Source organism: Streptomyces sp. NPDC101151, assembly GCF_044768335.1.
In the GTDB taxonomy this organism is placed as follows: domain Bacteria; phylum Actinomycetota; class Actinomycetes; order Streptomycetales; family Streptomycetaceae; genus Streptomyces.
This window is the reverse complement of record NZ_JBIWPP010000006.1, coordinates 57,215-152,270: the sequence shown is the minus strand read 5'-3', so window position 1 is coordinate 152,270 and position 95,056 is coordinate 57,215. Positions and strand designations below refer to the sequence as shown.

84 protein-coding genes and 1 tRNA gene (1 of these 85 only partly in view) are annotated in these 95,056 nt (G+C 71.4%); 39 read left to right on the top strand and 46 right to left on the bottom strand.

The genetic code is table 11. The annotated features are described in order from the left end of the window. Positions 1 to 203: 203 nt before the first annotated feature. A complete protein-coding gene (gene polA, locus ACIRU3_RS13905) occupies positions 204 to 2,930 on the bottom strand; it encodes a DNA polymerase I (RefSeq protein ID WP_404055775.1) in 2,727 nt (908 codons plus the stop codon). A 398-nt stretch (positions 2,931 to 3,328) separates the two neighbouring features. Between polA and ACIRU3_RS13900 the strand changes: the two genes are divergently transcribed. The 7 genes from ACIRU3_RS13900 to ACIRU3_RS13870 all read left to right on the top strand — a co-directional run bounded on the left by ACIRU3_RS13900 (position 3,329) and on the right by ACIRU3_RS13870 (position 12,780). After that, positions 3,329 to 5,608 (top strand): FdhF/YdeP family oxidoreductase, encoded by a 2,280-nt coding sequence (locus ACIRU3_RS13900; RefSeq protein WP_404055773.1) that lies wholly within the window; start codon positions 3,329 to 3,331, stop codon positions 5,606 to 5,608. Between the two features lie 48 nt (positions 5,609 to 5,656). Further along, positions 5,657 to 6,148, top strand: a complete 492-nt coding sequence (locus ACIRU3_RS13895) for a hotdog fold thioesterase (RefSeq protein ID WP_404055771.1) — start codon at positions 5,657 to 5,659, stop codon at positions 6,146 to 6,148. Between the two features lie 942 nt (positions 6,149 to 7,090). Continuing rightward, positions 7,091 to 8,299 carry a branched-chain amino acid ABC transporter substrate-binding protein gene (locus ACIRU3_RS13890; RefSeq protein ID WP_404056229.1) on the top strand — a complete coding sequence of 403 codons (1,209 nt, stop codon included), beginning with the start codon at positions 7,091 to 7,093 and terminating at the stop codon, positions 8,297 to 8,299. Positions 8,300 to 8,409: 110 nt separating this feature from the next. Next, positions 8,410 to 9,348, top strand: a complete 939-nt coding sequence (locus tag ACIRU3_RS13885) for a branched-chain amino acid ABC transporter permease (RefSeq protein ID WP_404055769.1) — start codon at positions 8,410 to 8,412, stop codon at positions 9,346 to 9,348. Positions 9,349 to 9,353: 5 nt separating this feature from the next. After that, positions 9,354 to 11,135 carry a branched-chain amino acid ABC transporter permease gene (locus ACIRU3_RS13880; RefSeq protein ID WP_404055767.1) on the top strand — a complete coding sequence of 594 codons (1,782 nt, stop codon included), beginning with the start codon at positions 9,354 to 9,356 and terminating at the stop codon, positions 11,133 to 11,135. Positions 11,136 to 11,140: 5 nt separating this feature from the next. Then, positions 11,141 to 12,067, top strand: coding sequence for an ABC transporter ATP-binding protein (locus ACIRU3_RS13875; protein WP_404055765.1), 927 nt, complete (start codon positions 11,141 to 11,143; stop codon positions 12,065 to 12,067). Beyond that, a complete protein-coding gene (locus ACIRU3_RS13870; RefSeq protein ID WP_404055763.1) occupies positions 12,064 to 12,780 on the top strand; it encodes an ABC transporter ATP-binding protein in 717 nt (238 codons plus the stop codon). The genes ACIRU3_RS13875 and ACIRU3_RS13870 overlap by 4 nt, the downstream gene beginning before the upstream one ends. Positions 12,781 to 12,905: 125 nt before the next feature. Here the strand turns inward: ACIRU3_RS13870 and ACIRU3_RS13865 are convergent, their stop codons facing one another. Next, positions 12,906 to 13,562 (bottom strand): ANTAR domain-containing response regulator, encoded by a 657-nt coding sequence (locus ACIRU3_RS13865; protein ID WP_404055761.1) that lies wholly within the window; start codon positions 13,560 to 13,562, stop codon positions 12,906 to 12,908. A 100-nt stretch (positions 13,563 to 13,662) separates the two neighbouring features. Between ACIRU3_RS13865 and ACIRU3_RS13860 the strand changes: the two genes are divergently transcribed. Then, positions 13,663 to 13,737: transfer RNA gene (locus ACIRU3_RS13860), tRNA-Leu, on the top strand. Positions 13,738 to 13,815: 78 nt separating this feature from the next. Here the strand turns inward: ACIRU3_RS13860 and pyk are convergent. Next, positions 13,816 to 15,252 carry a pyruvate kinase gene (gene pyk / locus ACIRU3_RS13855; RefSeq protein WP_404055759.1) on the bottom strand — a complete coding sequence of 479 codons (1,437 nt, stop codon included), beginning with the start codon at positions 15,250 to 15,252 and terminating at the stop codon, positions 13,816 to 13,818. Between the two features lie 153 nt (positions 15,253 to 15,405). Continuing rightward, entirely contained in the window at positions 15,406 to 16,101 is a 696-nt protein-coding gene (locus tag ACIRU3_RS13850; RefSeq protein ID WP_404055757.1) for an SIMPL domain-containing protein, read from the bottom strand. 149 nt (positions 16,102 to 16,250) lie between these two features. Between ACIRU3_RS13850 and ACIRU3_RS13845 the strand changes: the two genes are divergently transcribed. Continuing rightward, a complete protein-coding gene (locus ACIRU3_RS13845; RefSeq protein WP_404055755.1) occupies positions 16,251 to 18,056 on the top strand; it encodes a bifunctional metallophosphatase/5'-nucleotidase in 1,806 nt (601 codons plus the stop codon). Between the two features lie 142 nt (positions 18,057 to 18,198). Here ACIRU3_RS13845 and ACIRU3_RS13840 read toward each other — a convergent pair whose 3' ends face one another. After that, positions 18,199 to 19,611: a lysine N(6)-hydroxylase/L-ornithine N(5)-oxygenase family protein gene (locus ACIRU3_RS13840; RefSeq protein ID WP_404055753.1), complete on the bottom strand. Its 1,413-nt coding sequence runs from the start codon at positions 19,609 to 19,611 to the stop codon at positions 18,199 to 18,201. Next, positions 19,608 to 20,966 (bottom strand): pyridoxal phosphate-dependent decarboxylase family protein, encoded by a 1,359-nt coding sequence (locus ACIRU3_RS13835; protein WP_404055751.1) that lies wholly within the window; start codon positions 20,964 to 20,966, stop codon positions 19,608 to 19,610. Before ACIRU3_RS13835 ends, ACIRU3_RS13840 begins: the two co-directional genes overlap by 4 nt. A gap of 209 nt (positions 20,967 to 21,175) precedes the next feature. Between ACIRU3_RS13835 and ACIRU3_RS13830 the strand changes: the two genes are divergently transcribed. Then, positions 21,176 to 21,727, top strand: a complete 552-nt coding sequence (locus ACIRU3_RS13830) for a GNAT family N-acetyltransferase (RefSeq protein WP_404055749.1) — start codon at positions 21,176 to 21,178, stop codon at positions 21,725 to 21,727. Between the two features lie 69 nt (positions 21,728 to 21,796). Here ACIRU3_RS13830 and pepN read toward each other — a convergent pair whose 3' ends face one another. From pepN to ACIRU3_RS13815, 3 genes are all read right to left on the bottom strand, one after another. After that, positions 21,797 to 24,277 (bottom strand): aminopeptidase N, encoded by a 2,481-nt coding sequence (pepN, locus tag ACIRU3_RS13825; protein ID WP_404055747.1) that lies wholly within the window; start codon positions 24,275 to 24,277, stop codon positions 21,797 to 21,799. Between the two features lie 158 nt (positions 24,278 to 24,435). Further along, positions 24,436 to 24,786, bottom strand: a complete 351-nt coding sequence (locus tag ACIRU3_RS13820) for a chorismate mutase (protein WP_404055745.1) — start codon at positions 24,784 to 24,786, stop codon at positions 24,436 to 24,438. A 56-nt stretch (positions 24,787 to 24,842) separates the two neighbouring features. Then, on the bottom strand, positions 24,843 to 25,721 hold the full coding sequence (locus ACIRU3_RS13815; RefSeq protein ID WP_404055743.1) for a helix-turn-helix domain-containing protein: 879 nt from the start codon (positions 25,719 to 25,721) through the stop codon (positions 24,843 to 24,845). A gap of 98 nt (positions 25,722 to 25,819) precedes the next feature. On the opposite strand from ACIRU3_RS13815, the gene ACIRU3_RS13810 reads away from it, so the two are divergent. Further along, positions 25,820 to 27,574, top strand: a complete 1,755-nt coding sequence (locus ACIRU3_RS13810) for a beta-galactosidase family protein (protein WP_404055741.1) — start codon at positions 25,820 to 25,822, stop codon at positions 27,572 to 27,574. Positions 27,575 to 27,828: 254 nt separating this feature from the next. Continuing rightward, a complete protein-coding gene (locus ACIRU3_RS13805; RefSeq protein ID WP_404055739.1) occupies positions 27,829 to 28,710 on the top strand; it encodes a hypothetical protein in 882 nt (293 codons plus the stop codon). Positions 28,711 to 28,787: 77 nt separating this feature from the next. Here ACIRU3_RS13805 and ACIRU3_RS13800 read toward each other — a convergent pair whose 3' ends face one another. Further along, the gene (locus ACIRU3_RS13800; RefSeq protein ID WP_404055737.1) at positions 28,788 to 29,522 is read right to left on the bottom strand and encodes an SDR family oxidoreductase; all 735 of its coding nucleotides are present in this window, start codon (positions 29,520 to 29,522) and stop codon (positions 28,788 to 28,790) included. Further along, positions 29,519 to 29,785 (bottom strand): Atu4866 domain-containing protein, encoded by a 267-nt coding sequence (locus ACIRU3_RS13795; RefSeq protein WP_404055735.1) that lies wholly within the window; start codon positions 29,783 to 29,785, stop codon positions 29,519 to 29,521. The genes ACIRU3_RS13800 and ACIRU3_RS13795 overlap by 4 nt, the downstream gene beginning before the upstream one ends. A 140-nt stretch (positions 29,786 to 29,925) precedes the next feature. Between ACIRU3_RS13795 and ACIRU3_RS13790 the strand changes: the two genes are divergently transcribed. Further along, positions 29,926 to 30,759 (top strand): helix-turn-helix transcriptional regulator, encoded by an 834-nt coding sequence (locus ACIRU3_RS13790; protein WP_404055733.1) that lies wholly within the window; start codon positions 29,926 to 29,928, stop codon positions 30,757 to 30,759. Between the two features lie 727 nt (positions 30,760 to 31,486). Here ACIRU3_RS13790 and ACIRU3_RS13785 read toward each other — a convergent pair. Both ACIRU3_RS13785 and ACIRU3_RS13780 read right to left on the bottom strand, forming a co-directional pair. Then, positions 31,487 to 32,398: an SDR family oxidoreductase gene (locus tag ACIRU3_RS13785; protein WP_404055731.1), complete on the bottom strand. Its 912-nt coding sequence runs from the start codon at positions 32,396 to 32,398 to the stop codon at positions 31,487 to 31,489. Positions 32,399 to 32,492: 94 nt separating this feature from the next. After that, complete coding sequence (locus ACIRU3_RS13780; RefSeq protein ID WP_404055729.1) at positions 32,493 to 33,344, bottom strand: SDR family oxidoreductase; 852 nt, start codon at positions 33,342 to 33,344, stop codon at positions 32,493 to 32,495. Positions 33,345 to 33,444: 100 nt separating this feature from the next. On the opposite strand from ACIRU3_RS13780, the gene ACIRU3_RS13775 reads away from it, so the two are divergent. The 4 genes from ACIRU3_RS13775 to ACIRU3_RS13760 are packed head-to-tail and all read left to right on the top strand — an operon-like array spanning position 33,445 to position 36,835. Further along, positions 33,445 to 34,188, top strand: a complete 744-nt coding sequence (locus tag ACIRU3_RS13775) for an enoyl-CoA hydratase family protein (RefSeq protein WP_404055727.1) — start codon at positions 33,445 to 33,447, stop codon at positions 34,186 to 34,188. Further along, positions 34,189 to 35,040, top strand: a complete 852-nt coding sequence (locus ACIRU3_RS13770; protein WP_404055725.1) for a CoA transferase subunit A — start codon at positions 34,189 to 34,191, stop codon at positions 35,038 to 35,040. After that, the gene (locus ACIRU3_RS13765; protein ID WP_404055723.1) at positions 35,037 to 35,786 is read left to right on the top strand and encodes a CoA-transferase subunit beta; all 750 of its coding nucleotides are present in this window, start codon (positions 35,037 to 35,039) and stop codon (positions 35,784 to 35,786) included. The genes ACIRU3_RS13770 and ACIRU3_RS13765 overlap by 4 nt, the downstream gene beginning before the upstream one ends. Continuing rightward, a complete protein-coding gene (locus ACIRU3_RS13760; protein ID WP_404055721.1) occupies positions 35,786 to 36,835 on the top strand; it encodes an NAD(P)H-dependent flavin oxidoreductase in 1,050 nt (349 codons plus the stop codon). Before ACIRU3_RS13765 ends, ACIRU3_RS13760 begins: the two co-directional genes overlap by 1 nt. Here the strand turns inward: ACIRU3_RS13760 and ACIRU3_RS13755 are convergent. From ACIRU3_RS13755 to ACIRU3_RS13745, 3 genes are read right to left on the bottom strand one after another with little or no spacing between them, the layout of a single operon-like run. Then, positions 36,819 to 37,976, bottom strand: coding sequence for an acetyl-CoA C-acetyltransferase (locus tag ACIRU3_RS13755; protein ID WP_404055719.1), 1,158 nt, complete (start codon positions 37,974 to 37,976; stop codon positions 36,819 to 36,821). The genes ACIRU3_RS13760 and ACIRU3_RS13755 overlap by 17 nt on opposite strands. A 38-nt stretch (positions 37,977 to 38,014) precedes the next feature. Beyond that, on the bottom strand, positions 38,015 to 38,650 hold the full coding sequence (locus tag ACIRU3_RS13750) for a TetR/AcrR family transcriptional regulator (protein ID WP_404055717.1): 636 nt from the start codon (positions 38,648 to 38,650) through the stop codon (positions 38,015 to 38,017). Between the two features lie 24 nt (positions 38,651 to 38,674). Continuing rightward, positions 38,675 to 39,460 (bottom strand): SDR family oxidoreductase, encoded by a 786-nt coding sequence (locus tag ACIRU3_RS13745; protein ID WP_404055715.1) that lies wholly within the window; start codon positions 39,458 to 39,460, stop codon positions 38,675 to 38,677. A gap of 53 nt (positions 39,461 to 39,513) precedes the next feature. Between ACIRU3_RS13745 and ACIRU3_RS13740 the strand changes: the two genes are divergently transcribed. Next, positions 39,514 to 40,653: an acyl-CoA dehydrogenase family protein gene (locus tag ACIRU3_RS13740; RefSeq protein WP_404056227.1), complete on the top strand. Its 1,140-nt coding sequence runs from the start codon at positions 39,514 to 39,516 to the stop codon at positions 40,651 to 40,653. Then, complete coding sequence (locus ACIRU3_RS13735) at positions 40,653 to 41,603, top strand: acyl-CoA dehydrogenase family protein (RefSeq protein ID WP_404055713.1); 951 nt, start codon at positions 40,653 to 40,655, stop codon at positions 41,601 to 41,603. Before ACIRU3_RS13740 ends, ACIRU3_RS13735 begins: the two co-directional genes overlap by 1 nt. Here the strand turns inward: ACIRU3_RS13735 and ACIRU3_RS13730 are convergent. Then, positions 41,600 to 42,322 carry a VWA domain-containing protein gene (locus tag ACIRU3_RS13730; protein ID WP_404055711.1) on the bottom strand — a complete coding sequence of 241 codons (723 nt, stop codon included), beginning with the start codon at positions 42,320 to 42,322 and terminating at the stop codon, positions 41,600 to 41,602. The two genes, ACIRU3_RS13735 and ACIRU3_RS13730, sit on opposite strands and share 4 nt — an antisense overlap. 150 nt (positions 42,323 to 42,472) lie before the next feature. Here ACIRU3_RS13730 and ACIRU3_RS13725 point away from each other — a divergent pair, with 150 nt between their 5' ends. After that, positions 42,473 to 43,351 (top strand): rhomboid family intramembrane serine protease, encoded by an 879-nt coding sequence (locus tag ACIRU3_RS13725; protein ID WP_404055709.1) that lies wholly within the window; start codon positions 42,473 to 42,475, stop codon positions 43,349 to 43,351. Further along, positions 43,348 to 44,250, top strand: coding sequence for a chitosanase (locus tag ACIRU3_RS13720; RefSeq protein ID WP_404055707.1), 903 nt, complete (start codon positions 43,348 to 43,350; stop codon positions 44,248 to 44,250). The genes ACIRU3_RS13725 and ACIRU3_RS13720 overlap by 4 nt, the downstream gene beginning before the upstream one ends. 123 nt (positions 44,251 to 44,373) lie before the next feature. On the opposite strand, the gene ACIRU3_RS13715 is transcribed toward ACIRU3_RS13720, so the two are convergent. From ACIRU3_RS13715 to ACIRU3_RS13705, 3 genes are all read right to left on the bottom strand, one after another. Then, positions 44,374 to 45,837 (bottom strand): glutamate synthase subunit beta, encoded by a 1,464-nt coding sequence (locus ACIRU3_RS13715; RefSeq protein ID WP_404055705.1) that lies wholly within the window; start codon positions 45,835 to 45,837, stop codon positions 44,374 to 44,376. Continuing rightward, the gene (gltB, locus tag ACIRU3_RS13710; protein WP_404055703.1) at positions 45,830 to 50,422 is read right to left on the bottom strand and encodes a glutamate synthase large subunit; all 4,593 of its coding nucleotides are present in this window, start codon (positions 50,420 to 50,422) and stop codon (positions 45,830 to 45,832) included. Before gltB ends, ACIRU3_RS13715 begins: the two co-directional genes overlap by 8 nt. 400 nt (positions 50,423 to 50,822) lie before the next feature. Then, positions 50,823 to 51,554: a VIT1/CCC1 transporter family protein gene (locus ACIRU3_RS13705; RefSeq protein WP_404055701.1), complete on the bottom strand. Its 732-nt coding sequence runs from the start codon at positions 51,552 to 51,554 to the stop codon at positions 50,823 to 50,825. A 290-nt stretch (positions 51,555 to 51,844) separates the two neighbouring features. On the opposite strand from ACIRU3_RS13705, the gene ACIRU3_RS13700 reads away from it, so the two are divergent. Genes ACIRU3_RS13700 through ACIRU3_RS13670 form a run of 7 tightly spaced genes read left to right on the top strand, consistent with a single transcriptional unit; the run spans position 51,845 to position 59,956 of the window. After that, entirely contained in the window at positions 51,845 to 53,368 is a 1,524-nt protein-coding gene (locus ACIRU3_RS13700) for an ADP-ribosylglycohydrolase family protein (RefSeq protein ID WP_404055699.1), read from the top strand. Then, positions 53,365 to 54,480 (top strand): ADP-ribosylglycohydrolase family protein, encoded by a 1,116-nt coding sequence (locus ACIRU3_RS13695; RefSeq protein ID WP_404055697.1) that lies wholly within the window; start codon positions 53,365 to 53,367, stop codon positions 54,478 to 54,480. Before ACIRU3_RS13700 ends, ACIRU3_RS13695 begins: the two co-directional genes overlap by 4 nt. 8 nt (positions 54,481 to 54,488) lie before the next feature. Next, positions 54,489 to 55,682, top strand: a complete 1,194-nt coding sequence (locus ACIRU3_RS13690) for an ADP-ribosylglycohydrolase family protein (RefSeq protein ID WP_404055695.1) — start codon at positions 54,489 to 54,491, stop codon at positions 55,680 to 55,682. Beyond that, positions 55,670 to 57,040 (top strand): ADP-ribosylglycohydrolase family protein, encoded by a 1,371-nt coding sequence (locus ACIRU3_RS13685; protein ID WP_404055693.1) that lies wholly within the window; start codon positions 55,670 to 55,672, stop codon positions 57,038 to 57,040. The genes ACIRU3_RS13690 and ACIRU3_RS13685 overlap by 13 nt, the downstream gene beginning before the upstream one ends. Further along, positions 57,037 to 57,930, top strand: a complete 894-nt coding sequence (rbsK, locus tag ACIRU3_RS13680) for a ribokinase (RefSeq protein WP_404055691.1) — start codon at positions 57,037 to 57,039, stop codon at positions 57,928 to 57,930. Before ACIRU3_RS13685 ends, rbsK begins: the two co-directional genes overlap by 4 nt. Positions 57,931 to 57,932: 2 nt before the next feature. After that, entirely contained in the window at positions 57,933 to 59,147 is a 1,215-nt protein-coding gene (locus tag ACIRU3_RS13675; RefSeq protein ID WP_404056225.1) for a CaiB/BaiF CoA transferase family protein, read from the top strand. Next, entirely contained in the window at positions 59,144 to 59,956 is an 813-nt protein-coding gene (locus ACIRU3_RS13670) for an HpcH/HpaI aldolase/citrate lyase family protein (protein ID WP_404055689.1), read from the top strand. The genes ACIRU3_RS13675 and ACIRU3_RS13670 overlap by 4 nt, the downstream gene beginning before the upstream one ends. 62 nt (positions 59,957 to 60,018) lie before the next feature. On the opposite strand, the gene lgt is transcribed toward ACIRU3_RS13670, so the two are convergent. From lgt to hisI, 11 genes are all read right to left on the bottom strand, one after another. Beyond that, positions 60,019 to 60,987: a prolipoprotein diacylglyceryl transferase gene (gene lgt, locus ACIRU3_RS13665; protein ID WP_404055687.1), complete on the bottom strand. Its 969-nt coding sequence runs from the start codon at positions 60,985 to 60,987 to the stop codon at positions 60,019 to 60,021. A gap of 82 nt (positions 60,988 to 61,069) precedes the next feature. Then, positions 61,070 to 61,843 (bottom strand): DsbA family protein, encoded by a 774-nt coding sequence (locus ACIRU3_RS13660; RefSeq protein WP_404055685.1) that lies wholly within the window; start codon positions 61,841 to 61,843, stop codon positions 61,070 to 61,072. Between the two features lie 147 nt (positions 61,844 to 61,990). Beyond that, complete coding sequence (trpA, locus tag ACIRU3_RS13655) at positions 61,991 to 62,809, bottom strand: tryptophan synthase subunit alpha (RefSeq protein ID WP_404055683.1); 819 nt, start codon at positions 62,807 to 62,809, stop codon at positions 61,991 to 61,993. Then, the gene (gene trpB, locus ACIRU3_RS13650) at positions 62,806 to 64,089 is read right to left on the bottom strand and encodes a tryptophan synthase subunit beta (protein WP_404055681.1); all 1,284 of its coding nucleotides are present in this window, start codon (positions 64,087 to 64,089) and stop codon (positions 62,806 to 62,808) included. Before trpB ends, trpA begins: the two co-directional genes overlap by 4 nt. Before the next feature lie 58 nt (positions 64,090 to 64,147). Further along, entirely contained in the window at positions 64,148 to 64,393 is a 246-nt protein-coding gene (gene trpM, locus ACIRU3_RS13645) for a tryptophan biosynthesis modulator TrpM (RefSeq protein ID WP_404055679.1), read from the bottom strand. Positions 64,394 to 64,415: 22 nt separating this feature from the next. Continuing rightward, complete coding sequence (trpC, locus tag ACIRU3_RS13640) at positions 64,416 to 65,225, bottom strand: indole-3-glycerol phosphate synthase TrpC (protein ID WP_404055677.1); 810 nt, start codon at positions 65,223 to 65,225, stop codon at positions 64,416 to 64,418. 143 nt (positions 65,226 to 65,368) lie between these two features. Then, positions 65,369 to 65,809, bottom strand: a complete 441-nt coding sequence (locus ACIRU3_RS13635; protein WP_404055675.1) for a DUF2752 domain-containing protein — start codon at positions 65,807 to 65,809, stop codon at positions 65,369 to 65,371. Positions 65,810 to 65,903: 94 nt separating this feature from the next. Next, on the bottom strand, positions 65,904 to 66,164 hold the full coding sequence (locus ACIRU3_RS13630; protein WP_404055673.1) for an HGxxPAAW family protein: 261 nt from the start codon (positions 66,162 to 66,164) through the stop codon (positions 65,904 to 65,906). A 168-nt stretch (positions 66,165 to 66,332) separates the two neighbouring features. Beyond that, a complete protein-coding gene (locus ACIRU3_RS13625; protein WP_404055671.1) occupies positions 66,333 to 66,971 on the bottom strand; it encodes a TIGR02234 family membrane protein in 639 nt (212 codons plus the stop codon). Positions 66,972 to 67,023: 52 nt separating this feature from the next. Next, on the bottom strand, positions 67,024 to 68,520 hold the full coding sequence (locus tag ACIRU3_RS13620; RefSeq protein ID WP_404055669.1) for an anthranilate synthase component I: 1,497 nt from the start codon (positions 68,518 to 68,520) through the stop codon (positions 67,024 to 67,026). An 11-nt stretch (positions 68,521 to 68,531) separates the two neighbouring features. Continuing rightward, a complete protein-coding gene (gene hisI, locus ACIRU3_RS13615) occupies positions 68,532 to 68,924 on the bottom strand; it encodes a phosphoribosyl-AMP cyclohydrolase (RefSeq protein WP_404055667.1) in 393 nt (130 codons plus the stop codon). 196 nt (positions 68,925 to 69,120) lie between these two features. On the opposite strand from hisI, the gene ACIRU3_RS13610 reads away from it, so the two are divergent. Beyond that, positions 69,121 to 69,756 (top strand): TIGR03085 family metal-binding protein, encoded by a 636-nt coding sequence (locus ACIRU3_RS13610; RefSeq protein ID WP_404055665.1) that lies wholly within the window; start codon positions 69,121 to 69,123, stop codon positions 69,754 to 69,756. Between the two features lie 10 nt (positions 69,757 to 69,766). After that, positions 69,767 to 70,165 carry a VOC family protein gene (locus ACIRU3_RS13605; RefSeq protein WP_404055663.1) on the top strand — a complete coding sequence of 133 codons (399 nt, stop codon included), beginning with the start codon at positions 69,767 to 69,769 and terminating at the stop codon, positions 70,163 to 70,165. Positions 70,166 to 70,259: 94 nt separating this feature from the next. Here ACIRU3_RS13605 and ACIRU3_RS13600 read toward each other — a convergent pair whose 3' ends face one another. The 10 genes from ACIRU3_RS13600 to hisD form a co-directional block, all read right to left on the bottom strand. After that, positions 70,260 to 71,513, bottom strand: a complete 1,254-nt coding sequence (locus tag ACIRU3_RS13600) for an MFS transporter (RefSeq protein ID WP_404055661.1) — start codon at positions 71,511 to 71,513, stop codon at positions 70,260 to 70,262. Positions 71,514 to 71,526: 13 nt separating this feature from the next. After that, positions 71,527 to 72,114 carry a helix-turn-helix domain-containing protein gene (locus ACIRU3_RS13595; RefSeq protein ID WP_404055659.1) on the bottom strand — a complete coding sequence of 196 codons (588 nt, stop codon included), beginning with the start codon at positions 72,112 to 72,114 and terminating at the stop codon, positions 71,527 to 71,529. A gap of 123 nt (positions 72,115 to 72,237) precedes the next feature. Further along, on the bottom strand, positions 72,238 to 72,993 hold the full coding sequence (gene hisF, locus ACIRU3_RS13590; RefSeq protein ID WP_404055657.1) for an imidazole glycerol phosphate synthase subunit HisF: 756 nt from the start codon (positions 72,991 to 72,993) through the stop codon (positions 72,238 to 72,240). Then, on the bottom strand, positions 72,990 to 73,385 hold the full coding sequence (locus ACIRU3_RS13585) for a RidA family protein (RefSeq protein ID WP_404055655.1): 396 nt from the start codon (positions 73,383 to 73,385) through the stop codon (positions 72,990 to 72,992). The genes hisF and ACIRU3_RS13585 overlap by 4 nt, the downstream gene beginning before the upstream one ends. Next, positions 73,382 to 74,107 (bottom strand): bifunctional 1-(5-phosphoribosyl)-5-((5-phosphoribosylamino)methylideneamino)imidazole-4-carboxamide isomerase/phosphoribosylanthranilate isomerase PriA, encoded by a 726-nt coding sequence (priA, locus tag ACIRU3_RS13580; RefSeq protein ID WP_404055653.1) that lies wholly within the window; start codon positions 74,105 to 74,107, stop codon positions 73,382 to 73,384. The genes ACIRU3_RS13585 and priA overlap by 4 nt, the downstream gene beginning before the upstream one ends. 3 nt (positions 74,108 to 74,110) lie before the next feature. Then, positions 74,111 to 74,761, bottom strand: coding sequence for an imidazole glycerol phosphate synthase subunit HisH (hisH, locus tag ACIRU3_RS13575; RefSeq protein ID WP_404055651.1), 651 nt, complete (start codon positions 74,759 to 74,761; stop codon positions 74,111 to 74,113). Beyond that, positions 74,752 to 74,916, bottom strand: coding sequence for a hypothetical protein (locus ACIRU3_RS13570; protein ID WP_404055649.1), 165 nt, complete (start codon positions 74,914 to 74,916; stop codon positions 74,752 to 74,754). Before ACIRU3_RS13570 ends, hisH begins: the two co-directional genes overlap by 10 nt. Before the next feature lie 4 nt (positions 74,917 to 74,920). After that, complete coding sequence (gene hisB / locus ACIRU3_RS13565) at positions 74,921 to 75,523, bottom strand: imidazoleglycerol-phosphate dehydratase HisB (protein ID WP_404055647.1); 603 nt, start codon at positions 75,521 to 75,523, stop codon at positions 74,921 to 74,923. Further along, positions 75,520 to 76,644, bottom strand: a complete 1,125-nt coding sequence (locus tag ACIRU3_RS13560; protein WP_404055645.1) for a histidinol-phosphate transaminase — start codon at positions 76,642 to 76,644, stop codon at positions 75,520 to 75,522. Before ACIRU3_RS13560 ends, hisB begins: the two co-directional genes overlap by 4 nt. Next, positions 76,641 to 77,966, bottom strand: coding sequence for a histidinol dehydrogenase (hisD, locus tag ACIRU3_RS13555; protein ID WP_404055643.1), 1,326 nt, complete (start codon positions 77,964 to 77,966; stop codon positions 76,641 to 76,643). The genes ACIRU3_RS13560 and hisD overlap by 4 nt, the downstream gene beginning before the upstream one ends. 223 nt (positions 77,967 to 78,189) lie before the next feature. Between hisD and ACIRU3_RS13550 the strand changes: the two genes are divergently transcribed. The 4 genes from ACIRU3_RS13550 (at position 78,190) to ybaK (ending at position 82,279) form a co-directional block, all read left to right on the top strand. Continuing rightward, entirely contained in the window at positions 78,190 to 79,767 is a 1,578-nt protein-coding gene (locus tag ACIRU3_RS13550) for an oxidoreductase (protein ID WP_404055641.1), read from the top strand. A gap of 130 nt (positions 79,768 to 79,897) precedes the next feature. Continuing rightward, on the top strand, positions 79,898 to 80,950 hold the full coding sequence (locus tag ACIRU3_RS13545) for a hypothetical protein (RefSeq protein ID WP_404055639.1): 1,053 nt from the start codon (positions 79,898 to 79,900) through the stop codon (positions 80,948 to 80,950). Between the two features lie 11 nt (positions 80,951 to 80,961). Further along, positions 80,962 to 81,702 carry an LON peptidase substrate-binding domain-containing protein gene (locus ACIRU3_RS13540; RefSeq protein ID WP_404055637.1) on the top strand — a complete coding sequence of 247 codons (741 nt, stop codon included), beginning with the start codon at positions 80,962 to 80,964 and terminating at the stop codon, positions 81,700 to 81,702. A gap of 22 nt (positions 81,703 to 81,724) precedes the next feature. Further along, a complete protein-coding gene (ybaK, locus tag ACIRU3_RS13535) occupies positions 81,725 to 82,279 on the top strand; it encodes a Cys-tRNA(Pro) deacylase (protein ID WP_404055635.1) in 555 nt (184 codons plus the stop codon). Between the two features lie 5 nt (positions 82,280 to 82,284). Here the strand turns inward: ybaK and ACIRU3_RS13530 are convergent, their stop codons facing one another. The 4 genes from ACIRU3_RS13530 to ACIRU3_RS13515 all read right to left on the bottom strand — a co-directional run bounded on the left by ACIRU3_RS13530 (position 82,285) and on the right by ACIRU3_RS13515 (position 86,241). Beyond that, entirely contained in the window at positions 82,285 to 82,956 is a 672-nt protein-coding gene (locus ACIRU3_RS13530; RefSeq protein WP_404055633.1) for an AAA family ATPase, read from the bottom strand. A 34-nt stretch (positions 82,957 to 82,990) separates the two neighbouring features. After that, positions 82,991 to 83,812: an ABC transporter permease gene (locus tag ACIRU3_RS13525; RefSeq protein ID WP_404055631.1), complete on the bottom strand. Its 822-nt coding sequence runs from the start codon at positions 83,810 to 83,812 to the stop codon at positions 82,991 to 82,993. 100 nt (positions 83,813 to 83,912) lie between these two features. Further along, positions 83,913 to 84,926 carry an ABC transporter ATP-binding protein gene (locus ACIRU3_RS13520; protein WP_404055629.1) on the bottom strand — a complete coding sequence of 338 codons (1,014 nt, stop codon included), beginning with the start codon at positions 84,924 to 84,926 and terminating at the stop codon, positions 83,913 to 83,915. 94 nt (positions 84,927 to 85,020) lie between these two features. Continuing rightward, positions 85,021 to 86,241, bottom strand: a complete 1,221-nt coding sequence (locus tag ACIRU3_RS13515; protein WP_404055627.1) for an NYN domain-containing protein — start codon at positions 86,239 to 86,241, stop codon at positions 85,021 to 85,023. A 225-nt stretch (positions 86,242 to 86,466) separates the two neighbouring features. Between ACIRU3_RS13515 and ACIRU3_RS13510 the strand changes: the two genes are divergently transcribed. After that, positions 86,467 to 86,643 (top strand): hypothetical protein, encoded by a 177-nt coding sequence (locus ACIRU3_RS13510; RefSeq protein WP_404055625.1) that lies wholly within the window; start codon positions 86,467 to 86,469, stop codon positions 86,641 to 86,643. 71 nt (positions 86,644 to 86,714) lie between these two features. Here the strand turns inward: ACIRU3_RS13510 and dnaE are convergent, their stop codons facing one another. Then, complete coding sequence (gene dnaE / locus ACIRU3_RS13505; RefSeq protein WP_404055623.1) at positions 86,715 to 90,254, bottom strand: DNA polymerase III subunit alpha; 3,540 nt, start codon at positions 90,252 to 90,254, stop codon at positions 86,715 to 86,717. Between the two features lie 247 nt (positions 90,255 to 90,501). Between dnaE and ACIRU3_RS13500 the strand changes: the two genes are divergently transcribed. The 4 genes from ACIRU3_RS13500 to ACIRU3_RS13485 form a co-directional block, all read left to right on the top strand. Continuing rightward, positions 90,502 to 91,827 (top strand): DUF2252 domain-containing protein, encoded by a 1,326-nt coding sequence (locus ACIRU3_RS13500; RefSeq protein WP_404055621.1) that lies wholly within the window; start codon positions 90,502 to 90,504, stop codon positions 91,825 to 91,827. Between the two features lie 67 nt (positions 91,828 to 91,894). Beyond that, positions 91,895 to 92,581 (top strand): hypothetical protein, encoded by a 687-nt coding sequence (locus ACIRU3_RS13495; protein ID WP_404055619.1) that lies wholly within the window; start codon positions 91,895 to 91,897, stop codon positions 92,579 to 92,581. Between the two features lie 101 nt (positions 92,582 to 92,682). Further along, entirely contained in the window at positions 92,683 to 93,501 is an 819-nt protein-coding gene (locus ACIRU3_RS13490; protein ID WP_404055618.1) for a thioredoxin domain-containing protein, read from the top strand. 92 nt (positions 93,502 to 93,593) lie between these two features. Next, positions 93,594 to 95,056 carry the 5' portion of an alkaline phosphatase D family protein gene (locus tag ACIRU3_RS13485; protein ID WP_404055614.1) on the top strand. 208 nt of this gene lie beyond the right edge of the window, so 1,463 of the gene's 1,671 nt are visible here — the first part of the coding sequence; the start codon lies at positions 93,594 to 93,596; its stop codon lies off the right edge, out of view.

Genomic DNA, 95,056 nt, shown 5'->3' with positions numbered 1-95,056 from the left:
GGGATTCGGCGGCGCCGGAACGCACCGGGGGGGCTGAGCACCGTCACGGCGGGATCAGGCACCGCCGCAATGCACCGCGAGAGCTGAGCACCGTCGCGGCGGAGCAGTTCTGGGCGCCGGTGCCCGTGAGCAGCGGCCGGTGCGGAGGCGGAGGTGCGTCGCCCCCGTGTACGGGCAACACACCTCCGCCGGATCGCCGAAGGCTAGTGCGCCGCGGACTCCCAGTCCGGGCCCACGCCCACCGAGACGTCGAGCGGGGCTCTCAGGTGGACCGCGTCGGCCATTTCGCGGCGGACGATCTCCTCGGTGGCCTTGCGCTCGCCGGGGGCGATCTCCAGCACGATTTCGTCGTGGACCTGGAGGAGCATGCGGGACTTGAGATCCGCTTCGCGCAGGGCCTCGCCCACCTTGAGCATGGCGATCTTGACGATGTCTGCCGCGGTGCCCTGGATCGGCGCGTTCAGGGCCATGCGCTCGGCCGCCTCGCGGCGCTGACGGTTGTCACTGTTGAGGTCGGGGAGGTAGCGGCGGCGCCCGAAGAGCGTCGCCGTGTAGCCCGTCGCCCGCGCCTCGTCGACCGCCCGGCGCAGATAGTCCCGTACGCCGCCGAACCGCTCGAAGTAGGTGTCCATCAGAGCGCGCGCCTCGCCCGCCTCGATGTTCAGCTGCTGGGAGAGACCGAAGGCGGAGAGGCCGTACGCCAGGCCGTACGACATCGCCTTGATCTTGCGGCGCATCTCCGCGTCCACCGCGTCCCGCTCCACCGAGAAGACCTGGGAGGCGACCGTGGTGTGCAGGTCCTCGCCGGAGGTGAACGCCTCGATCAGGCCCTCGTCCTCCGAGAGGTGGGCCATCACGCGCAGCTCGATCTGGCTGTAGTCGGCGGTCATCAGAGACTCGAAGCCCTCGCCGACCACGAAGCCACGGCGGATCGCCCGGCCCTCGTCGGTGCGGACCGGGATGTTCTGCAGGTTCGGGTCCGTGGAGGACAGCCGGCCGGTCGCGGCCACCGTCTGGTTGAAGGTGGTGTGGATACGGCCGTCACCGGCGATGGTCTTGATCAGGCCCTCGACCGTGACGCGCAGCTTCGCCTGCTCGCGGTGCCGGAGCATGATCACCGGCAGTTCGTTGCCGGTCTGGGTGGCGAGCCAGGCGAGGGCGTCCGCGTCGGTGGTGTAGCCGGTCTTGGTCTTCTTCGTCTTGGGCAGGGCCAGCTCGCCGAAGAGGACCTCCTGGAGCTGCTTGGGCGAGCCCAGGTTGAACTCGTGCCCGGCGGCCGCGTGTGCCTCTTTCACGGCCTGCTGGACGGCACCCGCGAACATCTGCTCCATCGCTTCGAGGTGCGCGCGGTCGGCGGCGATGCCGTGACGCTCCATGCGGGCGAGCAGGGCCGAGGTGGGCAGCTCCATGTCCCTCAGGAGGTCCCCGGCGCCCACTTCCTGCAGGCGGTCCTCGAAGGCCTCGCCCAGGTCGAGGACGGCACGAGCCTGGATCATCAGCGACTCGGCCTCCGCGCCGTCGTCCGCGCCGAAGGCCAGCTGGCCGTCGGCCGCCGCGGCGGGGGCCAGCTCACGGTGCAGATACTCCAGGGACAGCGCGTCCAGGTCGAAGGAGCGGCGGCCCGGCTTGACCAGGTAGGCAGCGAGGGCGGTGTCCATGGTGACGCCCTCGACGCACCAGCCGTGCTCCGCGAACACGCGCATGGCGCCCTTGGCGTTGTGGAACACCTTGGCGCGGCCGGCGTCGGCCAGCCAGGCGGCGAACGCGTTCTCGTCGGCCTCGTCGAGCTCGGCAGGGTCGAACCAGGCGGCCGCTCCCTGGGCCGCGGCGAGCGCGACCTCGGCGACCGAGCCGGTGCCCAGCGCCCAGGTGTCGACCGTGGCGACGCCGAGGGTCCCTGTGCCGTGCTCGGCGAGCCAGGGGCCCAGCTCCCCGGCGCCGAGGGTCTTGCCGTCCACCTCCACGCCGTCCGCGGCGACCGGCGTGACCTCGGCCTCCTCGGCGCCCGGGTCGACCGCGAAGAGCCGCTCGCGCAGCGAGGGATTGCGGATCTCCAGGGTGTCCAGGACCACCGCGACGGTCTTGCGGTCGTACGGGGCCCGCTCCAGGTCGGCGACCGTCCTCGGCAGCTCGACCTGGCGCTCCAGCTCGGTGAGGCGGCGGTTGAGCTTGACCGACTCCAGGTGGTCGCGGAGGTTCTGCCCGGCCTTGCCCTTGACCTCGTCGACGCGCTCGACCAGCTCCGCGAACGAGCCGAACTGGTTGATCCACTTCGCGGCGGTCTTCTCCCCGACACCCGGGATGCCGGGGAGGTTGTCGGAGGGGTCGCCGCGCAGGGCCGCGAAGTCGGGGTACTGGGCGGGGGTCAACCCGTACTTCTCGAAAACCTTCTCCGGGGTGAAGCGGGTCAGCTCCGAGACGCCCTTCGTCGGATACAGCACGGTCGTGTGCTCGGTGACCAGCTGGAAGGAGTCGCGGTCGCCCGTGACGATCAGCACCTCGAAGCCCTCGGCCTCGGCCTGGGTGGCAAGGGTGGCGATGACGTCGTCCGCCTCGAAGCCCTCGACGGCGAAGCGCGGTGCGTGCATCGCGTCGAGCAGCTCGCCGATCAGCTCGACCTGGCCCTTGAACTCGTCCGGGGTCTTGGAGCGGTTCGCCTTGTACTCGGTGAACTCCGCGGAGCGCCAGGTCTTGCGGGAGACGTCGAAGGCCACCGCGAAGTGCGTGGGTGCCTCGTCACGCAGGGTGTTGGCCAGCATCGACGCGAAGCCGTAGATCGCGTTCGTCGGCTGGCCCGTCGCGGTCGTGAAGTTCTCCGCGGGCAGCGCGAAGAACGCGCGGTAGGCCAGCGAGTGCCCGTCCATGAGCATCAGCCGGGGACGGCTGCCGCCGGGGTTCTTGTCGGTCTTCTTCGATGCTGTCTCTGCCACGCCCCCGATCCTGCCACGCCCCACTGACAGTCCGGTGCGGGGCGGCTCCCGCGGAGGGGGCGAGGAGGCCCCGGCGGAGGTCCCGGCCGCCCCCTCCGCGGAACGGGAGAGGACCGGTCCTCGGAGCGGGAGAGAACGGAAACCACGGCCGAGACCGGCTCGGCACCGGCGGTCGGCGCCGTCGGGACGGGTCACTGTCGGGAAGGGGCGGGTCACCATCGGGAAGGATCGCCGTCGAGGCGCATCACCGTCGAGGCGGGCAGGCGCCTGCGCGGGCTCCCCGTAGGACCCGCCCGAGCATCGGCCCCGGCCCTCGTACGCCCTCCCGCCACGGTTGTCCGTGCCCCGTGGGAGGATCTGCGGCGTACTACTCACACGCAGTCGAAGGAGAGCGTGCGATGGCGACGAAGCCGCCCATGGGGGATCCGGTTCAGGACGCGCCGGAGGTCGCGGAGCCGAAGCACGCGGCGGCGGGGCTGCCCGCCATCGGGCACACGTTGCGCATCGCCCAGCAGCAGATGGGTGTGAAGCGCACCGCGCTGACGCTGCTGCGCGTGAACCAGAAGAACGGCTTCGACTGCCCGGGCTGTGCCTGGCCGGAGCCGGACCACCGGCACAAGGCCGAGTTCTGCGAGAACGGCGCCAAGGCGGTGGCCGAGGAGGCCACCCTGCGCCGGGTCACCCCGGAGTTCTTCGCCGCGCACTCCGTCGCCGATCTGGCCACCAGGAGCGGGTACTGGCTGGGGCAGCAGGGGCGGCTCACGCATCCCATGCATCTCCCCGAAGGGGCGGAGCACTACGAGCCGGTCAGCTGGGAGCGCGCCTTCGACATCATCGCCGAGGACATCTCCGCGCTCGGCTCCCCCGACGAGGCCGTCTTCTACACCTCGGGGCGGACCAGCAACGAGGCCGCGTTCCTGTACCAGCTCTTCGCGCGCGAGCTGGGCACCAACAACCTTCCCGACTGCTCGAACATGTGCCACGAGTCGTCGGGATCGGCACTCTCCGAGACGATCGGCATCGGCAAGGGCAGCGTGCTGCTGGAGGACCTCTACAAGGCCGACCTGATCATCGTCGCGGGGCAGAACCCCGGGACGAACCATCCGCGCATGCTCTCCGCGCTGGAGAAGGCCAAGGCGAACGGCGCGAAGATCATCAGTGTCAACCCGCTGCCCGAGGCCGGCCTGGAGCGGTTCAAGAACCCGCAGACCCCTCAGGGGATGCTCCGGGGCGCGGCCCTCACCGATGTGTTCCTGCAGATCCGTATCGGCGGCGACCAGGCCCTGTTCCGTCTCCTCAACAAGCTGATCCTGGAGACGAAGGGCGCGGTCGACGAGGAGTTCGTGCGGGAACACACGCACGGGCACGAGGAGTTCGCCGAGGCGGCCCGTGCGGCCGACTGGGACGAGACGCTCGCGGCCACCGGCCTCGCACGCGCCGAGATCGAGCAGGTGCTCGGCATGGTCCTCGGCTCGCAGCGGACCATCGTCTGCTGGGCCATGGGTCTCACCCAGCACAAGCACTCCGTCCCGACCATCCGCGAGGTGGTCAACTTCCTCCTGCTGCGCGGCAACATCGGCCGCCCGGGCGCGGGCGTGTGCCCGGTGCGCGGGCACTCCAACGTGCAGGGCGACCGCACGATGGGCATCTTCGAGCGGCCCGCCCCGGCCTTCCTGGACGCGCTGGAGAAGGAGTTCGGGTTCGCGCCCCCGCGTGAGCACGGCTTCGACGTCGTACGGGCCATCCGCGCGCTGCGGGACGGCGAGGCGAAGGTGTTCTTCGCCATGGGCGGCAACTTCGTCGCCGCCTCCCCCGACACGGAGGTGACCGAGGCGGCCATGCGGCGCGCGCGGCTGACCGTGCACGTGTCGACCAAGCTCAACCGCTCGCATGTCGTCACGGGCGCGCGTGCCCTGATCCTGCCCACGCTCGGCCGCACCGAGCGCGATCTGCAGGGCAGCGGCGAGCAGTTCGTCACGGTCGAGGACTCCATGGGCATGGTGCACGCCTCGCGCGGACGGCTCGCGCCCGCGAGCGGGCAGCTGCTGTCCGAGCCGGCGATCGTGTCCCGGCTGGCGCGGCGGGTGCTCGGCGCGGCCAGCACGGTGCCGTGGGAGGAGTTCGAGAAGGACTACGCGACGATCCGCGACCGCATCGCGCGCGTGATCCCCGGTTTCGAGGACTTCAACGCGCGCGTGGCCCGCCCCGGCGGCTTCACGCTGCCGCACGCGCCGCGCGACGAGCGCCGCTTCCCGACGGCGACCGGCAAGGCGAACTTCACGGCGGCGCCGGTGGAGTACCCGGAGCTGCCCGAGGGCCGGCTGCTGCTGCAGACGCTGCGCTCGCACGACCAGTACAACACCACGATCTACGGCCTGGACGACCGCTACCGGGGCATCACCAACGGCCGCCGGGTGGTGCTGGTGAACCCGGAGGACGCGCGGGCGCTGGGGGTCACCGACGGGTCGTACGTCGACCTGGTGAGCGAGTGGAAGGACGGCGTGGAGCGGCGGGCGCCCGGCTTCCGTGTCGTGCACTATCCGACGGCCCGGGGCTGCGCGGCGGCGTACTACCCGGAGACCAACGTACTCGTGCCGCTGGACGCCACCGCGGACACCAGCAACACCCCGGCCAGCAAGTCCGTGGTCGTGCGTCTGGAACAATCGGCGACCGACTGAGCGTTTGCTCAGCGACGAGACAGGTGTACGACGAACGGAGCCGGGCCCATGGGTGAGCAGCAGCAGGTGAGATTCCCGCAGGAGGTCATCGACGAGTACGCCGCGCTCGGTGTGGACCTGCCCGCACTGTTCTCGGCGGGCCACCTCGGGACGCGGATGGGCGTGCAGATCCTGGAGGCCTCGGCGGAGCAGGTCGTCGGCACCATGCCGGTCGAGGGCAACACGCAGCCCTACGGGCTGCTGCACGGGGGCGCGTCCGCGGTGCTGGCGGAGACCCTGGGCTCGGTCGGCTCCATGCTGCACGGCGGCAGCTCGAAGATCGCGGTCGGCGTGGACCTGAACTGCACGCACCACCGCGGGGTCCGCTCGGGCCTGGTGACCGGCGTGGCCACGCCCGTCCACCGAGGGCGGTCGACGGCGACGTACGAGATCGTGATCAGCGACGAGGAGGGCCGCCGGGTGTGCACCGCGCGGCTGACCTGCCTCCTGCGGGACGTGCGCAAGGGCGACGAGGCGCACGCCCAGGGCGCCGGCGCCTGACAGTGTCCCGGCCGGCGGGGCCGTCGCGCCCCGCCGGCCCTTCGCGCGCGGCCGGCCCTTCGCGCGCGGCCGGCTCTTCGCGTGTGGTCAGGTCTTCGCGTGCGGCCGACGGAACCGCCCGTCCGGGAGGCAGGACGACATGCCGCGGCGGAGCGGTCGGCCGCGCGGCGCGCCGACCCAAGTCGCAGACAGGGGGCCGGAGTCGCGACCAAGCGGACCGAAAGCGCGGACCAGTGGACCTCGAAGCTCTGACAAGAGGCCGCAACAGCCGATGAGTTGACGAGCCGTCGGACGCTCCGGGCCCCGCCGACAGGGACCGCGGACAACAGATTCCCCCAGCGGACCGGAGCGCGCCGCCCCCGCTGCTCCTCACTCCGCCGACGCGCACACCGTCGCCCCCACCCGCGCGCACGCCCGCGCCCCCGCCCGGGCCGCCGCGGCCTCCCCGCGGGGCACCGGAACCCCGGAACCACCCCCTCCCGCAGGGATATGCGGAGAAGTTCCGAAGCCTCAACTCCCTTTCCTCGGCGTAACTCTACGTAATACGCGTGCAATGCACATTCGTGGTTTCACCCCTGGTTCCCCCTGCGCGCAACAGCCCTCGACGACCCCGAAAGTCGCCCGCAGCAACAGTGGTGGGTAATCACCAAAACCCCCGAGACGCCTGAACGGATCACGGTGAGTCCTGCAGGTTCTCAGAATGTGGACGGGGCGAATCGGCCTGAATTCCTGCTTTCCCCCCACGCTGTACCGCTCTGCATTACCTCGTGTCATAACAAGAGCGTCACAGCCTTGGTCAAGCTCTCCTCCACGTTCCCATCACACGCTTAGAGTCACGGCCAGTCACCGCTCCATCGGGAGTTCGGTACCGGCGCGGCACCCGCCGTCCCCCGCAGGGGGCGGGCGTGCCTGCGGAAAGGATCGATTGTGCGACAGCGTTCTCTGGTGATTCTTACCTCCGTGCTGACCACCGGAGCTCTGACCCTCACCGCTTGTGGCTCCCGCGACAACGACAGCAAGGGCGGCGACAGCGGCAATGTGACGGTCACGATCGGCGTCGACGCCCCCCTGACCGGCCAGAACTCCGCCACGGGTCTCGGCATCCAGTACGGCGCCCAGATCGCCGTCGACGACGCCAACAAGAACAAGACCGTCCCCGGCGTCACCTTCAAGATCAAGGCACTGGACGACAAGGCGATTCCCGCCACCGGCCAGCAGAACGCCTCCCAGTTCGTCGCCGACAAGGACGTCCTCGGTGTGGTCGGCCCGCTCAACTCCGGTGTGGCCACTCAGATGCAGCAGACCCTCGCCACGGCGAACCTGGTGCAGATCTCCCCCTCCAACACCGCGCCCGAGCTGACCCAGGGCAAGAACTGGCAGACCAAGCCGGCCCGCGCGTTCAAGACGTACTTCCGTACCGCGACCACCGACGCCCTGCAGGGTGCCTTCGCCGCGGACTACGCCTACAACGGCCTCAAGAAGAAGAAGGCCTTCGTCGTCGACGACAAGCAGACCTACGGCGCGGGCCTCTCCAAGATCTTCAAGGAGCAGTTCGCCAAGCAGGGCGGCAAGGTCGTCGGCACCGACCACGTCAACACCGGTGACCGTGACTTCTCCACCCTGGCCACCAAGATCAAGAACTCGGGCGCCGACCTGCTGTACTACGGCGGCCAGTACGACGAGTCCCAGGTGCTGACCAAGCAGCTCAAGGACGCCGGCGCCAAGATCCCGCTGTTCGGCGGTGACGGCATGTTCACCCCGACCTACATCAAGACCGCCGGCAAGTCCGCCGAGGGCGACCTGGTGACCTCGATCGGTGTCCCGGTCGACACCCTGCCCGCCGCCAAGGAGTTCGTGGCCACCTACAAGGCCAAGAAGTACCCCGGCGACTACGGCACCTACGGCTCCTACGCCTACGACGCCACCACCGCGATCATCAAGGCCGTCGGCCAGGTCGTGAAGGACGGCAAGATCCCCGACGACGCCCGCGCCAAGGTCGTCGAGGGCGTCCAGAGCAGCTCGTTCGACGGCATCTCCGGCAAGATCTCGTTCGACGAGTACGGCGACACCACGAACAAGCAGCTGACCGTCTACCAGGTCACCAAGGGTGAGTGGAAGTCCGTCAAGAGCGGCACGGCCAACCCGAAGTAACCCACTGCAGCACAACGCACCACCAGGGCCGCGCGGCGCAGACCACCGTCACCGCGCGGCCCGCCTTCTACCGCCCCCCTTGACTCTCCCCACCACATGGAGGCCATGCGGTGAACACCCTGCCGCAGCAGCTGGCCAACGGGCTGTTCCTCGGCTCGATGTACGGGCTGATCGCCATCGGTTACACGATGGTGTACGGCATCGTCCAGCTCATCAACTTCGCCCACGGCGAGATCTTCATGACCGGAGGTTTTGGCGCCCTCACGGTCTACCTCGTCCTGCCGGACGGCATATCCATGTGGATAGCCCTTCCGGCGATGCTCATCGGCGGCGCACTGGTCGCCGTGCTCATCGCCGTCGGCGCCGAGCGCTTCGCCTATCGTCCCTTGCGCGGCGCGCCACGCCTCGCGCCACTGATCACCGCGATCGGTCTGTCGCTCGCGCTGCAGCAGGCGGTCTTCAACTGGTACCACGTCGACGGCGACGCCAAGTCGGCCCGGGTCTTCCCGCAGTTGCCGTTCGGCCCGCTGCACATCGGCTCCGTGACCGTGCAGAGCGGTGACGTCTTCCTGATCATCGCCGCCCCGCTGTGCATGGCGGTCCTCGCCTTCTTCGTCCGGCTCTCCCGCACCGGCCGCGCCATGCAGGCCACCGCCCAGGACCCGGACACCGCGCAGCTGATGGGCATCGACACCAACCGCATCATCGTCATCGCCTTCGCCATCGGCGGCTTCTTCGCGGCCGTCGCCGGTGTCTCGTACGGGCTCAAGTACGGTTCCGTCTCCTACGACATGGGCTTCATCGCCGGTCTGAAGGCGTTCACCGCGGCCGTCCTCGGCGGCATCGGCAACATCTACGGCGCCATGCTCGGCGGCCTCGTCCTCGGCGTCGCCGAGGCCATGGCCACCGCCTACATCGCCGACATCCCCGGCATGCAGCAGCTCGGCGGAGGCGGCTGGGCCGCCGTGTGGGCCTTCGTCCTCCTCATCCTCGTACTTCTGTTCAGGCCACAAGGCCTGCTCGGCGAACGCGTCGCGGACAGGGCGTGAGCAGCATGACCGACACCACCACCAAGGCTCCGGCCGTGGCTGGGCGCGGGCCCGTCCCGCTGTCCCCCGCCGTCGCCCGTCTGCTCATCGCCGTCGGCGCCGTGGGCACCATCGCCAGCACCTTCCTCAGCTGGACCTGGACGCCCGAATTCCCCGGCGATCTGACCGTCTACGGCTACCCGGCGGGCCTGCAGATCCTCGCCCTCGTGGCCGGCGCCCTCACCCTGCTGTTCGGGCTCACCCTGTGGAACGTGAAGGGGCTGCGCTGGCTGAACCCGGCGAGCGCCACCTCCCCCGTTGCGCTGACGGCCCTGTCGGCGTTCGCCGTCTGCTGGTTCACCGGCATCGCCATCGCCGTCGACCTCGGCGGCCTGGTCAACCTCGACCCCGGCGCCTACGTGGCGATGGCGGCCTCCGCGCTTCCCGTCGTCGGCGCCCTGGCGCTGCCGCACCCGGCTCCGGGCACCGGCATCCGCGGCTACCTCACCAAGCCCCAGCAACCCCGCCCCGGCACGCTGTCCCCGCTCGCCGAGCGCGGCATCATCACCGCCGGCACCGCGATCGCCCTGGTGGCCTTCACCTACGGCATCGGCATCGACAACGACGCGAGCGAGACCTTCATCGGGTACCTGCTGCTCCTCGTCTTCGCCGCCTGGGGTCTGATGCACACCGGTCTCGTCGACCGCTTCGCGACGATGTCGGCCCAGCACAAGGCGTTCGCCTCGACGCTGGCCTTCGCCGCCGCCGTGATCTTCCCCTTCACCCAGAGCGACGACCACAACGCCAACGTCGGCGTGAACATCCTGATCTTCGCCACCGTCGCCCTCGGTCTGAACATCGTCGTCGGCCTCACCGGTCTGCTCGACCTCGGTTACGTCGCCTTCCTCGGCGTCGGCGCCTACGCGGCCGCCCTGGTCTCCGGTTCGGAGTACTCCCGGTTCTCCGGTGTGCACTTCCCGTTCTGGGCCGCCGCCCTGACCGGCATGGCCGCCTCGCTGATCTTCGGTGTGCTGATCGGCGCGCCGACCCTGCGGCTGCGCGGCGACTATCTGGCCATCGTCACGCTCGGCTTCGGTGAGATCTTCCGTATCACCGTCAACAACCTCGACGGTGACTCCGGACCGAACATCACCCGCGGCCCCAACGGCATCACCCAGATCCCGGACCTGAACATCCTCGGGTTCAACCTGGGCGAAGCGCACGAGATCGGCGGGTTCACCCTGGGCCGGTTCGCCAACTACCTGTTCCTGATGCTCATCGTCACGGCGATCGTCGTGCTCGTCTTCACCCGTGCCGCGGACTCCCGCATCGGCCGCTCCTGGATCGCCATCCGCGAGGACGAGACCGCCGCCACCGCCATGGGCATCAACGGCTTCCGGGTCAAGCTGATCGCCTTCGCCCTCGGCGCCTCCCTCGCGGGCCTCGCTGGCACGGTGATGGCACACGTCAACTACAGCGTGAACCCGCAGCCGTACCAGTTCGCCGGCGCCGCCCCGCCCAACTCGGCCTTCCTGCTGGCCGCCGTCGTCCTCGGCGGCATGGGCACCGTCAGCGGCCCGCTGCTCGGCGCGAGCGTGCTCTACCTGGTCCCGGAGAAGCTCCAGTTCCTGCAGAACTACGAGCTGTTCGCCTTCGGCATCGCGCTGATCCTGCTGATGCGCTTCCGACCGGAGGGCATCATCGCCAACCGCCGCCGCCAGCTGGAGTTCCACGAGATCGGCCAACTCGACGTACCGGCGCAGAAAACGCTGACCGACGATCCGGCCGTCACCAAGGCAGGGGCGTAAGAACCATGACGACACCTGTACTCGAAGCCCGTGACGTCACGATGCGCTTCGGTGGTCTGACCGCCGTCCGGTCCGTCGACTTCACCGTCAACAGCGGCGAGATCGTCGGCCTCATCGGCCCGAACGGTGCCGGCAAGACCACCTTCTTCAACTGCCTCACCGGTCTGTACATCCCCACCGAAGGCACGGTCGCCTACCAGGGCAAGGTGCTGCCGCCCAAGCCGCACATGGTGACCCAGGCGGGCATCGCCCGTACGTTCCAGAACATCCGGCTCTTCGCCAACATGACCGTTCTGGAGAACGTCCTCGTGGGCCGCCACACGCGGACCAAGGAGGGCCTGTGGTCGGCCCTGCTGCGTGGCCCCGGTTTCCGCAAGGCCGAGCGGGAGTCCGAGGCGAAGGCCATGGAACTCCTGGAGTTCGTCGGTCTCGCCGCCAAGCGTGACCACCTCGCGCGCAACCTGCCCTACGGCGAGCAGCGCAAGCTGGAGATCGCGCGGGCACTGGCGAGCGAGCCGGGCCTGCTGCTGCTCGACGAGCCGACGGCCGGCATGAACCCGCAGGAGACCCGGACCACCGAGGAACTGGTCTTCGCCATCCGGGACAAGGGCATCGCCGTCCTCGTCATCGAGCACGACATGCGCTTCATCTTCAACCTGTGCGACCGCGTTGCCGTGCTCGTCCAGGGCGAGAAGCTCGTCGAGGGCACCTCCGAGGTCGTACAGGCCGACGAGCGCGTCGTCGCCGCCTATCTGGGTGAGCCCTTCGAGGGCGACCCCGGGGAGGCGGAGGCCGCCGAGGTCGAGGCCGCCGAGGCCGCCGCCGACGCCGTCGCGGCATCCGCGGAGGCCGCGGCCGACGCCGAACCGTCCGGCGAGGAGAGCGCCGAGGCGGACAGCACCACCGGCACCACCAAGGGAGAGGCCCAGTGACCGCACTGCTGGAGGTCGAGGACCTCAGGGTCGCCTACGGCAAGATCGAGGCCGTCAAGGGCATCTCGTTCAGCGTCGAGGCCGGCCAGGTCGTCACCCTCATCGGCACCAACGGCGCCGGCAAGACGACGACCCTGCGCACCCTGTCGGGTCTGCTCAAGCCCGCCTCGGGAAAGATCGTCTTCGACGGCAAGCCGCTCACCGGCGTCCAGGCGCACAAGATCGTGGCGCTCGGGCTCGCCCACTCCCCCGAGGGCCGGCACATCTTCCCGCGCCTGACCATCACCGAGAACCTTCAGCTCGGCGCGTTCCTCCGCAAGGACAAGGAGGGCATCGAGAAGGACATCCAGCGCGCCTACGACCTCTTCCCCATCCTCGGGGAGCGCAGGAAGCAGGCCGCGGGCACCCTCTCGGGCGGTGAACAGCAGATGCTGGCGATGGGCAGGGCGCTGATGTCCCGGCCCAAGCTCCTGATGCTGGACGAGCCCTCGATGGGTCTGTCGCCGATCATGATGCAGAAGATCATGGCGACGATCTCCGAGCTGAAGTCCCAGGGCACGACGATCCTGCTGGTCGAGCAGAACGCCCAGGCGGCGCTCTCGCTCGCCGACCAGGGTCATGTCATGGAGGTCGGCAACATCGTCCTGTCCGGCACCGGCCAGGACCTGCTGCACGACGAGTCGGTACGCAAGGCGTACCTCGGCGAGGACTAGCTCCGCCGGAAGCGCCGCTCGACCGCGGCGGGTCCGTTGTGGCTGGTCGCGCAGTCCCCCGCGCCCCTCATGGGACGCACGGAGGCCCGCGCCCCCTTCTCCGGGGCGCGGGCCTCGTGGCGTGCTCAGGCCTTCTTGGCGGCCTTCTTCTCCTCGCTGTCCGCGATGACCGCCTCGGCGACCTGCTGCATCGACAACCTGCGGTCCATGGAGGTCTTCTGGATCCAGCGGAAGGCGGCCGGCTCGGTCAGTCCGTACTCCGTCTGCAGGATGGACTTGGCGCGATCGACCAGCTTGCGGGTCTCAAGCCGCAGGGTGAGGTCGGCGACCTCTTTCTCCAGCTGCTTCAGCTCGGTGAAGCGGGAGACGGCCATCTCGATGGCCGGCACGACGTCGCTCTTGCTGAACGGCTTCACCAGGTAGGCCATGGCACCGGCGTCCCGAGCGCGCTCGACGAGGTCGCGCTGGGAGAAGGCGGTGAGCATGAGCACCGGGGCGATGGACTCCTCGGCGATCTTCTCGGCCGCGGAGATGCCGTCCAGCTTGGGCATCTTCACATCGAGGATCACCAGGTCCGGACGGTGCTCGCGGGCCAGCTCCACGGCCTGTTCCCCGTCCCCGGCCTCGCCGACGACGGTGTACCCCTCCTCCTCCAGCATCTCTTTCAGGTCGAGCCGGATCAGGGCCTCGTCCTCGGCGATGACGACTCGGGTCGTCAGCGGAGGCACGTGCGACTTGTCGTCGTCGGGCGCGTCTACGGGCTGGGGCGACTCGGCGGTCACGGGGGCTCCTCGTTCAGGGCAGGGGTACTGCTGACAAGAGCCTACCTAGCTACGGTATGGTGGACGCGCGGAGGGTCGGGGGACACCTTTGATTCTGCGAGCCCCGGTAGCCCAATTGGCAGCAGGCAACGGATTCAAAACCCGTACAGTGTCGGTTCGAGTCCGACCCGGGGCACTTTTCCTTGGATTCCAAGGTCAGCCCATTGGCAGGGCCCCTCGTGGTGAGGGGCCCTTTTTCTTCACCCGGGATCCGCTATCGGGGGCTGTCGTCCTCGCCGATGTGGTGCACCCGGACCATGTTGGTCGAGCCCGACACACCGGGTGGGGAGCCCGCCGTGATGACCACGACGTCACCCTTCCGGCAGCGGCCGTACTTCAGCAGCAATTCGTCCACCTGGTCGACCATGGCGTCCGTGGAGTCGACGTGCGGGCCGAGGAAGGTCTCCGCGCCCCAGGTGAGGCTGAGCTGGGAGCGGGTGGCCGGCTCCGGGGTGAAGGCCAGCAGCGGAATGGGCGAGCGATAGCGGGACAGGCGACGTGCCGTGTCTCCCGACTGGGTGAACGCCACCAGGAACTTCGCCCCGAGGAAGTCGCCCATCTCGGCGGCGGCCCGGGCCACCGCGCCGCCCTGGGTGCGGGGCTTGTTCCGCTCGGTCAGCGGCGGCAGGCCCTTGGCGAGCATGTCCTCCTCGGCCGCCTCGACGATCTTCGCCATGGTGCGCACGGTCTCGATCGGGTGCTTGCCGACGCTCGTCTCGCCGGAGAGCATCACGGCGTCCGTGCCGTCGATGACCGCGTTGGCCACGTCCGAGGCCTCGGCGCGGGTCGGACGGGCGTTGTCGATCATCGAGTCCAGCATCTGGGTGGCCACGATGACCGGCTTGGCATTGCGCCGGGCGAGCTTGATGGCGCGCTTCTGCACGATCGGGACCTGCTCCAGCGGCATCTCCACGCCCAGGTCACCGCGCGCGACCATGATGCCGTCGAAACAGGCCACGATGTCGTCGATGTTCTCGACGGCCTGCGGCTTCTCGACCTTGGCGATCACCGGGAGGCGGCGCCGCTCCTCGTCCATGATGCGGTGGACGCCATCGGCGTCCTTGCCGCTGCGGACGAAGGAGAGGGCGATGACGTCGAAGCCGATGCGCAGCGCCCAGCGCAGGTCGTCCTCGTCCTTCTCGGAGAGGGCGGGCACGGAGACGGCGACGCCCGGGAGGTTCAGGCCCTTGTGGTCGGAGACCACGCCGCCCTCGACCACCCGGGTGAGCACCCGGGGTCCGTCGACGGAGGTGACCTCCAGGCAGACCTTGCCGTCGTCCACGAGGACGCGCTCGCCGGGAGTGACATCGGCGGCGAGACCGGCGTAGGTGGTGCCGCACTCGTGGCGGTCGCCCTCGACGCCCTCCTCCACGGTGATGACGAAGGAGTCGCCGCGTTCAAGGAGTACGGGACCTTCGCTGAAGCGGCCGAGCCGGATCTTCGGACCTTGAAGGTCGGCGAGGATCCCGACGCTGCGACCGGTTTCGTCGGCCGCCTTTCGTACGCGCTGGTAACGCTCCTCGTGCTCGGCATGCGTGCCGTGGCTGAGGTTGAAACGGGCTACGTCCATTCCGGCCTCGACCAGTGCCTTGATCTGGTCGTACGAGTCGGTGGCGGGACCCAGAGTACAGACGATCTTTGCTCGGCGCATGATTCGAGCCTAGGCCTTACCCGTCGGTAGAAAATCCGGGCTACATGACTACTCAACAACCTTTAAGTAAAGGGCTATTGACAAGTGTTGAATTGTGCGGTCGTCCGCTCCTATGAGCGATTCATTTCGGGGGCCGGTTCTCGGCCCGGAAATTCACAGTCGCGGGGGAACCAGCGTGAATTGGGCGCTGACCTGAGCGATCACTCGCAGACGCGAGGGTTCCAGGTCGAGGGGCTCGGCGGACTCGGCCGTGTCGGCCATGCTCATCCGCCGGACACCACGCCCGAAGGCGGCCCCGCCGGCCCGCGGGCGCTCGGCCCCGGTGTCGGCCAGTTCGACCAGGGCGGCGATCGAGGTGCCCAGCGCCTCGGCGTACTCCCGGGCCCGCTGGACCGCGTCGCCGACCGCCCGCCGCCGGGCCTCGGCGTGTACCGGCGAGCCGGGGCGCAGCGACCACCAGGGGCCGTCGACCCGGGTCAGCTCCAAGTCGGCGAGCCGGGTGGTCAGTTCACCGAGGACGGTGAAGTCGCTGAACTCGGCGCTGAGATTGACCCGGCCCTGATAGCTGCGCACTCGCTCGCCCCGGCCGCGCTCGGTGAGTTCCGGGGTGATGGAGAAGGCGCCGGTGGACAGCTCCTCCACCGCGTCACCGTAGGACTTCACAAGGTCGAGGACGGCGGCGTTGCGACGCGTGAGGTCGTCCAGGGTGGAGCGCCGGTCGCGGCCGCGGGCGGTCACGGTCACGCCGATGCGGGCGACCTCGGGCTCGACCTCGAGTTCGGCCTCGCCTCGGACCACGAGGAGGGGGGCGTCGGGGGTGCCGTACGGGGCGGTCGCCGGAGAGGTCATACGCCCCACTCTGTCACGCACTTTCCCCTTCGGCGGCCCGCGTTCACGCAATAGGTCACCGGATCGAAACCTCACGGACCTGTTGCCGTCTGTCATGACCGGGGCAGAATCTACGCGCGTTGTTGACCATTCGCCGAGGAGATCCAGAGATGCCGTTGAACCGCCGGAAGTTTCTGAAGAAGTCCGCCGCGACGGGGGCGGGAGTGGCCATCGCCGGTGCGGCGGCGGCTCCGGCGGCCGAGGCGGCCGAGCACAAGGGGCCCGTGAAGCATGTGAAGCGCTACTCGCTCACCGTCATGGGCACCACCGACCTGCACGGCCACGTCTTCAACTGGGACTACTTCAAGGACGCGGAGTACTCCGACAAGGCGGGCAACGCCCAGGGCCTGGCCCGCATCTCGACGCTCGTCGACCGGATCCGCGCGGAGAGGGGCCGCTGCAACACGCTGCTGCTGGACGCCGGCGACACGATCCAGGGCACCCCGCTGACGTACTACTACGCCAAGGTCGACCCGATCACCGCCAAGGGCGGCCCGGTGCACCCGATGGCGCAGGCGATGAACGCGATCGGGTACGACGCCGCGGCGCTCGGCAACCACGAGTTCAACTACGGCATCGAGACCCTCCGCAAGTTCGAGGACCAGCTGGACTTCCCGCTCCTCGGAGCCAACGCGGTCGACGCGAAGACACTGAAGCCCGCCTTCCCGCCCTACTTCATCAAGAAGTTCCACGTGCCGGGCGCCAAGCCGGTCAAGGTCGCCGTCCTCGGTCTGACCAACCCGGGCATCGCGATCTGGGACAAGGCCTATGTGCAGGGCAAGCTGGCGTTCCCGGGCCTGGAGGAGCAGGCCGCGAAGTGGGTGCCGAAGCTGAAGTCGCTGGGCGCGGACGTCGTCGTGGTGTCGGCGCACTCCGGGTCCTCCGGCACGTCGTCGTACGGTGACCAGCTGCCGTACGTCGAGAACGCGGCCGCCAACGTCGCCAAGCAGGTCCCGGGCATCGACGCCATTCTCGTCGGACACGCGCACGTGGAGATCCCGGAGCTGAAGGTCACCAACGACAAGACCGGGAAGACGGTCGTGCTGTCGGAGCCGCTGGCGTACGCGGAGCGGCTGTCCCTCTTCGACATCGAGCTGGTCTTCGCCAAGGGCCGGTGGACCGTCGAGTCCGTCTCCTCGAAGGTGCTCAACTCCAACACGGTCGCCGACGACCCGAAGATCACCAAGCTGCTCAGCGACGAGCACGCGAAGGTCGTCACGTACGTGAACCAGGTCGTCGGTACCGCGACGGACACCCTGACCACGGTCGAGGCCCGCTACAAGGACGCCCCGATCATCGACCTGATCACCAAGGTCCAGGAGGACGTGGTCAAGGCCGCGCTTGCGGGCACCGAGTACGCCTCGCTGCCGGTGATCGCACAGGCCTCGCCGTTCTCCCGCACCTCCGAGATCCCGGCCGGCAACGTGACCATCCGGGATCTGTCGAGCCTGTACGTGTACGACAACACGCTGGTCGCCAAGCTGCTGACGGGCGCGCAGGTGCGGGCGTACCTGGAGTACTCGGCGGAGTACTACGTCCAGACGGCCGCCGACGCCGCGGTCGACGTGGAGAAGCTGACGAACGCGGGCGACCGTCCCGACTACAACTACGACTACGTCTCGGGCCTGTCGTACGACATCGACATCGCGCAGCCGGCCGGTTCGCGGATCAAGAACCTCACCTTCGGCGGTGCCGCGCTGGACGACGCCCAGAAGTTCGTGTTCGCGGTGAACAACTACCGGGCCAACGGCGGTGGCGCCTTCCCGCACGTCGCCTCGGCCAAGGAGCTGTGGGCGGAGTCGACGGAGATCCGCACCCGGATCGCGGAGTGGGTCACCACGAAGGGCGTCCTGGACCCGAAGGACTTCGCGTCCGTGGACTGGAAGCTGACCCGGAACGGCACGCCGGTCTTCTAGCGGTCGGACAAGGTGACGTCCACGGCGCCGGCGACCGTCCTCGTGCCGGCGCCGTGGACGTGCGGTCCGTCGCTCTCGCGTCCGACGACTCATGACCGGTGCCGGCACCGCCGTCGGCGGCTTCTTGCGGTCGCCCCGCCTGTCACCGGCCCTCGACCAGCGGAGTCAGCCGCATCGCCTGCCTGACCTGCGGGACCCTGGGCTGCGGCTCCTGAAGTCCGAACGTCGTGAAGGCCGTTCGCGTGGGCAGTGGGTAGGGCTCCTTCCCGGTCAAGGAGTTGAGGACGGTGGCGCTGCGCCAGGCGGCGAGACCGAGGTCGGGGGTGCCGACCCCGTGGGTGTGCAGTCCGGCGTTCTGGACGTACACCGATCCGGTGACCGAGGGGTCGAGGACGAGCCTGAACTCCTCGTCGATACGCGGGCGTTCGCTGCTGTCGCGGCGCAGGTAGGGGTCGAGCCCGGCGAGCATGCGGTCGAGGGGGCGTTCGCGGTGGCCGGTGGCCAGGACCACGGCGTCGGTGGTGAGCCGGGAGCGGCTGCCCTGCTGGAGGTGTTCCAGGTGGAGTTCGACCTTGCTGGTGGCGATGCGGCCGGCGGTGCGGACGTGGACGCCCGGGGTGAGGACGGCATCGGGCCAGCCGCCGTCCAGGGTACGCCGGTACAGCTCGTCGTGGATGGCGGCGAGGGTGCCGGCGTCGATGCCCTTGTGCAGCTGCCACTGGGTGGCGATCAGCCGGTCGCGGACGGGCTCGGCGAGGGCGTGGAAGTAGCGGGTGTAGTCGGGGGTGAAGTGCTCCAGGCCGAGCTTGGAGTACTCCATCGGCGCGAACGCCTCGCTGCGGCCGATCCAGTGCAGCTTCTCGCGACCGGCGGGGCGGTGGCGGAGCAGGTCGAGGAAGACCTCGGCGCCGGACTGTCCTGAGCCGACGACGGTGACGTGCTCGGCGGCGAGGACGGCGGCGCGATGGTCGAGGTAGTCGCTGGCGTGGAGGACCGGGACGCCGGGCGCCTCGACGAGGGGCTTGAGGGGGTCGGGCACATAGGGGGCGGTGCCGACGCCGAGGACGACGTTTCGGGTGTAGGTACGGCCGAGCGCCTCGGCCTCGCCCTCGGCGTCGAGCTGGGTGAAGTCGACCTCGAACACATCGCGTTCGGGGTTCCAGCGGACGGCGTCGACCTGGTGGCGGAAGCGCACCCCGGGAAGGTTCTGGGAGACCCAGCGGCAGTACGAGTCGTACTCGGCGCGCTGGATCTGGAAGCGCTCGGCGAAGTAGAAGGGAAAGAGCCGCTCGCGGGTCCTGAGGTAGTTGAGGAAGCTCCAGGGACTGGTGGGGTCGGCGATGGTCACCAGGTCGGCGAGGAAGGGCACCTGGATCGTGGCGCCCTCGATCAGGAGGCCCGGGTGCCAGTCGAAGTCGGGGCGCTGTTCGTAGAAGACGGCGTCGAGTTCGGCGAGCGGGTGGGCGAGGGCGGCCAGGGAGAGGTTGCAGGGGCCGATGCCGATGCCGACCAGGTCGCGGGGGGACTCGGGCTCGTCGCGTGGGAGGAGGGTCATCTGGGGGTCGTTCCTTCTACGAGTTTGAGGAGCTGGGCCAGGTCGTCCGGCCGGGTATGGGGGTTGAGGAAGGTGGCCTTGAGCCAGAGGCGGCCGTCGAGGCGGGCGCGGCCGAGGACCGCCCGGCCCTCGTGCAGCAGCCCGCGGCGTACGGCGGCCACGGTGTCGTCGGCCGCGTCGACGGGCCGGAACAGGACCGTGCTGATGACCGGCCGGTCGTACAGCTCGAAGCCGGGGTGGCCCTGGACCAGCGCGGCGAACTCGCGCGCATGGGCGCAGACCGCGTCGACCAGGGCGCCGAGTCCGGTGCGGCCCAGCGTCCTCAGGGTGACGGCGATCTTGAGGACGTCCGGTCGGCGGGTCGTGCGCAGGGAGCGGCCGAGCAGATCGGGAAGTCCGGCCTCGGTGTCGTCGCCGGCGTTCAGGTAGTCGGCGCGCTGGTGCAGGACGGCGAGTTCGCTGGGCCGGGCCACGGCGAGAAGGCCGGCGGCGACCGGCTGCCAGCCGAGCTTGTGCAGGTCGAGGGTGACGGTGTGGGCGGCGTCGAGCCCGGTGAGCTTGTCCCGGTGGTGGTCGCTGAAGGCGAGGCCTCCGCCGTAGGCGGCGTCGATGTGCAGGCGGGCGCCGTGGGCGGCGCACAGTCCGGCGATCCCGGGGAGCGGGTCGACGAGCCCGGCGTCGGTGGTGCCGGCGGTGGCGGCGACCAGAAGCGGGCCCGAGAGCGCGGTGAGGGCCGCGTCCAGGGCGGCCGGGTCGAGGGTGCCGCTCGGGGCGGGGACGACGACCGGGTCGGGCAGGCCGAGCAGCCAGGCGGCGCGGGGCAGGGAGTGGTGGGCGTTGGCCCCGCAGACCAGCCGGACGCTGCCGCCGTGGGCCTCGCGGGCGAGCAGCAGGGCGAGCTGGTTGGACTCGGTGCCGCCCGTGGTGACCAGGCCGTCGGCGAGGCCGATCGCGTGGGCCAGGGCGTGGGTGACCTGGGCCTCCAGGGCGGAGGCTGCCGGGGCCTGGTCCCAGGAGTCCAGGGAGGGGTTGAGGATGCTCGCGGCGAGGTCGGCGGCGGTGGCGACGGCGAGCGGCGGGCAGTGCAGATGGGCCGCGCACAACGGGTCGGCGGGGTCGGCGGCGCCCTCGGCCAGGGCGTGCACGAGGGCCCGCAGGGCGTCGGGGTCGCCGTCGTCCGGCAGGACGTCCCCGAGGGCGTCGGCGATCCGCGCGGCGACGGCCTTGGGCCCGCCGGCCGGCAGCGGTCCGCCACGGGCCCGGCCGCCGCTCGCGAGCGCGTCGAGGACGGTGTCCAAAAGCGGCCGCAGGGCTCCGGGGCCTTCGGGTCCTGAGGCGAGGGGCGGCGTGCTCATGGGCTCTCCTCCGGGGCGCGGGGCAAGGGGGCGACCATGGGGGCTTCCGACTGTGCAGGGACCTCTGTACGCCGTCTTCCAGTTTGTACGGGAAGAGTCCAGCACGTCCGGAAAGCCCAACGATCTGAACCCGAAAGTGGGTACTGCCGTACGGGGAAAACGCGTTGGAGCGGTGGAGCGGTGAGGGCGCCGCGGCTAACGTCGGTCGGATGGTTGACGCGTGGATGATCGACGTGCCCGGTGAGCGGGTGGTGGTGCGTGAGCCCGGTCCGGCGGACGAAGTGCCGCTGCAGACGCTGTTCGAGGAGTGCGAGGACTGGTTCGTGGCGGCGACGGGGCTGCCGTCGGGCCCGGGTGATGTGCAGAGCCTGTTCTACTCGCTGCCGGAGGGCGCGAACCCCGACGACAAGGTGCTCCTGGTACTGGAGCGGGACGGCGTGGTCGCGGGCCTGGTGGACGCCGTGCGCGACCATCCGGAGCCGGGCGCGGTGGCGGTCGGCCTGTTCCTGCTGGCGCCGTGGGCGAGGCGCCGGGGCCTCGGCCGTGCACTGGCCGAATCCCTGCTGGCCCGCGCCGGGGAGGTGCCCGTGGTCACGGCGACGGTACCGGCCGGGTGGCGTTCCGGTGAGTGCTTCCTGGAGCGGCTCGGTTTCGCCCTGGACGCCGCCGCTCCCGCCCCGGCCACGGCGGGCGACCGGCGGACGGGCCCGCGCGAAGGGGGCCTGCGGCGCGCCGAGTTGCGGCGGGCGGGCACTCGCTGAGCCCGCCGCCGCCGGCGTGGCCGGTCCGCCGTGCGTCGTCGGGGACCGGCCGTGCGTCCGTGGTCGCTGCTACTCCCCGCGCACCCGCAACGCCCGGGCGAGGTCGTCGAGTTCGTCGACCAGCCTGCGGCGCAGGGCGACGACCGGGCCTGCCTCGCGCAGACAGGCCTCGCCGAGGGCGAGGTGCTCGGCGTCGACGGCGGCATGCGGGAAGGCCCAGCGGCCGATGGCCACGGCGATGGCGGGACCGCGGCGGGCGGCGACCGCGACCGCGTCCTCGTAGTAGCGCGACACGTACTCCCGTACCAGGTCGGCCTGTTCGGGCTGCCAGAAGCCCCGCGCGGTGGCCGTGAACAGGTAGTTGGAGAGGTCGTCCGTGGCGAACATGCCGTCCCAGGCCGCACGCTTGGCCTCCGGGTCGGGCAGGGCGGCGCGGCAGGTCGCTGCGCCCTCCTGCCCGGTGGCGGACGGGTCGCGCTCCAGCTCGCCGGCGATGGCGGCCTCGTCGGTGGCGCCGAGCGCGGCGAGCCGGCCGAGAATGCGCCAGCGCAGCTCGGGGTCGAGTTCCGGGCCGCCGGGCACCGTGCCGTCGGCGAGCCAGGCGGCGATGGTGTCGGGGTGGGCGGCGACGTTGATGAAGTGCCGGACGGCGACCAGACGCAGGCCGGGGTTGTCCCCGTCCTCGGTGCGGCGCATCAGGTCGCGGCACAGGGAGCTGAGGGTGGCGAGGGCGGCCGGACGGTCCTCGGGGCGCAGGTAGCGGTCGGCGACCTGGGCGGAGGCGAAGGCGAGGACGCCCTGCACGAGGGCCAGGTCGGTCTCCCGCGGGAGGTGGGCGCGGGCCGTCTCCAGGTAGGCGGCGGGCGGGAGTTCGCCGTCACGGACGGCGTCCCTGAGGGCGTTCCACACCACCGCGCGGGTGAGCGGGTCGGGCAGCCCCGACAGGCCCGTGCGGATCGACTCGAAGGAATCGGCGTCGAAGCGGACCTTCGCGTAGGTCAGGTCGCCGTCGTTGAGCAGGAGCAGCGCGGGACGCTTGCCGATGGGCTCCGCAGCGGTCTGCGGGACGTCGAGGCCGATGCGTTCGCGCAGGATGAGGCGGCCCTCGTCGGTGAGGTCGCGGTCGTACAGACCGACGGTGACGCGGTGCGGGCGGCTGCCCGCGCGGTCGACGGTCAGGGCGCAGGTGCCGTCGGCGGACTCGATCGCCGGGGTGAGCGTGTCGACTCCGGTGGTGCGCAGCCAGGCGTCGGCCCAGGCGTGCACATCGCGCTCGGTGGCCGCGGCGAGGGAGTCGATGAAGTCGGCGAGGGTGGCGTTGGCGAACCTGTGCCGCTGGAAGTGGATGTTGATGCCCGCGAGGAAGTCCTTCTCGCCGAGCCAGGCCACCAGCTGGCGCAGCGCGGAGGCGCCCTTGGCATAGGAGATGCCGTCGAAGTTCTGCAGGGCGGAGGCGGTGTCGTCGACCGCCTCGGGGGCGACCGGGTGGGTGGAGGGGCGCTGGTCGGCGTCGTAGCCCCAGGCCTTGCGGGTGACGCCGAACTCGACCCACGGTTCGGTGAACCGGGTCGCCTCCAGGGTGGTCTGGTAGCCCATGTACTCGGCGAAGGACTCGTTCAGCCAGATGTCGTCCCACCACTTCAGGGTGACGAGGTCGCCGAACCACATGTGGGCCATCTCGTGGGCGATGACCATGGCGCGGGTCTGCCGCTCGGTGTCGGTGACGGCCGACCGGAAGACGAACTCGTCACGGAAGGTGACCAGGCCCGGGTTCTCCATCGCGCCGGCGTTGAACTCGGGGACGAATGCCTGGTCGTAAGAGTCGAAGGGGTAGGGCTCCTCGAACTTCTCGTGATAGCGGTCGAAGCACGCACGCGTGATCTCGAAGATCTCCTCGGCGTCGATGTCGAGGTGGGGGGCGAGGGAGCGGCGGCAGTGGATGCCGAAGGGCAGGCCGCGGTGCTCGGTGCGCGCCGAGTGCCAGGGGCCGGCGGCGACGGCCACCAGATAGGTGGAGATCAGTGGGGTCGGGGCGGCCTGCCAGCGGCCCTCGCCGAGGTGCTCGGTGATGCCGTTGGCGAGGACGGTCCAGCCCTCGGGCGCGGTGACGGTGAGCTCGAAGACGGCCTTCAGATCGGGCTGGTCGAAGGCGGCGAAGACGCGCTGGACGTCGTCCATGAACATCTGCGTGTAGACGTACGTCTCGCCGTCGGTGGGGTCGGTGAAACGGTGCATGCCCTCACCCGTGCGGGAGTAGCGCATGGTCGCCTCGACGCGCAGTTCGTGCTCGCCGGCGGTGAGGTTCTTCAGCGGCAGCCGGTCGTCGTGGAAGGACTCCGGGTCGAGGGGCTGTCCGTCGAGGGTGACGGCGCGCAGCTCGGTGGGCTTCAGCTCGACGAACGTGTCCCCGTCGGACCGGGCGCTGAACCTGATCACGGTGCGGGAGCCGAAGGTCTCGTCCCCCGTGGTGAGGTCGAGCTCGATCGTGTAGCGGTGGACGTCGAGGAGCTGTGCTCGGAGCTGCGCTTCGTCGCGCGTGATGACGGACATGCAGGCCATGCTGCCTGATGGCACCGACAGCGCACAGGGGTGGTGCGGTACACGGCATATGTCCGGTCCGTGTCCTCTGCACCGCGGGGCCGGTCTCGTGCCCCGTGGCCCGCCCGGGCGGTGCCGTTCCCCCGGTCCCGCCCGGCCCGCGCCGCGGATCAGCCGGTCTCGGCCGGCTGCCCGTTGGCGGTGTCCTCGGCGATGGACTCGTGGTGCCGGATCACCTCGGCGATGATGAAGTTCAGGAACTTCTCGGCGAACGCCGGGTCGAGCTTGGCGTTCTCGGCGAGAGTGCGCAGCCGCTCGATCTGCCGGGCCTCGCGGGCCGGGTCGGCGGGCGGCAGCTGGTGTACCGCCTTGAGCCGGCCGACCTGCTGGGTGCACTTGAAGCGCTCGGCGAGCATGTGGACGACGGCCGCGTCGATGTTGTCGATGCTCTCGCGCAGCCGCTCCAGCTCCTGGCGGACCGCGGGGTCGACGTCACCGGTACCGGTGTTGCTGATGGTCATGGGCGTCAACCCTAAGGGGAACGGCGCCGCCGGATCACCGGCTGATCAGCATGCGATCAGTCGCCGATCATCGGAGGATCGTCCGGATCGGGGATCCGGTCGCTCCAGCCGCCGGGAACGCTGCGGCCCTGCTGGGCGCGGAAGCGGACGGGCGCGAGGCCGACCCGCCGGGTGAACAGGCGGGAGAAGTAGGCGGGGTCGTCGTAGCCGACCCGGCGGGCGACGGCCGCGACCGGCAGTTCGGTGGCGGCGAGCAGCTCCTTGGCACGGCCCAGACGGATGCCGAGGAGGTAGTCCTTGGGGCTGCATCCGGCGGCGCGGCGGACGGCGCCGCGCAGCTCGGCGGGGGTCATGCCGTGCCGGGCCGCGTGCTCGGCGACGCTCATCGGCTTGCAGGCGTCCCGGGCCAGGGCCTGGAGCACCTGGTCGCCGTCGGGGGCGAGATCGGCGCGGGCCCGGCGCAGGGCGACGAGGAGTTCGTGGACGGCGGCGCCGGTCTCGACCTCCAGCAGGGGGTTGCCGCGGCGGGCGGCGCGGGCGATGCGGGCGACGACCGCCCGGGGGCCGGCCGCGTCCGAGAGCGGGACGACGGGCCGCCCGGGCTCGATGTAGCCGAGTTCGGTGTAGGTCGCTGCGGCGGGTCCGGCGAAGTCGACGAAGCCCTCGTCCCAGCCGGTGTCCGGGTCGGGCCCGTAATGGTGCGGCACTCCCGGGGTGAGCCACAGCAGCGCGGGCGCGGTGACGGTCGCACGGCGGCCGTCGGCGCCCTGGTACCAGCCGCGGCCCGTGCTGATCACGACGGCGACATGGTGGTCGAGGGTGCGGGGGCCGACCGTGGGCAGCGCGCCGTACTGGAGGCCGACGCCGAGACAGACCAGGCCGAGGCGGTGGTGGGCCGGGCCGGGGCTGAAGAACCGCATCCAGGTGTGGTACATCGGTGCTCCTCCCGGCGTCGGCGGCGGCGGATTTTTGTCCAAGCAGCGCCGATCTTCGTCCATGGCGCCGATCGCCGCCAGGGCCGAGCCTTGGGTGCATGAGCGAGTTCACGGTGGGGGAATCCGACTTCCTGCTGGACGGGCGGCCGGTACGGCTGCTGTCCGGCGCCCTGCACTACTTCCGGGTGCACGAGGCGCAGTGGCGGCACCGGCTGGAGATGCTGCGGGCGATGGGGCTCAACTGCGTGGAGACGTACGTCCCGTGGAACCTGCACCAGCCGGGTCCGGGGACCTTCCGGGACGTGCAGGCGCTCGGCCGGTTCCTGGACGCGGTCCGCGAGGCCGGCCTGTGGGCGATCGTGCGGCCGGGGCCGTACATCTGCGCCGAGTGGGAGAACGGTGGGCTGCCGCACTGGGTGACGGGTGAGCCGGGCACGCACGCGCGTACCCGTGACGAGCGCTTCCTGTTCCACGTACGGAACTGGTTCCACCATCTGCTGCGCGAGATCGTGCCCCGGCAGATCGACCGGGGCGGCCCGGTGATCATGGTGCAGGTCGAGAACGAGTACGGCAGCTACGGATCCGACAGGGACTACCTGGAGCAGCTCGCGGGCCTGCTGCGGGTCAAGGGCGTCACGGCCGCGCTGTTCACCTCGGACGGCCCCGAGGACCACATGCTCACCGGCGGCTCGCTGCCGGGAGTGCTCGCCACGGTGAACTTCGGCTCCCATGCGCGCGCGGCCTTCGAGACACTGCGCCGGCATCGCCCCGAGGGCCCTCTGATGTGCATGGAGTTCTGGTGCGGCTGGTTCGACCACTGGGGCGGTGACCATGTCGTACGGGACCCCGGGGAGGCGGCGCAGGCCCTGCGGGAGATCCTGGAGTGCGGCGCCTCGGTGAACCTCTACATGGCGCACGGCGGAACGAGTTTCGCGGGCTGGGCGGGCGCCAACCGGGGCGGCGGCGAGCTGCACGAGGGCTCGCTGGAGCCGGACGTGACCTCGTACGACTACGACGCGCCGGTGGACGAGTACGGGCGTCCCACGGAGAAGTTCTGGCGCTTCCGCGAGGTGCTGGCCGAGTACCACCCCGGCCCCCTGCCCGAACTGCCGTCGGCACCCGCACCGTTGGCTTCTCCGGCCGAGGTGGCTCTCACCGAATGGGCGCCCATGGGCGACGTCCTGGAGGCGCTCGGCGGCGAGGAGACCGTCACGGCGGTACCGCCGTCCTTCGAGGAACTGGGCGTCGCCCGGGGCCTGGTGCGCTACGAGGTCCGCGTCCCGGGGCCGCGCCAGCCGTACCCGCTGACGGTGCGCGGGCTCAGGGATCTCGCGGTGGTGTACGTCGACGGCGAGCGGGCCGGGGTGCTCACCGAGGACGAACCCCGGCTGAAGGAGCCCGTCGCGGGGCCCGCGCGCGTGGAGCTGTGGGTGGAGTCCCTGGGGAGGGTCACCTACGGGCCGCGCTCCGGCGAGGCGAAGGGCATCACCGGAGGCGTCCTGCACGAGCGGCAGTATCTGCACGGGGTACGCGCGCGCGGGCTCGATCTGGACGGCTTCGCCGACGGCCTGGACGCGGTGCCCTTCGGCGCGCTGTCCGGGCCCTGCGCCCCGGGACTGTACCGGGGCACCGTCACGGTGCGCGGGGCCGGGGACGCGCGGCTGGAACTGCCGGGCTGGACCCGGGGCTTCGTCTGGGTCAACGGCTTCGACCTGGGCCGCTACTGGTCCGTGGGACCGCAGCGGTCCCTGTACGTCCCCGGGCCGGTCCTGCGGGAGGGCGGGAACGAGGTGTGGGTGCTGGAGCTGCAGGAGGCGGGGCCGCCGTGCGCGCCCCGCCTGCTTCCTGTCTGATCCCCTGCCGATCTGTTCCCCCGCCGACGGCGGCCGCTGCGCACATCGGTCCTTGCCGACGGCGGTCGCCGCGCACATCTCCTCGGGGGGAGGGCAGTCCCCTCGTGACGGGTCGGGCGGACCCCGGTACGAAGATCACGTGGAGTGCCTGCCGAGGACGGAGCCCACGCCCCGCCGGAGCAGCCGACCGGCGAAAATCCCCTCGCACCCGCCTAGAGTGGAATGGAGTTCCGGACGTCTTCTGGGGGTCGGACGTGGCGAACGGCGGACCGGTCGAGCACGGCTACCCGCATCTGGAGACGGTGCGGGCCGCCATCACCGCGCTGTACAAGAGACTGTCCTACGACACCGTCCGGACCTTCTCGACCAGCGTGGCACCCGCCGACGTGGCCTTCAGCGACACGGACGACCTGCATCTGGGCGCGCAGCGCGTGGCCCGCGAGATCGTACGGCACTTCCGGCTGCCGGACGCGCGGCTGATCGTCGGCTTCCGGGAGATGACCCATGCGGCCAACGTCGAACTGGCGGCGGGCCCCGAGTACTTCGTCGAGCTGAACGACCGTTTCCGCACCCACCGCAGGGACATCGGCGCGGCGCTCGCGCACGAGGTGACCCACGTCTACCTGCACCGCCTCAGCCTCGCCTTCCCGAGCACGGCGGAGAACGAGATCCTGACGGACACGGCGACGACCTACCTGGGCGCGGGCTGGCTGCTGCTGGACGCCTACCGTGAGGACGGGGCCTCCTCCCAGAAGCTCGGCTATCTCACCCCGGAGGAGTTCGGATACGTCCTCGCCAAGCGGTCGCTGCTCTTCCACGAGGATCCCGCCGTGTGGTTCACCAGCCCGCAGGCCTACACGGCGTACGGCAAGGGCATGGACCGGGCCCGGCGGGACGAGCAGCAGCCGCCGCTGACCGGGGCCGGCTGGGCGGGCCGCCGCCGCTACGCCCACGACCGCCGCCATGCGCCGGGCGTCCCGCCGGGCGCGCCCTACACCTTCAGCCCCGGCCCCTCCGGTGACCTCCGCGTCTCCTTCCCCTGCCCCACCTGCCACCAACGGATCAGGGTGCCGGTGCGAGGGCGGGTACGGGCGCGGTGCGGGTTGTGCAGGACGGTGCTGGAGTGCGACACGTAGGCTTCCCGCCCTTGCCGGCCGTCCCGGACTCTCCGGACTTGCCGTGCTTGCCGGCCCTCCCGTCCTTGCCGGAGGTTTCATCGGGCGCTTGCGGCGGGCCGGACGACGATTTCGTTGACGTCGACGTCCGACGGCTGGGAAACGGCGTAGGCGATGGCCTCCGCGACGGCGGAGGCGGGCAGCGCTACGGCGCGGTAGGTCTTCATGGCCGCCCGGGCAGCAGGATCGGAGATGCCGTCGGCGAGTTCGGACTCGGTGACGCCCGGTGAGACGAGAGTGACCCGGATGTTCCCGGTGGACTCCTGGCGCAGTCCTTCGGAGATCGCACGGACGGCGAACTTGGTGGCGCAGTAGACGGCGGCGGTGGGCGAGACCTCGTACGCGCCGACAGAGGCGATGTTCACGAAGTGACCGCCGCCCTGAGCGCGCATCACGGGCAGGGCGGCGGCGATACCGTGCAGAGCCCCCCGCACGTTCACGTCGATCATCCGGTCCCACTCGTCGGCCTTCAGCGCTTCCAGCGGCGAGAGCGGCATCACTCCGGCGTTGTTGACCACCACGTCCACTCGGCCGTGGCGCTCGCGGGCGGCGGACACGAAGGCCCGGACATCGGCGGCATCCGTGACATCCAGCCGCTGGAACGCCGCGGTGCTCCCTGCGGCGGTGATCTCCCTGGTCAGCGCATCGAGACGAGCGGTGCGCCGCGCTCCGAGGAGCAGGCGGTGGCCGTCGGCGGCGAGCCGGCGGGCGGTCGCCTCCCCGATCCCGCTGCTCGCTCCGGTGACCGCCACGACCTTGGCTGTGTCCGTCATGCCTGCTGTCCTTCTCGGTAGAGCACGAGGTGCTCGTGGTAGAGCACTCCGCCGCGGATGTCGCCCGTCGCGGTGAACCCGGAGTCGTCGACGTAGTCGATGTGGCTGCCGGTCACCGTGTAGCGGCCGGTGTACGCGCTGCGCCTGCTGCCACGGGCCTCGTCGTACCGTCCGTCCGCACACAGCTCCTGGCGGATGTGACCGTCCGCGGTCACCCACATGCCGACCACGCCGGCATGGCCCTCCTCCGTGTTTCCCGTCATGGCGGGCTCCCCTCGTCCTTGGGTGCTGGTCTGTCCTGCCCGACCGAGTCTGGGTAGGTCGCGGACCGCCGACCAGGACGTGTGCTGCCTGGGTGCGGTGCACCCAGGCAGCACACCGCCCCGCGGCCTAGCCTGAGGACATGACCGACAACCAGCTGGGAGAGTTCCTCCGCGCACGCAGAGCGGCCCTGCGGCCCCAGGATGTCGGCATGGCGAGCTACGGCGTGCGCAGGGTCGCCGGACTGCGCCGTGAGGAAGTCGCCGTCCTGGCCGGGGTGAACGCGGACTACTACACCCGCCTGGAACAGGGGCGCGAACGTCACCCCTCCGCCCAGGTGCTCGACGCGCTCGGCCGCGCCCTTCGACTGGACCCCGACGCCCACGCGCACCTGCACCAGTTGGCCGGGACAACGCCGAGCGAGCGGTTCACGCACACCACCGACCGGGTCGGTCCCGCCCTTCGCCAGCTGATGGACGGCTACCCGGGCGCCCCGGCATTCGTCATCAACCGGACCCTGGACATCCTGGCGGCCAACGCCCTGGCCGAGGCCCTGCACGCACCCTTCGAGCGGGCGGACAATCTGGCCCGCATGACCTTCCTCGACCCGGCGGGCCGGCAGTTCTACACCCGGTGGAGCTACACGGCGCAGGCCACCGTGGGCCACCTGCGCCAGACGGCCGGCCTCGACCCGGACAGCCCGCGGCTGCGGGAACTCGTCCGCGCCCTCACCGAGCGCAGCGCGGACTTCACCCGCCTGTGGAACTCCCACACCGTGCGGGGCAAGACCCAGGACGCAAAGCACTTCCTCCACCCGGACGTCGGACCCTTGACCCTCACCTACCAGGCCTTCGACGTACGTGACGCTCCGGGCCAGCAGCTCGTCGTCTACCAGGCCGAGCCCGGCAGCCCCAGCGCCCAGGCCCTGCACCTGCTCGGCTCCCTGCACGCCACCCCGAACCAGGCCGCCCTGTAGGGGAACCGGCCCAGGGGTTGCAGGGGAACCGGCGGTTGCGGAGGAGCCGTTCTTCTACAGGGGAACCGGCTCTGCGCTGCCGCCGCGGTACGAGCGCGAGGGCGGGCACCGGCTACGCGAGCCAGAGCACGCCGCGCCGGTGACGCGCAGGCGGTACGTCGACCATGTCCGCGGCATCGAGAGCGAGTTCGTCGGCGGCGGAGTTCACCAGCTTCAGGAGAGTCCCCACTTGGGCTCGAAGCCGCTGTCGCGCCCGCCTTTCCTCCAGGGTGGACCATCGGGCGACGGAGCGGTCCCGGTTGTGCCGAGGGAACGAGTGGACCGCCACGGCACGGCGGACCGGGCGAGGCTGGGGCCTTCTGGACTCCTGTGCCGCATCGGCGAAACTGCGAGCGCTGTACCTGAGGTCGTAGGAGACCACGCAATGCCAGGGCTTCCCTGGTGAGCAGTCCTGTGCACGCTCGCTGTGCGAAGGGGGACGATGGTGGGCGGTGCGTGCCATGGGGCTCCGATCGCAGCAACCGCCAGGTATCTCCTGGCGGACTACCTGAAGCCCGTTGGCCCTGCCGAACACTGGTGTTCCATGCGGGTGACCCTATCTCGCCGTCCAAGTCCCGTCCCTGCCCCAATGATTCCGGGAGGGGCGCCGGACGATGCCGACCGAGTCGGTCCGTCACGAGCGGGCGCCGGCGCGAGACCTCCGCCCCGCCGGACGGACCGGACTCCCCTACCCCTGAGCCCCGTACACCGCCCCCGGGCGCTCCGCCTCCGCCAGCAGTTTCAGCGCGGTGTCCCCCGCCTCGGCCGGGGTCCAGCGCGCTCCCCTGTCGGCGCCGGGACCCGGGCGCCAGCCCTCCATGACGGTGATCCGGCCGCCCTCGGCCTCGAACACCCGCCCGCTCACACCGGTACTCGCGGCGGAGCCGAGCCAGACGACCAACGGGGAGACGTTCTCGGGGGCCATGGCGTCGAATCCGGCGGCCGGGGCCGCCATGGTCTCGGCGAAGGCACGTTCCGTCATGCGGGTGCGGGCGGCCGGGGCGATGGCGTTGACCTGGACGCCGTAACGGGCCAGTTCGGCCGCCGCGACCAGCGTCAGCCCGATGATCCCGGCCTTGGCCGCGCTGTAGTTCCCCTGTCCGACCGAGCCCAGCAGGCCTGCCCCGCTGCCGGTGTTCACGATGCGGGCCGCGGGGGTGCGCCCGCCCTTGGTCTCGGCGCGCCAGTGCGCGGCGGCGTGCTTGAGGGGCAGGAAGTGGCCCTTGAGGTGGACGCGGATCACGTCGTCCCAGTCGTCCTCGTCGAGATTGACGAGCATCCTGTCGCGCAGGAAGCCGGCGTTGTTGACGAGCGTGTCGAGCCGGCCGTACGTCTCGACGGCGGTCCGGATCAGTGAGGCGGCGCCCTCGGTCGTCGCGATGTCACCGCCGTGCGCGACCGCCTCGCCGCCCGTCTCTCGGATCTCCGCGACGACGGCCGCCGCCGGGCTGTCCGGACCGGGCACCCCGTCCAGCCCGACACCCAGGTCGTTGACGACGACCCGGGCGCCCTCGGCGGCGAAGGCGAGGGCGTGCGCGCGGCCCAGTCCCCGCCCGGCGCCGGTGACGACGACGACTCGCCCTGCGCAGATTCCGCCCATCCCAGGCCTCCTTGTCAGCGGTGTTCGTTGTCCGTGGTGTTCGTTGTCCGTGGTGTTCGTTGTCCGTGGTGTTCGTTGTCCGTGGTGTTCGTTGTCAGCGGTCGTGCTGTCGGCGGTCTTCCTTGTCGGCGGTCTTGCTGTCAGCGGCCCGTTCTCGGTGACGGTCGTGCTGTCGGCGGTCTTCCTCGTTGACGGTCGCGGCGTCCAGGAAGGCGGGCCGCTCCCCGCCCCCGTGCACCAGCAGGCTCGCACCGCTGATGTAGGCGGCCGCGTCGGAGGCGAGGAAGAGGGCGGCCGCGCCGACATCGGAGGGGGCGGCCAGCCGTCCGAGCGGCACGGTGCGGGAGACCGCGGCGACGCCGTCCGGGCCGCCGTAGTGCAGATGAGACTGCTCGGTGCGGACCATGCCGACGACCAGCGTGTTGACGCGGACCTCCGGCGCCCATTCCACGGCCATGGACGCGGCCAGGTTCTCCAGGCCCGCCTTGGCCGCGCCATAGGCAGCCGAGCCGGGCGAGGGACGGCCGCCGCTCACGCTGCCGACCATCACGACCGAGCCGCGGGTGCGACGGAGGTGCTCGTAGGCGGCGAGGGAGGCGGTCAGCGGGGTGATGAGGTTCAGCTCGATGACGCGCGCGTGCCGCTCGGCGTCCGCGTCGGACAGCCGCCGGTAGGGGGTGCCGCCCGCGTTGTTGACGAGGACGTCGAGCCGGGGCAGCGCGGCGAAGAAAGCGCGGACGGCGGGCGGGTCGCGCAGGTCGAGGGGGGCGAACTCCACGCCGTCGACGGCCTGTTCGGGAGGACGCCGGGCGCAGGCCAGCACCTGGGCGCCGGCCCCGGCGAAGGCTTGCGCGATGCCCGCCCCCACGCCCCGGGTGCCGCCGGTGACGACGACGGTGCTGCCCCGCAGCGTGTTGTCCACAGGCCCTGCCGCGGAGTTTTCCACAGGCTCTCCCGCTCGTCTTCGGCGACTGCTAGCTTCGAAGCCTCACACCTAACAAATGTTTGGTGGAAAGGCGTTGAGTGCGAAGGTAGCTGATGCGTCCATGGGTGTCTCCATGTCGGTTCCGGAAAAGGGGATTTCCGTAGTCACCGTCGACTTCCCGCCGGTGAACGCGTTGCCGGTGCGCGGCTGGTTCGCCCTGGCCGAAGCGGTGCGCGCGGCGGGCCGCGACCCCGAGGTGCGCTGCGTGGTGCTGGCCGCCGAGGGGCGCGGATTCAACGCGGGCGTCGACATCAAGGAGATACAGGCGGCCGGGCAGGAGGCGCTGATAGGCGCCAACCAGGGCTGCGCGGAAGCCTTCGCGGCGGTGTACGAGTGCGAGACACCCGTCATAGCGGCGGTCCACGGGTTCTGTCTGGGCGGCGGGATAGGCCTGGTGGGCAACGCGGACGCGATCGTGGCGAGCGACGACGCCTTCTTCGGGCTGCCGGAGCTGGACCGGGGCGCGCTGGGCGCCGCCACACACCTGGCCCGGCTGGTCCCGCAGCATCTGATGCGTGCGCTGTACTACACCGCGCGCACGGCGAGCGCCGCCGACCTGCACGCGCACGGCTCGGTGTGGCGGGTGGTGCCGCGCGCGGAGCTGCGTGCGGCGGCGCTGGAGCTGGCCCGCGAGATCGCCGCCAAGGACGGACGGCTGCTGCGCATGGCCAAGGCCGCCATCAACGGGATCGATCCCGTCGACGTGCGCCGCAGCTACCGCTTCGAACAGGGCTTCACGTTCGAGGCGAACCTCAGCGGACTCGCCGACCGGGTCCGCGACACGTTCGGGAAGGAGGGTGCGTAGGTGGGCGACAAGACGATGACCGCCGACGAGGTGGTCTCCCGGCTGTCCAGCGGCATGACCCTGGGCATCGGCGGCTGGGGTTCACGGCGCAAGCCGATGGCACTGGTCAGGGCCCTGCTGAGAGCCGGGATCGGAGACCTCACGGTCGTCTCGTACGGCGGCCCGGACGTCGGCATGCTGGCCGCGGCCGGCCGGATCCGCAAGCTGGTCACCGCCTTCGTCACGCTCGACTCCATCCCGCTCGAACCGCACTACCGGGCGGCGCGCGAGCGCGGGGGCTTCGAGCTGACGGAGGTGGACGAGGGGATGTTCATGTGGGGGCTGCACGCGGCCGCCCACCGGCTGCCGTTCCTGCCGGTGCGGGCGGGCGTCGGCTCGGACGTCATGCGGGTGAACCCGGCGCTGCGGACCGTCACTTCACCGTACGAGGACGGGGAGACGTTCGTGGCGATGCCAGCCCTGCGGATGGACGCGGCCCTGGTGCACGTGAACCGCGCCGACCGGCTGGGCAACGGACAGTACCTGGGCCCGGACCCGTATTTCGACGACCTGTTCTGCGAGGCGGCGGACGCGGCCTACGTCTCCTGCGAACGGATCGTCGACACGGCCGAGTTGACGAAGGAGGCGACCCCGCAGTCGCTGCTCCTCAAGCGGCTCGCGGTGACCGGTGTGGTCGAGGCACCGAACGGCGCGCACTTCACCTCCTGCGCACCCGACTACGGCCGGGACGAGATGTTCCAGCGGGCGTACGCGACCACCCCCTGGCCGGAGTTCGCCGAGCGTTTCCTGGCCGGGGACGAGGAGGCGTACCGGTCGTCGGTGCGGGCCTGGCAGAAGGAGCGGGAGCAATGAGCGTCTCACTTGCCACGCGAGCCGAGTACTGCGTGATCGCCTGCGCCGAGGCCTGGCGGGGCGGCGGGGAGATCCTGGCCAGTCCGATGGGGCTGATCCCGTCGCTGGGTGCGCGGCTGGCCCGGCTCACCTTCGCGCCGGACCTGCTGCTCACCGACGGTGAGGCCCTGCTGGTCCGCCCGGACGGCACCCCCGAGGGCTGGCTGCCCTATCGGCAGCATCTGGCCCTGGTGGCGGGCGGGCGCCGGCACGTGATGATGGGAGCGAGCCAGATCGACCGGTACGGCAACCAGAACATCTCCTGCATCGGCGACTGGACGCGGCCCGGGCGACAGCTGCTCGGGGTGCGCGGAGCGCCGCTCAACACACTGAACAACCCGACGAGTTACTGGATCCCGAAGCACTCCCGGCGGGTGTTCGTGCAGCGGGCGGACATGGTGTGCGGGGTGGGATACGACCGGGCGGCGCAGCTGGGGAGTACGGCCCGCTTCCACCGCATCCCCCGGGTCGTCTCCGACCTCGGCGTCTTCGACTTCGCCACCTCCGACCGCTCGATGCGGCTGGCCTCGCTGCATCCCGGGGTGAGCGTGGAGCGGGTGCGGGAGGCGACGGGCTTCGCGCTCACCGTGCCGGACGAGGTGCCGTACACCCGGGATCCCACGACGGATGAGCTGCGGCTGATCCGTGAGGAGCTGGATCCGGCGGGGGCCCGCGCGCGTGAGGTGCCCGAGGGGGCGAGGGGGTGATGGAGACCGCGCTGACCCGGCTGGTCGGGATCCGGCATCCGATCGTGCAGACGGGGATGGGCTGGGTGGCCGGCCCGCGGCTGGTCTCGGCGGCGGCCGACGCGGGGGCCCTCGGCATCCTGGCCTCGGCGACGATGACCCCCGACCGGCTGCGTGCCGCGATACGGGAGGTCCGGTCGCGGACCCGGGCGCCGTTCGGGGTGAACCTGCGGGCCGACGCGGCCGACGCCGCCGACCGGGTGCAGATCATGCTGGACGAGGGGGTGCGGGTGGCCTCGTTCGCGCTCGCTCCCTCCCCCGAGCTGATCACCCGGCTCAAGGAGGCCGGTGTGGTGGTCATCCCGTCCGTCGGTGCGCGGCGGCATGCCGAGAAGGTGGCCGCGTGGGGTGCGGACGCGGTGATCGTGCAGGGCGGCGAAGGCGGCGGGCACACCGGCGAGGTGGCGACGACCGTGCTGCTCCCGCAGGTGGTGGACGCGGTGCGGATACCGGTCGTGGCGGCGGGCGGCTTCTTCGACGGGCGGGGCCTGGTCGCCGCGCTGGCCTACGGGGCGGCCGGCGTGGCGATGGGCACACGGTTCCTGCTCACCTCGGACTCGACGGTGCCGGAGGCGGTGAAGGCACGCTATCTGGCGGCGACGGTCAGGGATGTGACGGTCACCCGGGCGGTGGACGGGCTGCCGCACCGGATGCTGCGCACGGACCTGGTCGACGCGCTGGAGCGGTCGGGCCGCATACGGACCCTCGCCCACGCGGTGCGGCGGGCGGCGGGGTTCCGGCGGCTGTCGGGGCTCACCTGGCGGCAGATGGTCCGGGACGGCCTGGGCCTGAAGCACGGCAAGGAGCTGTCCTGGAGTCAGGTGCTGCTGGCGGCGAACACGCCGATGCTGCTGAAGTCGGCGATGGTGGACGGCCGTACGGACCTCGGGGTGATGGCGTCCGGGCAGGTCGCCGGGGTGATCGACGACCTGCCGTCGTGCGCCGGGCTGGTGGAGCGGATCGTGAAGGAGGCGGAGGAGGTGCTGGCGGGGCTCAGAGGCGTTCGATGATCGTCACGTTGGCCTGGCCGCCTCCCTCGCACATGGTCTGGAGGCCGAACCGGCCGCCGGTGCGCTCCAGTTCGTGCAGCAGGGTCGTCATCAGCCTGACACCGGTGGCGCCGAGCGGGTGGCCCAGGGCGATCGCACCGCCGTTGACGTTGACCTTCTCCGGGTCGGCGCCGGTCTCCTTGAGCCAGGCCAGCACGACGGGGGCGAAAGCCTCGTTGATTTCCACGAGGTCGACGGCGTCGATGGTCAGCCCGGTCTTCTTCAGGGCGTGGGCCGTGGCCGGGATGGGTGCGGAGAGCATGCGGATCGGGTCCTCTCCGCGCACGGAGAGGTGGTGGACGCGGGCACGCGGGCGCAGCCCGTGGTCCCGTACCGCCCGCTCGGAGGCGAGCAGCATGGCGGCGGCTCCGTCGGAGACCTGGGAGGAGCAGGCCGCTGTGACGGTGCCGCCGTCGAGGACGGGCTTGAGCGCGGCCATCTTCTCCAAGGAGGTGTCCCGGCGCGGGCCCTCGTCGACGGTGACCTCCCCGTAGGGGACGATCTCGCGCTCGAAGCGGCCCGTGTCGATGGCCCACACCGCCCGCCGGTGCGAGCGCAGGGCGAACTCCTCCTGGTCCTCGCGGCCGATGCCCCACTTGGCGGCGATCATCTCGGCGCCGGCGAACTGGTTGACGGGCTGGTCGCCGTAGCGGGCGCGCCAGCCGGTGCTGCCGAGGAAGGGGCCGTCCGTCAGGCCGAGGGGGTCGGCGGCCTGACGGGAGGCGAAGGCGATGGGGATCTGGGACATGTTCTGCACCCCGCCCGCGACCACCAGGTCCTGGGTGCCGGAGAGCACGGCCTGCGCGGCGAAGTGCACGGCCTGCTGGGAGGAGCCGCACTGGCGGTCGACGGTCACGCCCGGCACCTCCTCGGGCAGCCCGGCGGCCAGCCAGCAGGTGCGGGCGATGTCCCCGGCCTGCGGCCCGACCGCGTCCAGGCAGCCGAAGACGACGTCCTCGACGGCGCTCGGATCGATCCCGGACCGTTCCATGAGCGCCTTGAGCACATGCGCGCCGAGGTCGGCCGGATGGACCCGGCTCAGCCCTCCCCCGCGCCGCCCGACGGGCGTGCGGACCGCTTCGACGATGTAGGCCTCGGCCATGGCGACTCCCTCGCAGGAAAGGGGTGTTAACCGTGATGTCATTCGCGTACGGCGATCCCGTCCAGCACCATCGACAGGTACTGCCGGGCGATCTCCTCCGGGCTGTGCTGCCCGCCGGGCCGGTACCAGGACGCGGCGACCCACACCGTGTCGCGGACGAACCGGTAGGTGAGCCGGACGTCCAGGTCGGCGCGGAAGACGTGCTCGGCGACCCCGCTTTCCAGCGTGGACAGCCATGCCTTCTCGAACCGGCGCTGCGAGTCGGCAAGAAAGGCGAAGCGGTCCTGGGCCACGAGCTGCTTGCTCTCCTTCTGGTAGATCGCGACGGCGGCGCGGTGCCGGTCGATCTCCCGGAAGGACTCGACGACCAGGGCCTCCAGCGTCTCGCGGGGGCCGAGTCCGGAGGCCAGAACGGCGTCGTAGCCGTCCCACAGCTCGTCGAGGAAGGTCCGCAGGATCTCCTCCAGCATCGACTCCTTGGAGTCGAAGTGGTAGTAGAGGCTGCCCGCGAGCATCCCCGCGTGGTCGGCGATGGTGCGGACGGTGGTGGCGTTGTAGCCCTGCTCTGCGAAGACCTCGGCGGCGGTGCCGAGGAGTTCGCTGCGGCGCGCCTGGGCGGCGGCGGCCGTGGGCTTCTTCGGGGCGGTCACCTGGGGCTTCTTCTTGGTCGGCACGAACCCATTGTGGTCTGCCCGTCGTCAGGGATGCTGGCTGCTGACGGCGACGACCTCGCCGGTCAGGTACGAGGAGTAGCCGGACGCCAGGAACACGATCACGTTGGCCACCTCCCAGGGCTCGGCGTACCGCCCGAAGGCCTCCCGCTCGGTCAACTCCTCGAGAAGTTCGGCCGAGGTGACCTTCACCAGGTGCGGATGCATGGCGAGGCTGGGTGCCACCGCGTTGACCCGGACCCCGTAGGCGGCCGCCTCGATCGCCGCGCACCGGGTCAGCGCCATCACGCCGGCCTTGGCGGCGGCGTAGTGGGCCTGTCCGGCCTGGGCGCGCCAGCCGACGACGGAGGCGTTGTTGACGATCACCCCGCCACCAGTGTCCCGCATGGCGCGCAGGGCCGCCCGGCTGCAGCGGAAGGTGCCGTTCAGCGTGACGTCGAGGACCCGCGACCACTCTTCGTCGGTCATGTCGACGAGGTCGGAAGTCCCGCCGAGGCCCGCGTTGTTGACCACGATGTCGAGCTTTCCGTGCTTCCGTGCGGCAGCCTCGAACAGCGCCTGCACCTGGGCCTCGTCGGTGACGTCGCAGGGCACCGCGGCCACCGCTCCCGGGAACTCCCGGCCCAGCTCGGCCTCGTGCTCCTTCAGGCGGCGCGTGTGCGCGTCGCTGATCAGCACCCGGGCGCCCTCTTCCAGGAAGCGGCGCGCGGTCGCCCCGCCGATCCCCGCGCCGGCCGCCGCGGTGATGACGGCGGTGCGCCCTTTCAGCAGCCCGTGCCCGGGCACGTACACCGGACTCTCGACGCCTGTCATGGGGTCACGCTAACCTACCAAACACTTGTTAGGGAAGGACGGTGACGGCGACCGTGGACCTGACCCACGCCCCGGCCGACGAGGAGTTCCGCGCCGAGGTCCGCGCCTGGCTGGAGGCGCATGTGCCCCGCACCCCGCTCCCCTCCCTGGAGACCGCGGAGGGCTTCGCGGCGCACCGCACCTGGGAGGCCGAACTGGCCGCGGACCGCTGGTCGGTGGTGTCCTGGCCCGAGGAGTACGGCGGCCGCGCGGCCACCCTGTTCAGATGGCTGATGTTCGAGGAGGAGTACTGGGCGGCGGGGGCGCCGGGCCGGGTCGGCCAGAACGGCATCAGCCTGCTCGCACCGACCCTCTTCGACCACGGCACCGAGGAGCAGCGCGCGCGGGTGCTGCCGCCGATGGCCTGCGGCGAGGTGGTCTGGGCGCAGGCCTGGTCCGAGCCGGAGGCGGGCTCCGACCTGGCCTCGCTCACCTCCAGGGCCGTACGGACGGACGGCGGCTGGCTGCTGAGCGGCCAGAAGACCTGGTCCTCGCGGGCCGCCTTCGCCGACCGGGCCTTCGGCCTGTTCCGCAGCGCCCCCGACGCGCCGAAGCCGCACCAGGGACTCACGTATCTCATGTTCGACCTGCGGGCCCCCGGCGTCACCGTCCGCCCGATCTGCCGCCTGGACGGGAAACCGGCCTTCGCCGAGCTGTTCCTGGACGAGGTGTTCGTGCCGGACGAGGACGTGATCGGCGAGCCCGGCCAGGGCTGGCGGATCGCGATGTCCACGGCGGGCAACGAACGCGGCCTCACCCTGCGCTCGCCCGGCCGCTTCCTCGCCTCCGCCACCCGGCTGCTGGAGCTGTGGGAGGCACAGGGCCGTCCGGAGCACGCCCGCGCCCGGGTGGCCGATGCCCTGGCCGGCGCCCGCGCCTACCAGCTGTTCACCTACGCGGCCGCCTCCCGCTTCCTGGACGGCGCCTCGCTCGGCCCGGAGTCCAGCATGAACAAGGTGTTCTGGTCCGAGTACGACCTGGCGCTGCACGAGACGGCGCTCGATCTCCTGGGCGAGGAGGGCGAGTCGGCGGACACCGCCTGGGCGGAGGGCTACGTCTTCGCCCTGGCCGGGCCCATCTACGCGGGCACCAACGAGATCCAGCGCGACATCGTCGCCGAGCGCCTGCTCGGCCTGCCGAAGGGACGCCGCTGATGCGCTTCCTCCTGGACACCGAGCAGCGTGCCTTCGCCGACTCGCTGCACGCGATGCTGACGGCGGCGGACACCCCCGCGGCGATACGGGACTGGAGCCGCGGCGACCATGCGAGCGGCCGCGCGCTGTGGCGTCGAGTCGCCGGGGCGGGGGTGTTCGGTCTCGTGGTCCCGGAGGAGTACGGGGGGCTGGGGCCGCGCCCCGTGGACCTGGCCGTCGCCTTCGTGGAGCTGGGCAGACACGCGGTGCCCGGACCGCTGGCGGAGACGGTCGCGGCGGCCGTGCTGCTCGGCGAGGACCGGCCGGCCAAGCGGTTCCTGCCCGGGCTCGCGGCGGGCGAGACCATCGCGACCGTCGCGGCACCCACCGGGTACGCCCTGGACGGCGACGCGGCCACGCTCCACCTCACCCCGGGCGCCGAGGGACTGCACCTGTCCCCGGGTGCCGGGCCGGTCCGCCGCTCCCTCGACCCCGCACGCCGGCTGACCCCGCTGGCGCCCGGCGGCGAACTACTGACCCCTGGCCCATCGACCGCCCACGCCCTGACCTGGGCGCGCCTGGCCATCGCCGCCCAGGCCCTGGGTGTGGGACTCGCCCTGCTCGACCGGACGGTCGAGCACGTGCGGCAGCGCACGCAGTTCGGCGTCCCCATCGGCTCGTTCCAGGCGGTCAAGCACCGTCTCGCAGACGCAAAGATCGCCCTGGAGTTCGCCCGGCCCCTGCTCTTCGGGGCGGCGGTGTCGTTGCGCCCCGCGGACGTGGCCGCCGCCAAGCTGAGAACCTGCGAGGCGGCGTACGCCACCGCCCGCACCGCGCTCCAGCTGCACGGCGCGATCGGGTACACCGCGGAGTTCGACCTGTCCCTGTGGCTGACCAGGGCCCGCGCCCTGCGTACGGCATGGGGCACGCCCGCCGAGTGCCGGGACACGGTCCTCGAAGGCGCCGGCTAGACCGCCACCACGCCCGCGGCGCGTGCGGCCGTCAGCCACTTCGGGAACTCCCCGACGAGGCGGTCGTACAGCTCGGAGTCGGAGACGCGCAGTGGATCCTGGCCCGCGTGGAAGAAGCCGGCGTTGTCCACGAGCCGCCTGCCGGGCACCGCCAGCTCGTCCAGTTTCCGCAGGAACTCGAACTGCCGGCTGCCCGGGTCACCGAAGCCGACGAACTGCCAGAACAGCGGGAGCCTGGCCGCCTTGCACAGGTAGCGCTCCGCGGCGAGCTTGTTGATCGGGCCGCCGTCGGTCTGGAAGACGACCAGCGCGGGGTCGGTGGCGCCGCTGTCCAGGTAGTGGTCGATGACGGCGTCCATCGCCAGGTGGTAGCTGGTCTTGCCCATGTGCCCGAGCCCGGCGGCGATCCTTTCGATCCGGCCCTCGTGGCCGTCGAGGGCGATGTCGGTGACCGCGTCGATGTCCGTGGAGAAGAACACCACCGGCACCCGGCCGTCGTCGTCCAGATGCGCGGACAGGCCCAGCACCCGGTCGGCCAGCGCCTGCACGCTGCCGTCCTTGTAGTAGGGCTTCATGGAACCCGAGTAGTCGATCACCAGGTACACGGCGGCCCGCAGCCCGTCCAGGCCGTGCTTGCGCAGACAGACCCCGGCCGACCGGTACGGCCCGACGAGCGCGGGTGCGGTCTCCTCCACCTTGCGCAGACTGATCGCGGCCATGCCCGGCTCCCCCTCGCCTCGCGTTCCCGGAGGCCGAGCCTATGTGACCACCGGGCCCCGCCTCTCGCTCCCGTTCGAGCGGTTCGATATTTTGATCGGCGCCGTCCCCACCGGCTCACCCTGTCCCGAACATCCTCAGAGGAGCCGGCCGTGACCGCCGAGTCCGCCGTGACCACCTGCTTTCGTCACCCCAAAGTGGAGTCCCACGTCCGCTGCACGCGCTGCGACCGCTACATCTGCCCGTCGTGCATGCGGGAGGCCGCCGTCGGGCACCAGTGCGTGGAGTGCGTGAAGGAGGGCACCCAGTCGGTCCGGCAGGCGCGCACGGCGTTCGGCGGCCGGATCAGCGCGGTGCCGATGGTGACATACGTCCTGATCGGTCTCAACGTGCTCGCCTACCTCGCCGAGTTGGCCCGCCCCTCGGTCGAGGACCGGTTCGACATGCTGGGCACCGTGCCGGCGGGCTACTTGCCGGAGGGCGTCGCCCACGGCGAGTGGTACCGGCTGCTGACCGGTGCGTTCCTGCACCTGACGCCTGGCGAGGGCACGTTCGGCATCACTCACATTCTGTTCAACATGCTGGCGCTGTGGAACATCGGCCGGGTGGTCGAGGCACAGCTGGGCCGGGCCCGCTATCTCGCCCTGTACCTGCTGTCGGCGCTCGGCGGCTCGGTGCTGGTGCTGCTGATCGCCCCCGAGACCCGAACGGTCGGCGCCTCCGGCGCCGTCTTCGGGCTGGGCGCCGCCTACTGGGTCATGAGCCGCCGCCTCGGCTACGACATGCGCGCGGTCAACCGGTACATGGGCGGTCTGCTGGTGTGGCTGGTGATCTCCGCGTGGGCGACCTCCTGGCAGGGCCACCTCGGCGGACTGCTGGCGGGCGGGGCCGTGACCCTGGCGTACGCGTACGCGCCCCGGGACGCGCGACGCACCCTGGTCCAGGCGGGTGCGTGCGTGGCCCTGCTGGCCCTGCTGCTGGTCCTCGCCTGGGTCAAGGTGTCGGGACTCACGGGCGGGGCGGCCGGATGAAGCGAGCCGGAATCCTGCTGTTCGCGGCCGTGCCGGTCCTCGTCACGGCGACGCTGTACGCCGTCGGCCCCGGATCGTCCGGCGACGCGCAGGACAGCCACGTCTCCGCCGCCCAGCAGACCCGCCAGAAGGCCAAGGCGCGGGCGGAGTCGGAGCGGTCCCAGGACGCGGAGGCCGTCGCCGACGCTCCGCCGGGCCTGGCCGCGCCCGACAGGAAGGAGCTGGCGCAGCGGATCGTGGCGAGCGCGGAGAACTCCACGCTGAACTGGCGCAGCGCCTACGGCTACATCGAGGACATCGGCGACGGGCAGGGCTACACCGCCGGCATCATCGGCTTCTGCACCGGCACCCACGACCTGCTGACCCTGGTGAAGCGCTATACCAAGGCCCACCCGGGCAACGGTCTGGCGGAGTACCTGCCGGCCCTGCGCAAGGTCGACGGCACGGACTCCCACGAGGGCCTGGACCCGGGCTTCACCGCGGCCTGGAAGGCGGAGGCGAAGCTCCCGGCCTTCGGCAGGGCCCAGGAGGAGGAGCGCGACCGCGTCTACTTCGACCCGGCCGTCCGCCTCGCCAAGCTCGACGGCCTCGGCGCGCTGGGCCAGTTCGTCTACTACGACGCGATGGTCTTCCACGGCCCGGGCACCGGTCCCGACAGCTTCTACGGCCTGCGCGAACGCGCCCTGAAGGAGGCCGACACGCCCTCCGAGGGCGGCAGCGAGAAGAACTACCTCGACATCTTCCTGGACATCCGCCGCAAGGCCATGAAGAGGAAGAAGCCCACCATCGACACCACGCGCATCGACACGGCCCAGCGGGAGTTCCTGTACGACGGCAACCTGGAGCTGCGCACGCCGCTGGAGTGGCGGGTGTACGGGGAGACCTACCGGATTCCGTAGGCGCGGGGCTCGGGGCGTTTGCACGCCGAAAAGGCGGCGGCGCCTGCCCAGTCCGGTCGGGGACTGCGGGCAGGCGCCGTCTGTGTTCCGTACGCCTTTGTACGGGACGTCTTCGATGAACCGTCAGACCATCAGTGCGCGGTCCGTCGGGCGGATCGGGGCCGGCAGGTCGCTGACTCCGGTCAGGTGGCGGTCGACACCGCGGGCGGCCGAACGGCCCTCCGCGATCGCCCACACGATGAGGGACTGGCCGCGGCCGGCGTCGCCGGCGACGAACACACCCGGCACGTTGGTCTGGAAGTCGGCGTCGCGGGCGATGTTACCTCGCTCGTCCAGGTCCAGGCCGAACTGCTCCACGAGACCGTTCTCGCGGTCGGTGCCGGTGAAGCCCATGGCGAGGGTGACCAGCTGGGCCGGGATCTTGCGCCCGGTGCCCGGCTTCGGGGTCAGCTTGCCCTCGACGAACTCGACCTCGGTGAGGTGCAGCCACTGGACGTTGCCGTCCTCGTCGCCCTCGAAGTGGGTGGTGGAGACGGAGTAGACCCGCTCACCGCCCTCCTCGTGGGCCGAGGTGACCTTGTAGAGCATCGGGAACGTCGGCCACGGCTGGGAGACCGCGTTCCGCTCGTCGCCCGGGCGGGGCATGATCTCCAGCTGGGTGACGGAGGCCGCGCCCTGGCGGTGGGCGGTGCCCACGCAGTCCGCGCCGGTGTCACCACCGCCGATGACGACGACGTGCTTGCCCTCGGCCGAGATCGGGGCGGTGACGTAGTCGCCCTCCTGGACCTTGTTGGCCAGCGGCAGGTACTCCATCGCCTGGTGGATGCCCTTGAGCTCGCGGCCGGGGACCGGCAGATCACGGGCGGTCGTGGCGCCGGCCGCGATGACGATCGCGTCGTACCGCTTCTTCAGGTCGGTCGCCTTCAGATCGCGGCCGATCTCGACACCGGTGCGGAAGCGGGTGCCCTCCGCGCGCATCTGCTCGATGCGGCGGTTGATGTGCCGCTTCTCCATCTTGAACTCGGGGATGCCGTACCGCAGAAGGCCTCCGACGCGGTCCGCGCGCTCGTAGACGGCGACCGTGTGGCCGGCCCGGGTCAGCTGCTGGGCGGCGGCCAGGCCGGCCGGACCCGAGCCGATGACCGCGACCGTCTTGCCGGACAGGCGCTCGGGCGCCTGCGAGGCGACGTCACCGGTCTCCCACGCCTTGTCGATGATCGAGACCTCGACGTTCTTGATGGTGACGGCGGGCTGGTTGATGCCGAGCACGCACGCCGACTCGCAGGGGGCCGGGCAGAGGCGACCGGTGAACTCCGGGAAGTTGTTGGTCGCGTGCAGGCGCTCGGAGGCGGCCGCCCAGTCCTCGCGGTAGGCGTAGTCGTTCCACTCGGGGATCAGGTTCCCCAGCGGACAGCCGTTGTGGCAGAACGGGATGCCGCAGTCCATGCACCGGCTGGCCTGCTTGCTGATGATCGGCAGCAGGGAGCCGGGGACGTAGACCTCGTTCCAGTCCTTCAGGCGCACATCGACGGGACGGGACTTGGCGACCTCGCGGCCGTGGTTCAGAAAGCCCTTCGGGTCAGCCATTGATCGCCGCCTCCATCATCTTCTCGGTGATCTCGGTCTCGGACAGACCGTCTCGCTCGGCGGCGTCCTTGGCGGCGAGCACTGCCTTGTACGTGCTGGGGATGATCTTGCTGAACCGCTCCACGGCCGCGTCCCAGTCGGCGAGCAGCTTCTCGGCGACCGTCGAGCCGGTCTCCTCGGCGTGGCGGCGCACCGCGCCGTGCAGCCACTGCCTGTCCGTGTCGTCCAGCGCCTCGACCGCGTCGGCGTTGCCGACGTTGACGTTGTCGCGGTCGAGGTCGATGACGTAGGCGACACCGCCGGACATGCCCGCGGCGAAGTTGCGGCCGGTCGGGCCGAGGACCACCGCGCGGCCGCCGGTCATGTACTCGCAGCCGTGGTCGCCCACGCCCTCGGAGACGACCAGCGCGCCGGAGTTGCGGACGCAGAACCGCTCACCGGTACGGCCGCGCAGGAACAGCTCGCCGCCGGTGGCGCCGTAGGCGATGGTGTTGCCCGCGATGGTCGAGTACTCGGCGAGGTGGTCGGCCGCGCGGTCCGGGCGGACGACGATCCGGCCGCCGGACAGGCCCTTGCCGACGTAGTCGTTGGCGTCGCCCTCCAGGCGCAGCGTGACACCGCGCGGCAGGAACGCGCCGAAGGACTGGCCGGCGGAGCCGGTGAAGGTGATGTCGATGGCGTCGTCGGGCAGGCCCGCGCCGCCGAACTTCTTCGTCACCTCGTGGCCGAGCATGGTGCCGACCGTGCGGTTGATGTTGCGGATGGCGACCTGGGCACGCACCGGCTGGGCCTCGGTGGCGTCCGAGGCGGCCAGGGCGTCGGCCGCCAGCTTGATCAGCTCGTTGTCGAGGGCCTTCTCCAGGCCGTGGTCCTGCTCGACCACCTGGTGGCGGACCGCGCCCTCGGGCAGCTCGGGCACGTGGAAGAGCGGCTCCAGGTTCAGTCCCTGGGCCTTCCAGTGGTTCACCGCCCGCTCGACGTCCAGCACCTCGGCGTGGCCGACGGCCTCCTCGATGGAGCGGAAGCCCAGCTCGGCCAGCAGTTCGCGGACCTCCTCGGCGATGAACCGGAAGAAGTTCACCACGTACTCGGCCTTGCCGGTGAAGCGGTCGCGCAGGGCCGGGTTCTGGGTGGCGATGCCGACCGGGCAGGTGTCCAGGTGGCAGACGCGCATCATGACGCAGCCGGAGACGACGAGCGGCGCGGTCGCGAAACCGAACTCCTCGGCGCCGAGCAGCGCGGCGATGATCACGTCACGGCCGGTCTTCAGCTGGCCGTCCGTCTGGACCACGATCCGGTCGCGCAGGCCGTTGAGCAGCAGCGTCTGCTGGGTCTCGGCCAGGCCCAGCTCCCAGGGGCCGCCCGCGTGCTTCAGGGAGGTCAGCGGGGAGGCACCCGTACCGCCGTCGTGACCGGAGATCAGGACCACGTCCGCGTGCGCCTTGGAGACACCGGCCGCGACCGTGCCGACGCCGACCTCCGACACCAGCTTCACGTGGATACGTGCCGCCGGGTTGGCGTTCTTGAGGTCGTGGATCAGCTGGGCCAGGTCCTCGATGGAGTAGATGTCGTGGTGCGGCGGCGGGGAGATGAGACCCACGCCCGGCGTCGAGTGACGCGTCTTGGCGACCCACGGGTAGACCTTGTGGCCGGGCAGCTGGCCGCCCTCGCCGGGCTTGGCGCCCTGGGCCATCTTGATCTGGATGTCGTCGGCGTTGACCAGGTACTCGCTCGTCACGCCGAAGCGGCCGGAGGCCACCTGCTTGATGGCGCTGCGCCGGGCCGGGTCGTAGAGACGGTCCGGGTCCTCGCCGCCCTCACCGGTGTTGGACTTGCCGCCCAGCTGGTTCATGGCGATGGCGAGGGTCTCGTGCGCCTCCTTGGAGATGGAGCCGTACGACATGGCGCCGGTCGAGAACCGCTTGACGATCTCGGAGACCGGCTCGACCTCCTCGACCGGGATCGACGGGCGGTCGGACGTGAAGCCGAACAGGCCGCGCAGCGTCATCAGACGCTCGGACTGCTCGTTCACCCGGTCCGTGTACTTCTTGAAGATGTCGAAGCGGTTGGCACGCGTCGAGTGCTGGAGGCGGAAGACCGTCTCCGGGTCGAACAGGTGGGGCTCGCCCTCGCGGCGCCACTGGTACTCGCCGCCGATCTCCAGCGCGCGGTGCGCCGGGGCGATGCCGGAGGCGGGGTACGCCTTGGCGTGGCGGGCGGCGACCTCCTTGGCGATGACGTCGATGCCGACGCCGCCGATCTTGGTGGCCGTGCCGTTGAAGTACTTCTCGACGAAGGCCTCGTCCAGGCCGACGGCCTCGAAGACCTGGGCGCCACGGTAGGAGGCGACGGTCGAGATGCCCATCTTGGACATGACCTTCAGGACGCCCTTGCCGAGGGCGTAGATCAGGTTGCGGATGGCCTTCTCGGGCTCGATGTCCGACAGGAAGGTGCCGGCGCGGACGAGGTCCTCGACGGACTCCATCGCCAGGTACGGGTTGACGGCGGCGGCGCCGAAGCCGATGAGCAGGGCGACGTGGTGGACCTCGCGGACGTCGCCGGCCTCGACCAGCAGGCCCACGTGGGTGCGCTGCTTGGTGCGGATGAGGTGGTGGTGGACGGCCGCGGTGAGCAGCAGCGACGGGATCGGCGCGTGCTCGGCGTCCGAGTGGCGGTCCGACAGGACGATCAGGCGGGCGCCGTTCTCGATGGCGGCGTCGGCCTCGGCGCAGATCTCCTCGATGCGCGCGGCGAGGGCGTCACCGCCGCCGCTGACCCGGAACAGACCCGACAGCGTCGCGGCCTTCATGCCGGGCATGTCGCCGTCGGCGTTGATGTGGATGAGCTTGGCCAGCTCGTCGTTGTCGATGACCGGGAAGGGCAGGGTCACGCTGCGGCAGGACGCTGCGGTCGGCTCGAGCAGGTTGCCCTCCGGACCGAGCGAGGAGCGCAGCGAGGTGACCAGCTCCTCGCGGATGGCGTCCAGCGGCGGGTTGGTGACCTGCGCGAACAGCTGGGTGAAGTAGTCGAAGAGCAGCCGCGGGCGCTCGGAGAGGGCCGCGATCGGCGAGTCCGTACCCATGGACCCGATCGGCTCGGCGCCGGCCTTGGCCATCGGCGCGAGGAGGACGCGCAGCTCCTCCTCGGTGTAGCCGAAGGTCTGCTGGCGGCGGGTGACCGAGGCGTGGGTGTGGACGATGTGCTCGCGCTCGGGCAGGTCGCCCAGCTCGATCTCGCCGGCCTCCAGCCACTCGGCGTAGGGCGCCTCGGTGGCGAGCTGCGCCTTGATCTCGTCGTCCTCGATGATGCGGTGCTCGGCGGTGTCGACGAGGAACATCCTGCCGGGCTGCAGCCGGCCCTTGCGGATGACCTTGGCCGGGTCGATGTCGAGGACGCCGACCTCGGAGCCGAGGACGACGAGGCCGTCGTCGGTGACCCAGTAGCGGCCGGGGCGCAGGCCGTTGCGGTCGAGGACGGCGCCGACCTGGGTGCCGTCGGTGAAGGTGACACAGGCGGGGCCGTCCCAGGGCTCCATCATCGTGGAGTGGAACTGGTAGAAGGCGCGCCGGGTCGGGTCCATGGAGTCGTGGTTCTCCCACGCCTCCGGGATCATCATCAGCACGGAGTGCGGGAGCGAACGCCCGCCCAGGTGCAGCAGCTCGAGGACCTCGTCGAAGGAGGCTGAGTCGGAGGCGTCCGGCGTGCAGACCGGGAAGATGCGCTCGAGGTCGCGGTCGCCGAAGAGGTCGGAGACCAGCTGCGACTCGCGGGCGCGCATCCAGTTGCGGTTGCCCTTGACGGTGTTGATCTCACCGTTGTGCGCGACGAAGCGGTACGGGTGCGCGAGCGGCCACGACGGGAAGGTGTTCGTGGAGAAGCGCGAGTGGACGAGCGCGACGGCCGAGGCGAAGCGGCGGTCGGACAGGTCCGGGAAGAAGGGCTCCAGCTGGCCGGTGGTCAGCATGCCCTTGTAGACGATCGTGCGGGCGGAGAGGGACGGGAAGTAGACACCGGCCTCCCGCTCGGCGCGCTTGCGCAGCACGAAGGCCTTGCGGTCGAGCGCGATGCCCTCGCTCGACCCGTCGGCCACGAACACCTGACGGAAGACCGGCATGGTGGAGCGGGCGGTGGCGCCCAGCAGCTCGGGCGCGGCGGGGACCTCGCGCCAGCCGAGGACGGTCAGACCCTCCTCGGACGCGATCGTCTCGATCTTCGAGACGGTGTCCTGGGTCCCGTCCTCCGGGAGGAAGGCGATACCGACGGCGTACGAGCCCGCCGCGGGGAGTTCAAATCCGGCCACCTCACGGAAGAAGGCGTCCGGCACCTGCGAGAGGATGCCCGCTCCGTCGCCGGAGTCGGGCTCGGAGCCGGTGGCACCGCGGTGCTCGAGGTTGCGCAGAACCGTGAGCGCCTGTTCGACCAGCGCGTGGCTCGCCTCGCCGGTGAGGGTGGCCACGAAGCCGACGCCACAGGCGTCGCGCTCGTTGCGGGGGTCGTACATACCCTGCGCAGCAGGGCGAGCATCCATGAACGACCAATTCTGGCCATTCGCGGAATGCTGGGACGGCTGGCGCGGCGTACGCATCGGCTCTCCCGTCGTCGTCAAGTGGCATGTGCTGGTGCCGAGGGACGACGTTGGCCCTCTGCTGGAGTGCAAAATTTCGTGCAGGTTACATGATGGAGTGGTTCTCGGGAACCGGATACTGCGTTCCAACATGCGGACGCCGCGGGTGGCGGCCGGGTGCCGCGGGTCACGGCGGGGCGCCGCGCGCGGACGGCGAAAATGTGTGGGGACCGAACCGGACGAGATCGATCAGATCGGTGTCTTTCGGCCCTGAGGGGCGGGGAGAGCGGCTTCACTCATCCCGCGAGCGCGCCGCAGGCGTCATTGCCCACAGCGCTTACGGCTCATGCCCGGTCGTCAAGCATTCGAAACCAGCAAGTAACGGCTATTTATGCGGCCCCATGCATAGCTACCGACAGCGCTATCCTACGGCCGTTCCGAACAGGCTGCCCAGGGCGTACGTCACACCGGCCGCCGCACCGCCCAGCGCGAGCTGCCTGAGGCCGCTGTACCACCAGCTCCGCGCGGTCACCTTGGCCACTACTGCACCGCAGCCGAACAGCCCGGCGAGCGCGAGAAGAACGGCCGGCCACAGGGCGGTCGCCCCCAGCAGGAACGGCAGGACGGGCAGCAGGGCGCCGAGCGCGAACGACCCGAAGGACGAGACCGCGGCGACCAGCGGCGACGGGAGATCGCCGGGGTCGATGCCCAGCTCCTCACGGGCATGGATCTCCAGGGCCTGCTCGGGATCCCTGGACAGCTGCCGGGCGACTTCACGGGCCAGCAGGGGCTCGACCCCGCGGGCCGCATAGAGCGCCGCGAGCTCGTCCTCCTCGTCCTGCGGATGCTTGCGCAGTTCACGCCGCTCGACGTCCAGCTCGGCCTCGACGAGTTCCCGCTGCGAGGCGACGGAGGTGTACTCGCCGGCCGCCATGGAGAACGCGCCGGCGGCGAGCCCCGCGAGCCCTGTGATGACGATCGTCTGGTGACCGACGGAGCCGCCCGCGACACCGGTCATCAGGGCGAGGTTGGAGACCAGGCCGTCCATCGCGCCGAACACGGCGGGGCGCAGCCAGCCGCCGTTCACGTCGCGGTGCGTGTGGTTGTCGCGGTGCGCCGCGTGCAGCGTCGCCTCGGTTTCGATGATCGCCATGCCGGTCCCCCAGGAAGCTTAGCCAAAGCTAACTTTGGATGCGTTCTATTTTTCGACAACGCCGAACCTACGCCGATAATTTCATCGTCGCCAGCAAGGAAAGGCTGAGCTAACCTGCGGTTTTGTCAGTCGCCGCTCATTCGCGCTTGTTACCGCTCAGATGCCGAAGGGGTGACACGCAGCCCACCCAGGCTCACGCGCGCCCCTCCCGTGGGAGACATCCGCAAAGGTCGCCGCGACCCCGTGAAGGTCGCCCCGACCCTCGTGGTCCCGTGAAGGAGAGGCCGCCCATGGCATCGATCGCCTGCACTCCCCCGGCCGCGGCGCCCGGGGACGCCGCCGGGCTCCGCGAACGGGCACGGGGCGCGCTGCTCGGCCTGGCCGTCGGAGATGCGCTCGGGGCGCCCGCGGAGAACCTGAAGCCCTCCGAGATCCGCGCCCGCTGGGGCCGGATCACCGGGTACGTCACCGAGAAGCCGTGCGGCACGGACGACACCGAGTACGCGATCTTCTCCGGGCTCCTGCTGGCCCGGCACGGATCGGCGCTCACCCCCGCCCACGTCGAGAGCGCCTGGCACGAGTGGATCGCCGACCGGGCCGAGGGCCCCTTCCGCGGTGCGGGCTTCAGCGAGCGGGGCACGCTGGAGAACCTCCGCCGCGGCCTCGCGGCCCCCATCTCCGCCCAGCACCGCCACGCCTGGAGCGACGGCCTCGCGATGCGGGCGGCCCCCTTCGGCGTCTTCGCGGCGGGCCGCCCCGCCGAAGCGGCCCGTCTGGTGGCGATCGACGGCCTGGTCAGCCATGAGGGCGAGGGCATCTACGGCGGACAGGCGGTCGCGGCGGGAGTGGCGGCGGCAATGGCCGGCGCCTCGCCCGCGGTGGTGATCGCCTCGGCCCTCGCCGTCGTCCCCGACGACTCCTGGACGGCCCGCTCGCTACGGCGCGCGGTGGCCGTTGCCCACCGCGGCGAACGTGCGGTCCGCTCCGCGGTGGTCATCGGCGGCTACCCCTGGACCGATCTGGCCCCCGAGGCGGTCGCCCTCGCCTTCGGCGCGTACGCGGCGGCCGACGGCGACTTCCGGGAGGCGGTCCTCACGGCGGTGAACATGGGCCGCGACGCGGACACGACGGCGGCGGTGGCAGGCGCCCTCTCCGGCGCGACCCAGGGCATGTCGGCGATCCCCCCGGACTGGGCGGCGGCCATCGGCCCGGCGAGGGGCCGCTGCCTGCCGTCCATGGCCGGCCATCACGTCCTGGACGTGGCAGAACTACTGGTCCCGGAAGAGGGCGGGAAGTGGGGGGCGGGGGTGGTGGTGCCGGGCCATCTGCCGGAGGGGATCCGGGGGCCGGCGCGGGAGCTTGCACCGGACGAGGTACGGGGGCCTGCTCCGGAGGGGGTGCGGGAGCTGGCGCCGGCGGAGGTGCAGGGACTTGCGGTGGACGACTCGCAGCGACCTGCAACGGAGCAGGTGCAGGCAGTCGCAGCGGTGGAGACACCACCCACCCCACACGCCATCGAGCCACCCATGCCGCTGTCTCCCGCCTCACAGCCGACCGAGCCACCCGCCCCCGTCCCACCCGCCCCACAGCCGACCGAACCCTCCACCCCGCTACCACCCGCCCCACAGCCGACCGAACCCTCCACCCCGCTACCACCCGCCCCACACACCACCGACTCACCCACCCCCCTCCCACCCGCCTCGCAGCCGACCGAGTCGGGTGGTGGGTGGGCGGAGGGGCGCGGGTGCCGGGGACGGAGTCCGCTCGTGGGTGCGGGGAACTCCGGTTGCCAGGACAGCGAGCCCACGTCATGAGGCGCCGTATCGAAGGGCTGCTGCTCGGCCTCGCCGCAGGCGACGCCGCCGGCTGGCCCGCCGCCCGGCACCGGGCCGCGCGGATGCCCGAGTGGACCCGTCGGCTGACCCGCGAACTGGACACCTTCGCCGAGCAGAACGCCACCACCACCCTCCCCGTACCGATCGCGCTCAACCAGCCCCCGGAGCCCCTCCGCCTCGGCCCCTCCGACGACGCCGAGTGGGCGGCGTTCGCCGCGGAAGCGGTCCTGCGGGCCGGCGACGACGACGTGCTCGGCGACCTCAGCCGGGAACGCCGTATGCGCGCCGCCATCGACCTCACCTGGACCGCCGTCGCCTCCGAAGTCGCCGCGGCAGCGGACCGCGCCCCGGAGATCGAGTCCGCCGTACTGCCCCTGCGCGCCCGCATCTCCGTCCGCGCCGGCCTCGGCAACCTCGCCGCCGGCCTGCGCCCGCCCGCCACCGGCCACGACAACCCGCATTACTTCGACGACGCCGCCTGCGTCCGCGCCTGCGTCCTCGCGGTGGCGCACCCCGGCGACCCGCGGCGCGCCGCCGACCTCGCCGAGTTCGACGCCCGGTACACCCAGGACGGCGACGGAGTGCACGGAGCCCGGGCGATGGCGGCGGCCCTCGCCCTCGCCCTCACCGGAGCGGACACCGACACCTGTGTGACGGCCGCCCTCGCCGAACTCCCCGCGGAGACGGAGATCGGCCGCAACACCCGCCACGCCCTCGCCCTGGCCGAGGACAGCGAGTCGGCCTTCGCCCTGATCCCCCTGCTCGAACACCAGATCGTCGACCACGTCTACAGCTACGGCATCGCCGCCGCCGAGACCGTCCCCGTCGCCCTGGCCCTCGCCACGGCCGCACGGGGCCGTATCGCCGAAGCCGTCCCCGCCTCCGCCTGTCTGTCCCGGGTCGCCGACTCCGCCCCCGCCCTCGCCGGCGCACTCACCGGCGCCCTGGGCGGCGGCGAGGCGATCCCGGCCGCCTGGAGGGACGCCTGCCGCACCCTGTCCGGCTGCGCCCTCCCCCGCCTCACCGGCACCGACCTGGTGGAACTCGCCGGACTCCTGGAAGCCGCACAACGGGCCCGACCAGGAGGATGATTCGGGGCATGACGCCCAAAGGAGAAGAAAGCGGCGGACCGTGTCCGCCGCGGCTGAGTGGTCTCGACGAACGGATCACCGGGGCCCTGGTCGGAGCGGCCGTCGGCGATGCACTCGGCGGCCCCGTCGAGGGCTACTCCCCCGAGCAGATCACCGACCGCCACGGCGGCCGGGTGCACGGCGTCGTCGGCCCCTGGCACGGCGACGCCTGGCGCACCGCCCGCCCCATCGCCCCGTACCACAAGGGCGACGGGCACGTCACCGACGACACCCTGATGACCCACGCCCTGGTCCGGGTGTACGCCCGGGTCCGCGACCACCTCGACGCGTACGCCGTCGCCGACCACCTGGTCCCGGACCTGATGACGAACCCGCGCTGGATCCCGGAGCTGGAGGCCGAGGCGCTGCCGCTGCAGCGCGTCTTCCTCGCCGAGAAGTGGCTGGTGGCACGGCTGGCCTACGGGCACGTGGATCCCCGGGAAGCGGGCGTCGGCAACATCGTCAACTGCGGTGCGGCGATGTACATGGCTCCCGTCGGCCTGGTCAACGCGGCCAACCCGGCGGCGGCGTACGCCGAGGCGCTGGACATCGCCGGCGCGCACCAGTCGTCGTACGGCCGGGAGGCCGCCGGAGTTCTCGCCGCGGCGGTCGCCGCCGCCACCGCATGGGACGCCACCCCGGACTCGGTGGTGACCGCCTGTCTGTCCCTGGCGAAGGACGGCACGCGCACGGCCATCGAGAAGGTCTGCGAAGTGGCGTGCGACCACGGCGACTTCGAGTCGGCCCTGGTCCCGCTCCGGCAGGCGGTCGCCCCGTACGACACGGTCGGCCCCGACTACCGCGCCCCCTCGCTCGGCGCCCGCCGCCCCTCCCGTCTGCACTCCATCGAGGAACTCCCCGTCGCCCTGGGCATGTTGCTGGTCTCCGGCGGCGACTTCCGCCAGGCGGTCCTGGGCTCGGTCAACTACGGCCGCGACTGCGACTCGATCGCCACGATGGCCGGCGCGCTCGCGGGCGCCCTGGGCTCCCCGGTGCCCGAGGACTGGGCGAAGACGGTGGCGGGGGCGAGCCGCCTGGACCTGTGGGAACCGGCCCGCACGCTCACCGGGGTCGCCCGCGAGATCTTCGAACGGGACGTGCACCGCCGACGCGCACACGAGCAGGCCTTCACGGCGCTCGGAGGCACGGCATGCTCCGACTGACCTGGGTCCAGCCGGAGGACCTCCTGGGCCATGAACTCCGCCAGGCCCGCCTGGACGGCCGGGAACCGTACCGGATCGAGGCGAGGTGGCGCGCGGCCGGCGGCCTGGATGCCCCGGAGCGGGCGGGGGCCTCACCGCACCGGGCGGCCCGCTGTCTGCGCCTCCTGGCCGAGGACCTGCTGGACGAACTGGCCGACCTGCCCAGCAAGCTGGCGGAGGACGAACCGACGGACCTGGCGAGGATCAGGGCGCTGTGCCCGAACTGGCCGAAGCCACCCGGCGGCGGGCGGTCGCCGGCCCCCGCCCCGCTCTCCCTGGAAGCCGCCTGGCTGGGCAGAGCCATCGGCTGTCTCCTCGGCAAACCGGTGGAAAAGCTCCCCCTCGACGGCATCCGTGCCCTCGCCCGGTCCACCGGCAACTGGCCCCTGTCCACCTGGTTCACGGCCAAGGGCGTCCCCGGGGACCTGCTCGCCCGGTACCCCTGGAACCGCCGCTCGGCCAGGACCTCCCTCGCCGAGAACATCGACGGCATGCCCGAGGACGACGACCTCAACTACCCGCTCCTCAACCTCCTCCTGCTCAAGCGGCACGGAAGGGCCTTCACCACGAGCGACGTGGCAAGGCTGTGGCTCGACGAACTCCCGCCCGGCCGCACCTTCACCGCCGAACGCATCGCCTTCCGCAATCTCCTCACCGGCATCGAACCCCCGCACACCGCCCGCCACCGCAACCCGTTCCGGGAGTGGATCGGTGCCCTGATCCGCGCCGACGTCCACGGCTGGACCAACCCCGGCGACCCCGCGGCCGCCGCCGAGCAGGCCCACCGCGACGCGCTCCTCACGCACACCGCCAACGGCGTCTACGCGGCGATGTTCACGGCCGCCGCCCTCGCCGCCGCGGCCACCGGCACCCACGACATCCACGCCTGCCTGCGCACCGGGCGCACGGTGGTCCCGCCCCGCTCCCGCCTGGCGCGGGCGATCGACCACGCCGTCCGGCTGGCGGCGGACCACCGGGACTTCGACGACGTCGTGGACGAACTCCACGCCACCTACTCCGCCACCCACCACTGGGTCCACGCCGTCCCCAACACGGCCCTGATCGTCGCCGCCCTCACCCACGCGGACGGCGACTTCACCGGCTCCGTCTGCCGTGCCGTGTCCGGCGGCTGGGACACCGACTCCAACGGAGCGACCACGGGCAGCATCGCGGGCCTCCTCGCGGGCAGCCCGGGCGCGCTCCCCGACCGCTGGCGAGTCCCGCTGAAGAACCGGCTCGCCACCACCGTCGCCGACTTCGACGGCACCGGCTTCGACACCCTCGCCCATCTCACGCACCTGGAGGCGACCCGCCCATGACCCACATCGCCGTCCTCGGCAGCACGAACATGGACCTCGTCACCTACGTCACCAAGGCTCCGCAGCGCGGCGAGACCGTGACGGGACGGGAGTTCCGTACGATCCCCGGCGGCAAGGGCGCCAACCAGGCGATCGCCGCCGCCCGTGCCGGGGCCACGGTCTCGATGATCGGCGCCGTCGGCAACGACGCCTTCGGCATGCGCCTGCGCGACACCCTCGAACACTCCGGCGTGGACACCGACGTCCTGCGCACGGTGGAGGGCCCGTCCGGCACCGCCCACATCGTGGTGGACGACGAGGGCGGCAACTCCATCGTCGTCATCCCCGGCGCGAACGGCACGGTCGACCATCTCTCCCCCGGCGACGAGGGCGTGCTCGCCTCCGCCGACGCCCTGCTGCTCCAGCTGGAGATCCCGCTGGCCGCCGTGATCGCGGGCGCGGAGGCGGCCCGCCGGCACGGCGTCCGTACGATCCTCACCCCGGCCCCCGCCCAGCCGCTCCCGCCCGGACTCCTCGCCGCGACCGACCTGCTGGTCCCGAACGAGTACGAGGCCGTCACCCTGACCGGCCGCACCGATCCACGCGAGGCGGCCACCGCCCTGCTCGACCTGGTCCCGGAGGTCGTCGTCACCCTGGGCGCGACCGGCAGCCTGTACCTGGCCCGGGGCGCCGAACCACTGGTGGTGCCCGCACCCCGGGTGAAGGCCGTGGACTCCACGGGCGCGGGCGACACCTTCGTCGGTGCCCTCGCGGTGGCCCTGGCCGAGGAGAAGCCGGTGCGGGAGGCCCTGTCCTGGGCCTCGGCCGCGGCGGCCCTGTCCGTGCAGCGGGAGGGGGCGTCGGTGTCGATGCCGTACCGCCCGGAGATCGACGCGCAGTTCACGGCATGAGCATGAGGACGACGCCGCGCGCGCCCCGGCCGATGCAGGCCCTCGACGGCCTGCGGGTCCTCGACCTGGCCACCCTTTTCGCGGGCCCCATGGCCGCCACCCTGCTCGGCGACTTCGGCGCCGAGGTGATCAAGGTGGAGCATCCGGGCCGGCCCGACCCGTCCCGGGGGCACGGCCCGGCGAAGCAGGGTGCCGGCCTGTGGTGGAAGGTGCTCGGCCGCAACAAGCGCACCATCACCCTCGACCTGTCCAAGCCCGGCGGCCGTGCGCTGCTGCTCCGGCTCGCGGCCACCGCCGACGTGGTGATCGAGAACTTCCGCCCCGGCACCCTGGAGAGATGGGACCTCGGCTGGGCGGAGCTGTCCGCCGCCAACCCGCGGCTGATCCTCGCCCGGGTCACGGCCTTCGGCCAGTTCGGCCCGTACGCGCACCGGCCCGGCTTCGGCACCCTCGCCGAGGCGATGAGCGGCTTCGCGGCCGTCACCGGCGAACCGGACGCGCCGCCGACGCTCCCGCCCTTCGGACTCGCGGACTCGATCGCGGGCCTGGCGACGGCGTACGCCGTGCTGACGGCCCTGGCCGCGCGGGACCGGACCGGCGAGGGGCAGGTCGTGGACATGGCGATCATCGAACCGATCCTCGCCGTCCTCGGCCCCCAGCCCACCTGGTACGACCAGCTCGGCTACGTCCAGAAACGCACCGGCAACCGGTCCGCGAACAACGCCCCGCGCAACACCTACCGCACCGCCGACGGCCTCTGGGTCGCCGTCTCCACCTCCGCGCAGTCGGTGGCCGAGCGGGTGATGCGGCTGGTGGGCCGCCCGGAGCTGATCGGGGAACCGTGGTTCGCCACGGGCACGGACCGTGCCGCGCACGCCGGGGTGCTGGACGAGGCGGTGGGCTCCTGGATCGCGGCCCGCACCCGCGACGAGGTCCTGGCGGCCTTCGAGAAGGCGGAGGCGGCGGTGGCCCCGGTCCAGGACGTGCGGGATGTCCTGGCGGACCCCCAGTACCAGGCCCTGGGCACGGTCACCACCGTCGCCGACCCGGAACTGGGCCCGCTGCGCATGCAGAACGTGCTCTTCCGGCTGTCCGCCACGCCCGGCGCGATCCGCTGGGCCGGCCGCCCGCACGGCGCCGACACGGACGCGGTGCTCACCGAACTGGGCCTCACCCCGGCCGACCTGCGCGCCCTGCGCGAGGAGGGCGCGCTGTGACACCGCTGCCGCTCACCTGGCTCTACGTACCCGGTGACCGTCCGCATGTCGTCACCAAGGCGCTGGCAGCGGGCGCCGACGTGGTGGTGATCGACCTGGAGGACGCGGTCGCCCCCGACCGCAAGGAGTACGCCCGCACGGCCACCGCCGAGCGCCTCCGCGCACCGCAGCCGGTCCCGGTCCACGTCCGCGTCAACGCCCTGGACGGCCCCTGGGCGGCCGCCGACCTCACGACGCTGGCCCCGCTGCCGGGCGTGTCCGGGCTGCGGCTCCCGAAGGTGACGTCCCCGGACCAGATCAGGCAGGTCGCCGTGGCCAGCCCGCTCCCCCTGTACGCCCTCCTGGAGTCGGCCCTCGGTATCGAGCACGCGTACGCGATCGCCACCGCCCACCCGTCCCTGCGGGGTGTCTCCCTCGGCGAGGCCGACCTCCGGGCCGACCTCGGGGTACGGGCCGACGCTGGCCTCGACTGGCCCCGCTCCCGCGTGGTCGTCGCGGCCCGTGCGGCCGGCCTGGCACCGCCGCCCCAGTCGGTCCACCCGGACATCCGCGACCTGGACGGCCTGGCCGACTCCTGCGCCCACGGCCGCAGCCTCGGTTTCCTGGGCCGAGCGGCGATCCACCCTCGGCAGCTGCCGGTGATCGAGGAGGCGTACCTGCCCACGCCTGGGGAGATCGAGGAAGCGGAAACGATCATCAAGGCAGCGGCGGCCGACCCGGGCGCCCAGGCCCTCGCCGACGGCCGCTTCATCGACGCGGCGGTGGTGGCGACGGCACGGAGAACCCTGTCACTGGCACGACGGTGCTGAGCCCTCACACGCCGAAGGCGCCCGGAAGGATCCGGGCGCCTTCGGTTCCGTGCAGCCGGCCGTCAGCTCTTCTTCGGCGCCGACTCGGCCTCGTCCTTCGGTGACTCCCGCGACTCGGGCTCCGAGGAATCGGAGGAGTCCTGCTGCTCGGGCTGCGCAGACTCGGCGGAGTCCGGGGACTCGGGCTCGCTCTTGGCGGCGGCCGCCTCGGCAGCCGCTGCCGGTTCCACGACCGCCTCACGGCCCGGCCGCTTCTTCGACGAGATAACGATGTACGCCACCGCCAGCAGGAACACGAGCATCGCGGTCCAGTCGTTCAGGCGGAGACCCAGGATGTGGTGGGCGTCGTCGACGCGCATGTACTCGATCCAGCCGCGGCCCACGCAGTACGCGGCGACGTACAGGGCGAACGCCCGGCCGTGGCCCAGCCGGAAGCGGCGGTCGGCCCAGATGACCAGGAGGGCGACGCCGATGCACCACAGGGACTCGTACAGAAACGTCGGGTGGTAGTAGCCCGGCACCCGGCCGCCGTCGGAGGAGGTGATGTGCAGCGCCCACGGAACATGCGTCTCGCGGCCGTACAGCTCCTGGTTGAACCAGTTGCCCCAGCGGCCGATGGCCTGCGCGAAGGCGATGCCGGGGGCGATGGCGTCGGCGTAGGCGGGCAGCGGGATGCCCCGGCGTCGGCAGCCGATCCAGGCGCCCACGGCGCCGAGCGCGATCGCGCCCCAGATGCCGAGGCCGCCCTCCCACACCTTGAAGGCGTCCACCCAGTCACGGCCGGCGCTGAAGTACAGCTCGTAGTCCGTGATCACGTGGTAGAGCCGGCCGCCGACGAGGCCGAAGGGCACGGCCCAGACCGCGATGTCGGCAACCGTGCCGGAGCGCCCGCCACGGGCGATCCAGCGCTTGTTGCCGAGCCAGACAGCGACGAAGACGCCGATGATGATGCAGAAGGCGTAACCGCGCAGCGGAATGGGGCCGAGGTGGTACACCCCGTGCGACGGGCTGGGAATGGAGGCAAGGTTCATGGCAAGGTCGACGCTACCGTGCCGGGCGGGTGGGTCGGCAAGCAGCCCGGCAACGGGTCCATAACGGGGATGTGAGAAACACTTACTGCTGGTTCGCCTGCTCCACCATCTGCTTCAGCTTTTCCGGGGTCAGCGTCTGGTCCTGGTAGATGTTCTTGCCGTTCAGCAGGACACTGGGCGTGCTGCTGAGGCCGGCGGTCTGCATGGCCTTGTGGGACCTGTTCACCCAGCTGTCGTGGGCGCCGTCCTTGACGCACTTCTGGAAGGCGGCGGTGTCGAGGCCCTTCACCTTGCCGGCCAGCTGGATCAGCTTGCCGTTGTCCGCGAAGGCGTCGTCGGTCTCCTGGGGCTGGTTCGCGTACAGCACGTCGTGGTAGTCGCGGAACTTTCCGGCGTCCTGGGCGCAGGCCGCGGCGTTCGCCGCGCGCAGGGAGCCGGTGCCGCCGAGGTTGCCGTCGATCAGCCGGACCAGGTGGTATTCGATTCTGAGCTTGCCCGCGTCGGTCAGCTCGTGGAGCGTCGACCGGTACCGGGTCTCGAAGGACTGGCAGGCCGGGCAGCGGAAGTCCTCCCAGACCGTGAGCGTCGACTTGGCGCCGTCCTTGCCGACCGGGATCGCGAGACTGTCCTTGCCCTGCGCGCCCGAGGGCGCCACGACCGGGCCCGCGCTGGTTCCCTTGTCCTTGCCCGCCTTCGCCGCGACCACGCCGATCACCGCCGCGAGGCCGAGGACGCAGACGACGCTCGCGCCCACGATCAGCGTGCGCCGTCGCTTCTCAGCGGACTTCTGCTTCTCGCGCTCGACCGCCAGCCGCTCCCGGGCAGTGCGCTTTCCGTCACGGTTCTTCTCGCTCACACCCCCAGAACGAACCGGGGAGGCGCAGCGCGCCTCCCCGACCCGAGGTCCACTCGTTCGAGTGACCGAATCATCCGTTGTGAACCATTACGTGTCACTACGGGCGGCTGCGGACGTCCAGGGGTGACAACGGACGTCCGAGGGCGATCACGCCTGTCCGCGTACGCCCTTCGCCAGCTCGCCCGCGAGACCGCGCACCGCTTCGAGGCCCGAGGCGTGGTCCGGGGCGTCCAGCATGCGCTTCACGAACGCCGAGCCGACGATGACACCGTCGGCGAAGCCGGCGACCTCGGCGGCCTGGGCCGCGTCGGAGACACCGAGACCGACGCAGACCGGCAGCGGGGTGCCGGTGGCCCGGGTGCGCTCGACCAGGTCCTGGGCCTGCGCGCCGACCGACGCGCGGGTGCCGGTGACACCCATCAGCGAGGCCGCGTAGACGAAGCCGCTGCCCGCCGCGGTGATCCGGGCGAGCCGTTCGTCCTTGCTGCTGGGGGCGACGACGAAGACGGTGGCGAGACCGTGCTTGTCCGCGTGCTCCCTCCACAGGCCCGACTCCTGGACCGGCAGGTCGGGCAGGATGCAGCCCGCACCGCCCGCCTCGGCCAGCTCCGCGGTGAAGCGCTCGACGCCGTAGCGGTCGATGGGGTTCCAATACGTCATGACGAGCACCGGCTTACCGGTGGCCTCGTGCGCCTCCCGGACCGTCCGCATCACGTCCGCGATCCTGACTCCGCCGCGCAGGGCGATGTCGTCGGCGGTCTGGATGACCGGGCCGTCCAGGACCGGGTCGCTGTGCGGCAGGCCGACCTCGACCACGTCGGCGCCGCCGTCGAAGACGGCCTTGATCGCCTCGATGCCGCCGTCCACGGTCGGGAAGCCGGCCGGGAGGTAGGCGATGAGCGCGGACCGGCCCTCGGCCTTCGCGGCCGCGAGGGTGTCCGTCAACAGCTGGATGTTGCCGCTCACTTGGCGTCCCCCTCGATCTCGGCGGTGTCGGCTTCGTTGGCGGCCACCTCGGCGTCGGTGTCGTAGAGGCCGAAGTAGCGCGCCGCGGTGTCCATGTCCTTGTCGCCGCGGCCGGACAGGTTGACCACGATCAGCCCGTCCTTGCCCAGCTCCTTGCCGACCTCCAGGGCGCCGGCGAGGGCGTGGGCGCTCTCGATGGCCGGGATGATGCCCTCGGTGCGCGACAGCAGGCGCAGGGCCTGCATGGCGGCGTCGTCGGTGACCGCGCGGTACTCGCCGCGACCGCTGTCGCGCAGGTAGGAGTGCTCCGGGCCGACACCCGGGTAGTCCAGACCGGCCGAGATGGAGTACGGCTCGGTGATCTGGCCCTCGTCGTCCTGCAGGACGTAGGAGCGGGAGCCGTGCAGGATGCCTGGCTCGCCCGCGGTCAGGGTGGCCGCGTGCTCGCCGGTCTCCACGCCGTGCCCGGCCGGCTCGCAGCCGACCAGACGGACGCCTTCGTCGGGGATGAAGGCGTGGAAGAGGCCGATGGCGTTGGAGCCGCCGCCGACACAGGCGACGGCCGCGTCAGGGAGGCGGCCGGCGCGCTCCAGGAGCTGGCGGCGTGCCTCGACGCCGATGACCCGGTGGAAGTCGCGGACCATGGCCGGGAAGGGGTGCGGGCCGGCGACCGTGCCGAACAGGTAGTGGGTGTGGTCGACGTTGGCGACCCAGTCCCGGAACGCCTCGTTGATGGCGTCCTTGAGCGTGCGGCTGCCGGACTTCACGGCGACGACCTCGGCGCCGAGCATGCGCATGCGGGCCACGTTGAGGGCCTGGCGCCGGGTGTCGACCTCACCCATGTAGATGGTGCAGTCGAGGCCGAAGAGGGCGCAGGCGGTGGCCGTCGCGACGCCGTGCTGGCCCGCGCCGGTCTCCGCGATGACCCGGGACTTGCCCATGCGCCTGGTGAGCAGGGCCTGGCCGAGGACGTTGTTGATCTTGTGGGAGCCGGTGTGGTTGAGGTCCTCCCGCTTCAGGAAGACACGGGCGCCGCCGGCGTGTTCGGCGAACCGGGGCACCTCGGTCAGGGCACTGGGCCGGCCGGTGTAGTGGACGAGCAGGTCGTCGAGCTCGCGGGCGAACTCCGGATCGGCCTTCGCCTTCTCGTACTCGACGGCGACCTCGTCCACGGCGGCGACGAGGGCCTCCGGGATGAACTTCCCGCCGAACGCGCCGAAGTAGCCCTCGGCGCTGGGTACCTGGCCGGTCGGGTCAGGGATGAAGAACTGGCTGGGCATGCAGAAACCTCACGGTGAGTTGTGTGGACAACACGAATTCGCCGTGGGGGCGGGGTCGTCAGACGGCCGTGGGCCGGCTGTGGTGTGTCGCGCCCGTGCGGCGGAGCCGCACGGGCGGGCACAGCCCCGCGCCCCTGGAGGGACGCCATCGCATGCCGTTCACCTGGCCCGGTTCGTCACCGATGACGTAGCGCACCCGCCGGCCGTGCACCCTGCGTGCGGGCGCGCGGCAGCCACGCGGCCGGCAGCCGCGCGCGAGGCGGGCATACCGGTCCACGATCGTGGCGGTGGCGGTGAGCGTCATCGGAGGAAACCCTACGGCGTGGTCAGCTTCGCCCGTGCCGCAGCGCGGGGTGCTCGCCCGCGGCGACCAGGTCGGAGACGGCGGCCTTCGGGTCGCGCCCGGTCACGAGGGACTCGCCGACCAGGACCGCGTCGGCACCGGCGTTGGCGTACGCGATCAGGTCGTGCGGCCCGCGCACTCCGGACTCGGCGACCTTGACGATGCCCTCGGGAACCTCCGGAGCCACCCGCTCGAACGTGCCGCGGTCGACCTCCAGGGTCTTCAGGTTGCGCGCGTTGACGCCGATGATCCGGGCACCCGCGGCCACGGCCCGTTCGACCTCGTCCTCGTCGTGCACCTCGACGAGCGGGGTGAGTCCGATGGAGACGGCGCGCTCGATCAGCGACTCCAGGGCCGGCTGGTCGAGGGCGGCCACGATCAGCAGCGCGAGGTCGGCGCCGTAGGCCCGGGCCTCCCACAGCTGGTACGACGTGACGATGAAGTCCTTGCGCAGGACCGGGATGTCCACGCGCGCCCGGACGGCTTCCAGGTCGGCCAGCGAGCCGCCGAAGCGGCGCTGTTCGGTCAGGACCGAGATGACGGCGGCACCGCCCGCCTCGTAGTCGGCGGCGAGCCCGGCCGGGTCGGCGATCGCGGCCAGCGCGCCCTTGGAGGGGCTGGAGCGCTTGACCTCGCAGATCACCTTGACACCGTCGCCCTTGAGCGCGGCCACCCCGTCCTTGGCGGCGGGGGCCTTCGCCGCACGCTCCTTGAGCTCGTCGAGGCTGACGCGTGCCTGCCGCTCCGCGAGGTCGGCACGGACTCCGTCGATGATCTCGTCGAGCACACTCACGCGAGCGGCCCCCTTTCAGACGGTTGTTCCAGTTGTTCCTTCGGGTTTTGAAAACCCTCGGTCACATCGATGGTATCCGGAGGTCCACGCAGGCCCTGCATCCGATCTATACCGGTCCCACGACCTGGACGTTTCGCAAGCGGTCAAGGATGCAGCCAACCGCCGCCCGGCAGGTTCCGGACCACGGTGAAGACCAGCAGCAACACCCCTATGCTCCACATCTTCACCCCCCCGGGCTCGATCCGCACCGCCCGGCCGCGCACCGCGCGGACCACCCAGACGGTCCACAGCACCGCGAAACCGAGGTAGGCGGCCACGCCCGCCGCGTTGTCGTGCAGGGCGGTGAGGAAGTCGCCGTGGACGAAGGCGTGCGCGCTGCGCAGTCCGCCGCAGCCGGGGCAGTACAGGCCGGTGAGCCGGTACAGGGGGCACACCGGGTAGTGGCCGGGCTCGTTGGGGTCGACCGAGCCGACGTACGCGAAGGCCCCGGCCACGGCCGCGAGGAGGCCGGCCGGGACGGCGAGCCGGCCCCACAGGGCGGCGGGCGGGCTGGTGCGCGGGGCTGGGCGGCTGTCGGCGTTCACGCTGGCATTGTGCCCCGCACGCTCCGCACACGCGCGCGAGGGGCGGTCCGCACCGTCCCCGGTGCGGACCGCCCCTCGCGGGAAGCGGTGGTGCTCAGGCGTCGGCGCCGGCCGGCTCGCGGGTCGCGGCGGGGGCCACGTGCGCGATGGCGTGCGCCTGCTGCTTCGGCTGGCCGAGGCCCATGGCGCGCATGGCGGCGCCCACGACACCGCCGAGGACCACGATCACCATGCCGGCCCAGAAGCCGAGCGGCTGCGCCATCACCATGAAGGCACCCGAGACGCAGAAACCGATGAAGGCGATGGTGACGCCGGTCCAGGCGGCCGGGGTGTGACCGTGGCTGCTGCCCGCCATGACTTGCTCCTCGTTGCTGTGTACGTGTGTACGTGTCGTACGGTTCCGAGCCCGTCCGATCACTGTCCGAGCCGGACGCTCATCGTCCATTGTCCCGTACGTGAGCGGGTGCGGGAGGCTGGGGCGGCGTCTGGTTCGCCACATCCGGCGACGGCCCGGGGGTACGGCTCAGGCGCCGGTGGGGTCCTCGCCGCGGTCCAGGGCCTTCCAGATCTCCTCCGGACGTTCGGGGTCCGCCGGGCGCGCCGTGCGCCGCGGGCGGTCGGCCCCGCGCTCGTAGCGGCCGGACATGGCGGGCCACAGGCGGCCGTAGCGCAGGGCGAGCAGCCCGGCGAGGAGGATCAGGACGCCGCCGACGGCCGCGACATAGGGCCAGCCCGTGTGGCTGAGGGCGGCGACCGTGGCCGAGGTGTCGCCGGTGGTCTGCGCGGCCTTCTCGTCCAGCGCGGAGCCGTCCGAGGCCCCGAGGAGGGCGGCGGCGACGATGCCCGCGCCGGAGAGCGCGAGCAGGGCGGCGACGACATGGCGGCCGGCTCTGCGGACGGCGAAGACGGCGACGAGCGCGGCGAGGCCCACTATGGCGAGGGCCGCGGGGACGCCCGTGACGTCGCTGCCCCTGGCTGTCAGCGGGAACGCGCCACCGGCCACCGTGGCGGTGCCCTCCGACCATCGTTGCCGGGTCGCGAGCAGCGTCACGGCCGCGCCGAGCGCACCGCCCAGCAGGGCCACGGCGAGGCTCCGCCGGCCGGACCGGGCGGGCGCGGCGGCTTCGGAACGGGGGTGAGGTACGGCAGTCACGTACTCCACTATCGCCTGAACCCCGGGCGAACCGTCACCCGGGGTTCCTATGAGAAGCGCCCTACTTGCCCAGCCGGTTCGCCGTGTGGACCGCGCGCAGCACCGCCGCCGCCTTGTTGCGGCACTCCTGGTCCTCGGCGACCGGGTCGGAGTCGGCGACGATGCCCGCGCCGGCCTGCACATACGCGGTGCCGTCGCGGAGCAGGGCCGTACGGATGGCGATGGCGGTGTCGGAGTCGCCGGCGAAGTCGAGGTAACCGACGCAGCCGCCGTACAGGCCGCGCCGGGACGGTTCGAGTTCGTCGATGATCTGCATGGCGCGGGGCTTGGGAGCGCCGGAGAGGGTGCCCGCCGGGAAGCACGCGGTCAGCACGTCGAACGCCGTACGGCCGTCCGCGACCCTGCCGGTGACCGTCGACACGATGTGCATGACGTGCGAGTAGCGCTCGACGGACATGAAGTCCACGACCTCCACCGAGCCGGGTTCGCAGACCCGGCCGAGGTCGTTGCGGCCGAGGTCGACCAGCATCAGGTGCTCGGCGCGCTCCTTGGGGTCGGCGAGCAGTTCCTCGGCGAGTGCCTGGTCCTCCTGCGGGGTGGCGCCGCGGTGCCGGGTACCGGCGATGGGGTGGACCATCGCGCGCCCGTCCTCGACCTTCACCAGCGCCTCGGGGGACGAGCCGACGACGTCGAAGGCGCCGCCGCCGTCCCCGTGGGGGAACCGGAACAGGTACATGTACGGCGACGGGTTGGTGGCCCTGAGGACCCGGTAGACGTCGAGTGCGCTCGCCGTGCACGGGGTCTCGAAGCGCTGGGAGGGCACGACCTGGAAGGCCTCGCCCGCGCGGATGCGCTCCTTGACGTCCTCCACGGCCGCCTGGAAGTCGGGGCCGCCCCACAGCGCGGTGTACTCGGGCAGTTCGGAGGGGGGCAGGACCGCCGGGGGCTGGGCGACCGCCCGGGTCAGGTCGGCCTCCATGGCCTCGAGGCGGGCCACGGCGTCCGCGTAGGCCTCGTCCACTCCGGTGTCGAGGTCGTTGTGGTTGATCGCGTTGGCGATCAGCAGGACCGAGCCCTCCCAGTGGTCCATGACGGCGAGGTCGCTGGTGAGGAGCATGGTCAGCTCGGGCAGCTTCAGGTCGTCGTGCTCGCCGGGGCCGATCTTCTCCAGGCGGCGGACGATGTCGTAGCCGAGGTAGCCGACCATGCCTCCGGTGAAGGGCGGCATGCCCTCCTGGTGCGGGGTGTGCAGGGCCTGAAGGGTGGCGCGCAGGGCGGCGAGCGGGTCGCCGTCCGTGGGGACGCCGACGGGCGGGGTGCCGAGCCAGTGGGCCTCGCCGTCCCGTGCGGTGAGGGTGGCGGCGGAGCGCACGCCCACGAAGGAGTAGCGGGACCAGGAGCGGCCGTTCTCCGCGGACTCCAGCAGGAAGGTGCCGGGGCGCTCGGCGGCGAGCTTGCGGTAGAGCGCGACCGGGGTGTCGCCGTCGGCGAGGAGCTTGCGCGTGACCGGGATGACGCGCCGGTCGGTGGCGAGCTTGCGGAAGGTCTCGAGGTCCATGGCGGCAGACCTTACTGATCGGAGGCGGGTCGGCCGGAATCGGCGTCCTTGACGAGCACGTCGGCGTCGAAGCAGGTGCGGGCGCCGGTGTGGCAGGCGGCGCCGACCTGGTCGACCTTGACCAGCACGGTGTCGGCGTCGCAGTCGAGGGCGACGGACTTCACCCACTGGAAGTGACCGGAGGTGTCGCCCTTGACCCAGTACTCCTGGCGGCTGCGGGACCAGTAGGTGCAGCGGCCCGTGGTGAGCGTGCGGTGCAGCGCCTCGTCGTCCATCCAGCCGAGCATGAGCACCTCACCGGTGTCGTACTGCTGGGCGATGGCGGGCAGGAGTCCGTCGGCGCTGCGCTTGAGGCGCGCGGCGATCCCGGGGTCGAGGCTGCTGGGCGGAGGCGTGCTGGTCATGGGTGCCATTGTGCCGCGCCGCACGGACAGTGACGGTCCGTGTCCACTGGATGAGCACTGGGGCGCGAAGCGCCTCGTCGAGGGGTGGCGGCCGGGTGACGGGTGGGCGGAACGGCGGGCGGGTGGGCGGAACGGCGGGCGGCGGTGCGGCCCGCGCCCGCTGGGCGGAGTCGGTGCGTGGTCGTAGGCTGACTGCATGTCGACCTTCGCCCAGCGTGAACGGCTTCTGTTCGCCGACCTCTTGGAAACGACCGGTCCGGACGCCCCGACCCTCTGCGAGGGTTGGCAGACGCGTGATCTCGCCGCGCACGTGGTGGTGCGGGAGCGGCGGCCGGACGCCGCCGGGGGCGCGCTGCTCAAGCCGCTCGCGCCGCGCCTCGAGAAGGTGATGGGCGAGTACGCCGCGAAGCCGTACGAGGAGCTGATCCAGCTGATCCGTACGGGCCCGCCGCGTTTCTCGCCCTTTCAGCTCAAGCAGATCGACGAGGCGGCCAACATCGTGGAGTTCTACGTCCACACGGAGGACGTACGCCGCGCCCAGCCGGACTGGACGCCCCGCGAGCTCGACCCCGTCTTCCAGGAGGCCCTGTGGTCCCGTCTGGAGCGCACCGCCCGGCTGCTGGGCCGGGGTGTGCCGACGGGCGTGGTCCTGCGGCGTCCGGACGGCCAGACCGCCGTCGCCCACCGGGGCGCTCCCGTGGTGACGGTGACGGGCGAGCCGTCGGAGCTGCTGATGTTCGCGTTCGGCCGGCAGAGCGCGGCGAAGGTCGAGCTGGACGGCGACGAGAACGCGATCGCCAAGCTGCACGAGTCGAAGCAGCTGGGCATCTGAGAGGCCGGCCATGATCAAGGTCGCGATGACCGGTGTCTACGTGGACGACGTGCCGACGGCGCACGCCTTCTACACCGACGTCCTCGGCTTCGAGACCCGTACCCACCTGGACCTGGGCGGCGGCACGCTGTTCATCACGGTGGGCGCCCCGGCCGGGGCCCAGCCGGACCTCCAGCTGCTGCTGGAGCCCGGCGACGGCCCCATCGCGGAGCCGTACCGCCGGGCTCTGTACGAGGCGGGGATCCCGTGCATCGTCTTCTCCGTGGACGACATCCAGGCGGAGTACGAGCGGCTGTGCGGCCTCGGGGTGCGGTTCACCCACGAGCCGCAGGAGCAGGGGCCGGTGATCGCGGCCGTGCTCGACGACACCGTGGGCAACCTGGTGCAGCTGGCCCAGCCGAAGGGCTGAGCAGGCGGGCCTGCCGGAATCGCGGGGTCCGGCACGCCCACCCGCGCCGACGAGGCACCGCCGCCCGGAGCCGGCCGGATCCGCCGGACGGGCCCTAGCGGGGCAGCTCGGCGCGGCGCAGACCCGGGGCGCACAGGACGACGACCCCGCCGAGCCCGCAGACGACGGCACTGACGACATAGACCGGGCCGATGCCCCAGGCCGCGATCGCCGCGGCCGCGAACGGCATGCTCAGTGGGGCGAGACCGAGGCTGACCAAGCCGGATACGGCCGTGACCCGGCCGAGGTAGGCGGGGTCGGCCTGGGTCTGCAGCAGGGCGCCGCACATGGCGCCGCTGAGCCCGGCGAGCAGCCCGACGAGCAGGGCGACCCCGACGGCCGCGACGAGGCTCGGGACATAGGCGAGGGCACCGATCGCCACGGAGCCCGCGAGGATGGCGCACGCGGCGACCAGCCCGGCGCGCGGCAGCCGCCCCCGGACGGTCAGCAGGAGCGAGGCGGTGCCCGCGCCGGCGCCGAACCCGGCGAGCACCCAGCCAAGACCGGAGGCGCCCCAGCCGCGCTGGTCGGCGAGCAGGGCCAGACCGACGTTGAACGGGCCGACGAAACCGAGGTCGCCAAGGGCGATGGCCAGCATCAGCGGGGCCAGGACGCGGTGGCCGCGGAGGTAGCGCAGCCCCGCCTTGAGGTCCCGCCACGGGGTTTCCTCCCGCGCACCGCTCCTGTCGTCCGCCGGCAGGTCCCGGACCCGTACGGAGACCAGCAGCGGCAGGGAGACCGCGATGAGCAGCCCGGCGAGCCCGAAGGCGGCCGTCGCGCCGCCGGCCGCCACGGCGAGGCCGCCGAGCGGGGCGCCGACGACGTTCGCGAAGCGGATCGCGAGGCCCCGCATGCCCTGGACCCGGGCCAGTTGGTCCTTGCCGGTGATCCGCGCCGGGAGGGCTCCGACGGCGGGCAGGAACACGGCGTCGACGGTGCCGAAGACCAGGGCCAGCAGGGCGAGCGGCCACAGCCCGGGACTGGTGAGGAACAGCAGGGCGGCCACCGCGAGAACGGCCGCGCAGCGCACGGCGTCGCTGCCGATGACGACCCGGCGCGGGCCCAGCCGGTCGGCGAGCACGCCTCCGCCGAGCATCAGCACGGCCCTCGGCAGGGCGCTGACCGACATCACGACACCGGCCTGTGCGGGGCTTCCGGCCTGGACGGCGGCCCAGGACAGGGCGATGTAGTAGACGCTGTCGCCGAGCATGGAGGAGGCGTAGGCACCGAGCCAGCGCAGGACATTGGGGTCGCGGTGGGCGGGGCGGCCGTCGGTGGCGGAGACCGGCGGTATGAGGGTGGCGGTCACGGGAGGGCCCTTCTCAGACGCGGAACGGGAATCCGTACACGTGCAGCGCGACGTGCTCGCGCCCTTCGGTGTCACCGGCTGCTGCGGCGGACCGGCCCTTCTCGTCGTACTTCCTGACCAGGGCGATCAACTCCTCCTGGAGTTCGGTCAGTTCGGCCGCGGTGAGGCGCATCAGGGACTCGCTGTCGGGTGCGGCGGCGTTCCACTCGGCGCTCCAGGTGGCGCGTTCGTCGAGGTAGCGCCGGTACAGGTCGGCGCGCTGTTCGTGGAAGAGCCGGGTGGCCGCCAGATGGGCGGCCGCCTTCTCGGGGGCGTCCCGGAAGTCCTTGTCGCGGATGCTCACACCCTCCGAGGAGGGCTGCCACCAGCGTTCCCGGCCGTCCGCGCTCTGTGGCTCGGCCTCCTCGATCAGCCCCTGCTCGGCGAGCTTGCGCAGGTGGTAGCTGACCAGTGAGACGGCCTCGTCGACCTGGTCGGCGAGGTGCGAGGCGGTCGCCTTGTCGGCCACGCACAGGGCTCGGTACAGCTTCATCCGCAGCGGGTGGGCAAGGGCTTTCAGTGTGCCCACGTCGGTGATGGGACGGCTCCCCTTGGCTGTCATGCACTCAACGCTAAATGAGAAAGAAAAGTTGCACAACATTTTTTGCGCAACTTCTCTTTCTTTTCTGGGAACGAGAAGGCCCCGGCCGCCCGAGGGCAACCGGGGCCGGAGGCCGACACGGCCTCACCGCACGGGGTGTCCCGCCTCCCGCAACGTCTGCTTGACCTCGCCGATGCGCAGATCCCCGAAGTGGAAGACGGAGGCGGCCAGGACCGCGTCCGCGCCCGCCCCGACGGCCGGCGGGAAGTCCGCCAGCCTGCCGGCGCCGCCCGAGGCGATCACCGGGACGGTGACGTGCTTGCGCACGGCCGCGATCATCTCCAGGTCGTAGCCGTCCTTGGTGCCGTCCGCGTCCATGGAGTTCAGCAGGATCTCCCCCGCGCCCAGCTCGGCGGCCCGGTGCGCCCACTCGACGGCGTCGATGCCGGTACCGCGGCGGCCGCCGTGGGTGGTGACCTCGAAGGACCCGGACTCGCCACGGCGCGCGTCGACCGACAGCACCAGCACCTGACGGCCGAACCGCTCGGCGATCTCCCGGATGAGGTCGGGACGGGCGATCGCCGCCGTGTTCACGCCCACCTTGTCGGCCCCGGCGCGCAGCAGCTTGTCCACGTCCTCGGCCGTGCGCACCCCGCCGCCGACGGTCAGCGGGATGAACACCTGCTCGGCGGTGCGGCGCACCACGTCGTACGTCGTCTCACGGTTGCCGGACGACGCGGTGATGTCCAGGAACGTCAGCTCGTCGGCGCCCTCGGCGTCGTACACCTTGGCCATCTCGACGGGGTCGCCGGCGTCGCGCAGGTTCTGGAAGTTGACGCCCTTGACGACCCGGCCGTTGTCCACGTCCAGGCAGGGGATGACTCGTACGGCCAAGGTCATGCGGACACTCCTCGGAACGCCTCCACCTCGATCTCGACGACCAGACTGGGGTCCACGAAACCAGAGACGATGATCATGGATGCGGCGGGCCGGACGGTGTCGAACAGCTCCTTGTGAGCCCGCCCGACCTCGTCCACGTCCCTGGCATGGGTGAGGTACATGCGCGTGCGCACGACATCGTCCCGGCCGAGCCCCAGCCGGCCCAGCGCTGCCAGCGCGACGTTGAAGGCGTTGACCGCCTGCTCGTACGGGCCGCCGCCGGCGATCTGGCCGTCCACGATGGACGTGCAGCCCGAGACCAGGACAAGGCCGTTGGGCAGCTCGACCGCACGGGAGTAGCCGAACTGCTCCTCCCAGGGCGCGCCGGTGGTCACGCGTCGTACGTCGCTCACTGCGCTACCGCCTCCAGGGCCTCTTCCAGGGTGAACGCCTTCGCGTACAGGGCCTTCCCGACGATGGAGCCCTCGACACCGAGGGGTACCAGCTCGGCGATGGCGCGGAGGTCGTCCAGCGACGACACGCCGCCGGAGGCCACGACCGGCCGGTCCGTCACTCCGCAGACGTTGCGCAGCAGCTCCAGATTCGGGCCCTGGAGGGTGCCGTCCTTGGCGATGTCGGTGACGACGTAGCGGGCGCATCCCTCCTTGTCGAGGCGCGCCAGCGTCTCGTAGAGGTCGCCGCCGTCGCGGGTCCAGCCGCGGCCTCGCAGCGTCGTGCCGCGCACGTCCAGGCCGACCGCGATCTTGTCACCGTGCTCGGCGATGACCTTGGCCACCCACTCGGGGGTCTCCAGGGCGGCGGTGCCGAGGTTCACCCGGGTGCAGCCGGTGGCGAGGGCGGCGGCGAGGGTGGCGTCGTCGCGGATGCCGCCGGACAGCTCCACCTTGATGTCCATCGCCCGGGCGACCTCGGCGATCAGTTCCCGGTTGTCACCCGTACCGAAGGCGGCGTCCAGGTCGACCAGGTGCAGCCACTCGGCACCGGAGCGCTGCCAGGCGAGGGCGGCCTCCAGCGGGGAGCCGTAGGACGTCTCGGTCCCGGACTCGCCGTGCACGAGGCGGACGGCCTGGCCGTCGCGGACGTCGACGGCGGGAAGGAGTTCGAGCTTGGCCATGGTCTACAGGGTTCCGATCCAGTTGGTGAGGAGCTGGGCACCGGCGTCGCCGGACTTCTCGGGGTGGAACTGGGTGGCCCACAGGGCTCCGTTCTCCACCGCGGCCACGAAGGGCTTGCCGTGCGTCGACCAGGTGACCCTGGGGGCCGCGATCAGCGGGTTGTGCGACTCCAGGGTCCAGTCGTGGACGGCGTAGGAGTGCACGAAGTAGAAGCGGGCGTCCGCGTCCAGGCCGGCGAACAGCTCCGAGTCGGCCGGGGCGTCGACGGTGTTCCAGCCCATGTGGGGAACGATCTCGGCCTGGAGCGGCTCGACGGAGCCGGGCCACTCGTCGAGGCCCTCGGTCTCCACGCCGTGCTCGATGCCGCGCGCGAACAGGATCTGCATGCCCACGCAGATGCCCATCACCGGCCGCCCGCCGGACAGCCGGCGGTCGACGACCCAGTCACCGCGGGCCGCACGCAGCCCCTCCATGCAGGCGGCGAAGGCGCCCACGCCCGGGACCAGCAGACCGTCGGCGTTCATCGCCCGGTCGAAGTCGCGCGTTATCTCGACGTCGGCTCCCACGCGCGCGAGGGCGCGCTCGGCGGAGCGGACGTTGCCGAAGCCGTAGTCGAAGACGACGACCTTTTTCGTGGCAGGGCTCAATTCCACACCTCCAGCCGCATCACGCCCGCGACGAGGCACAGGGCCGCACCGATGGAGAGGAGCACGATCAGGCTCGCGGGCATCTTCTGCTTCGCGAAGGAGATGATCCCGCCGACCAGGAAGAGGCCGACGACGATCAGGAGGGTCGAGAGACCGTTCATGGGTTTACAGCGCGCCCTTCGTGGAGGGGAGGATGCCGGCCGCGCGGGGATCGCGCTCGCTGGCGTAGCGCAGGGCCCGGGCGAGCGCCTTGAACTGGCACTCCACGATGTGGTGCGCGTTGCGCCCGTAGGGCACGTGCACGTGCAGCGCGATCTGCGCCTGCGCGACGAAGGACTCCAGTATGTGCCGGGTCATCGTCGTGTCGTACTCGCCGATCATCGGCGCCATGTTCTCGGGCTCGGTGTGCACGAGGTAGGGGCGGCCGGACAGGTCGACGGTGACCTGGGCGAGGGACTCGTCCAGCGGAACCGTGCAGTTGCCGAAGCGGTAGATCCCCACCTTGTCGCCGAGGGCCTGCTTGAAGGCGGCGCCGAGCGCGAGGGCGGTGTCCTCGATGGTGTGGTGGGAGTCGATGTGCAGGTCGCCGTCGGTCTTGACGGTCAGGTCGAACAGGCCGTGCCTGCCGAGCTGGTCGAGCATGTGGTCGTAGAAGCCGACGCCGGTGGCGATGTCGGTCCTCCCGGTGCCGTCGAGACCGATCTCGACCAGCACCGAGGTCTCCTTGGTGGTGCGCTCGATTCGTCCGACGCGGACATCGCGAGTCATGCCTCAAGCTCCTTCTTCAGTTCCCGTACCGCGTCGAGGAACGCGTCGTTCTCTTCGGGGGTTCCGGCGGACACCCGCAGCCATCCCGGTACGCCGTTGTCCCGGACCAGGACGCCCCGGTCGAGGATCCGCCGCCAGGCGTCGTGGGCGCTCTCGAACCGGCCGAACTGCACGAAGTTCGCGTCGGACCCGATGACGTCGTAGCCGATCGCGCGCAGTTCGGCGACCAGCCGGTCGCGCTCCGACTTGAGCTGCTCGACGTACTTCAGCAGCGTGTCGGTGTGCTCCAGGGCGGCCAGGGCGGTCGCCTGGGTGATCGCGGACAGGTGGTACGGCAGTCGTACGAGCTGTACGGCGTCCACGACCGCGGGGTGCGCGGCGAGGTAGCCGAGCCGCAGGCCGGCGGCGCCGAAGGCCTTCGACATGGTGCGGGAGACGACCAGGTGCGGCCGGCCCTCCAGCAGCGGCAGCAGCGAGTCGCCGTGACTGAACTCGATGTAGGCCTCGTCCACGATCACCATGGACGGCCTGGCCGCCTGGGCCGCGTCGTACAGCGCGAGGACCGTCTCGGGCGGAACCGCGTTTCCGGTGGGGTTGTTGGGGGTGGTGATGAAGACGACGTCGGGCCGGTGCTCGGCGATGACCCGCTCGGCGGCCGCGGGGTCGATCGTGAAGTCCTCGCCCCGCGGGCCCGGGATCCAGCCGGTCCCCGTGCCGCGAGCGATGAGCGCGTGCATCGAGTACGACGGCTCGAAGCCGAGGGCCGTACGGCCCGGTCCGCCGAAGGTCTGCAGCAACTGCTGGATGACCTCGTTGGAACCGTTGGCCGCCCACACGTTCTCGATGCCGAGCGGGTACTTGCCGGTCCTGGTCAGGTACTTGGCCAGCTCGGTGCGCAGCTGGACCGCGTCCCGGTCGGGATAGCGGTTCAGGCCGCGGGCGGCCTCGCGCACCCGCTCCGCGATCCGCTCGACCAGCGGCTCGGGCAGCGGGTACGGGTTCTCGTTGGTGTTCAGCCGTACGGGGACGTCCAACTGGGGCGCGCCGTAGGGGGACTTGCCGCGCAGCTCGTCGCGGATGGGGAGCTCGTCCCAAGGGGACAGAGAGGGGTTGCCGGTCACTTGCTCTCGGGTACCTTCCAGCCGAACCTCGCCTTGATCGCCGCGCCGTGCGCGGGCAGGTCCTCCGCCTCCGCCAGCGTCACCACGTGGTGCGCGACCTCGGCCAGCGCGTCCTTCGTGTAGTCCACGATGTGGATGCCGCGCAGGAAGGACTGGACGGACAGGCCGGAGGAGTGGCAGGCGCAGCCGCCGGTGGGCAGGACGTGGTTGGACCCGGCCGCGTAGTCGCCGAGCGAGACGGGGGCCCAGGGACCGATGAAGATCGCGCCCGCGTTCTTCACGCGGCCGGCGACCGCGGCGGCGTCGGCGGTCTGGATCTCCAGGTGCTCGGCGCCGTAGGCGTCGACCACCCTGAGGCCCTCCTCGATGCCGTCGACCAGCACGATCGCGGACTGCTTGCCGGCCAGGGCCGGGCGGATGCGGTCCTCGATGTGCTTGGTGGCCCCGACCTGCGCCTCCAGCTCCTTGTCCACCGCGTCGGCCAGCTCGACGGAGTCGGTGACGAGGACGGCCGCCGCGAGCGGGTCGTGCTCGGCCTGGCTGATCAGGTCCGAGGCCACGTGCACCGGGTCGGCGGTGTCGTCCGCGAGGACCGCGATCTCGGTGGGGCCGGCCTCGGCGTCGATGCCGATCTTGCCGGTGAAGTAGCGCTTGGCTGCGGCCACCCAGATGTTGCCGGGGCCGGTGACCATGTTCGCGGGCGGACAGGACTCGGTGCCGTACGCGAACATCGCGACGGCGGTGGCGCCGCCGGCCGCGTAGACCTCGTCCACACCGAGCAGGGCGCACGCCGCGAGGATCGTCGGGTGCGGGAGCCCGCCGAACTCGGCCTGGGCGGGGGAGGCGAGCGCGATCGACTCGACTCCGGCCTCCTGCGCGGGCACCACGTTCATGATCACGGAGGACGGGTAGACCGAGCGGCCGCCCGGGGCGTAGAGCCCGACACGTTCGACCGGCACCCACTTCTCGGTCACGGATCCGCCGGGCACGACCTGGGTGGTGTGCGTCGTACGGCGCTGCTCGCGGTGGACCAGACGGGCGCGGCGGATGGACTCCTCCAGGGCCGCGCGCACGGCCGGGTCGAGGGCCTCGAGCGCCCCGGTGAGCGCCCGGGCCGGGACACGGACGGATTCCAGCCGTACTCCGTCGAACTTCTCGGCGAAGTCGATCAGCGCCGCGTCGCCCCGATGATGCACGGCTTCGCAGATCGGACGCACCTTCTCCAGGGCGGTCTGAACGTCGAAGTCGGCTCGGGGCAGCAGGTCGCGCAGGGCGGGGCCCTCAGGAAGGGCGTCGCCGCGCAGATCGATTCGGGAGATCACGGTGTCAATTCTCTCAGACCGGGGTCGGGAGCCGTCCGCGCGTATCAATGGCTGATACAGAACGTGGCCCAACAGGTGGTACATAGCCTGGCTGGAACCCGGAAGATCGCCTTCACGTCTTGTGTACAAGGCGTCACTCAGCGGGCATGAACGGGTGTACGAAAAAACGTGACTCGTGAGTAGTCGAGAAAGCTCGTGTGCAGGTGAGAGAGAAGGAAGAGCGGTGACCGAGGGAGCCGGCATCCGCGCCGGGGACCTGCCGGACGACCTGACCGCGGCCGAGGCGGGCATGTGGCAGGCCTTCCGCAACGGCAGCGTGTACGACCTCAGCAGCGGCGACGCCGTCGTGGACGATCCGCACGGCGGGCACCCCTGGGGGCCCGAGCGGAGCGTGCGGGCGCGCATCATCTGCTGGCTGCTGCTGGACGGGCCGCCCGCGCTCGCGGGCCGGGTGTCCTCGCTGAAGCTGGTCGGCGTGCGGATCACCGGCACGCTGGACCTGGCGGGCGGCACGGTCACGCCGTACCTGGAGATGCGCGGCTGCCGCTTCGACGAGGAGATCCTCCTCCCCGAGGCCCGGTTCACGACCCTGCGCCTGGTGGACTGCGCGGCGCCGCGCCTGGAGGCGGCCCGGGTGCACACCGAGGGCGATCTGCACCTGCCGCGCTGCCGCTTCCAGAACGGCGTCCGGCTGACCGATGCGCACATCGGCACGGACCTGCTGCTCAACCAGGCGATCGTCTACCGGGACCGCAGCGGCCGTTCGATCGCCGCGGACGGCATGACCGTGGGCCAGGATCTGCAGGCGGAGCTGCTGGAGTCGCACGGCGAGCTGAGCCTGCGCAGCGCCAAGATCGGGGTGTCGCTGAGCCTGCGGGGGGCGAAACTGGCCAACCCGTACGCGCGCCTCGCCCTGAACGCCCCCCAGCTGACGGTGGAGCGCACCCTGTACCTGACCCCGGCCGGCGTGGGCAATCCGCTGCTGAGCGGGACGACCCCCGCGCGCGGGACGCGCATCCAGCGCTTCGAGTGCCGGGGCGGGATACGGCTGGACGACGGGCGGTTCGGCGACGCCGTGGACATGGAGCGGGCCCGGTTCGCCTTCACCGACGACCAGGAGCTGTCGCTGCGCCGGGTGCAGACGCCCGAGCTGCGCTTCCTCGGGGACCAGCCGCAGCGCGGGAAGGTGGTGCTGTCCGGTGCGCGGGTCGTCAATCTGGTGGACCGAGCGGGCAGTTGGCCGGGGCCGGGCAACCTGCACATGGGCGGCTTCGCGTACGAGAGTCTCGTACCGCAGGGGCCGTTCCCGCTGACCCGGCGCCTGGACTGGGTGGCGGCGGCCACCGCCGAGTACAACCCGGAGCCGTACGAACGGCTGGCCTCCGTGCTGCGCGCCGCCGGGGAGGACGAGGACGCCCGCGAGGTGCTGCTCGCCAAGCAGCGCCGGCGCCGCGAGACACTGCCACTGGCGGGCAAGTTCTGGGGGTACGTCCAGGACTGGACGGTGGCCTACGGCTACCGCCCCGGCCGGGCCGCGGTGTGGATGGCGGTGCTGTGGGCGGCGGGCACGCTGGGCTTCTCGCACGCCGACCATCCGCCGATGAACTCCGGCGGGCATCCGACCTGGAGCCCTGCCCTGTTCACGCTGGACCTCCTGCTGCCGGTGATCGATCTGGGCCAGGCGGGCCAGTGGCAGCTGCGCGGCGGCTGGCAGTGGCTGGCGGCGATGATGATCACACTGGGCTGGATACTCGCGACCACGGTGGCGGCGGGCGCGACCCGGCTGCTCAGGCGGGGCTGATACCCAAGTTCACCGAGAGGTGGGACGCAAGGGCTGAACAGTCACGTTTTACCCGTCCTTGACCATCGGCCATACAACTTTCCATGACTTGCCCGGATCCTCTGGCGCACTCCCGACCTGCGGACTTTCAATGGTCGACACCATGGCTCTGCTGCCGGCGTTCCTCCGCCCCACACGGATGACACGACGTGCCTCGCGCCCCGCCGCCCCACCGCGGGGCGGTGACGAGGCCGTCCTCGACGCGCCCGACGAGCGCCTCTCCCCCACGCTGGTCGCGGCCGGCCGGGGCGAGTACGGCGCCGCCGCCGCCCTGCTCGCCACCACCCGCGCCGCGGCCGAATGGGAGGACCGCGACCGGTACGCCAAACGGCTGGCCGCCTTCGCCCGCTCGCGCCCCGAATGGTTCGAGGAATGGCAGGCGGCCGCCCCGGGCGACCCCGACGCGGCCCTCGTCGCAGCCCAGCTGGCGGTGGACCGCGCCTGGCCCTCGCCGGCCCGGGCCGAGCTGCTGCGCGAGGTGAGCCCGCTGATCACGGCCGCCGCCCGCGCCGACGACCGCGACCCGGTGCCCTGGCGGATCGCGCTCGACCACGCGCGCGGCTCCCGGGCCGGGCACCGCTACTTCGAGGAGCTGTGGGAGGCGGCGGTCCGGCGGGCACCGCACCACTACGGCTGCCATGTGGCCGCCCTGCGCTATCTCGGCGCCTCCTGGCACGGCTCGCACCGCGAGTGCTTCGACTTCGCCGACCGGGCCGCACAGGACGCCCCGGCCGACTCGCTCGTCCAGGCGCTGCCGGCCCGGGCGGCCCTCGGCTACCTCACCGACGGCTGCGGCCCCGAGGTGCCGCGCGAGCGGCTGCACGCGGCGGCCGACCGGGCGGTCACGCTCTCCGGGCGGTTCCCGGCCGCCACACCCTGGCCCGCCGAGGTCCGCAACAAGCTGGTCTACGTCCTCGCCCGGCTGGAACGCTGGGAGGACGCCCGCACCCAGCTGCACCTGATCGGCCCGTACGCCACATCTTTCCCCTGGGACCGGCTCTCCGACGACCCGCTGGGCCACTTCCTGCGGCTGCGCGAGGCACTGCTGACGGCCGCTCCCCACACCTCCCTGACCGAGCTGCTGGCGGCGCCGCCGCGGCCGCGGAACGAGCACCGCGGCCAAGCCCCCGCATCGGACCATTAGGCTGGGGCGCCGTGACCACCGTCCGTCTCCCCCTCTTTCCGCTGAACTCGGCGCTGTTCCCCGGGCTCGTGCTGCCACTGAACATCTTCGAGGAGCGCTATCGCGCCATGATGCGCGAGCTGTTGAAGACCCCTGAGGACGAACCGCGCCGGTTCGCCGTCGTGGCGATCCGCGACGGCTACGAGGTGGCGCCGAGCGCCCCTGGCATGCCGGATCAGACCGCGGAGCCCGAGCGTGGCCCGTCCGCGGGCTTCGGCCCCGAGCCCCTCAAGTCCTTCCACGGCGTGGGCTGCGTGGCTGACGCGGCGACCATCCGCGAGCGCGCCGACGGCACGTTCGAGGTGCTGGCGACCGGGACGACCCGGGTCCGGCTGCTGTCCGTGGACGCATCGGGCCCGTTCCTGACGGCGGAGGTGGAGGAGCTGTCGGAGGACCCCGGCGAGGAGGCGGGCGCGCTCGCGGAGGGCGTCCTGCGCGCCTTCCGCCAGTACCAGAAGCGCCTGGCAGGTGCCCGTGAGCGCTCCCTGTCGACGGGCGCGGACCTCCCGGACGACCCCTCGGTGGTCTCCTACCTGGTGGCGGCCGCCATGGTCCTGGACACACCGACGAAGCAGCGGCTGCTGCAGGCGCCGGACACCGCCTCCCGGCTCCGGGACGAGCTGAAACTGCTTCGCGCGGAGACGGCCATCATCCGTAATCTGCCGTCCTTGCCCGCGTTCGAGCTGACGCGGACGCGGACCAGCCTGAACTGAGCGAACGAGGCCGACACCCCTGATGGCGAAGAAGTCGAAGAAGCAGCAGTCCGAATCAGCGACGCGCGAAGCGCATGCGAACAGGGCTGGTGGTGGGCGACGGGCCGGCGGGACGCCCGCGACGGTGGCCCTGACGGCGGCCGGCGTGGACTACACGGTCCACTCCTACGACCACGACCCCGCCCACCCCTCCTACGGCGAGGAGGCGGCCGAGGCGATGGGCGTCTCGCCCGACCGGGTCTTCAAGACCCTGGTGGCCGACGTGGACGGCGCCCTGACGGTGGCGGTGGTCCCGGTGGCCGGCACGCTGGACCTGAAGGCGCTGGCCGCGGCGGTGGGCGGCAAGCGGGCGGCCATGGCCGACCCCACCCTCGCGGAACGCACCACGGGCTACGTGCGCGGCGGCATCTCCCCGCTGGGCCAGCGCAAGAAGCTCCCCACGGTCCTGGACGACTCGGCCGGGACCCACACCACGATCTGCGTCTCGGCGGGCCGCAGGGGCTTGGAGGTCGAACTGGCCCCCGGGGACCTGACGCAGCTGACCGGCGCGGTGCTGGCGCCGATCGGCCGGGGCTGACGGGGTTACGTCAGCGGGGCTCCGTAGGAATCCTTGGGGGCCTGCCCCTGCTGATAGGGCTCGGGATCCCGCGGCCCGAACAACGCGGTGAGTCCGAGGTGCACCAGCAGCGCGGCAAGCGGCCAGGCCAGCAGCGCGCCCTTCGCCCCCAGCTTCAGCGGCGCCGAGAAGGTGACTCCCTTCCCCACCGCCTTCGCGTGGGCTATGACATCGGACCCGGGCCCCAGCCACACCCCCAGCCGCCACGCCAGGAACGACCCGAGCAGGCCGCCCACACCCAGCGCCACCACCAGCGGCACACCCCCGCGCCGCCGCAGCAGGAACACGACGACCGCGCTGACCAGCCCGAAGGCCAGCCCCAGCAGCGTGAACGTGCCGTCCACGCCGGCAGCCTGCTCGCCCTCGGAGTCCTTGATGTAGACGACCCAGCTCTTGCCGACCTCGTCCCCGACCAGCGGCACATGCGGCGCCAGCCACCACCACAGCAGTCCGAACAGGACGCCGCCGAGAGCCACGGCCACCGTGATCACGGCGGCCTCCCGCACTTCGGTCTTCATCCCAGGGCCGTCCTGTTCGTACAGGCCCACGACCGGCGCCCCGGCAGGCGGCGGCGCCTGCCGGACCTGGTGCGGGGAGTCGTCGTGCGGCGGCGGAGGCGGAGTCAGCGGTGCGGTCACCCTGCCATCGTGCCAGGTCGCGCTGTGGGCCGCGTCACCGGACGGCAGCCCTGCGGTACGCCCAGGTCGCCACGGCCAGCGAGACCACGCCGACGCCCGCGCACACCCCCAGGTCAGCAAGGACGACGGCCCAGTCGGGGTGCGCCCCGAAGGTCCGCGCGTATGCCTCCACACCGTAGGTCGAGGGCAGCAGATCCCTGGCCAGCCGTACGAACTCCGGCATCCGGTCGGCCGGCAGCACCCCGAGCAGCAGCGCCGCCGACATGCCCAGCTGTCCGAGCAGCGTGGCCAGCTCGGGCCGCGGCGCGAGCAGTCCACAGGCGGCACCGAGCCCGGCGAGCGCGGCTCCGGCCAGCGGGATCACGGCCACCAGGATCCACAGGTTGGACAGCGGCAGCCCGAACAGCACGCACCCGAAGACGGCGGTCACCAAGGTCCCCGGCACGGTGAAGGAGGCGTACGCCCCCGCCGCGCCCAGCACCACCGCCGCCGGCGGCACCGGCAACGTGGCGTAGTGGTCGAGCCCGCCGCTGGCCCGCAGTTGCCCGAAGTACTGGGACAGCAGATTGAGCGCGACGTAGGCGACGACGAGCACCGAGGAACCCGCCACCACGGACTGGGCCTCGCTGTCGCTGTCGACGACACCCCGCATCATCACGGCGATACCGACGGACTGGAACGTCGCCACGAACAGCAGCGGGATGCGCGCCACCCGGGCCCGGGACAGCTGCGCCCGGTAGACGGCCACCAGCGACGGCCACAGCCGTGCGGGCGGCCCCAGCTCGGCCGCGGGCCGGGCCGTCTCCGGCACGGCCCGGGTACCGCTCGGCAGAACCTCCGCGGGTACGACACTCACAACGAGCTGCTCCTCTTCCCGACGGCGTTCGCCTCGCCGTCCTCCCGGGGCCACGCACGGGACCCCCACAGGGACGATACGCATCCGGCGCCCCGCCCGCTCACGCCTTCACCAGCCCCTGGCGCGCCGCCCCGCCCAGCGCCAGGTAGACGTCCTCCAGGCTGGGTGTGGCGAGCGTGAAGTCGTCCAGCGCGGCGAAGGCCGCCCCGCCGGTCACCGTGGCGACGGCGGCCCGGGCCTCCTCGGGCGCGAGCCGGAGCGTCCAGCGCCGGCCGGACTCCACGGCCCGTTCGCGCAGCACGGCGACCTCGGGCACGTCCAGCGGGGCCCGCTCCCGCCACACCAGCTCCACCCGTACCTCGCCGGACACCTGTTCCTTCAGCCCGGACGGGGTGTCACAGGCGATGACCCGGCCCTGGTCCAGAACGGCGACCCGGTCCAGGACGGTCTCGGCCTCGATGACGTTGTGGGTGACCAGCACCACGGTCGTGCCGCGCTCGGCCCGCCGCCGGTCCACGGCCGTCCACACCGCGCGCCGGGCCACCGGGTCCATGCCGGTGGTCGGCTCGTCCAGCACGAGCAGCGCCCGTTCCCCGACGAGGGCCGCGGCGAGGCAGGCGAGCCTGCGCTGGCCGCCCGACAGCTTCTTCAGCGCCCGTCCGGCGATCGGGGTGAGCCCCAGTTCGTCGAGTACGGCGTCCCGCTCGGCCCGCGCCCGCCGTACGTCCAGACCGCGCAGCCGCCCGGTGGTCTCGGCGGCGAGCGCGACGGTCAGCTCGTCCAGGGCGGAGGACTCCTGCCCCAGGTAGGCGAGGATGCGCGCGGCGCGCTCGGGGTGTCTGACGATGTCGTGGCCGAGGATCTCGACGCTGCCGGTGTCCGGCCGCAGCAGGCCGGTCAGCTGCCGTACGAGGGTGGACTTGCCTGCGCCGTTCGGCCCGAGCAGCCCGAAGATCTCGCCGCGCCGCACATCCAGTTCCACGCCGTCGGTGGCCCGCACCTCGGGCGTACCCGGCGCTCCGCGCCGCCCCTTCACGGGCGGGTAGGTCTTGCTGAGCCCGCGCACGCGTACGACCTCGTCATGCCGAAGTGCCTGTCCCGCGCGCGTACTCACAAGGCACGAGACTACGGGGTCGGGGGCCTTTACTCGTCTTTGGGGCCTCTTCTCACCCTCGGCCGCTCATCGTCATCGCCGGGAAGGTCCCGGCTCATTCCCCCGCCGGGGCATGCTCGGCAGCCGCAGGCACGTCGATCTCCCGCCAGAAGCCGGCCCGGATGGCGTAACGGTCGTGCTCGTCGATCTGATCGTCCTTGTGGGCGAGCAGCCCGAAGCGGGCGGCGTAGCGCAGCAGCTCGCCGTCGATGCGGTGCGGGATGCGCGGGTACATCGTGGACAGCCGCTGCAGATGGCTCTGGTCGCCGAGCCGGGAGATCCACCGGCGGGCGAAGACCTGCCCCACCTCGTACGGGTCGCCGCCGACCGTGGTGATGTCCTCCTCCCGGTCGGCCCACCGCTGCTCGGCGGTGGTCAGCTGGGCCAGGGTCGGCATGGAGGCGACCTCGGGCGGCTCGGAGACCCCGCCCGGCCGGTCCACCCAGCCCTTGTCGGAGGACCACCTCAGGGTCGCGGTGCTCGGATGCTGCACGGTCTGAGCACCGGGTGCGCGCAGCGCGGCGAGGTCCTTGGGCGTGGGTACGCCCTTGGGGGCGGGCACCCGCTCCTGGCTGCCGTTCTCCGACGCCGCGACGGCCGGCGCGTGGGCGCCCTCCTCCGTGGGGCCCTCGGCGGCCGTGCCGAGCGCGGACTCTGGCAGCGGCGCGGAGAGGATCGCCGCGATCTCGGGGCGGGGTGCGGGCGGCGGGGCGCAGACGCCGGTCAGCTCCTTGGCGCGGACCGCCTGGGTTATCCAGGCCCGGTCCAGTACGCGCCGCTCGTCGGCCTCGGCGACCAGGTCCTCGGACTGGTTGTAGTCCCCGTCGGCGGCCTGTACGGCCCACAGGTGGACGGCGACGCCGTGCTCCTTGGCGGCCATCATGCCGGGCAGCAGGTCGCCGTCGCCGGTCACGAGGACGACGTCGGAGCAGGCCCGGTTGCGGGCCAGCTCGGTCAGCTCGGCGTGCATGGCGGCGTCCACGCCCTTCTGCGCCCACCGTCCGTCACTGCGGGTGAGCGCGCCGAGCCGGACGGTGACCCGGGGCATCACACGCAGCCGGCGGTGCTCCGGCTGGGGAACCCGGTCGGGGGCGCCGTCGAACCAGTAGATGCGCAGCAGCGGGCGCTCGGTCTCCGACTCCGCGCGTTCGCGCAGGGCCTGGATCAGCGCGGCATGGTCGACGGTGATCCGGGACCGGGAGGGCTCACCGGCGAGGAGGCTGGCGGCGGCTCCCAGCAGATATCCGGCGTCCACCAGGACGATGCAACGGTCCACGCGACTCACCCTCTTCCCGGGAGGCATTGCTTCGGACTTTCTTCGAGTCTGCCCGACAGCGCGGGGCTTAACGGCCCGAACTCGATCTTCGGCGTGGCGTTTGCGAACATCGCCGGCTCACTTACCCTGTCACACACGGTAATTATCCGACATGCGCCTGATGTCAGCCTATGTGAATCTGGTCCCGGCCCTGGCCCCTAGATCCCCCACAGGAGGCAGATCACCATGGCCAAGAACAAGAACCGCAAGCAGGGTGGCCCGCAGAACCGCGCTTCGCAGGCCGAGCAGGCTCAGGAGCACGCACAGCGGTCGTCCACGGAGGCGCACGAGTCTCCGATGCACGTCCCGGGCAGCCCGGCGGATGTTGCTCGTAAGCAGCAGAAGCGCTTCGGCCACAACTAAAGGGCAGTTGAAGCCCAGGTACACGGAAGGGGCGCACCCGTCGAGGGCGCGCCCCTTCCCGTCGCATCGGCTCAGCCCGCCAGGCAGGACGGGCCGAGCAGCACCTTCAGGTCGCCGAAGAGCGCCGGATCCGGCTTGACCCGGTGCCGGTCCAGGCGCAGCACGGTGGTCTTGCGCGGGCCCTGGAGCTTGATGCGGACCTCGCTGTCACCCTTGTGATGGCTGAGGATCTCGCCGAGGCGGCTGACCATCGGCGGGGTGACCCTGGTGGCCGGGATGGTGAGGATCACCGGCGCGTTGGTGCCCGCGTTGGACAGGTCGGGGACCATCAGCTCCATCGCGACCAGTCGCGGCACGTCCTCGCGCTTGTCGAGGCGGCCCTTGACGAACACGACCGCGTCCTCGACCAGTTGGGTCGACACCAGCTGGTAGCTGGCCGGGAAGAACATGCACTCGATGGAGCCGGCGAGGTCCTCGACGGTGGCGATCGCCCAGGCGTTGCCCTGCTTGGTCATCTTGCGCTGCAGACCCGAGATGATGCCGCCGATGGTGACCACCGCGCCGTCCGCGTGCTCACCGCCGGTGAGCTGGGAGATACCCGCGTCCGCCTTGTCGGACAGCACGTGCTCCAGGCCGAAGAGCGGGTGGTCGGAGACGTACAGGCCGAGCATCTCCCGCTCCTGGGCGAGCAGATAGGTCTTGTCCCACTCCTCGTCGGTGAACTGCACGTCGAGTCCGAAGCCGGGCTCGGTGCTCTCCTCCTCGCCCATGCCGCCGAAGAGGTCGAACTGTCCCTCGGCCTCCTTGCGCTTGACCGCGACCACGTTGTCGATCATCGGCTCGTACTGGGCGGTCAGGCCCTTGCGGGTGTGCCCCAGGGTGTCGAAGGCTCCTGCCTTGATCAGCGACTCCGTGGTGCGCTTGTTGCACGCGACCGCCTCGACCTTGTCGAGGTAGTCGGGGAAGGAGGCGTACTTGCCCTTCGCCTTGCGGCTCTTGATGATCGACTCCACCACGTTGGTGCCGACGTTGCGCACGGCCTCCAGGCCGAAGAGGATCACGTCGTCGCCCTGGGCGGCGAAGTTGTGCACCGACTCGTTCACGTTCGGCGGGAGCACCTTGATGCCCATGCGGCGGCACTCGTTGAGATAGATGGCCGACTTGTCCTTGTCGTCCTTGACGGACGTCAGGAGCGCGGCCATGTACTCGGCGGGGTAGTTCGCCTTGAGGTACGCGGTCCAGTACGAGACCAGGCCGTACGCGGCCGAGTGGGCCTTGTTGAAGGCGTAGCCGGCGAACGGGACCAGCACGTCCCACAGGGCCTGGATGGCCTCGTCGCTGAAGTCCTTCTTCCGTGCGCCCTCCTGGAAGAGGACGAAGTTCTTGGCCAGTTCCTCGGGCTTCTTCTTGCCCATCACGCGGCGGAGGATGTCGGCCTCGCCGAGCGAGTAGCCCGCGATGATCTGGGCGGCCTTCTGCACCTGCTCCTGGTAGACGATCAGGCCGTACGTGACGGCCAGGACCTCTTCGAGAGGCTCCTCCAACTCCTTGTGGATCGGGGTGATCTCCTGGAGCTTGTTCTTGCGCAGGGCGTAATTGGTGTGCGAGTCCATGCCCATCGGGCCCGGACGGTAGAGCGCCGACACGGCGGAGATGTCTTCGAAGTTGTCGGGCTTCATCAGGCGCAGCAACGAGCGCATGGGGCCGCCGTCGAACTGGAAGACGCCGAGGGTGTCGCCGCGCTGGAGCAGTTCGAAGGTCGTCGGATCGTCGAGCGGCAGGCTCAGCAGATCGATGTCGACGCCCTTGTTGGACTTCACCATCTTGACGGCGTCGTCCATGATCGTGAGGTTGCGCAGGCCCAGGAAGTCCATCTTGAGCAGGCCGAGCGACTCACAGCTCGGGTAGTCCCACTGCGTGATGGTCACGCCGTCGGTGTGCCGCACCCACACCGGGACGTGCTCGGTGATGGTCTCGCTGGACATGATCACGCCGGCCGCGTGCACGCCCATCTGCCGGACCAGACCCTCGACGCCCTTGGCGGTGTCGATGACCTTCTTCACGTCCGGCTCGTTCTCGTACATCCCGCGGATCTCGCCCGCCTCGCCGTAGCGCGGGTGCGAGGGGTCGGTGATGCCGTTCAGGTCGATGCCCTTGCCGAGGACGTCGGCGGGCATCGCCTTGGTGAGGCGGTCGCCCATGGCGTACGGGTAGCCCAGCACGCGCGCGGAGTCCTTGATCGCGTTCTTGGCCTTGATCTTGCCGTAGGTGCCGATCATGGCGACCTTGTCGGCGCCGTACTTCTCCGTCACGTACCTGATGACTTCGACGCGCCGGCGCTCGTCGAAGTCGATGTCGACGTCGGGCATGGAGACGCGCTCGGGGTTGAGGAAGCGCTCGAAGATCAGACCGTGCGGGATCGGGTCGAGGTCGGTGATGCCCATGGCGTAGGCGACGATCGAACCGGCCGCGGAGCCTCGGCCGGGGCCGACCGCGATGCCGTTGTTCTTGGCCCACATGATGAAGTCGGCGACCACGAGGAAGTAGCCCGGGAACCCCATCTGGATGATGACGTCCATCTCGTACTCGGCCTGCTTCTGGCGGTCCTCGGGGATGCCGCCCGGGAAGCGGCGCTCCATGCCGCGGCGGACCTCCTCCTTGAACCAGGTCACCTCGGTGAAGCCCTCGGGGATGTCGAACTTGGGCATGAGGTTCCGCGCCTCGAACATGCCCGTGGTGTCGACCATCTCGGCGACGAGGAGCGTGTTGGCGCAGCCCTCCTGCCAGGCGTCCGAGGAGTCGATGGCGTACATCTCGTCCGTGGACTTCAGGTAGTAGCCGGTGCCGTCGAACTTGAAGCGGTCCGGGTCGGAGAGGTTCTTGCCGGTCTGGATGCACAGCAGGGCGTCGTGGGCGCCCGCCTCGTGCGCGTACGTGTAGTGCGAGTCGTTGGTGACCAGCGGGGGGATGCCGAGCTTCTTGCCGATCTCCAGGAGGCCGTCGCGGACCCGGTGCTCGATGTCGATGCCGTGGTCCATCAGCTCCAGGAAGTAGCGGTCCTTGCCGAAGATGTCCTGGTAGTCGGAGGCGGCCTTGATGGCCTCGTCGAACTGACCGAGGCGCAGCCGGGTCTGCACCTCGCCCGAGGGGCAGCCGGTGGAGGCGACGATCCCCTCGGACCACTGCGAGATGGTCTCCTTGTCCATCCGCGGCCACTTCTGCAGCCAGCCCTCGGCGTACGCGTCCGAGGACAGCCGGAAGATGTTGTGCAGGCCGGTCCTGTTCACCGCCCACATCGTCTTGTGGGTGTAACCACCCGAACCGGAGACGTCGTCCCGCTTCTGGTGCGGCTGGCCCCACTGGATCTTGCGCTTGTTGCGCCGGGACTCGGGGGCGACATACGCCTCGATACCGATGATCGGGGTGATTCCGGCCTTTTCCGCAGTGTGGAAGAAGTCGTACGCCCCGTGGAGGTTGCCGTGGTCGGACATGGCGATATGGGTCATGCCCATCTCGTTGCACGCGTCGAACATGTCCTTGAGCCGCGCGGCACCGTCCAGGAGCGAGTACTGGGTGTGAACGTGCAGGTGCGTGAAGGGCGGCTTTGACACGGTTTCGGCCTCCAAAGAAAACAGGTGTCTACGATCTTCCGACCGGCTGTGGACCGACCGCGGACGGTCTGGGGGACAACGTCGAATCCTATGCCCCGCCACTGACACCCGCGGGCGATCGCGGCGTACCTTCATGCGGGAACCGGGCACTCCCGCGTGGCGTCGCCCGTTGAGACGGCGGAAGCGCTGCCGTACTCGTTCCCGCACGTTCATGCACCACCCGTCCTGCCCCAGGAGGCACCCCGCGATGTCGGTTCCCCAGCTCAACGACGAGCAGCGCGGCGAGGAGATCCTCGCCGTCTTCGACACCGCCTTCGGCCGGCTCCTGGCCGCCGACCCGGCCGCGTTCCGGGTGAAGTTCCGGAAGATGGCAGCCTCGGCGTTCGCGTTCTACCGGGGTACGGCGGGCCTCTTCTACTACGATCTCGACGCGGAGAAGCGCGGCGGCCCGTACCTGGACGACCGCACCTCGCGCGTGTGGATCCACGGCGATCTGCACGCCGAGAACTTCGGCACCTACATGGACTCCAACGGCCGCCTGGTCTTCAACGTCAACGACTTCGACGAGGCCTACGTCGGCCCCTTCACCTGGGACCTGAAGCGCTTCGCCGCCTCCGTGGCGCTCATCGGGTACGCGAAGGCGCTCAGCGACGAGCAGATCACCGAACTGGTGACGATCTACGCGGCCGCCTACCGCGAGCGCATCCACGCCCTGGCCACGGGCGCCAAGCGCGACGAGGTGCCGCCGTTCACGCTGGACACCGCGCAGGGTCCGCTGCTGGACGCGCTGCGTGACGCCCGCTCGCTGACCCGCTTCGAGCTGCTGGACTCGATGACCGAGATCCGCGACTTCGAGCGCCGCTTCGCGCCGGGCGGCGGCTCCGTCGAGCTGGACGCGGCCACTCGCTACAAGGTGCTGGCCGCCTTCGACGGCTACCTGGAGACCCTCCCGGACTCCTCCCTGGCCCGCCCGGACTCCTACCGGGTGAAGGACGTCGTGGGCCGTCGCGGCATCGGCATCGGCTCGGCGGGCCTGCCGTCGTACAACATCCTCCTGGAGGGTCACAGCGACGCCCTGGAGAACGACGTCGTGATCTACATCAAGCAGGCCCAGACCCCGGCCGTCTCCCGGCACATCACGGACCCGGCGATCGCGGAGTACTTCCAGCACGAGGGTCACCGCACGGTGATCTCCCAGCGCGCCCTGCAGGCGCACGCCGACCCGTGGCTCGGCTGGACCGAGCTGGACGGCGCGGGCCAGCTGGTCGCCGAGGTCTCGCCGTACGCCGTCGACCTGGACTGGGGCGACATCGACGACCCGGAGGAGATCGCGGCCGTCGTCGCCGACCTGGGCCGGGCCACGGCCACGATGCACGCGGCGGCGGACGACACCTCCGGCGAGTCCCTGGTGCCGTTCTCCACCGAGCGGGCCATCGACGCGGCGCTCGCGGCCGACGAGGACGGCTTCGCGCCTCTCCTGGTCGACTTCGCGCACAGCTACGGCGCACGCGCGCGTGCCGACCACCAGGTCTTCGTCGACCTGTTCCGCAACGGCCGGATTCCGGGGCTGTAACCTCGCACACTCACAGGCACCCTTTAGGGGTCCTTTACCCGCGTACGTGACACACTCTCCTTTCGCTATGGACATATCCGGGACCCAGCTCAGAGCCGTGCGCGCGGCGCTGTTCACGGCTGTCGTCGTGACGCTCAGCACCGCGTCGCACGTTCTGCTGTCCCGGGCCCCGCTGCCGGTCGCGACCGTGGCCGCAGTCGCCGCCGGCGTGTTCCTGACCGCGTACGCGCTGGCGGGCCGCGAGCGCGGCTTCGGCCGGATCGCGGCCCTGTTGATCCCGCTGGAGCTGGCCGCGGACACGGTGTTCACCACCGGCCAGCACGCCTGTTACGGCAGGGCAGGCGGCCCGATCGCCGGACCGCTGCGCGCCGTCGGCCTGGACGTGCTGTGCCAGGGCGCGGTGGGCACCCCACTGGCCCAGGTCACCGGCGCCCCGGGCCGCAGCGCCGGGGCACTGCTCGCGCACGCCAGCCCGGCGGCCGCCTGGCTGCTGCTCGCCGCGCACATCTGCGTGGGTCTGGTGGCCGCCGCCTGGCTGCGCCGGGGCGAGCGTGCCCTGACCCAGCTGCTGCGCGCGGTCGCCGCGACCACCTTCCGGCCACTGCTGCTTGCGGTCGCCGCGGTCGCCGTACGGCGGTACCCGACGCGCCGGCTGCCGCGCCCGGCCCCCCGGCCGGCCACCGCCCGCGACCGGCTCCTCGTGCACTCCCTGGGACGGCGTGGACCGCCGTGCTCCCCCGCCGCCCTCGCCTGAGCGACAACCGCTCTTCCGCGAGCGACGGCGACTGAGCACGATCAGTCCCCCATACGTATCCCGCGTACGGCATGTGCGCGTCCCCCATGGAGATCACCGATATGAGCAAGCGGAACAGCCAGACGGCGAAGACGGCGGCTCGGGAGCGGCTGCGCCAGGAGCGCGAGCGGCAGGCCAGGCGCGACAGGATCAGGCGACAGGTCATCGTCGCCGCCTCGGTCGTGGGCGTGCTGGCCGCGGCCGGCGGCATCGGCTACGCCGTGGTCCAGATGAACAAGCCCAGCTACTGGGAGGGCTTGAAGGACGCCAAGGTCGTCGCTCCGGCCAACACGACGGGCGCCAAGGGCACCACGGTCGTCATAGGCAAGGACACCGCGAAAAAGACCCTGAAGGTCTACGAGGACTCGCGCTGCCCGGTCTGCGCCCAGTTCGAGCAGAGCGTCGGCTCGACGGTGAAGAAGGACCTCGACGACGGCAAGTTCAAGATCCAGTACATCGGTGCCACGTTCATCGACAAGAAGGACAACGGCCAGGGCTCCAAGAACGCGCTGAGTGCCCTGGGCGCCGCGCTGAACGTCAGCCCCGAGGCGTTCGCCGAGTACAAGACCGCGCTGTACTCGGCGAAGTGGCACCCGGCCGAGCAGACCGACAAGTTCAAGGACGACAGCTACCTCATCAAGGTCGCCGACACCGTGCCCGCGCTGAAGAACAACAAGAAGTTCCAGGACGCGGTCGAGAAGGGCACCTACGACGCCTGGGCGATGGCCATGTCGAAGAGCTTCGACGACAACAAGGACAAGGTGACGGGCACCCCGAGCTTCGTCATGGACGGCAAGAAGCTCACCGTCGACAGCCAGGGCAATCCGCCCATGACGGCCGCCGACTTCACCAAGGCGATCGACGCGGCTCTCAAGGGCTGACCTCCCGTCAGTAACTGATCACCGCGTGAAGAGCGGGCGAACTTTCTGAGTTCGCCCGCTCTGGCGCATACCGATCAGTAACCTGATCGGTCGTGACCAGTCGATACAGATCATCCGAGGCACCCAAGGGCCTCAACTCGCTCTCGCCCCGCCGCCGTACGGTCGTCAAGGCCGCGGCGGCGACTGCTGTGCTGGCCGGCCCGCTCGCCGCCGCGCTCCCTGCCCGCGCCGCCACGGACGCCCCCGCCTTCCTGCACGGTGTCGCCTCCGGCGACCCGCTGCCCGACGGCGTCCTGCTGTGGACCCGGGTGACCCCCACGCCCGAGGCGATACCCGGCTCCGGGATCGGCCCGGACACCGAGGTGAGCTGGGTCGTCGCCAAGGACAAGGCGTTCACCAGCATCGTCGCCAAGGGCTCCACCACGGCGAGGGCCGCCTCGGACCACACCGTGAAGGCCGACGTCCGCGGTCTTGCACCGGCCACCGACTACTGGTTCCGCTTCTCGGCCGGCGGCACCGACTCCCCGGCGGCGCGCACCCGCACCGCGCCGGCGGCCGACGCCGCCGTGTCCGGCCTGCGCTTCGGCGTGGTCTCCTGTGCCAACTGGGAGGCGGGCTACTTCTCCGCCTACCGCCACCTCGCGGCCCGCACGGACCTCGACGCCTGGCTGCACCTCGGCGACTACATCTACGAGTACAAGTCCGGCGAGTACGGGACCCGGGGCAAGGTCGTCCGCCCGCACGCACCGGCGAACGAGATCATCACCCTCGCCGACTACCGGACCCGGCACGCGAAGTACAAGACCGACCCCGACCTGCAGGCACTGCACCTGAAGGCACCGGTCGTCGCGATCTGGGACGACCACGAGTTCGCCGACAACTCCTGGTCGGGCGGCGCGGTCAACCACACCGAGGGCGCCGAGGGAACCTGGTCGGCCCGTCAGGCCGCCGCCAAGCAGGCCTACTTCGAGTGGATGCCGGTCCGCCCCGCGATCGCCGGCACCACCTACCGCCGGCTGCGCTTCGGCAAGCTCGTCGACCTCTCCCTGCTGGACCTGCGCTCCTTCCGCTCCCAGCAGGCCTCCACGGCCAGCGGCTCGGTGGACGACCCGAACCGTACGATCACCGGACGCGCCCAGCTCGACTGGCTGAAGACCGGGCTGAAGGCCTCCGACACCAAGTGGCGGCTGGTCGGCAACTCGGTGATGATCTCGCCGTTCGTCATCGGTTCCCTCACCGCCGACCTGTTCAAGCCGCTGGCCAAGCTGATGGGGCTGCCCGAGGACGGCATCGGCCTCAACACAGACCAGTGGGACGGCTACACCGACGACCGCCGCGAGCTGCTGGACCATCTGCGCTCCAACGCCATCGGCAACACCGTCTTCCTGACCGGTGACATCCACATGGCGTGGGCCAACGACGTGCCGGTGGACGCGGGCACCTACCCGCTGTCGGCCTCGGCGGCCACGGAGTTCGTGGTCACCTCGGTGACCTCCGACAACCTCGACGACATCGTGAAGGTCCCCGAGGGCACCGTCTCGGCGATCGCCTCGCC

Bases quoted from the DNA above. Each gene is read 5' to 3' on its own strand.
- ACIRU3_RS13900 (WP_404055773.1), top strand. From the start codon at position 3,329: ATGGCGACGAAGCCGCCCATGGGGGATCCGGTTCAGGACGCGCCGGAG.
- ACIRU3_RS13895 (WP_404055771.1), top strand. From the start codon at position 5,657: ATGGGTGAGCAGCAGCAGGTGAGATTCCCGCAGGAGGTCATCGACGAG.
- ACIRU3_RS13880 (WP_404055767.1), top strand. From the start codon at position 9,354: ATGACCGACACCACCACCAAGGCTCCGGCCGTGGCTGGGCGCGGGCCC.
- ACIRU3_RS13875 (WP_404055765.1), top strand. From the start codon at position 11,141: ATGACGACACCTGTACTCGAAGCCCGTGACGTCACGATGCGCTTCGGT.
- pyk (WP_404055759.1), bottom strand. From the start codon at position 15,252: ATGCGCCGAGCAAAGATCGTCTGTACTCTGGGTCCCGCCACCGACTCG.
- ACIRU3_RS13850 (WP_404055757.1), bottom strand. From the start codon at position 16,101: ATGACCTCTCCGGCGACCGCCCCGTACGGCACCCCCGACGCCCCCCTC.
- ACIRU3_RS13845 (WP_404055755.1), top strand. From the start codon at position 16,251: ATGCCGTTGAACCGCCGGAAGTTTCTGAAGAAGTCCGCCGCGACGGGG.
- ACIRU3_RS13840 (WP_404055753.1), bottom strand. From the start codon at position 19,611: ATGACCCTCCTCCCACGCGACGAGCCCGAGTCCCCCCGCGACCTGGTC.
- ACIRU3_RS13835 (WP_404055751.1), bottom strand. From the start codon at position 20,966: ATGAGCACGCCGCCCCTCGCCTCAGGACCCGAAGGCCCCGGAGCCCTG.
- ACIRU3_RS13830 (WP_404055749.1), top strand. From the start codon at position 21,176: ATGGTTGACGCGTGGATGATCGACGTGCCCGGTGAGCGGGTGGTGGTG.
- pepN (WP_404055747.1), bottom strand. From the start codon at position 24,277: ATGTCCGTCATCACGCGCGACGAAGCGCAGCTCCGAGCACAGCTCCTC.
- ACIRU3_RS13820 (WP_404055745.1), bottom strand. From the start codon at position 24,786: ATGACCATCAGCAACACCGGTACCGGTGACGTCGACCCCGCGGTCCGC.
- ACIRU3_RS13815 (WP_404055743.1), bottom strand. From the start codon at position 25,721: ATGTACCACACCTGGATGCGGTTCTTCAGCCCCGGCCCGGCCCACCAC.
- ACIRU3_RS13810 (WP_404055741.1), top strand. From the start codon at position 25,820: ATGAGCGAGTTCACGGTGGGGGAATCCGACTTCCTGCTGGACGGGCGG.
- ACIRU3_RS13800 (WP_404055737.1), bottom strand. From the start codon at position 29,522: ATGACGGACACAGCCAAGGTCGTGGCGGTCACCGGAGCGAGCAGCGGG.
- ACIRU3_RS13795 (WP_404055735.1), bottom strand. From the start codon at position 29,785: ATGACGGGAAACACGGAGGAGGGCCATGCCGGCGTGGTCGGCATGTGG.
- ACIRU3_RS13790 (WP_404055733.1), top strand. From the start codon at position 29,926: ATGACCGACAACCAGCTGGGAGAGTTCCTCCGCGCACGCAGAGCGGCC.
- ACIRU3_RS13785 (WP_404055731.1), bottom strand. From the start codon at position 32,398: ATGGGCGGAATCTGCGCAGGGCGAGTCGTCGTCGTCACCGGCGCCGGG.
- ACIRU3_RS13775 (WP_404055727.1), top strand. From the start codon at position 33,445: ATGGGTGTCTCCATGTCGGTTCCGGAAAAGGGGATTTCCGTAGTCACC.
- ACIRU3_RS13765 (WP_404055723.1), top strand. From the start codon at position 35,037: ATGAGCGTCTCACTTGCCACGCGAGCCGAGTACTGCGTGATCGCCTGC.
- ACIRU3_RS13760 (WP_404055721.1), top strand. From the start codon at position 35,786: ATGGAGACCGCGCTGACCCGGCTGGTCGGGATCCGGCATCCGATCGTG.
- ACIRU3_RS13755 (WP_404055719.1), bottom strand. From the start codon at position 37,976: ATGGCCGAGGCCTACATCGTCGAAGCGGTCCGCACGCCCGTCGGGCGG.
- ACIRU3_RS13745 (WP_404055715.1), bottom strand. From the start codon at position 39,460: ATGACAGGCGTCGAGAGTCCGGTGTACGTGCCCGGGCACGGGCTGCTG.
- ACIRU3_RS13735 (WP_404055713.1), top strand. From the start codon at position 40,653: ATGCGCTTCCTCCTGGACACCGAGCAGCGTGCCTTCGCCGACTCGCTG.
- ACIRU3_RS13730 (WP_404055711.1), bottom strand. From the start codon at position 42,322: ATGGCCGCGATCAGTCTGCGCAAGGTGGAGGAGACCGCACCCGCGCTC.
- ACIRU3_RS13720 (WP_404055707.1), top strand. From the start codon at position 43,348: ATGAAGCGAGCCGGAATCCTGCTGTTCGCGGCCGTGCCGGTCCTCGTC.
- ACIRU3_RS13715 (WP_404055705.1), bottom strand. From the start codon at position 45,837: ATGGCTGACCCGAAGGGCTTTCTGAACCACGGCCGCGAGGTCGCCAAG.
- gltB (WP_404055703.1), bottom strand. From the start codon at position 50,422: ATGCGTACGCCGCGCCAGCCGTCCCAGCATTCCGCGAATGGCCAGAAT.
- ACIRU3_RS13705 (WP_404055701.1), bottom strand. From the start codon at position 51,554: ATGGCGATCATCGAAACCGAGGCGACGCTGCACGCGGCGCACCGCGAC.
- ACIRU3_RS13700 (WP_404055699.1), top strand. From the start codon at position 51,845: ATGGCATCGATCGCCTGCACTCCCCCGGCCGCGGCGCCCGGGGACGCC.
- ACIRU3_RS13695 (WP_404055697.1), top strand. From the start codon at position 53,365: ATGAGGCGCCGTATCGAAGGGCTGCTGCTCGGCCTCGCCGCAGGCGAC.
- ACIRU3_RS13690 (WP_404055695.1), top strand. From the start codon at position 54,489: ATGACGCCCAAAGGAGAAGAAAGCGGCGGACCGTGTCCGCCGCGGCTG.
- ACIRU3_RS13685 (WP_404055693.1), top strand. From the start codon at position 55,670: ATGCTCCGACTGACCTGGGTCCAGCCGGAGGACCTCCTGGGCCATGAA.
- rbsK (WP_404055691.1), top strand. From the start codon at position 57,037: ATGACCCACATCGCCGTCCTCGGCAGCACGAACATGGACCTCGTCACC.
- ACIRU3_RS13675 (WP_404056225.1), top strand. From the start codon at position 57,933: ATGAGGACGACGCCGCGCGCGCCCCGGCCGATGCAGGCCCTCGACGGC.
- lgt (WP_404055687.1), bottom strand. From the start codon at position 60,987: ATGAACCTTGCCTCCATTCCCAGCCCGTCGCACGGGGTGTACCACCTC.
- trpB (WP_404055681.1), bottom strand. From the start codon at position 64,089: ATGCCCAGCCAGTTCTTCATCCCTGACCCGACCGGCCAGGTACCCAGC.
- trpM (WP_404055679.1), bottom strand. From the start codon at position 64,393: ATGACGCTCACCGCCACCGCCACGATCGTGGACCGGTATGCCCGCCTC.
- ACIRU3_RS13630 (WP_404055673.1), bottom strand. From the start codon at position 66,164: ATGGCGGGCAGCAGCCACGGTCACACCCCGGCCGCCTGGACCGGCGTC.
- ACIRU3_RS13620 (WP_404055669.1), bottom strand. From the start codon at position 68,520: ATGGACCTCGAGACCTTCCGCAAGCTCGCCACCGACCGGCGCGTCATC.
- hisI (WP_404055667.1), bottom strand. From the start codon at position 68,924: ATGACCAGCACGCCTCCGCCCAGCAGCCTCGACCCCGGGATCGCCGCG.
- ACIRU3_RS13610 (WP_404055665.1), top strand. From the start codon at position 69,121: ATGTCGACCTTCGCCCAGCGTGAACGGCTTCTGTTCGCCGACCTCTTG.
- ACIRU3_RS13605 (WP_404055663.1), top strand. From the start codon at position 69,767: ATGATCAAGGTCGCGATGACCGGTGTCTACGTGGACGACGTGCCGACG.
- ACIRU3_RS13595 (WP_404055659.1), bottom strand. From the start codon at position 72,114: ATGACAGCCAAGGGGAGCCGTCCCATCACCGACGTGGGCACACTGAAA.
- hisF (WP_404055657.1), bottom strand. From the start codon at position 72,993: ATGACCTTGGCCGTACGAGTCATCCCCTGCCTGGACGTGGACAACGGC.
- priA (WP_404055653.1), bottom strand. From the start codon at position 74,107: ATGGCCAAGCTCGAACTCCTTCCCGCCGTCGACGTCCGCGACGGCCAG.
- ACIRU3_RS13570 (WP_404055649.1), bottom strand. From the start codon at position 74,916: ATGAACGGTCTCTCGACCCTCCTGATCGTCGTCGGCCTCTTCCTGGTC.
- hisB (WP_404055647.1), bottom strand. From the start codon at position 75,523: ATGACTCGCGATGTCCGCGTCGGACGAATCGAGCGCACCACCAAGGAG.
- ACIRU3_RS13545 (WP_404055639.1), top strand. From the start codon at position 79,898: ATGGTCGACACCATGGCTCTGCTGCCGGCGTTCCTCCGCCCCACACGG.
- ybaK (WP_404055635.1), top strand. From the start codon at position 81,725: ATGGCGAAGAAGTCGAAGAAGCAGCAGTCCGAATCAGCGACGCGCGAA.
- ACIRU3_RS13510 (WP_404055625.1), top strand. From the start codon at position 86,467: ATGGCCAAGAACAAGAACCGCAAGCAGGGTGGCCCGCAGAACCGCGCT.
- ACIRU3_RS13500 (WP_404055621.1), top strand. From the start codon at position 90,502: ATGTCGGTTCCCCAGCTCAACGACGAGCAGCGCGGCGAGGAGATCCTC.
- ACIRU3_RS13495 (WP_404055619.1), top strand. From the start codon at position 91,895: ATGGACATATCCGGGACCCAGCTCAGAGCCGTGCGCGCGGCGCTGTTC.
- ACIRU3_RS13490 (WP_404055618.1), top strand. From the start codon at position 92,683: ATGAGCAAGCGGAACAGCCAGACGGCGAAGACGGCGGCTCGGGAGCGG.